The organism is Streptomyces sp. NBC_01429 (genome assembly GCF_036231945.1).
GTDB lineage: Bacteria > Actinomycetota > Actinomycetes > Streptomycetales > Streptomycetaceae > Streptomyces.
This window is the reverse complement of the sequence record NZ_CP109599.1, coordinates 6,651,522-6,765,999: the sequence shown is the minus strand read 5'-3', so window position 1 is coordinate 6,765,999 and position 114,478 is coordinate 6,651,522. Positions and strand designations below refer to the sequence as shown.

103 protein-coding genes and 7 tRNA genes (2 of these 110 only partly in view) are annotated in these 114,478 nt (G+C 71.9%); 26 read left to right on the top strand and 84 right to left on the bottom strand.

The window, feature by feature from the left end:
- Positions 1–604 carry the final stretch of an MFS transporter gene (locus OG627_RS29905; RefSeq protein WP_329070359.1) on the top strand. Its footprint begins 620 nt before the window's first position, so the window shows 604 of its 1,224 coding nt (coding positions 621–1,224); the start codon falls outside the window, past its left edge; it ends in the stop codon at positions 602–604.
- A gap of 117 nt (positions 605–721) precedes the next feature.
- Entirely contained in the window at positions 722–2,098 is a 1,377-nt protein-coding gene (locus OG627_RS29900; protein WP_329073088.1) for a uracil-xanthine permease family protein, read from the top strand.
- A 28-nt stretch (positions 2,099–2,126) separates the two neighbouring features.
- Here the strand turns inward: OG627_RS29900 and OG627_RS29895 are convergent, their stop codons facing one another.
- The 4 genes from OG627_RS29895 to OG627_RS29880 all read right to left on the bottom strand — a co-directional run bounded on the left by OG627_RS29895 (position 2,127) and on the right by OG627_RS29880 (position 7,088).
- Entirely contained in the window at positions 2,127–3,350 is a 1,224-nt protein-coding gene (locus tag OG627_RS29895) for a glycoside hydrolase family 6 protein (RefSeq protein WP_329070358.1), read from the bottom strand.
- Between the two features lie 182 nt (positions 3,351–3,532).
- Complete coding sequence (locus OG627_RS29890; RefSeq protein ID WP_443073561.1) at positions 3,533–5,257, bottom strand: flavin monoamine oxidase family protein; 1,725 nt, start codon at positions 5,255–5,257, stop codon at positions 3,533–3,535.
- A 36-nt stretch (positions 5,258–5,293) separates the two neighbouring features.
- The gene (locus OG627_RS29885; protein WP_329070357.1) at positions 5,294–6,091 is read right to left on the bottom strand and encodes a carbon-nitrogen hydrolase family protein; all 798 of its coding nucleotides are present in this window, start codon (positions 6,089–6,091) and stop codon (positions 5,294–5,296) included.
- A gap of 157 nt (positions 6,092–6,248) precedes the next feature.
- On the bottom strand, positions 6,249–7,088 hold the full coding sequence (locus OG627_RS29880) for a helix-turn-helix transcriptional regulator (RefSeq protein ID WP_329070356.1): 840 nt from the start codon (positions 7,086–7,088) through the stop codon (positions 6,249–6,251).
- A gap of 126 nt (positions 7,089–7,214) precedes the next feature.
- On the opposite strand from OG627_RS29880, the gene OG627_RS29875 reads away from it, so the two are divergent.
- Positions 7,215–7,688 (top strand): nuclear transport factor 2 family protein, encoded by a 474-nt coding sequence (locus OG627_RS29875; protein ID WP_329070354.1) that lies wholly within the window; start codon positions 7,215–7,217, stop codon positions 7,686–7,688.
- A gap of 25 nt (positions 7,689–7,713) precedes the next feature.
- On the opposite strand, the gene OG627_RS29870 is transcribed toward OG627_RS29875, so the two are convergent.
- The 7 genes from OG627_RS29870 to fmt form a co-directional block, all read right to left on the bottom strand.
- The gene (locus OG627_RS29870; protein ID WP_329070352.1) at positions 7,714–8,169 is read right to left on the bottom strand and encodes an Lrp/AsnC family transcriptional regulator; all 456 of its coding nucleotides are present in this window, start codon (positions 8,167–8,169) and stop codon (positions 7,714–7,716) included.
- 109 nt (positions 8,170–8,278) lie between these two features.
- Entirely contained in the window at positions 8,279–9,154 is an 876-nt protein-coding gene (locus OG627_RS29865) for an RNA polymerase sigma factor SigF (RefSeq protein ID WP_443073560.1), read from the bottom strand.
- 205 nt (positions 9,155–9,359) lie between these two features.
- On the bottom strand, positions 9,360–10,802 hold the full coding sequence (locus OG627_RS29860; RefSeq protein ID WP_329070350.1) for a GuaB1 family IMP dehydrogenase-related protein: 1,443 nt from the start codon (positions 10,800–10,802) through the stop codon (positions 9,360–9,362).
- Positions 10,803–10,956: 154 nt separating this feature from the next.
- On the bottom strand, positions 10,957–12,006 hold the full coding sequence (locus OG627_RS29855; RefSeq protein WP_329070348.1) for a sugar-binding transcriptional regulator: 1,050 nt from the start codon (positions 12,004–12,006) through the stop codon (positions 10,957–10,959).
- A 106-nt stretch (positions 12,007–12,112) separates the two neighbouring features.
- Positions 12,113–12,796, bottom strand: coding sequence for a ribulose-phosphate 3-epimerase (rpe, locus tag OG627_RS29850; protein ID WP_329070346.1), 684 nt, complete (start codon positions 12,794–12,796; stop codon positions 12,113–12,115).
- A gap of 111 nt (positions 12,797–12,907) precedes the next feature.
- Positions 12,908–14,341, bottom strand: a complete 1,434-nt coding sequence (locus tag OG627_RS29845) for an RsmB/NOP family class I SAM-dependent RNA methyltransferase (RefSeq protein WP_329070344.1) — start codon at positions 14,339–14,341, stop codon at positions 12,908–12,910.
- Positions 14,342–14,426: 85 nt separating this feature from the next.
- Positions 14,427–15,371 (bottom strand): methionyl-tRNA formyltransferase, encoded by a 945-nt coding sequence (gene fmt, locus OG627_RS29840; protein WP_329070342.1) that lies wholly within the window; start codon positions 15,369–15,371, stop codon positions 14,427–14,429.
- A gap of 240 nt (positions 15,372–15,611) precedes the next feature.
- Between fmt and OG627_RS29835 the strand changes: the two genes are divergently transcribed.
- A complete protein-coding gene (locus OG627_RS29835) occupies positions 15,612–16,154 on the top strand; it encodes a hypothetical protein (protein ID WP_329070341.1) in 543 nt (180 codons plus the stop codon).
- A 422-nt stretch (positions 16,155–16,576) separates the two neighbouring features.
- Here OG627_RS29835 and OG627_RS29830 read toward each other — a convergent pair whose 3' ends face one another.
- The 14 genes from OG627_RS29830 to pyrR form a co-directional block, all read right to left on the bottom strand.
- Entirely contained in the window at positions 16,577–18,826 is a 2,250-nt protein-coding gene (locus OG627_RS29830) for a primosomal protein N' (protein ID WP_329070339.1), read from the bottom strand.
- 348 nt (positions 18,827–19,174) lie between these two features.
- The gene (gene metK / locus OG627_RS29825) at positions 19,175–20,383 is read right to left on the bottom strand and encodes a methionine adenosyltransferase (protein ID WP_329070337.1); all 1,209 of its coding nucleotides are present in this window, start codon (positions 20,381–20,383) and stop codon (positions 19,175–19,177) included.
- A 423-nt stretch (positions 20,384–20,806) separates the two neighbouring features.
- The gene (gene coaBC / locus OG627_RS29820; RefSeq protein ID WP_329070335.1) at positions 20,807–22,030 is read right to left on the bottom strand and encodes a bifunctional phosphopantothenoylcysteine decarboxylase/phosphopantothenate--cysteine ligase CoaBC; all 1,224 of its coding nucleotides are present in this window, start codon (positions 22,028–22,030) and stop codon (positions 20,807–20,809) included.
- A 161-nt stretch (positions 22,031–22,191) separates the two neighbouring features.
- Positions 22,192–22,464: a DNA-directed RNA polymerase subunit omega gene (rpoZ, locus tag OG627_RS29815; RefSeq protein ID WP_003970369.1), complete on the bottom strand. Its 273-nt coding sequence runs from the start codon at positions 22,462–22,464 to the stop codon at positions 22,192–22,194.
- A gap of 125 nt (positions 22,465–22,589) precedes the next feature.
- Positions 22,590–23,153: a guanylate kinase gene (gene gmk / locus OG627_RS29810; protein WP_329070334.1), complete on the bottom strand. Its 564-nt coding sequence runs from the start codon at positions 23,151–23,153 to the stop codon at positions 22,590–22,592.
- A gap of 38 nt (positions 23,154–23,191) precedes the next feature.
- Entirely contained in the window at positions 23,192–23,515 is a 324-nt protein-coding gene (locus tag OG627_RS29805; RefSeq protein WP_114621852.1) for an integration host factor, read from the bottom strand.
- A 311-nt stretch (positions 23,516–23,826) separates the two neighbouring features.
- Complete coding sequence (gene pyrF, locus OG627_RS29800) at positions 23,827–24,669, bottom strand: orotidine-5'-phosphate decarboxylase (RefSeq protein ID WP_329070331.1); 843 nt, start codon at positions 24,667–24,669, stop codon at positions 23,827–23,829.
- Positions 24,666–25,775, bottom strand: a complete 1,110-nt coding sequence (locus tag OG627_RS29795) for a quinone-dependent dihydroorotate dehydrogenase (RefSeq protein WP_329070329.1) — start codon at positions 25,773–25,775, stop codon at positions 24,666–24,668. Before OG627_RS29795 ends, pyrF begins: the two co-directional genes overlap by 4 nt.
- Positions 25,776–25,849: 74 nt before the next feature.
- On the bottom strand, positions 25,850–29,161 hold the full coding sequence (gene carB, locus OG627_RS29790) for a carbamoyl-phosphate synthase large subunit (protein WP_329070327.1): 3,312 nt from the start codon (positions 29,159–29,161) through the stop codon (positions 25,850–25,852).
- Entirely contained in the window at positions 29,154–30,299 is a 1,146-nt protein-coding gene (carA, locus tag OG627_RS29785; protein WP_329070325.1) for a glutamine-hydrolyzing carbamoyl-phosphate synthase small subunit, read from the bottom strand. Before carA ends, carB begins: the two co-directional genes overlap by 8 nt.
- On the bottom strand, positions 30,296–30,928 hold the full coding sequence (locus tag OG627_RS29780) for a PH-like domain-containing protein (RefSeq protein WP_443073559.1): 633 nt from the start codon (positions 30,926–30,928) through the stop codon (positions 30,296–30,298). The genes carA and OG627_RS29780 overlap by 4 nt, the downstream gene beginning before the upstream one ends.
- Positions 30,929–30,942: 14 nt before the next feature.
- Positions 30,943–32,229, bottom strand: a complete 1,287-nt coding sequence (locus OG627_RS29775; protein ID WP_329070322.1) for a dihydroorotase — start codon at positions 32,227–32,229, stop codon at positions 30,943–30,945.
- Between the two features lie 2 nt (positions 32,230–32,231).
- Positions 32,232–33,248: an aspartate carbamoyltransferase catalytic subunit gene (locus OG627_RS29770; RefSeq protein WP_329070320.1), complete on the bottom strand. Its 1,017-nt coding sequence runs from the start codon at positions 33,246–33,248 to the stop codon at positions 32,232–32,234.
- 122 nt (positions 33,249–33,370) lie between these two features.
- On the bottom strand, positions 33,371–33,952 hold the full coding sequence (gene pyrR / locus OG627_RS29765) for a bifunctional pyr operon transcriptional regulator/uracil phosphoribosyltransferase PyrR (RefSeq protein WP_329070318.1): 582 nt from the start codon (positions 33,950–33,952) through the stop codon (positions 33,371–33,373).
- Positions 33,953–34,220: 268 nt separating this feature from the next.
- Here pyrR and bldD point away from each other — a divergent pair, with 268 nt between their 5' ends.
- Positions 34,221–34,721 carry a transcriptional regulator BldD gene (bldD, locus tag OG627_RS29760; protein ID WP_023542978.1) on the top strand — a complete coding sequence of 167 codons (501 nt, stop codon included), beginning with the start codon at positions 34,221–34,223 and terminating at the stop codon, positions 34,719–34,721.
- A 90-nt stretch (positions 34,722–34,811) separates the two neighbouring features.
- Here the strand turns inward: bldD and nusB are convergent, their stop codons facing one another.
- The 14 genes from nusB to OG627_RS29690 form a co-directional block, all read right to left on the bottom strand.
- Positions 34,812–35,240, bottom strand: a complete 429-nt coding sequence (nusB, locus tag OG627_RS29755) for a transcription antitermination factor NusB (RefSeq protein ID WP_329070317.1) — start codon at positions 35,238–35,240, stop codon at positions 34,812–34,814.
- 2 nt (positions 35,241–35,242) lie between these two features.
- Positions 35,243–35,809, bottom strand: a complete 567-nt coding sequence (gene efp, locus OG627_RS29750) for an elongation factor P (protein WP_329070315.1) — start codon at positions 35,807–35,809, stop codon at positions 35,243–35,245.
- 61 nt (positions 35,810–35,870) lie between these two features.
- Positions 35,871–36,974, bottom strand: coding sequence for a M24 family metallopeptidase (locus tag OG627_RS29745; protein ID WP_329070313.1), 1,104 nt, complete (start codon positions 36,972–36,974; stop codon positions 35,871–35,873).
- A gap of 100 nt (positions 36,975–37,074) precedes the next feature.
- Positions 37,075–37,959: an AAA family ATPase gene (locus OG627_RS29740; protein ID WP_329070311.1), complete on the bottom strand. Its 885-nt coding sequence runs from the start codon at positions 37,957–37,959 to the stop codon at positions 37,075–37,077.
- 328 nt (positions 37,960–38,287) lie between these two features.
- Entirely contained in the window at positions 38,288–38,728 is a 441-nt protein-coding gene (gene aroQ / locus OG627_RS29735) for a type II 3-dehydroquinate dehydratase (protein ID WP_329070308.1), read from the bottom strand.
- On the bottom strand, positions 38,725–39,819 hold the full coding sequence (gene aroB, locus OG627_RS29730; protein WP_329070306.1) for a 3-dehydroquinate synthase: 1,095 nt from the start codon (positions 39,817–39,819) through the stop codon (positions 38,725–38,727). The genes aroQ and aroB overlap by 4 nt, the downstream gene beginning before the upstream one ends.
- The gene (locus OG627_RS29725; RefSeq protein WP_329070304.1) at positions 39,816–40,409 is read right to left on the bottom strand and encodes a shikimate kinase; all 594 of its coding nucleotides are present in this window, start codon (positions 40,407–40,409) and stop codon (positions 39,816–39,818) included. Before OG627_RS29725 ends, aroB begins: the two co-directional genes overlap by 4 nt.
- Entirely contained in the window at positions 40,406–41,590 is a 1,185-nt protein-coding gene (gene aroC, locus OG627_RS29720; RefSeq protein WP_329070302.1) for a chorismate synthase, read from the bottom strand. The genes OG627_RS29725 and aroC overlap by 4 nt, the downstream gene beginning before the upstream one ends.
- A gap of 195 nt (positions 41,591–41,785) precedes the next feature.
- A complete protein-coding gene (locus OG627_RS29715) occupies positions 41,786–42,622 on the bottom strand; it encodes a shikimate dehydrogenase (protein ID WP_329070300.1) in 837 nt (278 codons plus the stop codon).
- Positions 42,600–44,459 (bottom strand): endolytic transglycosylase MltG, encoded by a 1,860-nt coding sequence (mltG, locus tag OG627_RS29710; RefSeq protein WP_329070299.1) that lies wholly within the window; start codon positions 44,457–44,459, stop codon positions 42,600–42,602. Before mltG ends, OG627_RS29715 begins: the two co-directional genes overlap by 23 nt.
- Before the next feature lie 124 nt (positions 44,460–44,583).
- Complete coding sequence (ruvX, locus tag OG627_RS29705; protein ID WP_329070297.1) at positions 44,584–45,048, bottom strand: Holliday junction resolvase RuvX; 465 nt, start codon at positions 45,046–45,048, stop codon at positions 44,584–44,586.
- A 6-nt stretch (positions 45,049–45,054) separates the two neighbouring features.
- The gene (gene alaS, locus OG627_RS29700) at positions 45,055–47,724 is read right to left on the bottom strand and encodes an alanine--tRNA ligase (RefSeq protein WP_329070295.1); all 2,670 of its coding nucleotides are present in this window, start codon (positions 47,722–47,724) and stop codon (positions 45,055–45,057) included.
- Complete coding sequence (locus tag OG627_RS29695; RefSeq protein WP_329070293.1) at positions 47,724–48,050, bottom strand: DUF6167 family protein; 327 nt, start codon at positions 48,048–48,050, stop codon at positions 47,724–47,726. The genes alaS and OG627_RS29695 overlap by 1 nt, the downstream gene beginning before the upstream one ends.
- 7 nt (positions 48,051–48,057) lie before the next feature.
- Entirely contained in the window at positions 48,058–48,480 is a 423-nt protein-coding gene (locus tag OG627_RS29690; protein ID WP_329070291.1) for a DUF948 domain-containing protein, read from the bottom strand.
- Positions 48,481–48,659: 179 nt separating this feature from the next.
- On the opposite strand from OG627_RS29690, the gene OG627_RS29685 reads away from it, so the two are divergent.
- Entirely contained in the window at positions 48,660–50,852 is a 2,193-nt protein-coding gene (locus OG627_RS29685; protein ID WP_329070289.1) for an ATP-binding protein, read from the top strand.
- Positions 50,853–50,895: 43 nt separating this feature from the next.
- On the opposite strand, the gene rpsD is transcribed toward OG627_RS29685, so the two are convergent.
- A complete protein-coding gene (rpsD, locus tag OG627_RS29680; RefSeq protein WP_114622954.1) occupies positions 50,896–51,510 on the bottom strand; it encodes a 30S ribosomal protein S4 in 615 nt (204 codons plus the stop codon).
- Positions 51,511–51,698: 188 nt separating this feature from the next.
- Between rpsD and OG627_RS29675 the strand changes: the two genes are divergently transcribed.
- Positions 51,699–52,388, top strand: a complete 690-nt coding sequence (locus tag OG627_RS29675; RefSeq protein ID WP_329070286.1) for a DUF2470 domain-containing protein — start codon at positions 51,699–51,701, stop codon at positions 52,386–52,388.
- Between the two features lie 45 nt (positions 52,389–52,433).
- Here OG627_RS29675 and OG627_RS29670 read toward each other — a convergent pair whose 3' ends face one another.
- The 4 genes from OG627_RS29670 to OG627_RS29655 form a co-directional block, all read right to left on the bottom strand.
- Positions 52,434–53,792, bottom strand: a complete 1,359-nt coding sequence (locus OG627_RS29670) for a replication-associated recombination protein A (protein WP_329070285.1) — start codon at positions 53,790–53,792, stop codon at positions 52,434–52,436.
- A 77-nt stretch (positions 53,793–53,869) separates the two neighbouring features.
- Positions 53,870–54,505 carry a vitamin K epoxide reductase family protein gene (locus tag OG627_RS29665; RefSeq protein ID WP_329070283.1) on the bottom strand — a complete coding sequence of 212 codons (636 nt, stop codon included), beginning with the start codon at positions 54,503–54,505 and terminating at the stop codon, positions 53,870–53,872.
- 148 nt (positions 54,506–54,653) lie between these two features.
- Positions 54,654–55,922, bottom strand: a complete 1,269-nt coding sequence (hisS, locus tag OG627_RS29660; RefSeq protein ID WP_329070281.1) for a histidine--tRNA ligase — start codon at positions 55,920–55,922, stop codon at positions 54,654–54,656.
- Between the two features lie 13 nt (positions 55,923–55,935).
- Positions 55,936–56,661 carry an MBL fold metallo-hydrolase gene (locus OG627_RS29655; protein WP_329070279.1) on the bottom strand — a complete coding sequence of 242 codons (726 nt, stop codon included), beginning with the start codon at positions 56,659–56,661 and terminating at the stop codon, positions 55,936–55,938.
- A gap of 169 nt (positions 56,662–56,830) precedes the next feature.
- Between OG627_RS29655 and OG627_RS29650 the strand changes: the two genes are divergently transcribed.
- Positions 56,831–57,619, top strand: coding sequence for a peptidylprolyl isomerase (locus OG627_RS29650; protein ID WP_329070277.1), 789 nt, complete (start codon positions 56,831–56,833; stop codon positions 57,617–57,619).
- Positions 57,620–57,769: 150 nt separating this feature from the next.
- The gene (locus OG627_RS29645; RefSeq protein WP_329070275.1) at positions 57,770–58,999 is read left to right on the top strand and encodes a DUF349 domain-containing protein; all 1,230 of its coding nucleotides are present in this window, start codon (positions 57,770–57,772) and stop codon (positions 58,997–58,999) included.
- 81 nt (positions 59,000–59,080) lie between these two features.
- Here the strand turns inward: OG627_RS29645 and OG627_RS29640 are convergent, their stop codons facing one another.
- From OG627_RS29640 to pgsA, 15 genes are all read right to left on the bottom strand, one after another.
- On the bottom strand, positions 59,081–61,633 hold the full coding sequence (locus OG627_RS29640) for a RelA/SpoT family protein (RefSeq protein ID WP_329070273.1): 2,553 nt from the start codon (positions 61,631–61,633) through the stop codon (positions 59,081–59,083).
- A gap of 195 nt (positions 61,634–61,828) precedes the next feature.
- Complete coding sequence (locus OG627_RS29635) at positions 61,829–62,374, bottom strand: adenine phosphoribosyltransferase (protein ID WP_329070271.1); 546 nt, start codon at positions 62,372–62,374, stop codon at positions 61,829–61,831.
- Positions 62,371–63,510 carry a protein translocase subunit SecF gene (gene secF, locus OG627_RS29630; RefSeq protein ID WP_329070269.1) on the bottom strand — a complete coding sequence of 380 codons (1,140 nt, stop codon included), beginning with the start codon at positions 63,508–63,510 and terminating at the stop codon, positions 62,371–62,373. Before secF ends, OG627_RS29635 begins: the two co-directional genes overlap by 4 nt.
- Before the next feature lies 1 nt (position 63,511).
- Positions 63,512–65,284 carry a protein translocase subunit SecD gene (gene secD, locus OG627_RS29625; protein ID WP_329070267.1) on the bottom strand — a complete coding sequence of 591 codons (1,773 nt, stop codon included), beginning with the start codon at positions 65,282–65,284 and terminating at the stop codon, positions 63,512–63,514.
- 143 nt (positions 65,285–65,427) lie between these two features.
- Positions 65,428–65,958 (bottom strand): preprotein translocase subunit YajC, encoded by a 531-nt coding sequence (gene yajC, locus OG627_RS29620; protein WP_329070265.1) that lies wholly within the window; start codon positions 65,956–65,958, stop codon positions 65,428–65,430.
- A gap of 165 nt (positions 65,959–66,123) precedes the next feature.
- Complete coding sequence (ruvB, locus tag OG627_RS29615) at positions 66,124–67,206, bottom strand: Holliday junction branch migration DNA helicase RuvB (RefSeq protein WP_329070263.1); 1,083 nt, start codon at positions 67,204–67,206, stop codon at positions 66,124–66,126.
- A 76-nt stretch (positions 67,207–67,282) separates the two neighbouring features.
- Positions 67,283–67,906: a Holliday junction branch migration protein RuvA gene (ruvA, locus tag OG627_RS29610; RefSeq protein WP_329070261.1), complete on the bottom strand. Its 624-nt coding sequence runs from the start codon at positions 67,904–67,906 to the stop codon at positions 67,283–67,285.
- A complete protein-coding gene (gene ruvC, locus OG627_RS29605) occupies positions 67,903–68,460 on the bottom strand; it encodes a crossover junction endodeoxyribonuclease RuvC (protein WP_329070259.1) in 558 nt (185 codons plus the stop codon). The genes ruvA and ruvC overlap by 4 nt, the downstream gene beginning before the upstream one ends.
- A gap of 130 nt (positions 68,461–68,590) precedes the next feature.
- Complete coding sequence (locus OG627_RS29600) at positions 68,591–69,343, bottom strand: YebC/PmpR family DNA-binding transcriptional regulator (RefSeq protein WP_329070257.1); 753 nt, start codon at positions 69,341–69,343, stop codon at positions 68,591–68,593.
- 62 nt (positions 69,344–69,405) lie between these two features.
- Positions 69,406–69,996: a pyridoxal 5'-phosphate synthase glutaminase subunit PdxT gene (gene pdxT / locus OG627_RS29595; protein WP_329070255.1), complete on the bottom strand. Its 591-nt coding sequence runs from the start codon at positions 69,994–69,996 to the stop codon at positions 69,406–69,408.
- A gap of 6 nt (positions 69,997–70,002) precedes the next feature.
- Positions 70,003–70,926 carry a pyridoxal 5'-phosphate synthase lyase subunit PdxS gene (gene pdxS, locus OG627_RS29590; protein WP_329070253.1) on the bottom strand — a complete coding sequence of 308 codons (924 nt, stop codon included), beginning with the start codon at positions 70,924–70,926 and terminating at the stop codon, positions 70,003–70,005.
- A 114-nt stretch (positions 70,927–71,040) separates the two neighbouring features.
- Complete coding sequence (locus OG627_RS29585) at positions 71,041–71,586, bottom strand: hypothetical protein (protein ID WP_329070252.1); 546 nt, start codon at positions 71,584–71,586, stop codon at positions 71,041–71,043.
- A 618-nt stretch (positions 71,587–72,204) separates the two neighbouring features.
- Positions 72,205–73,356, bottom strand: coding sequence for a glycosyltransferase family 4 protein (locus OG627_RS29580; RefSeq protein ID WP_329070251.1), 1,152 nt, complete (start codon positions 73,354–73,356; stop codon positions 72,205–72,207).
- Complete coding sequence (locus OG627_RS29575; protein WP_329070249.1) at positions 73,353–74,279, bottom strand: phosphatidylinositol mannoside acyltransferase; 927 nt, start codon at positions 74,277–74,279, stop codon at positions 73,353–73,355. The genes OG627_RS29580 and OG627_RS29575 overlap by 4 nt, the downstream gene beginning before the upstream one ends.
- Positions 74,276–74,989 carry a phosphatidylinositol phosphate synthase gene (gene pgsA / locus OG627_RS29570; RefSeq protein ID WP_329070247.1) on the bottom strand — a complete coding sequence of 238 codons (714 nt, stop codon included), beginning with the start codon at positions 74,987–74,989 and terminating at the stop codon, positions 74,276–74,278. Before pgsA ends, OG627_RS29575 begins: the two co-directional genes overlap by 4 nt.
- Before the next feature lie 271 nt (positions 74,990–75,260).
- Here pgsA and OG627_RS29565 point away from each other — a divergent pair, with 271 nt between their 5' ends.
- Together OG627_RS29565 and OG627_RS29560 are read left to right on the top strand one after the other, a co-directional pair.
- On the top strand, positions 75,261–77,483 hold the full coding sequence (locus OG627_RS29565; protein WP_329070244.1) for an elongation factor G-like protein EF-G2: 2,223 nt from the start codon (positions 75,261–75,263) through the stop codon (positions 77,481–77,483).
- Between the two features lie 216 nt (positions 77,484–77,699).
- Positions 77,700–79,355, top strand: coding sequence for a hypothetical protein (locus OG627_RS29560; protein WP_329070243.1), 1,656 nt, complete (start codon positions 77,700–77,702; stop codon positions 79,353–79,355).
- Positions 79,356–79,402: 47 nt separating this feature from the next.
- Here OG627_RS29560 and OG627_RS29555 read toward each other — a convergent pair whose 3' ends face one another.
- Positions 79,403–79,966, bottom strand: coding sequence for an HIT family protein (locus OG627_RS29555; RefSeq protein ID WP_329070242.1), 564 nt, complete (start codon positions 79,964–79,966; stop codon positions 79,403–79,405).
- Positions 79,967–80,031: 65 nt separating this feature from the next.
- Here OG627_RS29555 and OG627_RS29550 point away from each other — a divergent pair, with 65 nt between their 5' ends.
- Complete coding sequence (locus OG627_RS29550) at positions 80,032–80,706, top strand: potassium channel family protein (protein WP_329070240.1); 675 nt, start codon at positions 80,032–80,034, stop codon at positions 80,704–80,706.
- 32 nt (positions 80,707–80,738) lie between these two features.
- Here OG627_RS29550 and thrS read toward each other — a convergent pair whose 3' ends face one another.
- On the bottom strand, positions 80,739–82,718 hold the full coding sequence (gene thrS, locus OG627_RS29545) for a threonine--tRNA ligase (protein WP_329070237.1): 1,980 nt from the start codon (positions 82,716–82,718) through the stop codon (positions 80,739–80,741).
- A gap of 223 nt (positions 82,719–82,941) precedes the next feature.
- Here thrS and OG627_RS29540 point away from each other — a divergent pair, with 223 nt between their 5' ends.
- On the top strand, positions 82,942–83,688 hold the full coding sequence (locus OG627_RS29540; RefSeq protein WP_329070235.1) for a 3'-5' exonuclease: 747 nt from the start codon (positions 82,942–82,944) through the stop codon (positions 83,686–83,688).
- A 110-nt stretch (positions 83,689–83,798) separates the two neighbouring features.
- On the opposite strand, the gene OG627_RS29535 is transcribed toward OG627_RS29540, so the two are convergent.
- Together OG627_RS29535 and OG627_RS29530 are read right to left on the bottom strand one after the other, a co-directional pair.
- Positions 83,799–83,870 (bottom strand) — tRNA-Val (locus tag OG627_RS29535).
- 121 nt (positions 83,871–83,991) lie between these two features.
- A tRNA-Val gene (locus OG627_RS29530) sits at positions 83,992–84,063 on the bottom strand.
- A 280-nt stretch (positions 84,064–84,343) separates the two neighbouring features.
- Between OG627_RS29530 and OG627_RS29525 the strand changes: the two genes are divergently transcribed.
- A complete protein-coding gene (locus OG627_RS29525) occupies positions 84,344–84,757 on the top strand; it encodes an SsgA family sporulation/cell division regulator (RefSeq protein ID WP_003959770.1) in 414 nt (137 codons plus the stop codon).
- A gap of 215 nt (positions 84,758–84,972) precedes the next feature.
- Positions 84,973–85,536, top strand: coding sequence for a CGNR zinc finger domain-containing protein (locus OG627_RS29520; RefSeq protein WP_329070233.1), 564 nt, complete (start codon positions 84,973–84,975; stop codon positions 85,534–85,536).
- Positions 85,537–85,575: 39 nt separating this feature from the next.
- On the opposite strand, the gene OG627_RS29515 is transcribed toward OG627_RS29520, so the two are convergent.
- Together OG627_RS29515 and OG627_RS29510 are read right to left on the bottom strand one after the other, a co-directional pair.
- Positions 85,576–85,728: a hypothetical protein gene (locus OG627_RS29515; RefSeq protein ID WP_329070232.1), complete on the bottom strand. Its 153-nt coding sequence runs from the start codon at positions 85,726–85,728 to the stop codon at positions 85,576–85,578.
- Between the two features lie 151 nt (positions 85,729–85,879).
- Complete coding sequence (locus tag OG627_RS29510; protein WP_329073083.1) at positions 85,880–86,338, bottom strand: hypothetical protein; 459 nt, start codon at positions 86,336–86,338, stop codon at positions 85,880–85,882.
- Between the two features lie 202 nt (positions 86,339–86,540).
- Here OG627_RS29510 and OG627_RS29505 point away from each other — a divergent pair, with 202 nt between their 5' ends.
- Positions 86,541–87,047, top strand: coding sequence for a DsbA family protein (locus OG627_RS29505; RefSeq protein WP_329070230.1), 507 nt, complete (start codon positions 86,541–86,543; stop codon positions 87,045–87,047).
- 13 nt (positions 87,048–87,060) lie between these two features.
- Here the strand turns inward: OG627_RS29505 and OG627_RS29500 are convergent, their stop codons facing one another.
- The 3 genes from OG627_RS29500 to OG627_RS29490 form a co-directional block, all read right to left on the bottom strand.
- Positions 87,061–87,900 (bottom strand): GNAT family N-acetyltransferase, encoded by an 840-nt coding sequence (locus OG627_RS29500; protein WP_329070228.1) that lies wholly within the window; start codon positions 87,898–87,900, stop codon positions 87,061–87,063.
- Between the two features lie 85 nt (positions 87,901–87,985).
- Entirely contained in the window at positions 87,986–88,807 is an 822-nt protein-coding gene (locus OG627_RS29495; protein ID WP_329070226.1) for an aminotransferase class IV, read from the bottom strand.
- Positions 88,804–89,901, bottom strand: coding sequence for a chorismate-binding protein (locus OG627_RS29490; protein WP_329070224.1), 1,098 nt, complete (start codon positions 89,899–89,901; stop codon positions 88,804–88,806). The genes OG627_RS29495 and OG627_RS29490 overlap by 4 nt, the downstream gene beginning before the upstream one ends.
- Before the next feature lie 156 nt (positions 89,902–90,057).
- Here OG627_RS29490 and OG627_RS29485 point away from each other — a divergent pair.
- From OG627_RS29485 to OG627_RS29465, 5 genes are all read left to right on the top strand, one after another.
- A tRNA-Gly gene (locus OG627_RS29485) sits at positions 90,058–90,130 on the top strand.
- A gap of 37 nt (positions 90,131–90,167) precedes the next feature.
- Positions 90,168–90,238: transfer RNA gene (locus OG627_RS29480), tRNA-Cys, on the top strand.
- A 4-nt stretch (positions 90,239–90,242) separates the two neighbouring features.
- Positions 90,243–90,314 (top strand) — tRNA-Val (locus OG627_RS29475).
- 19 nt (positions 90,315–90,333) lie between these two features.
- Positions 90,334–90,405, top strand: a tRNA-Val gene (locus OG627_RS29470).
- Positions 90,406–90,435: 30 nt separating this feature from the next.
- Positions 90,436–90,507, top strand: a tRNA-Val gene (locus OG627_RS29465).
- Positions 90,508–90,701: 194 nt separating this feature from the next.
- Here OG627_RS29465 and OG627_RS29460 read toward each other — a convergent pair.
- Positions 90,702–90,908: a hypothetical protein gene (locus OG627_RS29460; protein ID WP_329070223.1), complete on the bottom strand. Its 207-nt coding sequence runs from the start codon at positions 90,906–90,908 to the stop codon at positions 90,702–90,704.
- Positions 90,909–91,496: 588 nt separating this feature from the next.
- Here OG627_RS29460 and OG627_RS29455 point away from each other — a divergent pair.
- Positions 91,497–92,753, top strand: a complete 1,257-nt coding sequence (locus OG627_RS29455; RefSeq protein ID WP_329073081.1) for a serine/threonine-protein kinase — start codon at positions 91,497–91,499, stop codon at positions 92,751–92,753.
- A 36-nt stretch (positions 92,754–92,789) separates the two neighbouring features.
- On the opposite strand, the gene OG627_RS29450 is transcribed toward OG627_RS29455, so the two are convergent.
- The 10 genes from OG627_RS29450 to OG627_RS29405 form a co-directional block, all read right to left on the bottom strand.
- Positions 92,790–93,608 (bottom strand): TrmH family RNA methyltransferase, encoded by an 819-nt coding sequence (locus OG627_RS29450; RefSeq protein WP_329070221.1) that lies wholly within the window; start codon positions 93,606–93,608, stop codon positions 92,790–92,792.
- Between the two features lie 88 nt (positions 93,609–93,696).
- Complete coding sequence (cobA, locus tag OG627_RS29445) at positions 93,697–94,920, bottom strand: uroporphyrinogen-III C-methyltransferase (protein ID WP_329070219.1); 1,224 nt, start codon at positions 94,918–94,920, stop codon at positions 93,697–93,699.
- A 644-nt stretch (positions 94,921–95,564) separates the two neighbouring features.
- Positions 95,565–99,026 (bottom strand): nicotinate-nucleotide--dimethylbenzimidazole phosphoribosyltransferase, encoded by a 3,462-nt coding sequence (cobT, locus tag OG627_RS29440; RefSeq protein ID WP_329070218.1) that lies wholly within the window; start codon positions 99,024–99,026, stop codon positions 95,565–95,567.
- A 281-nt stretch (positions 99,027–99,307) separates the two neighbouring features.
- Positions 99,308–100,528 carry a precorrin-6y C5,15-methyltransferase (decarboxylating) subunit CbiE gene (gene cbiE, locus OG627_RS29435; RefSeq protein ID WP_329070217.1) on the bottom strand — a complete coding sequence of 407 codons (1,221 nt, stop codon included), beginning with the start codon at positions 100,526–100,528 and terminating at the stop codon, positions 99,308–99,310.
- A 116-nt stretch (positions 100,529–100,644) separates the two neighbouring features.
- Positions 100,645–101,283, bottom strand: coding sequence for a GNAT family N-acetyltransferase (locus tag OG627_RS29430; RefSeq protein ID WP_329070215.1), 639 nt, complete (start codon positions 101,281–101,283; stop codon positions 100,645–100,647).
- Between the two features lie 147 nt (positions 101,284–101,430).
- Complete coding sequence (locus OG627_RS29425) at positions 101,431–102,258, bottom strand: MetQ/NlpA family ABC transporter substrate-binding protein (RefSeq protein WP_329070213.1); 828 nt, start codon at positions 102,256–102,258, stop codon at positions 101,431–101,433.
- A gap of 28 nt (positions 102,259–102,286) precedes the next feature.
- A complete protein-coding gene (locus OG627_RS29420) occupies positions 102,287–103,114 on the bottom strand; it encodes a MetQ/NlpA family ABC transporter substrate-binding protein (protein ID WP_329070211.1) in 828 nt (275 codons plus the stop codon).
- Between the two features lie 93 nt (positions 103,115–103,207).
- Positions 103,208–103,945 (bottom strand): methionine ABC transporter permease, encoded by a 738-nt coding sequence (locus OG627_RS29415; RefSeq protein WP_329070209.1) that lies wholly within the window; start codon positions 103,943–103,945, stop codon positions 103,208–103,210.
- The gene (locus OG627_RS29410) at positions 103,942–104,985 is read right to left on the bottom strand and encodes a methionine ABC transporter ATP-binding protein (RefSeq protein WP_329070207.1); all 1,044 of its coding nucleotides are present in this window, start codon (positions 104,983–104,985) and stop codon (positions 103,942–103,944) included. Before OG627_RS29410 ends, OG627_RS29415 begins: the two co-directional genes overlap by 4 nt.
- Before the next feature lie 448 nt (positions 104,986–105,433).
- Positions 105,434–106,081 carry an HAD family hydrolase gene (locus tag OG627_RS29405; RefSeq protein WP_329070205.1) on the bottom strand — a complete coding sequence of 216 codons (648 nt, stop codon included), beginning with the start codon at positions 106,079–106,081 and terminating at the stop codon, positions 105,434–105,436.
- Positions 106,082–106,205: 124 nt separating this feature from the next.
- Between OG627_RS29405 and OG627_RS29400 the strand changes: the two genes are divergently transcribed.
- Positions 106,206–106,565 (top strand): hypothetical protein, encoded by a 360-nt coding sequence (locus tag OG627_RS29400; protein ID WP_329070203.1) that lies wholly within the window; start codon positions 106,206–106,208, stop codon positions 106,563–106,565.
- Complete coding sequence (locus OG627_RS29395; protein ID WP_329070201.1) at positions 106,546–106,986, top strand: hypothetical protein; 441 nt, start codon at positions 106,546–106,548, stop codon at positions 106,984–106,986. Before OG627_RS29400 ends, OG627_RS29395 begins: the two co-directional genes overlap by 20 nt.
- A 152-nt stretch (positions 106,987–107,138) precedes the next feature.
- Here the strand turns inward: OG627_RS29395 and OG627_RS29390 are convergent, their stop codons facing one another.
- From OG627_RS29390 to OG627_RS29380, 3 genes are all read right to left on the bottom strand, one after another.
- Complete coding sequence (locus OG627_RS29390; RefSeq protein WP_329070200.1) at positions 107,139–107,642, bottom strand: GNAT family N-acetyltransferase; 504 nt, start codon at positions 107,640–107,642, stop codon at positions 107,139–107,141.
- Between the two features lie 36 nt (positions 107,643–107,678).
- Positions 107,679–108,302 (bottom strand): sigma-70 family RNA polymerase sigma factor, encoded by a 624-nt coding sequence (locus tag OG627_RS29385; protein ID WP_329070198.1) that lies wholly within the window; start codon positions 108,300–108,302, stop codon positions 107,679–107,681.
- Between the two features lie 73 nt (positions 108,303–108,375).
- Entirely contained in the window at positions 108,376–109,539 is a 1,164-nt protein-coding gene (locus OG627_RS29380; RefSeq protein ID WP_329070196.1) for a glycerophosphodiester phosphodiesterase, read from the bottom strand.
- Between the two features lie 186 nt (positions 109,540–109,725).
- Here OG627_RS29380 and OG627_RS29375 point away from each other — a divergent pair, with 186 nt between their 5' ends.
- A complete protein-coding gene (locus OG627_RS29375; RefSeq protein ID WP_329070194.1) occupies positions 109,726–110,448 on the top strand; it encodes a lysophospholipid acyltransferase family protein in 723 nt (240 codons plus the stop codon).
- 98 nt (positions 110,449–110,546) lie between these two features.
- Here the strand turns inward: OG627_RS29375 and OG627_RS29370 are convergent, their stop codons facing one another.
- Both OG627_RS29370 and OG627_RS29365 read right to left on the bottom strand, forming a co-directional pair.
- Complete coding sequence (locus OG627_RS29370) at positions 110,547–112,097, bottom strand: MFS transporter (protein ID WP_329070192.1); 1,551 nt, start codon at positions 112,095–112,097, stop codon at positions 110,547–110,549.
- Entirely contained in the window at positions 112,094–112,642 is a 549-nt protein-coding gene (locus OG627_RS29365) for a TetR/AcrR family transcriptional regulator (protein ID WP_329070190.1), read from the bottom strand. The genes OG627_RS29370 and OG627_RS29365 overlap by 4 nt, the downstream gene beginning before the upstream one ends.
- A gap of 404 nt (positions 112,643–113,046) precedes the next feature.
- Between OG627_RS29365 and helR the strand changes: the two genes are divergently transcribed.
- Positions 113,047–114,478: the 5' portion of an RNA polymerase recycling motor ATPase HelR gene (gene helR, locus OG627_RS29360; protein ID WP_329070188.1), read on the top strand. Its footprint extends 719 nt past the window's final position; 1,432 of the gene's 2,151 nt are visible here — the first part of the coding sequence; it begins with the start codon at positions 113,047–113,049; its stop codon lies off the right edge, out of view.

Here is a 114,478-nt window from a genome sequence, read left to right as displayed (position 1 = left end):
GCCGAGGTCCGCGCTGATCATCGGCGCCGTCGGGTTCTGCGCGGTCTTCGCCGAGGGCGCGAGCCTGGACTGGTCGGCCGTCTATCTCCGGGACATCCTGGACACCTCGCCGGGCGTCGCCGCCGCCTCGACCACGGCCTTCGCGCTCATGATGGCCGTCGCGCGGCTCGCGGGCGACAAGGTGGTCGACCGGTTCGGCGCCGTTCGGACCGTGCGGACGGGCGGGGTGCTGGCGGCTACCGGCGGGGTGCTCGTCGTCGTGGCCCCGCATCCGGTGGTCGCCATGGGCGGCTTCGGACTGCTCGGGCTCGGGGTCGCCGCGGTCGTACCGCTCGCCTTCGCGGCGGCGGCGCGCTCCGGACCGAATCCGAGCCAGGCCATCGCGGGCGTGGCCACCATCACGTACACCTCCGGGCTGATCGCGCCCTCCGCGATCGGCGCGGTCGCCGACGCGACCTCGCTGGTGGCGTCCTTCGGGCTGGTGACCCTGCTCGCCTGCGGTCTGGTGGCGGGCGCCGGGGTGCTGCGTCCCGGCCGTGCGAAGGCAGCGGGCGCGCAGGCTCCTTCGGGCGGCGGCGTGGAAGTGAGTCCGGCGGGCGACTGACCGCGGCGGACGGCCCGGCCGCCGGAACGGAGGGTGTCCGGCGGCCGGGAGGACCGCGGCCGAACCGCGACTAATATGAGCTGATCTTTTTCGGCCATGACTGACGTGGAGCCCCTCATGAATCTCGGCGTGCGCTGGACCCTGCACGGAGACGGGCGCACGCCCGCCCCGGGCGCCGTCGTGCGCCCCGACGAGCGGCTCTCCTGGCCCCGTACGGCGGGGCTCGGCGCACAGCACGTCGTGGCGATGTTCGGCGCGTCCTTCGTCGCGCCGGTACTGATGGGCCTGGATCCCAACCTCGCGATCATGATGTCCGGCGTCGCGACGGTGATCTTCCTGCTGGCGACCCGGGGCCGGGTGCCCAGCTATCTGGGCTGCTCGCTCTCGTTCGTCGGCGTGGCCGCCGCCATCCGGGCCTCGGGCGGCGACAGCGCCACCGTCACCGGCGCGATCCTGGTCGTCGGCGCCGTGCTCTTCCTGGTGGGGCTCACGGTCCGGCGCTTCGGCGCCCGGATCATCCACGCCGCGATGCCGCCGGTGGTGACCGGCGCGGTCGTCATGCTGATCGGCTTCAACCTGGCGCCGGTGACGGCCGCCACGTACTGGCCGCAGGACCAGTGGACGGCGCTGCTGGTGATGGTCTTCACCGGGCTCGCCGTGGTCTGTCTGCGCGGCTTCTGGTCCCGGATCGCGATCTTCCTCGGACTGGTCTTCGGGTACGGCGTCTCCTGGCTGTTCGACCGCGTCTTCGGCCGGATCCACTCCACCGCCGGGGGCGCGGAGGCGGTGGACCACTGGCGGCTCGATCTGTCGGGCGTCGGCGGGGCCGACTGGATCGGGCTGCCCGATTTCCACGCGCCGAGCTTCGAATGGTCCGCGATCCTCGTCGCGCTGCCGGTCGTCATCGCGCTGATCGCGGAGAACGCCGGGCATGTGAAGGCCGTCGGCGAGATGACCGGCGACCCCCTCGACGACGAGCTGGGCACGGCGATCGCCGCCGACGGCGCCGCCTCGATGCTCTCCACCGCCGTGGGCGGGCCGCCCAACACCACGTACTCCGAGAACATCGGCGTCATGGCCGCCACCCGCGTCTACTCGACCGCCGCCTACTGGGCCGCCGCCGGTTTCGCCCTGCTCTTCGGGCTCTGCCCCAAGTTCGGCGCGGTCGTCGCCGCGATCCCCGGCGGGGTGCTCGGCGGGATCACCGTCATCCTGTACGGCATGATCGGGCTGCTCGGCGCGCAGATCTGGACCAACGCCGGGGTGGATCTGCGCAATCCGCTCAATCTGGTGCCGACGGCCGCCGGGATCATCATCGGGGTCGGCGGGGTGAGCCTGCGGATCACCGACAACTTCGAGATCGGCGGGATCGCCCTCGGCACGATCGTGGTGATCACCGGCTATCACGTGCTGCGCGCCTTCGCGCCCCCGCACCTCAAGGAGCAGGCGCCGCTGCTGGACTCCGGGACCTCGGCCTACGACAAGGACGAGTGACCGCGCGCCCGTTGCCCCGCACCGCTCCTCACCCCTTCGCCAGCCGGTAGGCGTACTCGGGGGTGAACGAGCCCGCCGTGCCCCGGCAGCCGTCCGACTCCCCCGGCAGCTTCACCCAGAGGTAGGCGTCGATCCGCGCCTCGCCCGTCTCCGTCGTCGGGGCCCGCCCGAGCGCCCGGCCCGCCGGATCGCACCACTGTCCGTCCGGCGGGGCCCCGTTGCCGTTGCGGCTGGTGTCGATGACGGCGCCGAGCCGGGCCGGGCCGTCGAGCGCGGCGAGCACCCGGCGGGCGTAGTCCGCCTCGTCGGCGGTGCGGTGGAAGTTGGAGACGTTGGTGAAGATGCCGTCACCGCTGCCGGCGGCTCCCGCCGCGCGCAGCAGGGCCGCCTGCTTCCCGGCCGGATGCCAGCCGGAGTGGCCCGCGTCGAAGTAGACCTTCGCCCCGGGGGCGGCGGCGTGGATCGTCCGCCCGGCGCGGGCCAGGGACGCGTACCGCGCGGCGCGCTCCGGCGCGTCCAGACAGTCGGAGAGCGCCACCGAGTCGGGTTCGAGGATCACGATCGCCGGCCCCTCCTCCAGACCGGCCGCGAAGTCCCGTATCCAGTCGTCGTACGCGTCGAGATCGGGCGCCCCGCCCTGGGAGGCGCCCCCGCAGTCCCGGTCGGGGATCGCGTACGGCACCAGCACGGGCACCCGACCGGCCGCGGCGGCCCCGGCCGTCACGGAGCGGACCTCGCCGGTGACGGCACCCGGGTTGTACGCGGGGAACCAGACGGCGGCGGGCCGCGCCGCGATCCGCGACTCGATCAGCGGCCGCCGGGGGTCGTCGCGGTGCCCGGCCACCCAGTCGAGCACCTGGGAGTCGGGGTGGCGGTAGAGCGGCGCCGCCGCCGGCTCGGTACGCGCGGCGGGCGCCGCCGTACGGGACGGGGACGGAGCCGGGGGCGGCGCGGGCGCGACGGGCGCCGGGGCCGACGCCGAGGAGAGCGCCGGGGAGGGTACGGGCGGGGCCGGATCCGTCGGCGCCGGCCGGGAGGCGACGGGCGACGGGATCGCGGGCAGCGGCCCCGGCGAACGCCTCACCTCGGGCCCGGCCGTGTCCCGCTCCGGCGGACCGCCGGACGCGGACATCATCCCGCTGACCGTACCGGCCGCCACCACCACCGAGACCACGACGGCCATGGCGTGGCGGCGGACCGCACGCCGCCGTTCGAGCCGTTCCGTACGGCGCCGAGCACGCGTTCCCGCCACGCCGGCTTCCCCCCTCGCACACCGCGCCCCGACGGGGCGGCACCCGCGCGAGCCTACGGCCGGCGATCCGCCCGAGGGGCCCGGAACCGTACCGGCGGCCCGTCCGAAGGGCCGGGTTCCACCACGAGCGCCGACCGCCGTAGACATCTGGCGTACCGGCACCCGATCCACCGGGCGGCGTCTCAGTCCTCGGGGAGTTCGACCGGCGCGAGCGCGTCGAACAGATCGCCGGGCCCCGGGTTGGTGGGGTCGGTGGCGCCGCCGAAGTGGCGCATCACGCCCCACACCGCGTTGAGCGCGGTCTGCACGGCGCCCTCGGCCCAGCCCGCCGTCCACGAGATGTCGTCCCCGGCGAGGAAGATCCCGCGCTTGTCGGCGGGCAGCCGGTCCTGCATGAAGTGGGTGAACAGGCGCCGCTGATAGCGGTAGTGGCCGGGCAGGTTCGCCTTGAAGGCGCCCATGAACCAGGGCTCGTTCTCCCAGGAAACGGTCACCGGGCTGCCGATGACATGGCGGCGGATGTCGACCTTCGGATAGATCTCGCCCAGCGAGTTCAGCATGACCTCCATCCGCTCCTCGGCGGAGAGCGGAAGCCATTTGAGGCTGTCGTCGCACCAGGTGTACGAGAGACAGATGACGGCGGGCCGGCCGGGGCCGTTGTCCAGCAGGTAGGTGCCGCGCGTCATCCGGTCGGTGAGCGTCATCGACATGACGTCGCGTCCCGTCGGCTCACCCCGGTCGTCCACGGACTCGTCCAGCCAGAACGGCCGGTCGACGGGGACGAACAGCTTGGACGACTCCATGTAGTGGGTGCGCTCCATCGCCGTCCAGTGGTCGATCGGGAAGAGCGTGTCGTCACAGGCGATCCGGGAGAGCAGCAGCCAGGACTGCGCGGTGAAGACCGCCGCGCGGTAGGTGCGGATGGCGCCCGAGGCGTCGGTGACGGTGATCCGGTCGCCGGCGGTGCGGTGCAGCCGGGTGACGGCGGGCCGGGGAGCGCCGCCGTGCAGTGAGGAGAGCGAGGTACCGGCGGGCCAGTGGGTGATCTTGCCCGGCTCGCGCTCCCACAGCCGCAGCGGAAGCTGTCCGCTGCCGCCGACGATGGAGCGGTGGTGGTCGTCGGCCTCCGTGTAGACCACCCGCAGGATCTCCAGGATGGAGTGCGGGAAGTCGGTGTCCCAGCCGCCGGTGCCGAAGCCGACCTGGCCGAAGATCTCCCGGTGGCGGAAGGACGCGAAGGCGGGCGAGTCGCAGAGGAAGCCGTAGAAGGTCTGGTCGTCGAGCTTCTCGACCAGCCGCGCCCAGATCTCCCGGACGCGCGGGACGTCGCGCTCGCGCAGCGCCCGGTTCATGTCGGAGAAGTCGGCGCCCTCTTCGAGACAGGTGTTCCAGGCGTCCATGACATCGCGGAAGACCTGCGGCAGGTCGTCGGCGGTCCTGGCGTAGTGGGAGGTGCCCTTCAGGTCGATGACGGTCGACGGCGTGTCCGGGGCCAGCGGGTTGGGGAACGGCCGGGTGCGCAGACCCACCAGATCGATGTAGTGCTGGAGGGCGGTGGAGGAGGGCGGGAAGCGCATCGCGCCCATCTCGGCGGTCAGTTCGGGATCGCACCCGTCGAAGCCGACCGTACGGAGCCGGCCGCCGATCCGGTCCGCCTCGTACACCACCGGCTTGAGGCCCATCTTCATCAGCTCGTACGCGGTGATCATCCCGGAGAGCCCGCCGCCGATGACGGCGACCTCGGCGCCGTGCTCGGTCGCGGGGATCTGGCCGAGCCCGGCGGGGTGGGCGAGGAAGTCGTCGTACGGGTAGGGGAAGTCGGGGCCGACCATGGTGATGGGCGGCAGCTCGCCGGGGCCGGCCTCCGGCCGGGGGCGGTGGCCGGAGGCGGGCGATGTGGACGTCATGGGGTGCGGACTCCTTGCGGGAAGAACAGTGCGGGGTCAGACGAGGGAGCCGTACAGCCCGGGGCGGCGGTCCTGGAGGTACGGGTTGGCCGCGCGCGAGGCGCTCAGCAGCGCCGGGTCGACCTCACCGATGACCAGTTCCTCCCCGCGCCCAGCGCGCACCCGGGTCGCGCCGTCGGGCGCGGCCAGACAGCTCAGCCCGACGAACTCGAACTCGCCTTCCGGGCCGGTCCTGTTCACATACGCCACGTACATCTGGTTCTCGAACGCCCGGACCGGCACCACGGATTCGGCGACGAACTGGAAGGGGTGCATCTGCGCGGTGGGCACGAGCAGCAGATCGGTGCCGGCGAGGGCGTGGGCCCGTACGTTCTCCGGGAACTCCACGTCGTAGCAGATCATGATCCCCAGCCGCAGCCCCGCCAGTTCGGCCTGGACGACGGCGTGCTCCCCCGGGGTGAACCACGCGCGCTCGAAACAGCCGAAGAGATGGGTCTTGCGGTAGTTCGCGAGCCGCTCCCCGTCGGGTCCGATCAGCTGCGCGGCGTTGAAGATCAGCTCTCCGGCCCGCTCGGGGTAGCCGTAGAGCACCCCGAGTCCGTGCCGTACCGCGATCGCGGCGACGGCCCCGGCCCCCGGGCCGTCGGCCGGCTCGGCCAGCCGGGGGACCGCGTCGGCGATGGCGTACCCGGTCAGGAACATCTCGGGGCACACCAGCAGCCCGGCCCCGGCCGCCGAGGCGCGCTCGGCCGCCGCCTCCAGAACCTCCAGATTCGCGGCCACCGAACCGGGGCGGCCGGAACTCTGGAGCAGGGCGGTGCGCAGGGGCGGCATGGCTGACCTCGGGCGTGACGAAGGGGGCGGCCGGGGCCACCGGGACGGGCTGGGGGGCAATGCACTGACCGTACGGTCCGGCCCGCTCAGCCGACAAGGCACGCCTGTTGCGCATCGGGCATCGATCCGTTGCGTCTTCACCCCGCCCTGCGGCGATTCATTGCCGGGGGACGCTGCGGCGGGTGGCGTCGAGGGTGCCCAGCAGGGTGAGGGCCTGGGCGGTGGGGCTCGCCGGCCGCGCGTGGTAGATCACCAGTTGCTGGCCGCGCGCTCCCCGTACGTCGAAGGTCTCGTAGGTCAGCGACAGCGGCCCGACCTCGGGGTGGACGAGTTCCTTGGCGTCGTCGTGGCTCTTCCCTTGGACGGTCTGCGCCGCCCAGAGGACGGCGAACTCCTCACTCGCCGCGGCAAGCGTCCTGACGACCTCCCGCAGGCGGGGGTAGTGCGGGACGAGGCCGGTGCTCTGGCGCAGATTGGCCACCGCGGCCTCGGCGGCCCGGTGCCACTGTGCGTAGAAGCGCCGGCCCGCCGGGTCCAGGAAGATCATCCGGGCGAGGTTGTCCGCGCTGTCGAACGGGGAGAACAGCGCGTCGGCCGCCGGATTGGCCGCCAGGAGGTCCAGGGCCGGGTTGAGGACGAACGCCGGGGTGTGCCGGTAGCCGTCCAGCAGCAGGCGCAGCGTCGGGCCGACGGTCTCCCGGGGGTGCGCCCGCAGGCCGGCGGGCACGGCGTCCGCCAGCCGGTACAGGTGGTCGCGGGCCTCGTCGTCCATGCGCAGTGCGGCGCTGATCGCGTCGAGGACCTGCGCAGAGGGGCTGGACTCGCGCCCCTGTTCCAGGCGGGCGTAGTAGTCGGCGTTCATCCCGGCCAGGACGGCCACCTCCTCCCGCCGCAGGCCCGCCACGCGCCGGTGCCCGTAGGACACCAGTCCCACCTCGCCGGGCAGCAGACGCGCGCGGTGGGCGCGCAGGAAGTCCCCGAGGTCGTTACCGGTCATCCGGCCAGGCTAGGCGCTGCCGCCCGGCCGTGCCTGGGTGTGCCATGCCCGGGCACAGCCCGTCGTGGCCGCGCCCTCCCGGCCCGCCCAGACTTCGTCGGACACCGACGGAAGGACCGGGCCGACATGACCGTCACCACCGACGAGTACGAGCGACTGACGCGACGCCTGCGCGACCTGGAGGACAAGGAGGCCCTGCGCGCGCTCATGATCCACGGCTGGAGGGCGCTGGACCGCAAGGACTGGGACACCTGGATCGAGTGCTGGGCGCCGGACGCCGTGCTGGAGTTCGGGCCCTGGGAGGAGATCCGCGGGAGGGCGGCGGTACGGGACCGGGTGGTCGCGGCGGAATCCCCGTACCCGGGCATGCAGCACCACATCCTGAACATGGCGTTCGACGTGGCGGGCGACCGGGCGACCGGCGTCGGCTACATGTGGTTCGTCGCCGTCACCGGACCCGGCGGGACGTCCGCGCCGTACTCGATGGGAGGCCCCTACGACTGGGAGTTCCGCAGGGGCCCCGAGGGGTGGCTGCTGACCCGGCAGAGGCTCGGGGTGCTGTGGACCCGGGGCGAGGACCCTGCGCGGGCGTTCGAGTAGCCGCCCGGGGCCGTGCCCCGCGTGGTCAACGCGGGGCGCCCGGGGAGGAGCGGCGCAGCAGCGGGGAGAGGACGAGCACCGACTTGGTGCGCTCCACATACGGCTCGCCCGCGATGCGTTCGAGCACCTGCTCGAAGTGGCGCATGTCGGCGGCGAAGACCTGCGCGATCGCGTCCGCTTCCCCGGTGACGGTGGAGGCCGCCACCACCTCCGGCATCCGTTCGAGGCTCCGGTGGATGACCTCGGGCGAGGTGTTGCGGCCGCAGTGGATCTCGATGAACCCCTCGGTCCGCCAGCCCAGCGCCGCCGGATCGACCCGTACGGTGAAGCCGGTGATCGCCCCCGCCGCGCGCAGCCGGTCGACGCGCCGCTTCACGGCGGGCGCGGACAGGCCGATACGGGAGCCGATGTCGGCGTAGGTGCGGCGGGCGTCCTCGGCGAGGGCGTGGACGATGCGTTCGTCGAGATCGTTGAGTCGCACGGCTGGTGGTTCTTTTCTGCGCGGTGACCGGTCGGGGACGGCGCGGGCCGGGGGCCCGTGCTGCCGTCATCCGAAGTAGACCACGCGCCCGGCCGCCGCCGCGTCCCGGCTACGCGGCGGCCAGCAGGCCCGCCCGCAGCTGGCCGGTGATGCGGCTCAGCAGGCGCGACACCTGCATCTGGGAGACGCCGAGTTCGGCTCCGATCTCGGCCTGCGTCATCTCGTCGCCGAACCGCATCCGCACGATGCGCCGCTCCCTGTCGCTCAGCGCCGCGAGGAGCGGCTTCAGCGACTGGACGTCCTCGACCGCCTCCAGCGCCGCGTCGGGCGCGCCCAGCCGGTCGGCGAGCGGGGGCGGCGAGTCCGACGTGTCGTCGGCGGGGATGTCGATCGATCCCGCCGTGTAGCCGTTGCTCGCGACGATGCCCTCGATGATCTCCTCCTCGTCCAGCCCGAGGTGGTGCGCGAGCTGGGCGGTGGTGGGCGCGCGGTCGAGGCGCTGGGACAGCTCGTCGGTGGCCTTGGCCAGGTCGAGGCGGAGCTCCTGGAGCCTGCGGGGCACGTGCACGGCCCAGCTGGTGTCCCGGAAGAACCGCTTGATCTCCCCGACGACGTACGGGACGGCGAAGGTCGCGAACTCCACCTCCCGGCTGAGTTCGAAGCGGTCGATCGCCTTGATCAGGCCGATGGTGCCGACCTGGACGATGTCGTCCATCTGGTCGGCGCGGTGCCGGAAGCGGGTGGCGGCGTAGCGCACGAGCGCGAGGTTCAGCTCGATCAGGGTGTTGCGCACGTAGCTGTGCTCGCGCGTGCCCTCCTCCAGCCGGGTCAGCCGGGCGAAGAAGAGTTTCGACAGCTCCCGGGCGTCCCGGGGTGCCACTTCGGCCGGGCAGGGGACGTGGGGAAGCCTCAGGTCGGCCGCCTCGGCCCCCGGGCGGCTTCCGTACCCCGTGCGTCCGGTCGTGACCGTATTCGCCGTGGACACTTCGGCCTCCCCTGCTCCGCTGCTCCGCCTGCCGGTGCGCCGTTGGCGGCGCAGGGCGCGTGTACCCCGTCCCGGCGCGCTCATGCCCGTTCAGCGGGGATCGGTATATGCCGGACCGGGCCGCCGCGTGACGCGAGGGCCCGGTCCGGTACGCGGCGGATCCAGGGGCTTTCTTTTGGATCAGGCCGGATCCAAACGAAAGCCCCTAGCTCCAACTGGCGTGCAGCGGCTTGCCCTCGGCGTATCCGGCGGCGCTCTGGACGCCGACGACGGCCTTCTCGGTGAACTCCTCGACGGAGTTGGCGCCCGCGTAGGTGCAGGAGGAGCGCACGCCCGCGATGATCGAGTCGATCAGGTCCTCGACGCCGGGGCGGGCCGGGTCGAGGAACATCCGCGAGGTGGAGATGCCCTCCTCGAACAGCGCCTTGCGCGCCCGGTCGTAGGCGGACTCCTCGCTCGTACGGTTGCGGACGGCGCGGGCCGAGGCCATGCCGAAGGACTCCTTGTAGAGCCGGCCGTCGGAGGACTGCTGGAGGTCGCCCGGGGACTCGTACGTACCGGCGAACCAGGAGCCGATCATGACGTTCGAGGCGCCCGCGGCGAGCGCCATGGCGACATCGCGCGGGTGACGGACGCCGCCGTCGGCCCAGACGTGCTTGCCGTGCTTGCGGGCCTCGGCGGCGCACTCCAGGACGGCGGAGAACTGCGGCCGGCCCACGCCGGTCATCATGCGGGTGGTGCACATGGCGCCGGGGCCGACCCCGACCTTGACGATGTCCGCGCCGGCCTCGATCAGATCGCGGACGCCCTGGGCGGAGACGATGTTGCCCGCGACGACCGGCACCTTCGGGTCGAGCGCGCGCACCGCCCCGACCGCGGCGATCATCGACTCCTGGTGGCCGTGGGCCGTGTCGACGACGAGCGTGTCGACGCCCGCGTCGAGCAGCTGCGCCGCCTTGCCGGCGACATCGCCGTTGACGCCGACGGCGGCGGCGACGCGCAGCTTGCCCGCGGCGTCGGTGGCGGGCGTGTAGAGGGTGGCGCGCAGGGCGCCCTTACGGGTGAGGATGCCGACCAGCCGGCCGTCGGCGTCGACCGCGGGGGCGAGCTTGCGGTTGGCGTTGTCGAGGGTGTGGAACGCCTCGCCCGGGTCCATGTCCGCCGCGATCAGCACCAGGTCCTTCGACATGACCTCGGAGAGCTGGGTGAAGCGGTCGACCCCGCTCAGGTCGTGCTCGGTGACGATCCCGACCGGCCGGTTCTCGCCGTCGACCACGACGCCCGCGCCGTGCGCCCGCTTGGGCAGCAGGGACAGCGCGTCCCCCACGGTCTGGAGGGGGGCCAGCACGATCGGGGTGTCGAGCACCAGGTGGCGCGTCTTGACCCAGGAGATGACGTCGGTGACGACCTCGATCGGGATGTCCTGCGGGATGACGACGAGACCGCCGCGCCGGGCGACGGTCTCGGCCATCCGGCGGCCGGCGATCGCGGTCATGTTCGCGACGACGAGGGGGATGGTGGTGCCGGTGCCGTCCTGGGCGGAGAGGTCCACCGCCTGGCGGGAGCCCACGGCGGACCGGCTCGGCACCATGAAGACGTCGTCGTACGTCAGGTCGTACGACGGCTGCTGGTCATTGAGGAAACGCACGTGCAGAACATCCCAGTCGATCGGAGTTGCCCCGGTCGGTGGAGCCGGGGAAAACGCACGTACTCGATTGTCCCACGCGGGGCCCCGCACCCGCCCCCGGGCAAACCTCCAGCTCGGAGCGGGTGGACTCGTACGATCCGCCAGGACCGGACCGTCACGCGGCGTCGGGGTCCGCGCGCTCCAGGGCGGGCTTGGGCGCGGGGGTGAACTCCGTCAGCAGGAAGTCGGCCGCCGCGGTGTCCGTGACCAGACTGGTCACCAGCCCCGACCGCAGGACGGCGCCGATCGCCTCGGCCTTGCGCAGCCCGCCCGCGATCGCCACGACCTCGGGGATACGGCGCAGCCGGTCGGCCTCGACCGTGATGCACCGCTCGCCCAGATCGCGGCCGACGAGCCGCCCCTCGGCGTCGAAGAGGTGCGCGGACATCTCGGCGGCGACGCCGAGCGTGGAGTAGTGCGTCCGCTCCTCGTCGGTGAGCATGTCGTGGACCGTGGAGATGCCGGGCTCCCAGGAGCCGATGGAGACGGCCGCGACGGTGACCTTGTCGAAGTACTCGAAGGCGCGCGCGATCCCGGTCTGGCCGCGCAGCGCGGCGGCGGTGGCCGGGTCGGGAAGCAGCATCGGCGCGTAGATGGGGTGCGCCTCGCCGCCGGAGACCTGGGCGGCACGCCGTACCGCCTCGACGGAACCGCGTTCCGCTGTGCCCGCGTCGTAGACGCCGGTGAGCTGGACGACCGTGCAGGGCGGCAGCCGGTCGAGCGCGGCGGCCATGTGGATGGTGGAGCGGCCCCAGGCGAGGCCCAGCACATCGCCCTCGACCACCAGTTCGCCGAGGAGTTCGGCGGCCACCTCGCCGAGGTTCTCCGGGTCGGGCGACTCGTCCTCGCCCTCGGCGGGCGATTCGACGACCACCGCGTGGCGCAGGCCGTAACGGGCGCGCAGCGCGTCGGAGCGCTCGGCGTCGAGTTCGGCGGGGACCCGGATCTCGATCCGTACGAGATCGCGCTCCAGGGCCGTCTCCAGGACCCGCGCCACCTTGAAGCGGCTGACGCCGAACTCCTCGGCGATCTGGATCTTGGACTTGCCCTCCAGATAGAAGCGACGCGCCATGGCCGCCGCCTGCACCAGCTCCGCAGGTCCCATCCGCAGCCCCGGCCGACCTGCCGACATACCAGGCACCGCGATCTCCTCACTTCTGTTCACACTCTGGACTCGCTGTTCATCCTGTCAGATCCAGCGGTCCTCGATCGGCCCGTGAAGGCCCTGTTCATATTCCCGTGGCCCGGGGGCCGGTCACCCGTCCGCCGGGTCAGTGTCCGCAGGCCCAGGAGGCCGCCGCGGTGGCCTCGGTCGCCTGGTTGCGCAGCATCCGCACGGCCGCCGCCGGGTCGTCCGTCCCGTACACCGCGGATCCGGCGACGAACACGTCGGCGCCCGCCTCCGCGCAGCGCTCGATGGTGGTGGCGGAGACGCCGCCGTCGACCTGGAGCCACAGTTCGAGGCCGTGCTTGGAGATCAGCTCCCGGGTCCGGCGGATCTTGGGCAGCATGATGTCCAGGAACGCCTGGCCGCCGAAGCCGGGCTCCACCGTCATGATCAGCAGCATGTCCAGCTCGGGCAGCAGATCCTCGTACGGCTCGATGGGCGTCGCGGGCTTCAGCGCCATCGACGCCTTCGCGCCCTTGGCCCTGATCTCGCGCGCCAGCCGTACGGGGGCGGCCGCCGCCTCCACGTGGAAGGTGACGGACCCGGCGCCCGCCTCGACGTACTGCGGGGCCCAGCGGTCCGGGTCCTCGATCATCAGATGGCAGTCGAGCGGCGTCCCGGTGGCCCGGCCGAGCGCTTCGACCACGGGCACGCCGAGGGTCAGATTGGGCACGAAGTGGTTGTCCATGACATCGACATGGAGCCAGTCGGCTCCTTCGACGGCCTTCGCCTCCTCGGCGAGACGGGCGAAGTCGGCGGACAGGATGCTGGGGTTGATCTGGGCCATGTGCCAAGCCTGCCATGCTCCGGACGTGTTCCCGACCGCGCGGTGAACCTTGGTACGGACCCATACCTCGCACTCCGCTCAATCCGCGCGTCTCACCGCTCCCGCGGCGGCTCAGGCGGTACGGCGCAGCAGCGCCAGATACATGGCGTCCGTGCCGTGCAGATGCGGCCACAGCTGCACGTCCGGCCCCTCGCCCAGCGCCGGTACGCCCGGCATCAGCGGCCTCGCGTCGACCCACTCGGCCTCGACGGGCGGCCCGCCGCGCCCCTTGAGGACGTCCTCGACGACGGCCCGGGTCTCGGCGAGGTGCGGGGAGCAGGTCGCGTAGCCGACGACGCCGCCGACCCGTACCGCGGCCAGCGCCTCGCGCAGCAGTCCGCGCTGGAGCGGCGCGAAGCCCTCCAGGTCCGCGGGGCGGCGCCGCCAGCGCGCCTCGGGCCGCCGCCGCAGCGCGCCGAGGCCGGAGCAGGGGACGTCGACCAGGACCCGGTCGAAGGAGCCGGGCACCCAGGGCGGCCGGGTGCCGTCCGTGGTGATCACCTGGTACGGGCCGGGGTTACCGGCGAGCGCGCGCTCCACGAGCCGGGCCCGGTGGTGCTGCTTCTCGGCGGCGAGCACGAACGCGCCGCGTCCGGCGGCGAGCGCGGCCAGCAGCGCCGCCTTGCCGCCGGGTCCCGCGCAGGCGTCGAGCCAGCGCGCGTCGGCGCCGTCCACCGGCGCGTTGGCGAGCGCGACGGCGACGAGCTGGCTGCCCTCGTCCTGCACCCCGGCCCGGCCGTCCCGTACGGCGTCGAGCGCGCCCGGCTCGCCGCCCTCCGCGAGCCGTACGGCATACGGCGACCAGCGGCCCGGCAGGCCGGAGTCCTCGCCCACCGCCGCGAGCAGCTCGTCGGTGGTGGAGCGGCCCGGCCGGGCGACGAGGGTCACCTCGGGCCGTTCGTTGTCCGCTTCGAGCAGATCCTCGATACCGGCCCGGCCGCCGCCGAGCGCGTCCCAGAGCGCGGAGACCACCCAGCGGGGGTGCGAGTGGACGACCGCGAGATGGTCCTCGGCGTCCTCGTCGTACGGCGGGGCGACCCGTTCCACCCAGGTGTCCAGATCGTCCCGCGCGATCTTGCGCAGCACGGCGTTGACGAACTTGGCCCGCCCGTCGCCGAGCACCACCCGGGCCAGCTCCACGCTGGCCGACACGGCGGCGTGCGTCGGGATCCGGGTCCCGAGCAGCTGGTGGGCGCCGAGGGCGAGCACGTCGAGCACGGGCGGGTCGACCTCGCGCAGCGGCCGGTCGACGCACGCCGAGATGATCGCGTCGTACGTTCCCTGCCGGCGGAGCGTCCCGTACACCAGCTCGGTGGCGAGGGCGGCGTCGCGCGCCTCGAAGTCGGCGTTCTCGCGGGCCTTCTTGAGCAGCGGCGGCAGCACGAGGTTGGCGTACGCGTCCCGCTCGTCGACGGCCCTGAGCACCTCGAAGGCGAGGAGCCGCACGGGGTCCTTCTTGGGACGGCGGTAGGGCTTGGCGGGACGGCGAGGGGCCTGCTGGTTCAAAGGTGCTCCGCGGTGGGATGAGGACCGACCGGCGCAGGAGGGGCGGGAGCCCCCGTGCGCCGGTCGGTCCAAGAGTCGATCCCTCTCAGCCTACGTCCGCCCGGCCGAGCCGTTCGCCCGGGGCGATCCGCACCCCGCGCGCCCAGTCGGCGGCGCGCATCGGCTTCTTGCCCTGCGGCTGGACCCAGAGCAGCTCGGTGGCGTGCGAGCCGGTGCCGACATGGACGTTGTTCTTGCCGACGGCGAGTTCCCCCGCCGCCAGGTCCGTGCGGTCGGGCACCAGCCCCAGCTGGACCAGCTTGAGCCGCTCCCCCCGGAAGACGGTCCAGGCACCGGGCGCCGGGGTACAGGCGCGGACCACCCGGTCGACGCGCAGCGCGGGCGCCGCCCAGTCCACCTCGGCGTCCTCCACGGTGAGCTTGGGGGCGAGCGAGATGCCGTCGGCGGGCTGCGGTACGGGCTTGAGGGTGCCGTCCTCGATGCCGTCCATGGTCGCGGCGAGCAGCCCGGAACCGGCGAAGGCGAGCCGGGTCAGCAGGTCGCCGCTGGTGTCGGTGGGCCGCACCCGCTCGGTGATCACGCCGTACACCGGACCGGAGTCGAGTCCCCGCTCGATCTGGAAGGTGGCGGCGCCGGTCATCTCGTCGCCCGCCATGACGGCGTGCTGCACGGGCGCGGCGCCGCGCCAGGCGGGCAGCAGCGAGAAGTGCAGATTGACCCAGCCGTGCACCGGTACGTCGAGGGCGACCTGGGGCAGCAGAGCGCCGTAGGCCACCACCGGACAGCAGTCGGGGCCGATCTCGCGCAGCCGGGCCAGAAACGCCTCGTCCCGCGGCTTCACCGGCCTGAGCACCTCGATCCCGGCCTCCTCCGCCCGCTGGGCAACAGGACTGGCGACGAGCCGGCGGCCACGCCCGGACGGCGCGTCGGGCCGGGTGACGACGGCGACGACGTCATGCCGCTCGGAGGCGATGAGTGCGTCCAGGGCGGGTACGGCGACCTCGGGGGTGCCGGCGAAGACGAGCTTCATCGGTGGCTGACTGCCTCTCGTACGTACTACGGGCTGACGCGAGCGGTCACGGAACGGGCCCATCAGTCTAGATGGCTCGCACGGCAGGGGGCGTACGACGGCCTGCGCGCCCCGCGCATATGCGCATACGCCCCCGCAGCGTGACCAGATCGCCAGGTGGCGCGTTGTCAAGAGAGATTGACCAAGCGGGCCGCACCGGTGCGGCCCTCCTTATTCATCGCCGGTTCGAGAGGCTTGTTCATGGCCGACCACGCAACCCACGACGCACAAGCCCGGGCAAGTCTCCACCTGTTGGTGCGGGACATCGAGCGGGTCAGGCGGCAGGTGGACGCACTGCGCACGCTCACCGCCCAGTTGGGCAATGTCTACCGCCCGCGACGGTCGGGCCCCTCCACGGGCTTCGTCGTCTACGGCAGGGCCCCCGCTCCGACCGTACGGCTCGCTCAGGAGCTGCGGGACAGCGTCGAGACCCTGGTGACCGCCGCGGTGGACTTCGACCGCTCGCTGGGCTTCTCGTGGGACGCCGTGGGTTCGGCGCTGGGGGTCACCAAACAGGCGGTGCACCGGCGTTACGGAACGCGCCGGGCGACGCAGCAGCCCGCCGCGGCCGACCCGGACCGCGCCCAGGACCCCACGGCGCCCCGCCCGCCGCTCCCGATCGTGCCGGGCGCCACCCCGGTGGTCCCGGCCGCCCGCTCCATGCCGCCGCAGCCGACGGCAACGGCGCACACGCTCAGAGACGACCCCCGCCCCACGGCTTTCCCGGGCCCCCGAGGAGGCTGACGCGAGGGCCACCACCAGGTGCGGGCCCACAACACAGGCCCGCACCACCCCACACCACCAGATACGCGGGGGACGGCCCACAGCCCCGCACACCCCCACCACCAGCGGCCCACCCACCCCCATCACCACCCACCAGCGGTGCGGGGTCGGGCTCACCGGCGGGAGGGGGCCGGGGTCGCAGGAGGTGCGCATCCGGACAATAAAGCGTGATTTGTTCCGCTCGGCAGCCCGCACCCGAAGAACAGGCCCGCACGCGGCGTACGGGGGGGGCCGGGGGTGTCCCCCGGAAAAGCACAGCATGCCGTCCGGACATGCGCCTCCGGAGGCGCCGGCCCCCGCACCACAACGAACCACCCGCACCACCACCGCACCGCACCGCCCCCCAGCCCCCCAGCCCCCGCCGGACGGCGCACCGCACCACCTCAGCCAATATCCGGCGGATCGATCCGAATCCGGACCTGCGCAACACCACCCGCACCACCCGCACCCCGCGCAGCACCCGCACCCGAACGCCCGCCGCCCGCACTCCGCACCGCCCGCGCGGCCTTCAGCGCCGCCGCCAGCGCCGCCCCGCTCCCGGGCGGCACCCGTACCAGCGCCCGCTCCCAGCGCTCCCCCACAGGCGGATCGCCCGGCCGCCGCGCCCGCGCCCCGCCGGACGCCCCGCCTGCCCCTCCAGGCCCACCCGGCCCGCCGCTCCCCCGGCCCAGCTCCTCCACCCGCATCGGCACCGGCCCCAGCACCTCCGCGTCGCCGGGCAGTTCGGCCTCGGCGAGGAAGGGGCCGACGGCGTCGAGCGGCCCCATGACCGCGGCCATCCGGGACACCGGCGGGAATCCGAGTTCGGCCCGCTCCGACAGCTCGCGCCGCGCGTGCCCCACCGGATCCCACCGCACCAGGGCCTGCACGGGCCGCAGCGTCGGTTCCGCGACGACGACCACCGTGCCGCCCTCGCTCTGGCCGCGCACGAGTGACGCGGCGTGGATCCAGCGCCGCAGGGCCTCCTCGCCGGCCCGTAGGTCGGGGCGCCCGAGCATCGCCCAGCCGTCGAGGAGCAGCGCCGCCGCGTATCCGCCCTCGGCGACCGGCTCGGCGCCCGGGGTGCTGACCACGAGCGCGGGGCGGGCCGGTACGGAGTCGAGCACGTGGTCGCGTCCGGAGGTGCGGACGGGGACGGCGGGAAACGCGCGCCCCAGTTCCTCCGCCGTGCGCCGCGCCCCCACGATCCGCGCGCGCAGCCGGAAGCCGCCGCACTCCGCGCAGTGCCACCGGCCGGTCTCCTCCCGGCCGCACCACCCGCACCGCAGTTCCCCTTCGCGCGGGGCCTCCAGCGGGCCCGCGCAGTGCCGGCAGCGGGCGGGGGTGCGGCAGCGCTCGCAGGAGAGCCGGGGGACGTAGCCGCGCCGGGGGACCTGGACGAGCACCGGCCCGGTCTTCAGCCCTTCCCTGACGGCCTGCCAGGCGAGGCTGGGCAGCCGCGCGGCGCGCGCGGCCTCGTCCCGGGCCAGCTCGCCGTCGCCGATGGTGCGGACGAGCGGCGCGGCCGTACGGACCTGGTCGCGGGTGGCCACCAGAGGCAGGGCCCAGCCGGTGGCGACGAGTTGGGCGGCCTCGACGGTGCATCCCGTACCGCCGACGAGGAAGGCGCACTTGTCGTGGGCCGCGCGCAGTTCCAGCACCTCGCGGGCGTGCGGCTGCGGTGCGTGCGGCTCGCTGTGGCTGCTGTCCCCGTCGTCCCAGACGGCGACGAGCCCCAGGTCCCGTACCGGCGCGAACATCGCCGCGCGGGTCCCGACGACGGCCCGCACCGAGCCGCGCCGGACCGCGAGCCATTCCCGGTAGCGCTTCTCGGGCCCGGCGTCGGCGGTGAGGAGCGCGTGCCGTCCTTCGCCGAGGAGTCCGGTGAGCGCCGCGTCGACCCGGGCGGCGCTGCGCCCGTCCGGTACGACGACGAGGGCGCCCCGGCCGGACGCCAGCGTCGCCGCGACGGCGCGCGCCAGCTCGGCCGCCCAGTGCGGGCCGGGCAGCGCGGTCCACACCGCGCGGGGCGCACCGCCTGCGGCGAGGGCGCCGAGGAACGCGGGTCCGTTCACGTACCGCTCCCAGGTGCCCGCCTCGGGGGCGGCGGGCGGCGGGAGCGGCTCAGGGGAGGGCTTCGCCTCGGCTCGCGCGTTGCGCGGCGGGACCGCGAGCTGGAGCACGTCGGCGAGGCTTCCCGCGTACCGGTCGGCGACGGCCCGCGCGAGGCCGAGCAGCCCGGCGCCGAGGACGGGCTCGGGCGACACCACCCCGGCGAGCGCGGCGAGCGGGCCCGCGTAGTCCGACTCGGCCCGGCGCTCGACCACGAACCCGTCGATCAGCCGCCCGCCCTCCCGCCGTCCACCACGCACCCGGTGCGCTCCGGCCCCGAACCGCACCCGCACCCGCACACCCGGCTGCGCCGCCTCGTCCAGCTCCTCGGGCACGGCGTAGTCGAAGAACTGGTCGAGGTGGAGCACCCCCTTGTTCACCACCACCCGCGCCACGGGCAACTCCCCCGCCAGCGCGGCCCCCCGCCACGTCTTCGGCTTCGCCCGCGGCACCTTCGCCTGCCGCACGCTCTCCCGAATCAACGCAAGCTGCTCCGGCCCACCCCCGGCGGGCTCCCCGGACTGCTTGTCGTCGCTGCTCACAGCCCCATACCTACCAGATACCTCGGACACCGGCGGCCGGCGGCAACGCTGGCTCTTCTCGGCACACGGCTCGCCCGACTCGCGGACACCCACGGAAAGACCGAAGCCGCGGAACGGATCAGATCGCGGCTCGATATCCCGGAGCAGGGAACGGATCCGGAAGCGGACTCAAAGCCGGACGACGACCCGGGCGACGGCCCCGACGGCGGTCCGGACGCCCAGGACACATCAGAAGGCCCGTCGCGGGAGGAGTGAAACGGGGCGCCACGGGCCCACCGGGACAGCGGCATGGGGCCCCGGACTCCGCGTCCGCGGTGTCCGGGGCCCCATGAGCCGATCAGCGACGGGTCACACGCCCGCGGCCGCGCGCAGCGCGTCCACGCGGTCGCGGCGCTCCCAGGTGAACTCCGGGAGTTCGCGGCCGAAGTGGCCGTACGCCGCCGTCTGCGCGTAGATCGGGCGGAGCAGTTCGAGGTCGCGGATGATCGCGGCCGGGCGGAGGTCGAAGACCTCCGAGATGGCCTGCTCGATCTTCTCCGTGTCGACCGTGGCCGTGCCGAAGGTCTCGACGAAGAGGCCGACCGGCTCGGCCTTACCGATCGCGTACGCGACCTGGACCTCGCAGCGCGCGGCGAGGCCGGCGGCCACCACGTTCTTCGCGACCCAGCGCATGGCGTAGGCGGCGGAGCGGTCGACCTTGGACGGGTCCTTGCCGGAGAAGGCGCCGCCGCCGTGGCGGGCCATGCCGCCGTACGTGTCGATGATGATCTTGCGGCCGGTGAGCCCGGCGTCGCCCATGGGGCCGCCGATCTCGAAGCGGCCGGTCGGGTTGACCAGCAGGCGGTAGCCCTCGGTGTCCAGCTTGATGCCGTCGTCGACAAGGCCCTTGAGGACGTGCTCGACGACGAACTCGCGCACGTCGGGGGCGAGCAGCGAGTCCAGGTCGATGTCCGACGCGTGCTGCGAGGAGACCACGACCGTGTCGAGGCGTACCGGCTTGTCGCCGTCGTACTCGATGGTGACCTGGGTCTTGCCGTCGGGGCGCAGGTACGGGATGGTCCCGTTCTTGCGGACCTCCGAGAGGCGGCTGGAGAGCCGGTGCGCGAGGTGGATCGGGAGCGGCATCAGCTCGGGCGTCTCGTCGCAGGCGTAGCCGAACATCAGGCCCTGGTCGCCGGCGCCCTGCTTGTCCAGCTCGTCCTCGTCACCCTCGACGCGCTTCTCGTACGCCGTGTCGACGCCCTGGGCGATGTCGGGCGACTGCGCTCCGATGGAGACCGAGACGCCGCAGGAAGCGCCGTCGAAGCCCTTCTTGGAGGAGTCGTAGCCGATCTCCAGGATCTTGTTCCGCACGAGCTGCGCGATGGGCGCGTAGGCCTTGGTGGTCACCTCTCCGGCGACGTGCACCAGACCGGTGGTGATCAAGGTCTCCACGGCGACCCGGGAGGACGGGTCCTCTTCGAGGAGGGCGTCGAGAATGGTGTCGCTGATCTGGTCAGCGATCTTGTCGGGGTGACCTTCGGTCACGGACTCCGAGGTGAACAGACGGCGGGACACATCGCTCCCTGTGGTTGCAGCGGCTGCTGGCTGATCATTGGCGGACCGGCGGGGGGCTGCGGCCTCCGCGACGATCCAGGACCACTTTATCGGTCGAATCGGGTCACCGGGGCAAGTGTCTCGTTCTGTGGGAGTCGCTTCGCCCGTGGCCCTGGAATTATGGGCCATGGCGAACGCCCCGGCCAGAGGCCCTCACGGCGGCTTCGCGCCGGTCTTCCCGGCGGTTTCGCGACACTCGCCGCGGCTGCCGGGCCCCACCCCGGAAGCGGGTCGAAAGTCGCCCATACCGGTCGGCCGCCCTGATCGCGCAACGCACTGTTCATACGCGCCCCCCGCGCGCCCGCGCCGAGCGTCCCTGCCCGCGCCGAGCGCCCGCGCCGCCGCCCCGCCCGCGCCCCGCCACCGCCCGCGGCGTCCGCCCGCTCAGCCGTCGTTCCCCGGAGAGCCCGGCAGCCGGTGCGCCACCAGGTCCCACACCACGTCCGCCAGCGCCTCCTTCGGCCCGTACGGCACCGGCGTCTCGCCACCGTCCGCCGCCAGCACGACCGCCTCGTTCTCCTCTGCGCCGAAGGTCTTCCGTTCCCCGACCTCGTTGACGACGAGCAGGTCACAACCCTTGCGCCGCAGCTTGTGCCGGCCGTTGGCGAGGACGTCGTCCGTCTCGGCGGCGAAGCCGACCACCACCTGGCCCGGACGCGCCCGCTCGGCCGCGACCTCGGCGAGGATGTCCGGGTTGCGGACCAGGGCGACGGGCGCGGGCTCCTCGCCGTCCTTCTTCTTGATCTTGCCCGAGGCGTAGGACAGTGGCCGGAAATCCGCCACGGCCGCCGCCATGACCACCGCGTCGGCCCCGGCGGCGGCCTTCAGCACGGCCTCCCGCAGCTGTACGGCGGTCCCCACATGCACCACGTCGACGCCCGCCGGGTCGGTCATCCCCGTATTGGCCTCGACAAGGGTGACCCGCGCGCCCCGGGCCGCCGCCGTACGGGCCAGGGCGTACCCCTGCTTGCCCGAGGACCGGTTGCCGAGGTAGCGCACGGGGTCCAGCGGTTCGCGCGTACCGCCCGCGCTGATCACCACGTGGCGGCCGGCCAGATCGGGTTCCGCCACGCCCCGCGCCAGCACCCGGCGGCAGAGTTCGAAGATCTCCCCCGGGTCCGGCAGCCGGCCCTTGCCGGTGTCCACGCCGGTGAGCCTGCCGACGGCGGGCTCGATGACGACGGCGCCGCGCCGGCGCAGCGTCGCCACGTTCTCCTGGGTGGCCGGGTGCTCCCACATCTCGGTGTGCATTGCGGGCGCGAAGACGACCGGGCACCGGGCGGTGAGCAGCGTATTGGTCAGCAGGTCGTCGGCGAGCCCGTGCGCGGCCTTCGCGAGCAGGTCGGCGGTGGCCGGGGCGACCACGACCAGATCGGCGGACTGCCCGATCCGCACGTGCGGCACCTCGTGGACGTCGGACCAGACCTCGGTGGAGACCGGGTGGCCGGAGAGCGCGGACCAGGTCGCGGCGCCGACGAAGTGCAGGGACGAGGCGGTCGGTACGACCCGTACGTCATGGCCCGATTCGGTCAGCCGCCGCAGCAGCTCGCACGCCTTGTACGCGGCGATCCCGCCCGCGACCCCCAGAACGACCTTCGGCCTGTCCACCGTGTTCTCTCCCCTCCACGGGCCCCACAAGGCGGGCCCCACAAGAACCTGCCCGCGCCCACGAGGACGTGGCGGCTTCCCTGACACCTCCCATGACACACCACAGGCCCGGCAGTCGCTCTACCGGGCCTGGGGTGAGAAAACCTGTGCTGTTGGGACGCCTACTGGGCCGGGCCCTCGATGGCCTCGGAGGTCAGCAGACCCGCGTTGATCTCGCGCAGGGCGATCGAGAGCGGCTTCTCGTGGACGTGGGTGTCCACCAGCGGACCGACGTACTCAAGCAGGCCCTCACCGAGCTGCGAGTAGTACGCGTTGATCTGACGCGCGCGCTTGGCCGCGTAGATCACGAGGCTGTACTTCGAGTCCGTGGCCTCGAGCAGCTCGTCGATCGGCGGGTTGATGATGCCCTCGGGCGTGGTGATGGAAGAGGACACTCTCTTGCCTTCCGAAGAAAATTCAGGGAAAAACAGGTGGTCGCGCACTTCTGTGTACCGCGGGATTTCACCGCTGTGGTCCGAGGAATCCTCGTCCGCCCGGAATCCGGGCAGCACACAAAAGATCACGCAACTGACATCAAGGCTAGCAGCTCGCGCGCCACATCCTCGACGGAGGTGTTGACCAGCGTCGTATCGAACTCCGACTCGGCGGCCAGTTCCACCTTGGCGGCCTCCAGCCGGCGCTCGATCACCTCGGCCGATTCGGTACCGCGTCCGGTGAGCCGGCGCACCAGCTCGTCCCAGCTCGGGGGGGCCAGGAAGACCAGCCGGGATTCCCCCATCGACTCCTTGACCTGCCGGGCTCCCTGGAGGTCGATCTCCAGGAGTACGGGCTCACCCGCCGCCAGCCGGTCGAGGACCGCCTGACGCGGGGTGCCGTAACGGTTGCCCGCGAACTCCGCCCACTCCAGCAGTTCGCCGTTGGCGACCAGCTTGTCGAACTCCTCGTCGGAGACGAAGAAGTACTGGACGCCGTGGCGCTCGCCGGGGCGCGGCTTTCTCGTGGTGGCCGACACCGAGAGCCATACCTCGGGGTGGACCTTGCGCATATGCGCGACGACCGTGCTCTTACCGACCCCGGAGGGGCCGGAGAGCACGGTCAGCCGCGGTCGTACCTCTGCTGCCATGCAGCGATTATCCAGGTTCCCGGGAGTGCCCGGGAACGTCAGGCGGGCTTACCGCCGAACTCGCGCTCCAGGGAGGCGATCTGGTTGGAGCCGAGACCGCGGACGCGGCGGCTTTCGGAAATGCCGAGCCGTTCCATGATCTGCTTGGCGCGGACCTTGCCCACGCCGGGCAGGGATTCGAGCAGGGCGGAGACCTTCATCTTCCCGATGACGTCGTTCTCCTGGCCCTGCTTGATCACGTCATGAAGCGACGCACCGGAGTGCTTGAGTCGATTCTTGACCTCGGCCCGCTCCCGGCGAGCCGCGGCGGCCTTTTCGAGCGCGGCTGCGCGCTGTTCAGGGGTAAGGGGCGGAAGAGCCACGCCTACGTCACCTCGGATGTCGAACTGTCGGATACGGACCGGTGAGGAACCTAATCGCCCCACACCAGGCGAGCAACGGGCAACGCACTGCACGTTGGCTCTCGACGGAGACTAGCGGCCATGGCCGCCGGAGTCAGCGAGAACAGACGAAAAGTCCTGGTCAGCATCGATCGGAGTTAGCTTTTGGGGCATTTTGCCCAACTTTTTGGACAGGATCCCGGTCATCCTTCCTCCGGCCGGACCGCTCGAACGCTCCCGCCCGACCGCCCGAACGCTCCCGCCGGAGCGCTCGTACGGCCTCGCCGGACCCCTCACGCGCCGCCGACCGCCGCCCTCACCTCGTCCGCGAGACGCTCCGCGGCCCCCCGCAGCGCTCCGGCGTCGGGACCGTGGCGCAGCACGCCCCGGCTGACGCTCGGCACCACCTGGCCGACCGAGGCGCCGAAGACGCCCGGCAGATCGGCGGGGGTCGCGCCCTGCGCGCCGATGCCGGGGGCGAGCAGCGGCCCGTTGACGGCGAGATCCACCCCGGCGTCGCCGAGTGTCGCGCCCACGACCGCGCCGACCGAGCCCAGCGGCTCGGCGCCCGCGTTCTCCGCCGCGATGTGACCGAGCATCAGCCCGGCGAGGGACCGGCCGTCGGCGGCGGTGGCGCGCTGCACCTCGGCGCCCTCCGGATTGGACGTCAGGGCGAGGACGAAGACGCCGCAGCCGGCCGCCCGCGCCGCGTCCAGCGCCGGGCGCAGGGATCCGAAGCCGAGGTACGGCGAGAGCGTCACCGCGTCCGAGAAGAGCGGCGAGGCGGGGTCGAGGTAGGTCGCCGCGTACGCGCCCATGGTCGAGCCGATGTCACCGCGCTTGGCGTCCATCAGGACCAGCGCCCCGGCCGAGCGCGCCTCGGCGACGGCCTTCTCCAGGACGGCGATGCCGCGCGACCCGAAGCGTTCGAAGAAGGCGGACTGCGGCTTGAGCACGGCCACCTGGCCCGCCAGCGCGTCCACCACCGTACGGGTGAAGCGCTCCAGGCCCGCGATGTCGTCGTTCAGGCCCCAGTCCGTGAGCAGCGAGCCGTGCGGGTCGATGCCGACGCAGAGCGGCCCGCGGGTGCCCATCGCGTGGCGCAGCCGGGTGCCGAAGGGAGCCAGGGCGGTCATGCGGTCACCTTCCGGGTGTCGGCGCCGACGGCCTCGGCGAGGGTGGCGTACGGGGAGAGCGCGAGCCGCGCCGCGAGCCCCTTGTGGATCGCGCGGCTCCAGAACGGGCCTCGGTAGATGAAGGCGCTGTAGCCCTGCACCAGCGTGGCACCCGCCAGCACGCGCTGCCAGGCGTCCTCGGCGTCCTCGACGCCGCCGACGCCCACCAGGGTGACGCGGTCGCCCACGCGCGCGTAGAGCCGCCTGAGCACCTCCAGGGAGCGCGCCTTCAGCGGCGCGCCCGAGAGCCCGCCCGTCTCGGCGGTGAGCGCCGGGTCCGAGGCCAGGCCCAGGGTGTCGCGGGCGATGGTGGTGTTGGTGGCGATGATGCCGTCCAGGCCGAGTTCCACGGCGAGGTCGGCGACCGCGTCGATGTCCTCGTCCGCCAGGTCGGGCGCGATCTTGACGAGGAGGGGGACGCGCCGGTCGGTGACGGTGCGGTCGGCCGCCTCCCGTACGGCGGTGAGCAGCGGGCGCAGCTGGTCGACGGCCTGGAGGCTGCGCAGGCCCGGGGTGTTGGGCGAGCTGACGTTGACCACGAGGTAGTCGGCGTGGTGGGCCAGCCGCTCGGTCGACCGCACGTAGTCGGCGGTCGCCTCGCTCTCCGGGACGGCCTTGGTCTTGCCGATGTTGACGCCGACGGTGGTGCGGAAGACGGCTCTGCGGGCCGCCAGCCTGGCCGCCACGGCGGCCGAGCCCTCGTTGTTGAAGCCCATCCGGTTGATCAGCGCACGGTCGGGCACGAGCCGGAAGAGCCGCTTCGGGGGGTTGCCGGGCTGCGGCTCGCCGGTGACCGTGCCGATCTCGATGTGGTCGAAGCCGAGCATCGCCATGCCGTCCACGGCCACGGCGTTCTTGTCGAAGCCGGCGGCGAGCCCGAACGGGCCGTGCATCCGCAGCCCGAACGCCTCGGTGCGCAGCTCCTCGAAGCGGGGGGCGAGGGCGGCGGCGACGAAGGTGCGCAGGACGGGGACGCGGGCGGCCAGCCGGATCCACCGGAAGGCCAGGTGGTGGGCGCGCTCGGGGTCCATCCGGCGGAAGACCAGCTGGAAGAAGATCTTGTACATGTGGGTGGGGTGTCCTCTGAGACCTCATGAGGAGGGGGACACCGGTTCCGGTGTCCCCCTCCTCCGCTGGCTGATCAGTCCTGGCGTGCCGCGATCAGGTGCTGGGCGTGTTCCTGGAGGGAACGGACGCCCACCTCACCGTGTTTGAGGGCGTCGATGCCCTGGACGGCGGCGGCCAGCGCCTGCACCGTCGTGAGGCACGGGACGCCGCGCGCCACGGCCGCCGTGCGGATGTCGTAGCCGTCGAGCCGGCCGCCGGTGCCGTACGGCGTGTTGACGATGAGGTCGACGCCGCCCTCGTGGATCAGCTGGACGATGGTCTTCTCGCCGTTGGGGCCCTCGCCCTCGAACTGCTTGCGCACGACGGTCGCCTTGATGCCGTTGCGCTTGAGGACCTCGGCGGTGCCGGAGGTGGCGAGCAGCTCGAAGCCGTGGGCGACCAGCTCGCGCGCCGGGAAGATCATCGAGCGCTTGTCGCGGTTGGCGACGGAGATAAAGGCGCGGCCCTTGACGGGCAGCGGCCCGTACGCCCCGGCCTGCGACTTGGCGTACGCGGTGCCGAAGGCGGAGTCGATGCCCATGACCTCGCCGGTGGAGCGCATCTCCGGGCCGAGGACGGTGTCCACGCCGCGGCCGTGGATGTCACGGAAGCGCGACCACGGCATCACGGCCTCCTTGACGGAGATCGGCGCGTCGAGCGGCAGCGTGCCGCCGTCGCCCTGGGCCGGGAGCAGGCCCTCGGCGCGCAGCTCGGCGACGGTCGCGCCGAGCGAGATGCGGGCGGCGGCCTTGGCGAGCGGTACGGCGGTCGCCTTCGAGGTGAAGGGGACCGTACGGGAGGCGCGCGGGTTGGCCTCCAGCACGTACAGGATGTCGCCGGCCATCGCGAACTGGATGTTGATCAGTCCGCGTACGCCGACGCCGCGCGCGATGGCCTCGGTGGAGGCGCGCAGCCGCTTGATGTCGTGTCCGCCGAGCGTGATGGGCGGCAGGGCGCAGGCCGAGTCGCCGGAGTGGATGCCGGCCTCCTCGATGTGCTCCATGACGCCGCCGAGGTACAGCTCGGTGCCGTCGTAGAGGGCGTCCACGTCGATCTCGATGGCGTCGTCGAGGAAACGGTCCACCAGGACGGGCCGGGAGGGGCTGATCTCGGTGGACTCCGCGATGTACGAGGAGAGCCGCGTCTCGTCGTACACGATCTCCATGCCGCGTCCGCCGAGGACGTAGGAGGGCCGTACGAGGACGGGGTAGCCGATCTCGTCGGCGATGGCCTTGGCCTCGCCGAAGGTGGTGGCGGTGCCGTGCTTGGGCGCGGGCAGTCCGGCCTCGGCGAGGACCCGGCCGAAGGCGCCCCGGTCCTCGGCGGCGTGGATCGCCTCGGGGGGCGTGCCGACGACGGGTACGCCGTTGTCCTTGAGCGCCTGCGCGAGGCCCAGCGGGGTCTGGCCGCCGAGCTGGACGATGACGCCGGCGACCGGCCCGGCCAGCGTCTCGGCGTGCACGATCTCCAGGACGTCCTCCAGGGTGAGCGGCTCGAAGTAGAGCCGGTCGGAGGTGTCGTAGTCGGTGGAGACGGTCTCCGGGTTGCAGTTGACCATCACGGTCTCGTAGCCCGCGTCGCTCAGCGCGAAGGAGGCGTGGACGCAGGAGTAGTCGAACTCGATGCCCTGGCCGATCCGGTTGGGTCCGGAGCCGAGGATGATCACGGCGGGCTTCTCGCGCGGCGCGACCTCGCTCTCCTCGTCGTACGAGGAGTAGAAGTACGGGGTCCTGGCGGCGAACTCGGCGGCGCAGGTGTCCACCGTCTTGTAGACGGGACGGATGCCCAGCGCGTGCCTGACCTCCCGTACGACGTCCTCGCGCAGCCCGCGGATCCCGGCGATCTGGGCGTCGGAGAAGCCGTGTCGCTTGGCCTCGGCGAGCAGCTCGGGGTCGAGCTTCGGGGCGGCGGCCAGCTCGTCCGCGTACTCCTTGATCAGGAACAGCTGGTCGACGAACCACGGGTCGATCTTCGTGGCGTCGAAGACCTCCTCGGGGGTGGCTCCGGCGTGGATCGCCCGCATGACCGTGTTGATCCGGCCGTCCGTGGGGACCTTGGCGGTCTCCAGCAGCGTGGCCCGGTCGCCCGGGGCTCCGGTGAAGTCGAACTGGCTGCCGGCCTTCTCCAGGGAGCGCAGCGCCTTCTGGAGCGCCTCGGTGAAGTTGCGGCCGATGGCCATGGCCTCGCCGACCGACTTCATGGTGGTGGTGAGGCTGGCGTCGGCGGCCGGGAACTTCTCGAAGGCGAAGCGCGGCACCTTGACGACGACGTAGTCGAGGGTGGGCTCGAAGGACGCCGGGGTCTTCTCGGTGATGTCGTTGGGGATCTCGTCCAGCGTGTAGCCGATGGCGAGCCGGGCGGCGATCTTGGCGATCGGGAAGCCGGTGGCCTTGGAGGCGAGCGCGGAGGAGCGCGAGACGCGCGGGTTCATCTCGATGACGATGACCCGGCCGTCGTCGGGGTCGATCGCGAACTGGATGTTGCAGCCGCCGGTGTCCACGCCGACCTCGCGGATGACGGCGATGCCGACGTCCCGCAGGATCTGGTACTCGCGGTCGGTGAGCGTCATCGCGGGGGCGACGGTGATGGAGTCGCCGGTGTGCACGCCCATCGGGTCGAAGTTCTCGATGGAGCAGACGACCACGACGTTGTCGTGCTTGTCGCGCATCAGCTCCAGCTCGTACTCCTTCCAGCCGAGGATGGACTCCTCCAGGAGCACCTCGGTGGTCGGGGAGAGCATCAGGCCCTGTCCGGCGATCCGGCGCAGGTCCTCCTCGTTGTGCGCGAAGCCGGAGCCCGCGCCGCCCATGGTGAAGGAGGGGCGGACGACGACGGGGTAGCCGCCGAGCGTCTCGACGCCGCCGATGACGTCGTCCATGGTGTGGCAGATGACCGAGCGCGCGGACTCGCCGTGGCCGATCTTCTCCTTGACGGCGGTGACGACATCCTTGAAGAGGTCGCGGTCCTCGCCCTTGTTGATCGCCTCGACGTTGGCGCCGATCAGCTCGACGCCGTACTTGTCGAGCGTGCCCGCGTCGTGCAGCGAGATCGCGGTGTTGAGCGCGGTCTGGCCGCCGAGGGTGGGCAGCAGCGCGTCGGGGCGCTCCTTGGCGATGATCTTCTCGACGAACTCGGGGGTGATCGGCTCGACGTAGGTGGCGTCGGCGATCTCCGGGTCCGTCATGATCGTGGCGGGGTTGGAGTTGACCAGGATGACGCGCAGACCCTCGGACTTGAGGACGCGGCACGCCTGGGTACCGGAGTAGTCGAATTCAGCGGCCTGGCCGATGACGATCGGTCCTGAACCGATGACCAGGACGGACTGGATATCGGTGCGCTTAGGCACGCTGGCCCTCCATGAGCTGTACGAAGCGGTCGAACAGGTACGCGGCGTCGTGCGGACCCGCGGCTGCCTCGGGGTGGTACTGGACGCTGAAGACGGGCCGGTCGAGCAGCCTGAGCCCCTCCACGACGTTGTCGTTGAGGCAGACGTGGGAGACCTCGGCGCGGCCGTAGGGGGTGTCGGAGACCCGGTCGAGCGGCGCGTCGACGGCGAAGCCGTGGTTGTGCGCGGTGACCTCGACCTTGCCGGTCGTCCGGTCCTGGACGGGCTGGTTGATGCCGCGGTGGCCGTACTTCAGCTTGTACGTGCCGAAGCCGAGCGCGCGGCCGAGCAGCTGGTTGCCGAAGCAGATCCCGAAGAGCGGCGTACCGCGCTCCAGCACGCCCTTGACGACGGTGAGGTCGGCGGTGGCGGGGTCGCCGGGGCCGTTGGAGAGGAAGACGCCGTCGGGCGCGGTGGCGTACACCTCGTCCAGCGTGGCGGTGGCGGGCAGGACGTGCACCTCGATGCCGCGCTCGGCCATCCGGTGCGGGGTCATGCCCTTGATGCCGAGGTCGAGCGCGGCGACGGTGAAGCGCTTCTCGCCGATCGCGGGGACGACGTACGTCTCGGCGGCGGAGACCTCGGCGGAGAGGTCGGCGCCGGTCATCTCGGGGGCCCGCCGGACGCGGGCGAGCAGCGTCGCCCCGTCCGCCAGGGACGGACCGGAGAAGATCCCGACGCGCATCGCGCCGCGCTCGCGCAGATGGCGGGTGAGGGCGCGGGTGTCGATGCCGCTGATGCCGACGACGCCCTGGGCGACCAGCTCGTCGTCGAGGGAGCGGCGCGAGCGCCAGTTGGACGGGGTGCGCGCGGGGTCGCGTACGACGTAGCCGGAGACCCAGATGCGCCGGGACTCGGCGTCCTCGTCGTTGACGCCGGTGTTGCCGATGTGCGGGGCGGTCATCACGACGACCTGCCGGTGGTACGACGGGTCGGTCAGGGTCTCCTGGTAGCCGGTCATGCCGGTGGAGAACACCGCCTCTCCGAAGGTCTCCCCCACGGCCCCGTAGGCACGGCCGCTGAAGCTGCGGCCGTCCTCCAGGACGAGTACGGCGGGAGACACCTTGTCGCGGGCGGTTCCCGGGGTGGAGGTGGTCATCGTGCGGGGCCTTCCGTCGTGATCAGGTGGGTCAGGGAGTTGATGGCTTCGACCCAGGCGGCGTGTTCGGCCGACCGGTCGGAGCGGAAGCCGGAGTCGATCAGCGTGTCGCCGAGCTGCCAGGTGACGATCAGCAGACCGCCCTCGGCGAGCACCTTGCCGGCGATGCCCTTGTCGAGCCTGGCCTCGCGCAGCCGCTCCACGGGGATGAAGAAGTCGTTCGCCCCGGGCCGTACGACGTCCAGGCCGGCGTCCGTGAGCGTCAGCTCGACGCGGCTGCGGGAGCCGAGGCCGTGGGCGACGATCCGGTCGAGCCACTGTCCGGCGGTCGTGGAGCCGTGGTAGCGGCCCTCCGTACGGAGGCGGGCCTCGCCCGGCTGTTCCGGCATTTCAGTCAGCGGCGGCTTGCCGTCTCCGTTGAGGGTGGTGGTGGGCGACGGGCGGGTGGGCAGCTCGGGCAGATCGGACTGGAGACTGCCGCGCCACTTCCAGCCCTGGCGCATCAGCCAGTAGACGAGCGCGATGAAGAGCAGCAGACCGACCACCCAGCCGATGCGGGCGGCCCAGTCGGTCACGTCCGCCGATTTCCGCTCGGCGGCCAGGGGGAGGAGGAGCTTCGCACTGCTCACGCTTGTCATGCCTGTCACGCCAGCTTCCCGTCGACGACCGTGGCGCGGCCCCGGAGGAAGGTGTGGGTCACGCGTCCCGGCAGCTCTCGGCCCTCGTAGGGGGTGTTACGGCTGCGGGAGGCGAAGCCCGCGGGGTCCACCGCTCCACGGTATGCCGGATCGACCAGGGTCAGGTTGGCGGGCTCGCCTGCCGAGACGGGACGGCCGTGTCCTTCGAGACGGCCGATGCGCGCTGGGCGCAGCGACATCCGGTCGGCCACCCCGGCCCAGTCGAGCAGTCCGGTCTCGACCATCGTCTCCTGGACCACCGACAGGGCGGTCTCCAGCCCCACCATGCCCATGGCGGCGGCGGCCCACTCGCAGTCCTTGTCCTCGTGCGGGTGCGGGGCGTGGTCGGTGGCGACGCAGTCGATCGTGCCGTCAGCGAGGGCGGCGCGCAGGGCGAGGACGTCGGCCTCGGTGCGCAGGGGCGGGTTCACCTTGTAGACGGGGTTGTACGACCGTACGAGTTCATCGGTGAGCAGCAGGTGGTGCGGGGTGACCTCGGCGGTGACGTTCCACCCCTTGGACTTGGCCCAGCGCACCAGCTCGACCGAGCCGGCGGTGGAGAGGTGGCAGATGTGCACCCGGGACCCGACGTGCGCGGCGAGCAGGACGTCGCGGGCGATGATCGATTCCTCGGCCACCGCGGGCCAGCCGCCGAGGCCCAGCTCGGCGGAGACGACGCCCTCGTTCATCTGGGCGCCCTCGGTGAGCCGGGGCTCCTGGGCGTGCTGGGCGATGACGCCGTCGAACGCCTTGACGTACTCCAGCGCCCTGCGCATGATCACCGCGTCGTCCACGCACTTGCCGTCGTCGGAGAAGACCCGGACGTTGGCGGCGGAGTCGTGCATGGCGCCCAGCTCGGCGAGGTGCTTGCCCTCCAGGCCGACGGTGACGGCGCCGACCGGCTGCACGTCGCAGTAGCCGGACTCCCGGCCCAGCCGCCAGACCTGCTCGACGACCCCGGCGGTGTCCGCGACGGGGAAGGTGTTGGCCATGGCGTGGACGGCGGTGAAGCCGCCCACGGCGGCGGCCTTCGTGCCGGTGAGCACGGTCTCGGAGTCCTCGCGGCCGGGCTCGCGCAGATGGGTGTGCAGATCGACCAGACCGGGCAGCAGGATCTGCCCCGCGGCCTCCACGACGGTGGCGCCGGCGGCGTCCAGCCCCGTGCCCACGGCCTCGATGGTCTCGCCGTCGATCAGGACGTCGCGCGCCTCGCCGCCGAGGATCTTCGCGCCCCGGATCAGGATCTTGCTCATGGTTACTTGGTCTCCTCGGACGACGGGCGGGAAGTGGTGACGGCGGGCTCGTTGCCGCCCAGCAGCAGATAGAGCACGGCCATCCGGATCGAGACTCCGTTGGCGACCTGCTCGACGGCGGTGCAGCGGTCGGAGTCCGCGACCTCGGCGGTGATCTCCATACCGCGGTTCATCGGCCCCGGGTGCATGACGATCGACGTGCCGGGCATCCGCCGCATGCGGTCGCCGTCCAGGCCGTAGCGGCGCGCGTACTCGCGCTCGGTCGGGAAGAACGCGGCGTTCATCCGTTCGCGCTGCACGCGCAGCATCATCACGGCGTCGGACGTGGGCAGCACCCGGTCCAGATCGTACGAGACCTCGCACGGCCAGTGCTCGACGCCGATGGGGACGAGGGTGGGCGGGGCGACCAGCGTGACCCGGGCGCCGAGCGTGTGCAGCAGCAGGACGTTGGAGCGGGCGACCCGGCTGTGCAGGATGTCGCCGACGATCGTGACGCGCCGTCCTTCGAGGTCGCGCCCGAGGCCCGCGTCCGCGCCGACCAGGCGGCGGCGCAGGGTGAAGGCGTCCAGCAGCGCCTGCGTGGGGTGTTCGTGGGTGCCGTCACCGGCGTTGACGACCGCGCCGTCGATCCAGCCGGAGGTGGCGAGCCGGTACGGGGCGCCCGAGGCGGGGTGGCGGATGACGACGGCGTCGGCGCCCATCGCCTCCAGGGTCAGCGCGGTGTCCTTGAGCGACTCGCCCTTGGAGACGGACGAGCCCTTCGCGGAGAAGTTGATCACGTCGGCCGACAGCCGCTTGGCCGCGGCCTCGAAGGAGATCCGGGTGCGGGTCGAGTCCTCGAAGAAGAGGTTCACGACGGTGCGGCCGCGCAGGGTCGGCAGCTTCTTGATGGGCCGGTCGGCGACCCGGGCCATCTCCTCGGCGGTGTCGAGGATCAGTACGGCCTCCTCGCGGCTGAGGTCGCCTGCGGAGATGAGATGGCCGGGCGTGCGGGGGCTTGCCCCTGGAAGACGCAGCATCTGGAGAGCGCTCCGGTTGTCTGGGGTGTGCGGGCGTGCGGGCGCGCGGACCCGTCCGTGGCAGGACGGCGCGCGGACGCGTCCGTACGGGACGGAGGCGTACGGGGACGGTGGGGCGCGCGCTACTGCTCGCCGGAGCCGGCGGGCGGCTTGAGGCCGAGCAGCACGGTGTCCCGGCCGTCCTCCTCGGCGAGCTGGACGCGCACCGTCTCCCGCAGTGACGTGGGGAGGTTCTTGCCGACGTAGTCCGCGCGGATCGGCAGCTCGCGGTGGCCCCGGTCGACCAGGACGGCCAGCTGGACGGCCCGGGGGCGCCCGATGTCGCCGAGGGCGTCGAGCGCGGCGCGGATCGTGCGGCCGGAGAAGAGGACGTCGTCCACGAGGACGACGAGTTGGCCGTCGACACCGTCGCCCGGGATGTCGGTGCGGGCCAGCGTGCGGGCGGGCCGCAGCCGCAGGTCGTCGCGGTACATGGTGATGTCGAGGGAGCCGACCGGGATGGAGCGGCCGGTGATCTCAGCGAGCTTTTCGGCCAGTCGCCGGGCCAGGAAGACGCCTCGGGTCGGAATGCCGAGGAGCATCACGTCGTCGGCGCCCTTGGCGCGTTCGACGATCTCGTGGGCGATACGGGTCAGCACCCGGGCGATGTCGGGGGCTTCCAGGACGGCGCGGGCGCCGCTCTCACTGGTGGGGCTGGTGTCCATACGAAACGGACCTCCTTCTCCGCCTCACGGGACGGATCTTAAAGGACGTCGAAATTACGCCACCCAGGCTAGCAGGGCGTCCGTCCGCCACCCGGGCCCACCCCCGCTCCGACCCGGTCGGGGCGCGGTACGGAGCGCGGTACGGAGCCGGTGCCGACCTTGTCACTCCACTTTCGGCTTGACGCATCCAAGTAACGCTGCGTAACCTCACAGTGAGTTACCAACCACGCGGCGGAGCCGCACGATGTTCCAGCGTCCGGGGAGCTATATGTCCAGCGAATACGCAAAGCAGCTCGGGGCCAAACTCCGCGCCATCCGCACCCAGCAGGGCCTCTCGCTCCATGGCGTGGAGGAGAAGTCCCAGGGCCGCTGGAAGGCAGTGGTGGTCGGCTCGTACGAGCGCGGGGACCGTGCGGTCACGGTGCAGCGCCTCGCCGAGCTGGCGGATTTCTACGGGGTCCCGGTGCAGGAGCTCCTTCCCGGCACGACGCCCGGCGGAGCCGCTGAGCCGCCGCCGAAGCTCGTTCTCGACCTGGAGCGGCTGGCCCATGTCCCGCAGGAGAAGGCGGGCCCCCTCCAGCGCTACGCGGCGACGATCCAGAGCCAGCGCGGCGATTACAACGGCAAGGTCCTGTCGATCCGCCAGGACGATCTGCGCACCCTCGCCGTGATCTACGACCAGTCGCCCTCGGTCCTGACCGAGCAGCTCATCAGCTGGGGCGTCCTGGACGCGGACGCGCGTCGCGCGGTCGCCCACGACGAGGGCTGACCGGCAGAAACGTCACCTCCGGAGGGCGGCCCCGTACATCCATGTGTACGGGGCCGCCCTCCGGTGCGTCGTGGCGCTTCGGACGGCGGCCTAGGCGCGGCGCAGATTCTGCTTGAGGCCCTTGAAGCGGCCCAGCAGGCCGTTGACGAAGGCCGGGGACTCGTCGGTGGAGAACTCCTTGGCGAGCTGTACCGCCTCGTCGATCGCCACCGCGTCCGGCGTCCCGTCCTCCCACACCAGCTCGTAGGCGCCCAGCCGGACGATGTTCCGGTCGGCGACCGGCATCCGGTCGAGCGTCCAGTCCACGGCGTAGGTGGAGATCAGCTCGTCGATCCGGGCCGCGAACTCCGCGTACCCCTCGACCAGCTCCATCGTGTACTCGTTGACAGCGGGCTGTCGGTCGTCGCTCCGGGAGTGGCGCACCCAGTCCGCGAGGACCGTCTGCACGGATTCCCCGCGCTGGTCGGCCTCGAAGAGGATCTGGAAGGCCCGCTTGCGGGCGTTGCTCCGGGCAGCCACGGTTAGCTGTTCACCCGGCCGAGGTAATCGCCCGAGCGGGTGTCGACCTTGATCTTCTCGCCGGTGGTGATGAAGAGCGGAACACCGATCTCGTAACCGGTCTCCAGCGTCGCCGGCTTGGTGCCACCGGTGGAGCGGTCGCCCTGGACCCCCGGGTCGGTGTGCTGGATGACCAGCTCGACGGCGGCGGGCAGCTCGACGTAGAGCACCTCGCCCTCGTGGGTGGCGACCGTGGCGGTGAAGCCCTCGATCAGGAAGTTCGCCGCGTCGCCGACCGACTTGCGGTCGATCATCAGCTGGTCGTACGTGTCCAGGTCCATGAAGACGAAGTACTCGCCGTCCATGTACGAGAACTGCATGTCGCGGCGGTCAACGGTGGCCACCTCGACCTTCACACCGGCGTTGAAGGTCTTGTCGACGACCTTGCCGGAGAGCACGTTCTTCAGCTTGGTGCGCACAAAGGCCGGGCCCTTACCGGGCTTGACGTGCTGGAACTCGACGACGGACCAGAGCTGGCCCCCGTCGAGCTTGAGCACCAGGCCGTTCTTGAGGTCGTTCGTGGAAGCCACGGTTGCGGAATCTCCTGGACTGAAGCTGGTGGACGACCGAGGCGACGCGCCAGGACATGTCCTAGAGCGCGAGCAGTTCCTTGGTCGTGATGGTGAGTAGCTCGGGTCCGCCGTCCGCCTCGGGGCGGACGACGAGCGTGTCATCGATCCGGACACCGCCCCGGCCCGGGAGGTGGACCCCCGGTCCGACGGTGACCGGCACACAAGCGTCCAGTTTACCCATGGCGGCGGGGGCGAGCTGCGGGTCCTCCTCGATTTCCAGCCCGACCCCGTGTCCGGTACGGGGCGCGAGCCCCTCGCCGTACCCCGCCGCCTCCAGCGGCTGCCGGGTCGCGCGGTCCACGTCGCGGTAGCCCGTACCCGGCAAGAGCCCCTCCCGACCTGCGCGTTGTGCCGCGAAGACGAGTTCGTACAGCTCGATCTGCCAGTCGGCGGGAGAGGTCCCGATGACGAATGTACGGCCGATCAGACACCGGTATCCGCGGTAGTCGGCGCCCAGACCCACGAAGAGGAAATCACCTTCCTCGACCCGTCGGTCCGAAGGACGGTGCCCGGGACGGCCGGAGTGGGGTCCGGTGGCGACGCTGGTCGGGAACGCGGGGCCGTCGGCGCCGTGGTCGATGAGGCGCCGCTCCAGCTCCAGCGCCAGATGGCGCTCGGTGCGGCCCACCAGGATCGACTCCAGGAGTTCGCCCAGCGCCTGATCGGCGATCTCCGCCGCGATCCGCAGACAGGCGATCTCCCCCTCGTCCTTGACGATCCGCTGCTGTTCCACGGCGCCGGCCAGATCCGTGAGGGCGAGCCGGGGCGCGACCGAACCGATCGCCCGGTGCCGGGAGACGGTCAGATGATGCTCCTCGACGGCCAGCGACTCGGCGGCCGAGGCGACGAGCAGCCCGGCGGCGGCCACCGCGGGGTCCCCGGCGGCGGTGGGCAGCACGGAGATCCGCAGTCGTTCGTCGAGCCGCCCGTCTCCGTCGTCGTCGGCGGTCAGGGGGCAGAGCAGCGTGTCCTCGTCGGGCCCGAGCAGCAGCACGGCACCCGGCGGCGCCCCGCCCGCGAGATAGCGGACGTTGGCGGGGCGCGAGACCAGAGCCGCGGTACTGCCCGCCGCGGCATACCGGTCCCGCAGCCGCGCGCGGCGGGCCGCGTACACGTCTGACATGACCCGATCGTACGAGCGTTCCCGTCACCCGGCCGGTTCAGCGCGTCCGGACGGGCGAGAGCCCGTCGGCGGCCGGGGCACTACGCGCGGCGGGCCCCTGTCACCAACTGGGCGGGCTGGCCAGGGAGCGGGCCAGGACATCGTCCAGGACCCGGGCGGTGGTCTCCACGTCATAGCCGGAGTTGTCGATGATCGGCAGCCCCGAGCCGTACCAGCCCGCCATCCGGCCGTGGATCCCGGCCACCTCCTCGTCGGCGAGCCGCCGGTTGCCGCTGCGCTCGGCGTTGCGTTCCAGCACGATCTCCAGACCGGGGAGCAGGACGACGGGCAGCAGTCCTGGCCCTACATGGCGCTTCCAGCCGCCGAGGCCGACCACCGGGCGGTCCGGGAAGACGGCGTCGTCCAGGATGCAGGAGATGCCGTTGGCGAGGAAGTTGCGCGCGGCGAAGCCGCAGGTGCGGCGGGCCAGCCGGTACTGCGCCTCGGAGTGCTCGTTCCACCCGGTCTGCGGATCCGCGAATCCGGCGCAGACCCACTCGCGGACGTCGTCGAGGCTGATGTGCGCGGTGGGCACGCGACGGCTCTGCGCCCAGTGGCGCGCCACGGTCGTCTTGCCCGCGCCGGCCGGGCCGATCAGCAGGACGGCGAGGGTCGCCGTACCCGTGCCGGCCTCGGCCTGGGGCGGGGCGGGCAGCGGGACGGGCCCGCCGGGAGGCAGCCGGACATGGCCGGTGGCGTCCGGGGGCGGCCCGGACGGCGCCCCGGCAGGGGGGCCCGGCGGCGGCATGGGCGGCGCCTGCCTCGGCGGCGGCATGGGTGCCCCGGGCGCGGGAGCCGGGTGGTGCGGTCCGGACGCCGGATGGGCTCCGGTGGTCCACCCCGGGGCGGGCTGCGGGCCCGCGCCCGGCGGCGGGGCCTGAGGCCCCCACACGCCGGGTCCGGGTCCCTGGGGAGAAGGCAGCGGATCCCCGAGTGAATGCTGCATCCGGTGCCACTCCGTCTCGTGCGACTGACGCTGGTCGGCCGGCCACCGGCCCTCCGGTACGAGGGCCCGGGTCGGCGCGCTACCGAACGGTACCGCCCCCGGCCGCCACAGAGCCTGTCGGGTGACCTCTGACCGGGCGGCCACGCCCTGGCACGCGCGCTTCCGGCGTTGTCGTCGGTCGTCGACGCTCCGCGTCGATTCCCTCCTCCGCCTTGGAATCGCACGTACCAGACCGCATCCGCTACCCGGTCGAAGGTCACCCGACAGGCTCTCGGTGGGAACGGCGGGGGGCCGTTCGACGTGCCCCGCCGTCGCCCACCGCGCCCCGTCAGCCCGCCAGTTCCTCCGCGAGGGCACGCAGCGCGAGCCGGTACGAGCCGATGCCGAAGCCCGCGACCGTACCGCTGGCGACGGCCGCGACCACCGAGGTGTGCCGGAACTCCTCGCGCGCGTACGGGTTGGAGAGGTGCACCTCGATCAGCGGCGCGGTGCGCTGCGCCGCCGCGTCCCGCATCGCGTACGAATAGTGCGTGAAAGCGCCCGGGTTGAGCACGACCGGGAGCGCCGCGTCCGCCGCCTCGTGGAGCCAGCGGATCAGCTCGCCCTCGTCGTTCGTCTCGCGCACCTCCACATCGAGGCCCAGCTCCCCGCCGAGCGTCCGGCAGACGTCCACCAGGCCCTGGTACGAGGTCGATCCGTAGACGTCGGGCTCCCGGGAGCCCAGCCGCCCCAGATTGGGCCCGTTGAGGACGAGGACCCGACGGCTCACGCCGACACCTCCCCGTACGCGGCGAGCAGCACCGCCGGGTCGGGGCCCTCCAGCACGGTCGGCTTCGCCAGCCCGTCCAGCACGATGAAGCGCAGCAGGTCGCCGCGCGACTTCTTGTCGACCTTCATGGTCTCCAGCAGCTTGGGCCACTGGTCGCCCCGGTAGGTCAGCGGCAGCCCGACGGACTCCAGTACGGAGCGGTGCCGGTCGGCGGTCGCGTCGTCCAGCCGGCCCGCGAGACGGCCCAGTTCGGCGGCGAAGACCATGCCGACCGAGACGGCCGCGCCGTGCCGCCACTTGTAGCGCTCGTTCTTCTCGATGGCGTGCGCGAGGGTGTGGCCGTAGTTGAGGATCTCGCGGAGCCCGGACTCCTTCAGGTCGTTGGAGACGACCTCGGCCTTGACCCGGATCGAACGCTCGATCAGTTCGGCGGTGTGCGGCCCGGCGGGGGTACGGGCGGCCTCCGGGTCGGACTCGACCAGGGCGAGGATGGCCGGGTCGGCGATGAAGCCCGCCTTGATGATCTCGGCGAGCCCGCTGACGTAGTCGTGGACGCCCAGCGAGTCCAGCGCGGCGAGGTCGCACAGGACCCCGGCGGGCGGGTGGAAGGCGCCGACGAGGTTCTTGCCCTCGGCGGTGTTGATCCCGGTCTTGCCGCCGACCGCCGCGTCGACCATGGCGAGCACGGTCGTCGGTACGGCGATCCAGCGCACCCCGCGCAGCCAGGTGGCCGCGACGAAGCCGGCCAGGTCGGTGGTGGCGCCGCCGCCCACGCCGACGATCACATCGGTACGGGTGAAGCCGGTCTGCCCGAGCGCCTTCCAGCAGTAGGCGGCGACCTCGACGGTCTTGGCCTCCTCGGCGTTGGGCACCTGGATGGCGACGGCCTCGTACCCCTGGTCGGCGAGGTCCTGCCGCAGCGCCTCGCCGGTCCCGGCGAGCGCCTCGGGGTGCAGGACCGCGACGCGCTTGGCCCGGGGGCCGATCAGCGTGGGCAGCTCACCGAGCAGCTGCCGGCCGACCAGCACCTCGTACGGGTCGTGCCCCGCGGTGCCGCCGACCTGGATACGGGTGACTGTCTGGTCCGTCATACCTTGTTCTCCTTGCCCGGGGCGCCGGGGTCGCCGGGGGTGCCCGGGTCGTCGGACTGATCCGCTTCCTGCGTCGGCACCCGCTTCAGCTTCAGCGCGTCCAGCACCGCCTCCGCGACCTCTTCCGGGGTGCGGTCGTCCGTCGGGACGACCACCCGGGCCACGTCCGTGTAGTAGTGGCGGCGCGCCTCCATCAGCAGCTTCCACTGCTGGCGGGGGTTGACGGCCAGCAGCGGACGCGCGGTGTTCAGCCCGGAGCGCCTGACCGCCTCACCGACCTCCATCGTCAGATAGACGACGGGCAGCCCGGCGAGCAGCTCGCGCGTGCTCGTGTCGAGGACCGCGCCGCCGCCGAGCGCCAGCACACCGCTGTGCTCGGCCAGCGCGACCCGTACCGCTTCCCGCTCCAGCTCCCGGAAGTGGGTCTCGCCCTCGTCCACGAAGATGTCGGCGATCGGCCGCCCCTGGGCGGCGACGATGTCGGCGTCGCTGTCGCGGAAGGCCGTGCCGAGACGCGCGGAGAGCAGCTCGCCGACGGTGGACTTGCCGACCCCCATCGGGCCGACGAGCACGACGACCGGTGCGCTCATCGGATCTGGAGGTGGTCGAGGTACGAGCGGACGTTGCGGCTCGTCTCGGCGACGCTGTCGCCGCCGAACTTCTCCGCGACCGCGTCGGCCAGGGTCAGCGCGACCATGGCCTCGGCGACGATGCCGGCGGCCGGCACGGCGCACACGTCGGAGCGCTGGTGGTGCGCCTTGGTGGCCTCGCCGGTGGCGACGTCGACGGTGGCGAGCGCGCGCGGCACGGTCGCGATGGGCTTCATCGCGGCCCTGACGCGCAGCAGTTCACCGGTGGTCAGCCCGCCCTCGGTACCGCCGGAGCGGCCCGAGGAGCGCCTGATGCCCTCGTCGGTCGCGACGATCTCGTCGTGCGCCTGCGAGCCGGGCACCCGGGCGAGCCCGAAACCGTCACCGACCTCGACGCCCTTGATCGCCTGAATCCCCATGAGCGCGGCGGCCAGCCGCGCGTCCAGCCTGCGGTCCCAGTGGACGTGCGAGCCGAGCCCGACGGGCACGCCGTAGGCCAGGACCTCGACGACGCCGCCGAGCGTGTCGCCGTCCTTGTGGGCCTGGTCGATCTCGGCGACCATCGCCTCGCTCGCCTCGGTGTCCAGGCAGCGCACCGGGTCCGCGTCCAGCTTCGCCACATCGGCCGGGGTGGGGTACACCCCGTACGGGGCCTTGGCCGCGGCCAGCTCGACGACATGGGACACGATCTCGATCCCGGCCGTCTCCTTCAGGTACGAGCGCGCCACGGCGCCGAGCGCGACCCGCGCCGCGGTCTCCCGCGCGCTGGCCCGCTCCAGGACCGGCCTGGCCTCGTCGAAGCCGTACTTCTGCATCCCCGCGAGGTCGGCGTGGCCGGGCCTGGGGCGGGTCAGCGGCGCGTTGCGGGCCGAGTCGGCCAGCACGGCGGGGTCGACCGGATCGGCCGACATGACCTGCTCCCACTTGGGCCACTCGGTGTTGCCCACCATGATCGCGACGGGCGAGCCCATGGTCAGGCCGTGCCGTACGCCGCCGAGGAACGTGATCTCGTCCTGCTCGAATTTCATCCGCGCACCGCGGCCGTAACCGAGGCGCCGCCGGGCCAGGTGGTCCGCCACCATCTCCGTGGTGATGGGCACACCGGCGGGAAGACCCTCCAGCGTCGCCACGAGTGCGGGGCCGTGCGACTCCCCCGCGGTCAGCCAGCGCAACCTGCTCAACGGTGCTCCTCATACTCGCGCCTGGACTGCCAGTGCCTCCTGACAGGCTTTGCGCCGGGCAGTCGCCCGGCGCGGCTCTGGCGGCACGACCGGGTGCGCGGCCACGGCCCGCCGGGGCCGATTCTCCCACGTCGCCGCCTTCGAACGGGCATCCGTCCGGTGCGCGGACGACCGTCGGCCACCGGAGGGCGCCGGTCAGCGCAGCGCGTCCTCGCCGGCCGCGCGCATCACGTCCAGCGGCGCCGGCGCCAGTCCCGTCATCCGCTCCACCTGGAGTACGGCCTGGTGCACGAGCAGATCGAGGCCGGAGACGATCTCTCCGCCGGCCCGCGACCAGGCCGAGGCCAGCGGCGTCGGCCAGGGTTCGTAGAGCACGTCGAAGAGCGTGCCGGGCCGGTCGGGAACGCTCGCGGCGAGGGCGTCGGTGGTGCCCGCCGGGGTGGTGGCGATCACCAGCGGGGCGTCGAAGGCCGCGGTGGCCGCCGACCAGCCGGCGGTACGGACGTCCACGCCGAGCCGTTCGCCCCAGCCCCGCATCTCGGCGGCGCGGGCGTCGCTGCGTACATACGCGGTGACCGGGCCCGTACAGATACGGGAGAGCGCCGCGAGCGCGGACGAGGCGGTCGCGCCCGCGCCCAGGACGGCGGCGGACTCGACCTTCTCGACGCCCCGCTCGCGCAGCGCCGCGACCATGCCGGGGATATCGGTGTTGTCCCCGGTGCGCCGGCCGTCAGCGCCGAGGACGACCGTGTTGACGGCCTCCACCGACGCGGCGGTGTCGGAGACCTCGTCGAGCAGCGGGAAGACGGCACGCTTGAGCGGCATGGTCAGCGAGAGACCGGCCCAGGAGGCGTCGAGCCCGGCGAAGAAACCGGGGAGCCCGGCCTCGTCCACGTAGAAACGGTCGTACGACCAGTGGGCGAGGCCGAGTTCGCGGTAGGCGGCTCGGTGCAGCACGGGTGAGAGTGAGTGTGCGATGGGCGACCCCAGGACGGCCGCGCGGCGCCCCTCAGCCGTTGCTCTTCCGGTCATTGAACTTGTCCCTGAGTGGTTCGAACTCGGCATAGGTCTTGGCGAACTCGGTCTTGTGCTGACCGTCGGTCGCCACGAAGTAGAGCCAGCCGTCGTCCGTCGGGTTCAGGGCCGCGGCCAGCGCCTCGTTGCCCGGGTTGCCGATGGGCCCGGGGGTGAGGCCCTTCTGGGTGTAGGTGTTGTACGGGTCCTGATTCTTGTTGATCTCGGACTCGCTGATGTCGATCTTGCTCTGGCCCTTGAGGTAGTTGAACGCGGAGTCGAACTGAAGCAGCTGGTTCGTCTCCGTGTTGCTGGGCTTGAGCCGGTTGTAGACGACTTCGGCCATCTTACGGAAATCGTCGTGGGTCTTGCCCTCGGCCTGGACGAGGCTGGCGACGGTGAGGAGCTGCCAGGGACCTTCGAGGTCGTGCTTCTTGGCGTTCTCCTCAAGATCCAGCTTGTTGTATTCCGCGTTCGCCCGGGAGACCATCTTCTTCAGGACGGCTTCGGGTTTCGTGCCCTTGGCGACCGGGTAGCTCGCGGGATAGAGGAAGCCCTCCAGCGGATCCTTTATCGGGGAGCCGCTCTTGGCCCACTTCGGCAGGCCGAGGTTGGCCGCTTCCTTCTTCGCGATGCCCTGCGTGGTGCCCGCGGTGAGGCCGAGCTGTTTGTCGATCTTGGCGTAGACCGCGACGTTGCGGGTGCCCTCGGGGATGATCAGGGCGTTGCGGCTGTTGGGGCTCAGCATGGTCTTCACGGCGTTCGCCGCGGACATCTCCTTGCTGAGGGTGTAGACGCCCGCCTGGATCGTGTTGCCCTTCGGGTTTCCCTTCTGGGCGGAGACGAAGGCGCGCTGGCTCTTGACGATCCCGTTCTTCACCAGGATGGCGCCGATCTCGTAGCCGCCCGCGCCCTGCGGGATCTCGACCTGGACGGAGCCGGAGCCGGACCCCGCGAAGTCCGGCGGCGGGCCGAACTTGCTCTGCCAGAACTGGAAACCGACGTAGGAGACGCCGCCCACGCCGCCGACCAGCACCACGGCCACCACGAGGCAGGCGATGCCGTTGCGGCCCTTTTTCTTCTTCGACTTGCTCCGGCCACCGCCTCGCCCCTCGGCCTCGGCGTCCGGCTCGTCGCCGTCGGAGCCGCCGCCGGTGAAGAAGGGATGGTTCTCCTTCTCCTCCTCGTCCTGCTTCGGCTCCGCCGCCTCGTTCTCCGGCTGCGGTTCGGGCTCGGCCCGGCGCTGGCCCGGGGGCTGGGGCGGGGGGTAGGCGTCCGGAGTGGCGTAGTGGTCGTGGCTCTCGCCGTAGCCGCCCTGCTGGCCCTCGTAGGGGCCGGAGGAGTTGCCTCCGTACGGCATCTCGGCCTGCTGGCCCGAGTCCCAACCACCGTTGTACTGGGGGTCGTTGTACTGCGGGTCCGGGTACTGGGGGTCCTGGTACGGCGGGTTCTGGTACCCGCCCTGCTGCTGCTGGTGCTGCTGCGGCTGGGAGTGCTGCTGCGGCTGCTGGGCCTGCCCCTGGTCGCCGTACTGGCCGTTGCCGTACTGGGGGTCGCCGTACTGCTGTGCCCCGTACTGCTGCTGGCCGTACTGCTGCTGATCGTACTGCTGGGGCTCGTACTGCTGCTGCCCACCCTGCTGCTGATGCTGCTGGTGGTACTGCTGCTGGTACGGATCGGGCTCGCCCGTGTACGTCTGCTGCTGAGCCTGCTGCGGGTACTGCTGATGCTGCTGCGGCCCGCCGTAGGGAGCGTGGGCGTCAGTGGCCTGCTGTGCCGCCCACCCCTGGTCCCCGTACAAAGGGTCCTCGGGGTGCCACGGTTCGGAGCCGGGGCCCCGGCCATAGTCAGTCATCGATCCCCTTGAGCCGCGAGGCGAACGGCCACTCAGCCCCGTGGCACGGCGTCCGTTTCGTCTCTTTTCTGTGCGGCAGCTGTTCGAACACTGCCGCATCGCGCGGAACGTTACCGTACCGCGATCAGATGACCACTTCGACGCTCTCGCCGGGAGGATTACCTGATACCCGTTCGGCCTCCAACGCGCTCTGGAGGATGACAATCGCCGCCACTTGGTCGATAACGGACCGGCCTTTCTTGGACTTAACGCCCGAAGCGCGCAGTCCCTGACTGGCCGTCACCGTACTCATCCGCTCATCGACCAGTCGTACCGGCAGCGGGGCGATGCCCCGCGCGACCTCCTGGGCGAACCCGCGTACCTTCGCCGCCGCCGGTCCCTCGCCCCCGTTGAGGGAGCGCGGCAGACCGATCAGCACTTCGACCGGTTCGTACTCCGCCACGATCTGGCGCAGCCGCCGGTGGGCGGCCGGGACGTCACGTCCCGGCACGGTCTCCACCGGCGTGGCGAGGATCCCGTCGGGGTCGCACGAGGCGACCCCGATCCGGGCGTCCCCGACATCGATCGCGAGCCGGCGTCCGCGTCTCATCCGGCGTCAGGCCGTCTCGGCGACGAGGCGCTCGACGGCGGCCACGGCGTCTCCGATCGCCTCGGGGTTCTGACCGCCGCCCTGGGCGACGTCGGGCTTGCCGCCACCGCCGCCGCCGAGCGTCTTGGCGGCGGTACGGACCAGGTCACCGGCCTTGAGGCCGCGGCCACGGGCGGCCTCGTTGGTGGCGATGACCGTCAGCGGGCGTCCGTTGGCCGTGGTGAACAGGGCCACGACCGCCGGCCGGTCGCCGCTGATGCGGCCGCGCACGTCGAGGACCAGCTTGCGCAGGTCGTCGGCCGAGGTGCCGTCCGGCACCTGCCCGGTGACCAGGGCGGTGCCCCGGACGTCCTTGGCGCTCTCGACCAGTCCGGCGGCGGCGGCGAGCACCTTCTCCGCGCGGAACTTCTCGATCTCCTTCTCGGCGTCCTTCAGCTTGCCGAGCATGCCGGCGATCTTCTCGGGCAGCTCCTCGGAGCGGCCCTTGACCAGCTCCTGGAGCTGGGCGACGACGGTGTGCTCCTTGGCCAGGAAGTTGTACGCGTCCACGCCGACGAGGGCCTCGATGCGCCGCACGCCCGAGCCGATGGACGACTCGCCGAGCAGCTTCACCAGGCCGAGCTGGGCGGTGTTGTGGACGTGCGTACCGCCGCACAGCTCCTTGGAGAAGTCCCCGATGGTCACGACGCGGACGCGCTCGCCGTACTTCTCGCCGAACTCGGCGATGGCGCCCTGCTTCTTGGCCTCGTCGATCGACATGACCTCGGCCTGGACGTCCAGCTCCCTGGCGAGCACCTCGTTGATCTTCTGCTCGACGTCGAGCAGGACCGTGCCGGGTACGGCGGCGGGCGAGCCGAAGTCGAAGCGGAAGCGGCCCGGCGAGTTCTCCGACCCGGCCTGGGCGGCCGTCGGGCCGAGGGCGTCGCGCAGCGCCTGGTGGGTGAGGTGGGTGGCGCTGTGGGCGCGGGCGATGGCCCGGCGGCGGGTCAGATCGATGGCGGCGTACGCGGAAGCGCCCACGGTCACCTCGCCGACCTGCACGAATCCCTTGTGCACGGAGACGCCGGGGACCGGCTGCTGGACGTCGCGGACCTGGATGACGGCGCCGCTGTCGAGCCTGATCCGGCCCTGGTCGGCGAGCTGGCCGCCGCCCTCGGCGTAGAACGGGGTGCGGTCGAGCACGACCTCGACCTCGTCGCCCTCGGTGGCGGCGGGCGAGGACACGCCGTCGACGAGCAGGCCGACGACGGTCGACTCGCCCTCGGTGGCGGTGTACCCGGTGAACTCGGTGGAGCCGCTGGTGTCGGCGACGGCGCGGTAGGCGGAGAGGTCGGCGTGGCCGGACTTCTTGGCCTTGGCGTCGGCCTTGGCGCGCTCGCGCTGCTCCTTCATCAGGCGGCGGAACCCGTCCTCGTCCACGGACAGGCCCTGTTCGGCGGCCATCTCCAGGGTGAGGTCGATCGGGAAGCCCCAGGTGTCGTGGAGCAGGAACGCCCTGTCGCCGGAGAGGACCCGGCCGCCGGCGGCCTTGGTCTCGGTGACGGCGGTGTCGAGGATGTTGGTGCCGCCCTTGAGGGCCTTGAGGAAGGCGGCCTCCTCGGCGAGGGCCACCGTCTCGATGCGCTTGCGGTCGCTCCTCAGCTCCGGGTACTGCTCGCCCATGGTTCCGATGACCACGTCGATCAGCTCGGCGACGACCGGCTCGGTGGCGCCCAGCAGCCGCATGTTGCGGATGGCGCGGCGCATGATGCGGCGCAGTACGTAGCCGCGCCCCTCGTTGCCGGGGGTGACGCCGTCGCCGATGAGCATCACCGACGTACGCATGTGGTCGGTGACCACGCGCAGGGAGACGTCCGAGGCCGGGGCGGCGCCGTAGCGTACGCCGGTCAGTTCGGTGGCCTTGTCGATGACGGCCATCGAGGTGTCGATCTCGTACAGGTTCCGCACGCCCTGGAGGATCATGGCGAGGCGTTCGAGTCCGAGACCGGTGTCGATGTTCTTCGACGGCAGGTCGCCGAGGATCGGGAAGTTCTCCTTGTCCTCGCCGGCGCCGCGCTCGTACTGCATGAAGACCAGGTTCCAGATCTCCACGTAGCGCTCGTCGTTGACGGCGGGGCCGCCCTCGACGCCGAACTCGGGACCCCGGTCGTAGTTGATCTCGGAGCAGGGACCGCAGGGTCCGGGGACACCCATGGACCAGAAGTTGTCCTTCTTGCCGAGGCGCTGGATGCGCTCGGCGGGCACGCCGATCTTCTCGCGCCAGATCCGCTCGGCCTCGTCGTCGTCCAGATAGACGGTGATCCAGAGCTTCTCCGGCTCCAGGCCGTAACCGCCGTCCGCCACGGAGCTGGTGAGCAGCTCCCAGGCGTAGGCGATGGCGCCTTCCTTGAAGTAGTCGCCGAAGGAGAAGTTGCCGCACATCTGGAAGAACGTGCCGTGCCGGGTGGTCTTGCCGACCTCTTCGATGTCGGGCGTGCGGACGCACTTCTGCACGCTGGTGGCGCGCGGGGCGGGCGGCTTGACCTCGCCGAGGAAGTACGGCTTGAAGGGCACCATGCCCGCCGGGACCAGCAGCAGAGTCGGGTCGTCCGCGATGAGCGACGCCGAAGGGACAACGGTGTGACCGCGCTCCTCGAAGAAGCTCAGCCAGCGGCGACGAATTTCAGCCGACTCCATCAGTGGTCCTCATTCCGGTTGTGCGGGTTGTAGGGGTGCGTGGTTCGGGGGTGCTCGATGGCGACGAGGCGCCGGGGCGCGGGCAGCGCCGGGTCTGCCGCCGCTTCCAGGCCGAGCGCCTCGCCCAGTTCGGCTTCCCGCCGGACCATGCCCGACCTGACGTCGACGGCGAACTCCCGGACCTTGTGACCGGCGTCGATCGCCTTGTTGGCGGCCTGCGCGGCAAGGCTCTCCGGGGTCAGCTGCTTGAGCTTGCGGTTGACCTTGGCGGTGGCCCAGACTCCGGCGGCCGCGCCCGCGGTGAACCAGAACGTACGGCGGAACATCGCTGCGTCAGCCCTTCTTCTTCCTGCGCCGGACGGCCGGCAGGGTGCGCCCGACGACCACCGGTCCCGCACCGGCGGCCGGTGCGCCTCTGCGGCCCATGGCCTGCCGTACGCCGTATCCGAAGGCCGCGACCTTCACCAGCGGTCCGCCGAAGGTCGAGGCGACCGTGGTGGAGAGCGCCGAGGCGTTGGAGGTGACTTCCTGGACGTCCGTCGCGATGGCGTCGACCCGGTCGAGCTGGGTCTGCGCCGCGCGGACGGTCGCCGAGGCGTCGGCCAGCAGCGGCACCGCCTGTTCGGTGACGTCCGCCACCAGTCTGGTGGTCGCCCTGAGCGTCTGGGCCAGTCTCACCAGCACCACGGCCAGGAAGGAGACCAGGATGGCCCAGAACACGGCCACCAGGATCCCGGCAACCTCTCCACCGGTCACGCCGCACCGCTCCCTGATCATCGACGGTCATCTGGAAGACGACTGGAAAGTCGTCCTCCGACCCTATCGCGCCGGTGGTCACGTCCCGTACCGGATTACCGGCGGGCGGCCGGGGTTCCGGCGGAAAGCGGCCGGAGTGATTGTACGGAGTGCGGCCGGTTGAGTACTCTGCGTGTCCCATGCGACGCCCCTTTCGCTCCCGCAGGTCTCCCGACGCGCCTCCCCCGGTTCCCGGCGGCCTTCCCGCCGAGCCGAACCGCTTCGTGGGGCGCGACGACGAGCTGTCCGAACTGACGCGGCTGCTCGGGGAATCCCGGCTGGTCACGGTGGTGGGGGTCGGCGGAGTGGGCAAGACCCGGCTGGCGCTGCACGCCGCCGACCAGGTGCAGAAACGCTACTTCGACGGGGCCTGGCTCGCCGAGCTGGCCGCCCTGCGCGACCCCGAGCTGCTGGACCACGCGCTGGCCGAGGCGCTGGGGCTGACGGACCACAGCAGCAGGCCGCCGCGCCGGGTGCTCACCGAGCATCTCGCCACCCGGCGGGCGCTGTTGGTGCTCGACGGGTTCGAGCAGCTCATCGACGCGTGCGGCGACCTGGTCGCCGAGCTGCTGCGCAGAGCCCCCGGGCTGCGGATCCTCGCGGTGGGCCGGCGCCCGCTGCGGGTGGCGGGCGAGGTGACCTTCACGCTCGCCCCGATGGCGCGGCGGGACGCGGTCACCCTCTTCACCGACCGGGCCGCGGCGGGCGACCCCGGCTTCCGCGCGGAGGGCGAGCGGCTGACCGCCGTGCGGGAGCTGTGCGACCGGCTCGACCGGATCCCGCTGGCGCTGGAGCTGGCGGCGGGGCGGCTGCACGCCCTCTCGGTCGAGCAGGCGCTCGACCGGCTCGGCGACCGCTTCCGGGTGCTCACCGAGGGCCGGCGGGACGCCCCCGTACGCCACCGGACGCTGCGGACCGCGATCGGCTGGAGCCATGAGCTGTGCACACCGGAGGAACGGCTGCTGTGGGCACGGCTGTCGGTCTTCGCCGGTCCGTTCGACCTGGAGGCGGCGGAGTACGTGTGCGGCGGGCCCGAGCTGCCGGCCGACCGTGTGCTCGACGTGCTGGCCGAGCTGATCTCCCAGTGCCTGGTGATCCGCGAGGAGACACCGGCCGGCACGCGCTACCGGATGCTGGAGACGGTACGGGCGTACGGCGCCGAGTGGCTGGACGCGCTGGCGGAGACCGACCGGCTGCGCAGGCTGCACCGGGACTGGTACCTGGGCCTGGCGGCCTGGTACGAGCTGGACTGGTTCGGCCCGCGCCAGGCCGAGGTGGCGGCCGGCGCGGACAGCGCGCTGCCCAATCTGCGGGCCGCGCTGGAGCTGTGTCTGGAGACCCCCGAGGACGCGCATCTGGGCCACCATCTGGCCGGGACGCTGTGGTTCTACTGGGTGGGCTGCGGCCGGCTGACCGAGGGTCGGCTGTGGCTGGGCCGGGCCCTGGCGCTGGACTCCCCGTGCGACGAGTCGCGGCTCAAGGCCCTGTGGGTGCTCGGTTATGTGGCGGTCCTCCAGGGCGACAACGCGGCGGCGGCGGGCGCCCTGCACGAGTGCCGGGAGGAGGCCGCCCGTACCGGGAACGGCCCGGCGCGCGCCTACGCCGTGCACCGGCTGGGGTGTCTGGCGCTGCTCTCGGACGAGATGCCCAGGGCGCAGCGGCTGCTGCGCTCGGCGCTCGACGCGTACCGGGAGCTGGGCGAGCTGAACAGCAATGTGCTGATGGGCCAGGTCGAACTGGCCCTGTCGCTGGTCTTCCAGGGCGATCTGGACGCGGCCGTCGTCCTGTGCGCCGAGGTCCGCGAGATCTGCGAGGACAGCGGCGAGCGCTGGACCAGGGCGTACGCGCTGTACGTGCTGGCGTACGCGGCGTGGACGCGGGAGGAGCACGCGCGGGCGCGGACGCTGATCACGGAGTCCGTCGCCATTCACCATGGATTCAAGGATCTGGTCGGCCTGGTGCTCTCCGTCGAGCTGCTGGCGCTGGTGACGGCGAGCGAGGGCGATCCCGCCGAGGCGGCGGTGCTCCAGGGGGCCGCGACCCGGCTGTGGGCGTCGGTCGGCCCACCACTGTTCGGTTCCGAGTACTTCAGCGCGCCGCGCGTGCGCTGCGAGCGGTACGCGACGGAGCTGCTGGGCGCGGAGGAGTACCGGGCGTACGAGGAGGAGGGGCGCGGGCTGTCGGCGGACGCGACCGCGCACCGGGCACTCGCGCACCGGCGGCCGGTCCCGGCGGCGCCCCGGAAGCCGGCGGCCGGCGGGTGGGGCCAGTCCCGGGGAACGCGAAAACCCGCCGACTCCCCCACCACGCGGGGCGGGGAATCGGCGGGCTGACTCGCTGGGGAGCCCGCGCGCCCGGGTTGGCGGGCGCGGAGGGTCAGCGGGCGTAGTACTCGACGACGAGCTGCTCGTCGCAGATGACCGGGATTTCCTTGCGGTTCGGGTCACGGTCGAGACGGAACGCGAGGGCCTTCAGGTTGACCTGGAGGTAGCGCGGGGTCTCGCCGTCCGTGTCGTAGCCACCCTCGCGGGCGACCTGGAACGGAACCTTGTCGCGGCTGCGCTCGCGGACCATCACGACGTCGTCGGGACGGACACGGAACGACGGCTTGTCGACCTTGCCACCGTTGACCTCGATGTGGCCGTGGACGACCATCTGGCGGGCCTGGTAGATGGTGCGGGCGATGCCCGACCGCAGGACCAGGGCGTCCAGGCGGCGCTCCAGCTCGACGACGAGCGCCTCGCCGGTCTTGCCGCCGGCCTTCTTGGCGCGGTCGTAGGCGCGGGCCATCTGGCGCTCGCTGATGTCGTACTGCGCGCGCAGGCGCTGCTTCTCCAGCAGACGGACCTTGTAGTCACTGTTCTGCTTGCGTCCGCGGCCGTGCTCGCCCGGCGGGTACGGGCGGGCCTCGAAGTACTTGACAGCCTTCGGCGTCAGCGCGATACCGAGCGCGCGTGACTTCTTGACCTTGGGACGCGACTGGTTAGGCACGTTCTCCAGACCTCCGTTGTAGGTTAGGTTAGGCTCACCTTACTTAAGGAGATCGCATGTCTCGCCCTGGGAACACCACGCGCATCACAGACAGCAGCCTCGACGCCCCCGCGGAGGAGGGCGACGATTCGACGGAGGTCCGATCAGCTCATGGTCAGCCGCGTCCCAGCGGGCTTGAAATCGATCGGATGCCGTCAGCAGCCGAGCGCACACGAACTCTCGTACAGAGTACATGCTCGGCCGTACTGATCATTCCGGGCCTGGACGGGGCCCTCCCCTACCAGCTGATGCCGGACCACCGGTCGGTCGGGCCCGACGGCGAGGTGTTCCTCGTCTTCCCGGCCGACTCCCCGGCGGTACGGGCCGCGACCCACGCGCAGGACGACGAGCTGAACGCGGTGCTGGAGATCACGGACGTCGCGCCCGTCTCCGTACCCCACCGTATCCGGGGCCGGGCCTGGCTCTCCGGCTGGCTCACCCGCGAACCCGACCAGGCCGAACCCGGCCGGATGGTGCTGCGGCTGGAGGTCGGCGAGGCCTGCGTGGACGACCTCTGGGGCGCGGAGCAGGTCGAGCCCGAGGACTTCGCGACGGCCGCGGCCGACCCGCTGGTGGAGCACGAGGCGGAGCTGCTCCAGCATCTGCACTCCGCCCACGGCGCGGAGGTGCGGTCGCTGCGCGAACTGCTGGGCGAACGCGGCGAGCTGACGACGGCCGGGAGCGCCGCCGTGCCGGTCGCGATCGACCGCTTCGGCCTGCGGGTCCGCTTCACCGGCGTCCAGTGCTTCGACGCCCGCTTCGACTTCCCCGAGCCGGTGCGCGACGTGAACGAGCTGCGCTACGCCATGCACACGCTCTTCGACGCGGCGGCGCGATAGCCGGCCGCGGCGCCGGAGAAGCTCCTTTCCCTATGGCCGTCCCGGTCAGCCGGCGCCCGATCCGCGCAGCCGCTCGCGCACCTTGTCGACCACATCCGCGTAGCGCGCTTCCGCGCCGTACCGCGTGGGCTCGTAATAACGCCTGCCGCGCACCGAGTCCGGCGCGTACTGCTGGGCGGCGATCCCGCCCGGTACATCGTGCGGATAGACATAGCCCTGCGCGTGCCCCAGCTTGGCCGCGCCCTTGTAGTGGCCGTCGCGCAGGTGGGCCGGGATCTGCCCGGTCAGCCCCTTGCGCACGTCCTCCAGCGCCGCGCCGATCGCGGTCGTCGCCGCGTTCGACTTGGGGGCGAGGGCCAGCGCGATGGTGGCGTGGCTCAGCGTGAGGGCGGCCTCGGGAAAGCCGATCATGGCCACGGCCTGGGCGGCGGCGACGGCGAGCGGCAGGGCCGCGGGGTCGGCCAGACCGATGTCCTCGCTCGCCGAGATCATCAGCCGTCTCGCGATGAACCGGGGGTCCTCCCCCGCGTCGATCATCCGGGCCAGGTAGTGCAGCGCCGCGTCCACGTCGGATCCGCGGATCGACTTGATGAGGGCGCTCGCCACGTCGTAGTGCTGATCGCCGTCGCGGTCGTATCGCACCGCGGCGCGGTCGACGGTCTCCTCGACGGTGTCGAGGGAGATCTCCTGCTCGCCCTTGTCGATCGCGGCGCCGGCCGCGGCCTCCAGCGCGGTCAGCGCGCGCCGGGCGTCACCGCCCGCGATCCGCAGCAGATGCGCCTCGGGGTCGTCGGGCAGCGAGAGCGCGCCGCCGAGCCCGCGCTCCTCGGTGAGCGCCCGCCGCAGCAAGGAGCGCACGTCGTCGTCGGTGAGCGGCTCCAGCGTCAGCAGCAGGGAGCGGGACAGCAGCGGTGAGATGATCGAGAAGTACGGATTCTCGGTGGTGGCGGCGATGAGCGTCACCCAGCGGTTCTCCACGGCGGGCAGCAGGGAGTCCTGCTGCGCCTTGCTGAAGCGGTGGATCTCGTCCAGGAAGAGGACGGTCTCCTTGCCGTAGCCGCCGGAGGCGCGGCGCGCTCCGTCGATGACGGTCCGTACTTCCTTGACGCCCGCGGTGATCGCGGACAGCTCGACGAAGCGCTTGTCCGTCGCCTTGGAGACGACATGGGCCAGGGTGGTCTTGCCGGTGCCCGGCGGACCCCAGAGGATCACGGACGAGGGTCCGGCCGGACCGCCGCCGCCCTCGCCCACCAGCCGGCGCAGCGGGGACCCCGGCTTCAGCAGATGCCGCTGGCCGACGACCTCGTCCAGGACGCGGGGGCGCATCCGTACGGCCAGCGGGCTGCTGGACGGGTCCTTCTCCTGGCGGTCTTCCGCCGCTGCGGTAAAGAGGTCGGGCTCCACGCGTGAAGCCTATGCCAGTCCACTGACAGTGCCCGTACGGGCGACCGGTCGGGGCCCCTTCGCCGGTCCGGTGCGGCTCAGCCCGTCCAGAAGTCCCACCAGCGGGTGAGGATCAGCATCCCGATGATCCCGATGTGCAGCGCCGGCAGGAGCCAGGTGAACTCGTCGAGGAACCGGCGCAGCCAGGACGGCGCGGGCAGGACCCCGTTGCGGACGTTGTGGGACGTGACGTACCAGAACATGACGATCGTGCCGACCCAGGCCAGGCAGCACCACAGGCACAGCGAGTTGATGGTGTAGAGCGACTGGTACTGGAGCCAGGTGCAGAACCCGACGCCGAAGAGCGTCCCCGCGTTCAGCCCGAGCCAGAACCAGCCCCGGTAGCGCGCCCCGGCCAGCAGCCCGATCCCGATGAAGACCACCACGGAATAGGTGACGAGCCCCAGCATCGGATTCGGGAAACCGAAGACCGACGCCTGCTCGCTCTTCATGACGTTCCCGCAGGAGACCACCGGGTTCAGACTGCACCCCGGCGTGAAGCTCGGGTCCTCCAGCAGCTTGAACTTGTCGATGGTGATCACCCAGGCGGCCAGCAGTCCGGCCGCGCCCGTGATGATCAGCAGGAGGGCGAACGCCCTGCCGCCGCCGACCGTACCCGCGACGTCTTCGTTCCTCCGGCCGGAGGAGACGTCGTCAACCGCTGCACTCGTCATATCGCCGTTCCGTCACTGAGGTCCTGTGGGGCCCTGCGGGGCACTGTGAAGCAGGCTCATTGTGCCGTACGGGCCCCCGGCCGCACCGTTCGCTCGGCATAAGGAGAGCGGGGCCGGGACGGTGTACGTCCCGGCCCCGCCCCGCCGCTTACGGTCGGCCGAGCCGCTGGGTCAGCTCCGTGACCAGGGCGTCCAGCGCGACCGGGACCTGTTCGCCGGTCTCCATGTCCTTGAGCTGGGCCACGCCCTCGGCGAGGTCGCGCTCGCCCGCGACGACGGTGTACCGGGCGCCCGACCTGTTGGCGTTCTTCATCGAGCCCTTCAGCCCCTTCCCGCCGTAGCAGAAGTCGGCGGCGACACCGGCCCTGCGCAACTCGGTGACCAGGCCGAACAGCGTCCTCCTGGCCTCCTCGCCCAGCGCCACCGCGTAGACACTGGTGGCGTTCGGCACGTCGAGCGCGATGCCCTCGGCCTCCAGCGCCAGCACCGTACGGTCCACCCCGAGCGCCCAGCCGACCGACGGCAGCGCCGGGCCGCCGATCATCTCGGAGAGCCCGTCGTAACGGCCGCCGCCGCCCACCGCCGACTGCGCGCCCAGCCCGTCGTGGACGAACTCGAAGGTCGTGCGCGTGTAGTAGTCGAGGCCGCGCACGAGCTTCTCGTCGTCCTCGTACGCCACCCCGGCGGCGGCCAGCAGCTCCCTGACCTCCTCGTGGTACGCCTTGCAGGCGTCGCACAGATAGTCGCGGAGCATCGGCGCCCCGACGAGCTGAGCCTGTACGTCGGCGCGCTTGTCGTCGAGGACCCGCAGCGGGTTGATCTCGATGCGGCGACGGGTCTCCTCGTCCAGGTCGAGTCCGCGCAGAAAGCCCTGGAGCGCCTCCCGGTAGACCGGCCTGCACTCCTTGTCGCCCAGCGAGTTGAGCAGGATGCGGAACTGCCGCAGCCCCAGCGAGCGGTACGCCTGGTCGGCCAGGATGATCAGTTCGGCGTCGAGCGCCGGGTCCTCGGTGCCGATGGCTTCGGCGCCGACCTGCGAGAAGTGGCGGTAGCGGCCCTTCTGCGGGCGCTCGTAGCGGTAGTACGAGCCGGAGTACCAGAGCTTGACCGGCAGGTTCCCGGCCTTGTGCAGGTTGGCCTCCAGCGCGGCGCGCAGCACGGAGGCGGTGCCCTCGGGGCGCAGCGCGAGCTTGTCGCCGCCCTTGGTCTCGAAGGCGTACATCTCCTTGGAGACGATGTCGGTGGACTCACCGACGCCGCGTGCGAACAGCTCGACGTTCTCGAAGCCGGGCGTCTCGATGTACCCGTAGCCGGAGTCGCGCAGCGGCGCGGAGATCGCCTCCCGTACCGCGAGGAAGGTCGCGGAGACGGGCGGGATCAGGTCGTAGGTGCCCTTGGGGGCCTGGAAGGTGCTCATGGAGATCGGTGTGTCACATTCCTCGTCGCGGAGCGGCGGTCGGGCCGCTTCCGTAGCCTGCGGCCACCTCGCGCAGATACGGGTTGGTGGCGCGCTCCCGGCCGATGGTGGTCTGGGGGCCGTGGCCGGACAGCACCACGGTCGAGTCGTCGAGCGGCAGGCACACCCGGCCCAGCGAGTCGAGGATCTCGGCGTGGTCGCCGCCGGGCAGGTCGGTGCGTCCGATGGAGCCGGCGAACAGCAGGTCCCCCGAGAACAGCACCGGCGGTACGTCGACGCCGCCTCCGGTGGTCTCGGGCATCCCGAAGGTCACCGACCCCTTCGTATGGCCGGGCGCGTGCGCGACGGTGAACCGGAGGCCCGCCAGGGCCAGTGCGGCGCCGTCGGTCAGCTCGTGGACGTCGTCCGGCTCCCCCACGGTCAGCTCGCCCATGAGCGGCATCCCGATCGAGCGGCCGAGGGCCTTCTCCGGGTCGCTCATCATGTAGCGGTCGGCGGGGTGGATCCAGGCCGGTACGTCATGGGCGCCGCAGACCGGTACGACCGAGGCGACATGGTCGATGTGGCCATGGGTGAGGATGACGGCGACGGGCTTGAGGCGGTGCTTCCTGACCGCGTCCTCGACTCCCTGCGCGGCCTGGTGGCCGGGGTCGATGATCACGCACTCCTCGCCCGCGGCGGGGGCGACCAGATAGCAATTGGTCCCCCAGGCCCCGGCGGGGAACCCGGCAATGAGCACGATCGTCCTTATATGTCGTAGAGCGGGGTGGGTCGCGGTGGCGGGGAAAGCGGCCGATCGAAGGGTACCGGCGCTGCTCATTCCACAGCCAATCCATATACCGTACGGGGCCAGGTGCCTGGCCTGGTCGGGCGGCACGTGATCACACGACATTCGAGGAGAAGACCCGGTGGTCAACAGCGATCAGCGGCGGCGGCAGCTCGCCCGGGAGAAGTTCGAGCGGCAGCAGCGGCGCCGGACCGAGGCACGGAAGCAGGCGAAGGTCCGCAACACCGTCATCGCGGCCGCACTGGCCGTGGTGGTGGTCGGCGGCGCGGGGGCGTACGCGGCGGTGAAGAGCTCCGACGGCGACAGCAAGAGCAACGCTGCGGCGGAGAAGACGGCCTCGCCGTCCCCCTCGGAGACCGAGAGCGCCGAGCCCGAGCCGAAGATGACGATCGACAAGTCGGCGAAGTACACGTTCGACTTCAAGACGGACCAGGGGACCATCAAGATCGCGATGGACGCCAAGAAGACACCGCACACGGTGAACTCCTTCAAGGCGCTGGCCGACAAGGGCTACTTCGACAAGACGAAGTGCCACCGGCTGACCACCGAGGGCATCTTCGTGCTCCAGTGCGGTGACCCGAAGGGCGACGGGACCGGTGGGCCCGGCTACACGATCGAGGACGAGAATCTGACGGCCCTGGGCAAGGCGGGCGCCGACGGCACCGTCACGTACCCCGCGGGCACGGTGGCGATGGCCAATACCGGCCAGCCGCACACCGGCGGCAGCCAGTTCTTCCTGGTCTACAAGGACACCAAACTCGCCCCCGGCTACACCCCGTTCGGGACGCTGGACGATGCCGGTCTCAAGGCCGTGAAGGCCGTGGCGAAGGCCGGAGTGGAGGGCGGCGGCGGCGACGGAGCGCCCAAGAAGGCCGTCACCGTGGAGAAGGGCACGGTCGACAAGGCGTGACCCTGTGAATTTCGGCCGCGCTGAGTGCGGACAGCCGGGCGGCCGGTCGCCTAGATTGGCGTTGTGCAGGGCGGGCGCGGCCCGCCCCGGGAAACTGTGGACGATGTCCGGGGGCCATTCCCCTCGTGGGCATCAGGTGGAGGAGGCGCTGTGAGCAGCGAGCCGTGGGGCCGTGTCGATGAGACGGGCACCGTGTACGTGCGGACGGCCGAGGGCGAGCAGGTCGTCGGGTCGTGGCAGGCGGGCTCTCCGGAGGAGGCTCTGGCCTATTTCGAGCGCAAGTACGAGGGCCTGGTTGTCGAGATCGGCCTCCTGGAGCGGCGGGTGAAGACCACCGACCTGTCCGCGAAGGACGCGACGGTGGCCATCGAGCACCTGCGCGGCCAGGTCGACGAGCACCACGCCGTGGGCGATCTGGCGGCGCTGGGGGTACGGCTCGACGCGCTCGTCGCGACGGTCGACTCGCGCCGCGAGGAGCGCAAGGCGCAGCGGGCGAAGCAGACCGACGAGGCGCGGGTCGCCAAGGAGGCGCTGGTCGTCGAGGCCGAGGAGCTGGCGGCGAGCGACCAGTGGCGGTCGGCCGGCGAGCGGCTGCGGGCGCTGGTGGACATCTGGAAGGGCCTGCCGCGGCTGGACCGGAAGTCCGACGACGAGCTGTGGCACCGCTTCTCGCACGCCCGCTCGGCGTTCTCCAAGCGTCGCAAGGCCCACTTCGCCGCACTCGACGCGCAGCGCGAGGAGGCCCGCAAGGCCAAGGAGAAGCTGGTCGCGGAGGCCGAGTCGCTGTCGGGCTCCACCGACTGGGGCGGTACGGCCGCCCGCTACCGCGAGCTGATGACGGACTGGAAGGCGGCGGGCCGCGCCCAGCGCGAGGCCGAGGACGAGCTGTGGAACCGCTTCCGGGGTGCCCAGGACGTCTTCTTCGCGGCGCGCGGCGAGGTCTTCGCCGAGCGTGACGCCGAGCAGTCGGAGAATCTGAAGCTCAAGGAGGAGCTGGCGGTCGAGGCCGAGCGGCTGGTGCCGGTCACGGACCTCAAGGCGGCCAGGGCGGCCTTCCGGGCCCTCAACGAGCGCTGGGAGGCCATCGGTCATGTGCCGCGGGACGCCCGGCCGAAGATCGAGGGCAGGATGCACGCGGTCGAGCGGGCTCTCCAGGAGTCCGAGGAGACCGAGTGGCGCCGTACCAACCCCGAGGCCCGGGCGCGGGCTGCGGGTCTCACCGGCCAGCTCCAGGCGGCCGTCGACAAGCTGCGCACCCAGATCGACGCGGCGCGCGCGGCGGGCAACAACTCCAGGGCCGACAAGCTGGGCCGTGAGCTGGAGGGCCGCCAGGCGCTGCTGGACCAGGCGCTGAAGGGCCTTCAGGAGTTCGGCGGTTAGCCACTGACGGGCACGCGCACGAAAAGGGGCTCCCCGTACCTTCGCGGTACGGGGAGCCCCTTTCGCTGTTCCGCGTCCGTCCTAGGGCCGGCGCGCCGAGGTGACCCGGTAGACGTCGTAGACGCCCTCCACGCCCCGTACCGCCTTCAGTACGTGCCCGAGGTGTTTCGGGTCTCCCATCTCGAAGGTGAAGCGCGAGGTGGCGACCCGGTCGCGGGAGGTCTGTACGGCGGCCGACAGGATGTTGACGTGCTGGTCGGACAGGACGCGGGTGACGTCCGAGAGCAGCCGGGAGCGGTCGAGGGCCTCGACCTGGATGGCGACCAGGAAGACCGAGGACTGGGTGGGCGCCCACTCGACTTCCTTGATCCGCTCGGGCTGCTGGGAGAGCGAGTCCACGTTGACGCAGTCGGCGCGGTGCACCGAGATGCCGCTGCCTCGGGTGACGAAGCCGATGATCGGGTCGCCCGGGACCGGTGTGCAGCAGCGGGCGAGCTTCACCCAGACGTCGTCGACGCCCTTGACGACCACACCGGGGTCGGCGCTGGAGCGGCGTTTGGAACGGCCGTGCGAGGGCGGGGAGTTCTCGGCGATGTCCTCGTTGGCCGCGTCCTCGCCGCCGAGCGCCTGGACCAGTTTCTGTACGACGCCCTGGGCGGCGACATGGCCCTCGCCGATGGCCGCGTACAGCGACGAGATGTCGGGGTAGCGCATCTCGTGGGCGAGGGTGACCAGCGAGTCCCCGGTGAGGATGCGCTGGATCGGCAGGTTCTGCTTGCGCATGGCCCGCGCGATGGCGTCCTTGCCCTGCTCGATCGCCTCGTCCCGGCGTTCCTTGGAGAACCACGCACGGATCTTGTTCCTGGCCCGGGGCGACTTGACGAAGCCCAGCCAGTCGCGGGAGGGGCCGGCGCTGGACGCCTTGGAGGTGAAGACCTCCACCAGGTCGCCGTTGTCGAGCGTCGATTCGAGCGGTACGAGCCGCCCGTTGACCCGGGCTCCTATGGTCCGGTGGCCGACCTCCGTGTGCACGGCGTAGGCGAAGTCGACGGGGGTGGCGCCGGCCGGGAGCGCTATGACGTCGCCCTTGGGCGTGAAGACGAAGACCTCGTTGCGCGAGAGGTCGAAGCGCAGGGACTCCAGGAACTCGCTGGGGTCCTCGGTCTCCTTCTGCCAGTCCAGCAGCTGGCGCAGCCACGCCATGTCGTTGACGGTGTCCTGGTTGGCTCCCCGGCCGGCGCTCCTGGGGACGTCCGTGCGGACCTTGGAGGCGCCCGCGACGGCCTCCTGCTTGTACTTCCAGTGCGCGGCGATGCCGTACTCGGCGCGGCGGTGCATGTCGAAGGTGCGGATCTGGAGTTCGACCGGCTTGCCGTTGGGTCCGATGACCGTCGTGTGCAGCGACTGGTACATGTTGAACTTGGGCATGGCGATGTAGTCCTTGAACCGCCCGGGCACCGGATTCCACCGCGCGTGGACGGTGCCGAGCGCCGCGTAGCAGTCGCGGACCGTGTCGACCAGGACCCTGATGCCCACCAGGTCGTAGATCTCCGCGAAGTCCCGGCCGCGGACGATCATCTTCTGGTAGACGCTGTAGTAGTGCTTCGGCCGGCCGGTGACGGTGGCCTTGATCCGGGCCGCGCGCAGGTCCGACTGGACCTCGTCGGTCACTATGGCCAGGTACTCGTCGCGCTTGGGGGCCCGCTCGGCGACCAGCCGGACGATCTCGTCGTACATCTTGGGGTAGAGAATCGCGAAGGCGAGGTCCTCCAGCTCCCACTTGATGGTGTTCATGCCCAGCCGGTGGGCCAGGGGCGCGTAGATCTCCAGCGTCTCGCGGGCCTTCTTCTCCTGCTTCTCCCGCTTGAGATAGCGCATGGTTCGCATGTTGTGCAGCCGGTCGGCGAGCTTGATGACCAGGACGCGCGGGTCCTTGGCCATGGCGACGACCATCTTGCGTACGGTCTCGGCCTGCGCGGCCTCGCCGAACTTGACCTTGTCGAGCTTGGTGACGCCGTCCACCAGCAGCGCGACCTGGTCGCCGAAGTCGCGGCGCAGGGTGTCGAGGCCGTACTCGGTGTCCTCGACGGTGTCGTGCAGCAGCCCGGCCATCAGGGTGGCCGGGTCCATGCCCAGCTCGGCGAGGATCGTCGTCACCGCGAGGGGGTGGGTGATGTACGGGTCGCCGCTCTTGCGTTTCTGGCCCCGGTGCCAGCGCTCCGCGACCTGGTAGGCGTTCTCGATCTGGCGGAGCGTGGAGGTCTCGATCTTGGGATCGTTGATCCGTACGGTCCGCAGCAGCGGCTCCAGGACCGGGTTGTACGGCGACGAGCGCTGTACGCCCAGTCGGGCGAGCCTGGCCCTGACCCGGTTGGAGGAGCCGCCGGAGCGCGAGGGCGCGGCGGAGCCCGGCTTGGGGGCGGTGACGGGGGCGGCGCGGTGCTCGGGGGCGGCCGGGGCCGGGGCGGGGCTCGCGGAGGATGCCTGCTCGGAGCGCGCGGGGTCCGCGGCCGGCTGCGCCGCCTCGTCAGGGGCGGCGGCGTCCTGGTCACGGGGCGCGGCTGATGCCGTCGCGGCCTGGTCGGCGGGGCGATCGGGCGATGCGGCGGCCAGTGGCTGGACCTCTTCTGGCAAGGGCGCTCCTCGTGCGGATCCAGGTCCCCCGGTCAGGCCCGGAGGTTCCATGGTATCGACCTCAGCGGTCCCTCTCGTCCCGGGGACTCGGGCCGCCTGCGATCGGGTGCGCGGTGGAGAGTGGATCAGGTGGTTAGAACGCGGGACGGGCACCCGGTTGTTCCCGGGTGCCCGTCCGCAGGGTCGAGAGACCGCTCAGAGCGTGATCAGGGCCTCCAGTGGAGCCCCGTCGAGCGCGGCCTCCAGACGGGCACGGCCGCCCAGGAAACCCAGCTCCATGAGGACCGCGACGCCCACGACCTCGGCGCCGGCGCGCCGGACCAGTTCGAGGGACGCCTCGGCCGTACCGCCGGTGGCGAGGACGTCGTCGATGACGAAGACGCGGTCACCGCTGTCCAGGTCCTCGGCGTGGACCTCGATCTCGGCGGAGCCGTACTCCAGGTCGTACGACTGCGCGAGCGTCGCGCCGGGCAGCTTGCCCGCCTTGCGTACGGGGATGAAGCCGACGCCCGTCCGGACGGCCACGGGGGCGGCGAGGATGAATCCGCGCGCCTCCAGGCCGACGATCTTCGTCGCGCCCGACCGTACGCACAGTTCCGCCAGGGCGTCCGTCAGGGCCGTGAACGCCTTGGGGTCGGCGAGCAGCGGGGTGATGTCCTTGAACACCACACCGGGCTCGGGATAGTCCGCGACGTCCCGGATCCGGCTGAGCAGCAGCTCCCGGGTGCTGGTGTCGGTCATCGACGCCTCCCCGAGCCGGAGGGACGGCCGCCAGCGCGGCCACCGCGGCCCCGCTGGCCGGCCCCGGCGCCCGCGGGCGCGGTGGCGCCGTCGCCCTGCGCGTCCTCGAAGCCGTCGTCCCCGTCGCCGTCCTCGTCGCCCGAGCCGTCCGCGGGCTCACCCTTGGCGGCAGCGGCGGCCCGCTTGGCGAGCACCCGCTTCTTCAGCGCCTTGATCTGCGGGTCGCGCTCCTTCAGGTCGGCGACGAGCGGAGTGGCGATGAAGATCGACGAGTACGCGCCGGCGGCGAGGCCGACGAAGAGCGAGAGCGAGATGTCGTTGAGCATGCCGGCCCCGAGGAAGCCGCCGCCGATGAAGAGCAGCCCGCCGACCGGGAGCAGCGCGACCACGGTGGTGTTGATGGAACGCACCAGCGTGCTGTTGATCGAGCGGTTGGCGATCTCGCTGTAGGTCCAGCGGGACTGCTTGGTGATCTTGTCGGACCCCTCCTTGAGACTGTCGAAGACGACGACGGTGTCGTAGAGGGAGTAACCGAGGATGGTCAGCAGACCGATCACCGTGCCGGGTGTGACCTCGAAGCCCACCAGCGCGTACACACCCACGGTGATGGTGAGGTCGTGGATCAGGGCGATCAGCGCCGCGATCGCCATGCGCCACTCGAAGGCGATCGCCAGATAGATCACCACGAGGATCATGAAGATCCCCAGCCCGGTCCACGCCTTGTTGGCGATGGTCGCGCCCCAGCTGGGGCCGACCAGGTCGGCGTTGATGTCCGCCTCGTCGACCTTGAGGTCCTTGGCGAGCTGCGTCTTCACCTTGTCGGACTGCTGCGTGTCCAGCTCGGTGACCTGGATGCGCATGCCGCCGTTGCCGAGTGCCTGGACGATGGCCTCGTGTCCCGAGGCCTTCTCCGTGTCCTCCTGGGCCTGGGCGACGGAGACGCTCGTGCTCGGGATGGTGAAGACGGCACCGCCCTTGAACTCGATGCCCATGTTGAGCCCGCGCACGCCCAGGCCCGCGATGGCCGCGATGGTGATCAGGATGGAGAGCGCGTACCAGAACTTGCGCTTCCCGATGAAGTCGTAACCGACTTCACCGCGGTAGAGCCGGGCGCCGAGATCGCCGAGTCGCGACATCTCACGCCTCCTTCGGGTCGGTGGGGGCGCTGACGCGGTTGGCGGTCCTGGAGCGGCGCAGGGGCGGCTTGGCGCCGAGCCGCTTCGGGTCGAGCCCGGACCAGGGATGACCGCTGGAGAAGAACTTCGTGCGGGCCAGGAGCGTCATCACCGGCTTGGTGAAGAAGAACACCACGACCACGTCGAGGAGGGTGGTCAGACCGAGGGTGAACGCGAAGCCCTGGACCTTGCCCACCGTGACCACGAAGAGCACGGCGGCGGCCAGGAACGACACGAAGTCGGAGACCAGGATGGTGCGCCGGGCACGCGGCCAGGAGCGCTCGACGGCCGGGCGGAGCGTACGGCCCTCGCGGATCTCGTCACGGATACGTTCGAAGTACACGATGAACGAGTCCGCGGTGATCCCGATGGCGACGATGGCGCCACAGACGGCGGGCAGGTTCAGCGCGAAGCCGATGGCGGGCCCGAGCAGCGACATGATCGAGTACGTCAGTATGCCCGAGGCGCCGAGGCTGACGATGGCGATGGCCGCGAGGCCGCGGTAGTACGCGATCAGGTAGATGATCACCAGGGCGAGGCCGACGCCACCGGCGATCAGACCGGCTTCGAGCTGCTCACCGCCGAGCGCGGCGGTGACCGTGGTGACGCTCTGCTCCTGGAAGCTGAGCGGCAGCGCGCCGTAGGACAGGATGTTGGCCAGGTCCTGGGCGGACTGCTGGTTGAAGCTGCCGGAGATCTCGGCGCTGCCGCCGAGCCGCTGGCTCACCGAGGGGGCGGAGACCACGTTGCCGTCGAGGACGATGGCGAACTGGTTCATCGGCGACTGCTGCTGCGAGAGCTTGCTGGTGATCGACGAGAACTTCTTCGTACCCGCGCCGGTGAAGTCCATCGTGACGATCCACATGTTGCGCTGCGGGTCGAGCACGCCCTTGGCATCGTCTACGTCGGTGCCCTCCAGCTCGGCCGGGCCGAGCACGTACTTCTGCCAGGCTCCGTCCGACTCGCCACAGGCCACGATCGTGTCCTTGGGCGCGGCCCCCTGGTTGATCTCGGTGCGCTGCGCCTGCTTGCTGCAGTCGAGATCGGCGAACTTCTTCTCCAGGGCGGCCGTGGCCGGGTCGCTGGAGGCGGAAGGCGTGGGGGACGCGTCGGAGCCGGCCTTGTCCGAGTCGGAGGCGCTCGGGCTCGGCGTCGCGTCCTTCTTCAGGGCGTCCGTGACGGCCCGGCCCTGGGTGGTGGCGCTCGCGGTGGGGTCGGCCGACGCGTCGGGGTTCTCGGCCTTGTCCCCGCTCACGGAGGAGCTGGCGGAGGGAGAGGGGGAACCGCTCGGGGAACCGCTGGCCGACGGCTCGGCGGCCGGCCCGCTCGGCGCGTAGGTCACCACGGGCCGGAAGTACAGCTGGGCGGTGGTACCGACCTGCGCCCGGGCCTGCTTCTCGTTCGTACCCTTGGGGATGTTGACGATGATGTTCTTGTCGCCCTGGGTCTGAACCTCGGCCTCGGAGACACCAAGACCGTTGACGCGCCGCTCGATGATGCTGACGGCGGTGTCCATGTTGGTCTTGTTGATCGCGTTCGGCTTGCCCGGCGTGTTCTTCGCCTCGAGCGTGATGCTCGTGCCGCCCGCGAGGTCGATCCCCAGTCGTGGGGTGACATGACCGGACCAGAACATCCCGCCCGTGAGGACGACCACGGCAATCAGGAACAGTGCCAGGGTGCGGCCCGGCCTGCCTGGGGACCCCGCTTGCCTTCGGCCCTTATTAGGTGCTGCCACCTTCTCGTTTCTCCCTGTCCAACCGCCCCACGCCGGGTGTGCGCCGGAGCGGCCACGAAGTGTTGTGGGGACCCGCCCCCGCATGAATCAGCGCGATCCCGTGCCGTGGAGCGCCGCTGGACGGCGCGCAGGCCAGGACGAGACTACTTCGCGTCGGCCTCGCCGTCGGCCTTGGCGTCCTTCGCCCCGGCGTCCTTGACCTCGGCGACCTCGGCGTCGGCCTTGACGGCGTCCTTGGCCTCGGTCTTCTCCGCTTCGGCGTCCTTCGCCGCGGCGCTCTCGCCCTCGGACTTCTTGCCGAGGTCGATCCGGGCGTCGTCGGCCGCGGCGAGATCGTCGGGCCCCGTCAGCGAGGAGGCGTCGTCCGGGACGACCGGAGTGTCGGAGTCGTCCTCGCCGTGCACGATGCGGTTGTACTCGTCGTCGTCGAGCACCGAGCCGATGGCGTTCTTCGCGTACACGGCGTGCACGCCGGGCGCGACCTCCAGGAGGACCATGTCTTCGTGCACCTCCTTGACGGTCGCGTACATGCCACCGATGGTGCGGACGCCCGAACCGGGCTCCATTTCGTTACGCATCTGCGCAGCGGCCTGCTGCTTCTTCTTGGCGGACCGGGTCATCAGGAACATGGCCCCGATGAGCAGGAGGAAGGGGAAGAGGGCGGCGAGACTCACGGGAGGGAACTTCCTTCGCACGACCGCGCTGTCGAGCGGCCTGATATACGGGGGTGGGCATGCCGACCTGTAGGTGCGGCATCGGCGGAGTCTAAGCGAGTCCGCATCATTGGAACAACGCCCAGCGTCGCACCGGGGTTCCTGACCGTATCCGCTCCCGTGTGCTCAGGCCCCGAACAGACCCGTCTGTCCCCCCGCGCCCGGGGGGTACGGGGGTGTGAGCCCCAGGTGTGCCCAGGCCGCGGGCGTGGCCACCCGGCCACGCGGAGTGCGCGCGAGCAGTCCCTCGCGTACGAGGAAGGGCTCCGCGACCTCCTCCACCGTCTCGCGCTCCTCCCCCACGGCCACCGCGAGGGTGGAGAGGCCCACGGGCCCGCCGCCGAAGAGCTTGAGCAGGGCCCGGAGCACCGCGCGGTCGAGCCGGTCGAGCCCCCGGGCGTCGACCTCGTACACCCCCAGGGCCACGGCTGCCACCTCGCGGGTGATGTATCCGTCGGCCTTGACCTGGGCGTAGTCCCGCACCCGGCGCAGCAGCCGGTTGGCGATGCGGGGCGTACCCCGGGAGCGGCCGGCGATCTCCGCCGCGGCGTCGGCGTCGATCTCCAGGTCGAGCAATTGGGCCGAACGGTGGATGACGCGCTCCAGTTCGGCGCTCTCGTAGAACTCCATGTGGCCGGTGAAGCCGAAGCGGTCGCGCAGCGGGGGCGGCAGGAGGCCGGCCCGGGTGGTGGCGCCGACCAGAGTGAAGGGCGGCAGCTCCAGCGGGATGGCGGTGGCGCCGGGGCCCTTGCCGACGATGACGTCGACCCGGAAGTCCTCCATCGCCATGTAGAGCATCTCTTCCGCGGGGCGGGACATCCGGTGGATCTCGTCGAGGAAGAGGACCTCCCCCTCCTGGAGGGAGGAGAGGATCGCGGCGAGATCGCCCGCGTGCTGGATGGCGGGTCCCGAGGTGATCCTGATCGGCGCGTTCATCTCCGCCGCGATGATCATGGAGAGGGTGGTCTTGCCCAGTCCCGGGGCCCCGGAGAGCAGTACGTGATCGGCGGTGGCGCCGCGCGCCAGGGCCGCCTTGAGCACCAGGTCCAGCTGCTCCCGCACCCGCTCCTGCCCCACGAACTCGCCCAGCGACTTGGGGCGCAGCGCCGCCTCGACGGCCTGGTCCTCACCGTCCGCGGACGCGCCGACGAGCCGCTCGGCCGCGGCGTCGGGCGCCTCGGTCTCGCTGCTGGTGTCGTCCCAGTTCACTCTGATTCACCTCGGGGCGTAGGACACGGGAAGGGCTGCCGCCGGACGGCCGGTGCCGGGGGCCGGCGGGCGTGGCTCAGCGGGTGCGGTTCAGGCTCTGGAGGGCGGCGCGCAGCAGCCGGGGCACGGGCGGCTCGGTGCCCTCCGCGAGCGCGGCCTCGGCCTGGGGCGTGACCAGGGCGACGGCGTCGTCGGCCTCCCGGGCCGCGTATCCGAGGCCGATCAGCGCGGCGTGCAGCTGGTCGCTCCAGGAGGCGACGGGGCTGCCGGTGGACTGCCGGCCCACCGTGGCGCCGACCGGGGCGCCGAGCCGGTCCTTCAGTTCGAGCAGCAGCTTCTGGGCGCCCTTCTTGCCGATGCCGGAGACGGCCGTCAGCGCCTTCTCGTCGCCGGTGGAGACCGCCAGGCGCAGCGCGTCCGGGCTGTGCGCGGCGAGCATCGCCTGCGCGAGCCGGGGGCCGACGCCGCTGGCGCTCTGGAGCAGCTCGAAGACCTGGCGTTCGTCGTCGTCGGCGAAGCCGTACAGGGTGAGCGAGTCCTCCCGGACGACGAGGGAGGTGGCGAGCTTCGCCTCCTGGCCCACGCGCAGCGCGGCGAGCGTCCCCGGGGTGCACTGGACGGCCATGCCGATGCCGCCGACCTCGACCACGGCCGTGGTGGGGGCGAGGGCGGCGACCGGGCCGCTGACGAAGGCGATCATCGCGTGACCTTCCGTACGGGTGCGGTGGTGGGGATGCGGGACGGGCGGGCGGCAGCGTGGGCCTGCTGGAGGCGGTTGATCGCCGGGGCGCGCCAGATGTGGCAGATGGCGAGCGCCAGGGCGTCCGCCGCGTCGGCCGGCTTGGGCGGCGCTGACAGCCGCAGCAGCCTGGTCACCATCGCGCCGACCTGGGCCTTGTCGGCACGCCCGCTGCCGGTGATGGCGGCCTTGACCTCGCTGGGGGTGTGCAGGGTGACGGGGATGCCGCGTCGGGAGGCGCAGAGCATGGCGACCGCGCTGGCCTGGGCGGTGCCCATCACCGTACGCACGTTGTGCTGGGCGAACACCCGCTCCACCGCGACGAGTTCCGGCCGGTGCTCGTCGAGCCAGGCGTCGATGCCGCGCTCGATGGCGACCAGCCGGGGGCCGATCTCCTCGTCGGCGGGGGTCCGGACGACCCCGACGCCGAGCATCGTCAGCGGACGGCCCGCCACCCCCTCCACGACCCCGATCCCGCACCGGGTCAGGCCGGGGTCCACACCCAGTACCCGCATCGCACCCCTCCCTCGGTCATATGTTCCCGCTGATCAGCACAGTATCGGTCACGACTGACAACGCGCCGGGCAGACAGGCCGACGGGCCGATGGGAGGGAGTCTCCCGTCGGCCCGTCAGATGAGGCGGTGTCAGGCGTCGACCTTCTCCATGACGTCGTCCGAGACGTCGAAGTTGGCGAAGACGTTCTGTACGTCGTCGCTGTCCTCAAGGGCGTCGATCAGCTTGAAGATCTTGCGCGCGCCGTCCTCGTCCAGCTCGACCTGCATGGTCGGTACGAAGTTGGCGTCGGCCGAGTCGTAGTCGATGCCGGCCTCCTGGAGCGAGGTACGGACGGCGACCAGGTCGGTGGCCTCGCTGAGCACCTCGAAGGACTCGCCGAGGTCGTTGACCTCCTCGGCGCCGGCGTCCAGGACGGCACCCAGGACGTCGTCCTCGTTCAGCTCGCCCTTGGGGACGATGACGACGCCCTTGCGGTTGAAGAGGTAGGAGACGGAACCCGGGTCGGCCATCGAGCCACCGTTACGGGTCATGGCGACGCGGACGTCGGAGGCGGCGCGGTTGCGGTTGTCGGTGAGGCACTCGATGAGCACCGCGACGCCGTTGGGGCCGTATCCCTCGTACATGATCGTCTCGTAGTCGGCGCCGCCGGCTTCGAGACCGGCACCGCGCTTGACGGCCGAGTCGATGTTCTTGTTCGGAACCGAGCTCTTCTTCGCCTTCTGGATGGCGTCGAAGAGGGTCGGGTTGCCGTCGACATCGGCGCCACCGGTGCGGGCCGCGACCTCGATGTTCTTGATCAGCTTCGCGAAGAGCTTGCCGCGCTTGGCGTCGATCACGGCCTTCTTGTGCTTCGTCGTAGCCCATTTAGAGTGGCCGGACATCTGCCTGTCTCCTTCGCGTAACCAATTCTGCTCCGTTCGGCAGCGATCCTACCGGGACGCGGTCACCGTGCGGAGCGCACCATGTCGGTGAAGAAGCGGTGCAGACGATGGTCGCCCGTGAGTTCGGGATGGAACGACGTGGCGAGCGCGCCGCCCTGCCGCACCGCGACGACATGGCCGCCGTACTCAGCGAGCACCTCCACCCCGGCGCCCACCGATTCGACCCAGGGCGCCCTGATGAAGACGCCCTCCACGGGCCCCCCGGCGACTCCGGCGACCTCCACGGCCGCCTCGAAGGACTCGTTCTGCCGGCCGAAGGCGTTGCGGCGCACGATCATGTCGATCCCGCCGACCGTCTCCTGACCCGAGCGCGGATCGAGGATCTTCTCGGCGAGCATGATCAGCCCGGCGCAGGTGCCGTACACCGGCATCCCGCCGCCCACGCGCGTGCGCAGCGGTTCCAGCATCCCGAAGAGCACGGCCAGCTTGGACATGGTGGTGGACTCGCCGCCCGGGATCACCAGCCCCTCGACGGCGTCGAGTTCCCCGGGCCGCCGTACGGTCCTGGCCTCGGCGCCCGCCGACGTCAGCGCGGCCAGGTGTTCCCGGACGTCGCCCTGGAGCGCCAGGACCCCGATCACCGGTGCGGTCATGGGCGCTTACCAGCCACGGTTCGCGTAGCGCTCGCCCTCGGGCAGGGTGTCGCAGTTGATGCCGACCATCGCCTCACCGAGGTTGCGGGACGCCTCGGCGACGACCTTGGGGTCGTCGTAGAACGTGGTCGCCTTCACGATCGCGGCCGCGCGCTTGGCCGGGTCGCCCGACTTGAAGATGCCCGAGCCGACGAAGACGCCTTCGGCGCCGAGCTGACGCATGAGTGCGGCGTCGGCCGGGGTGGCGACACCGCCCGCCGAGAAGAGCACCACCGGCAGCTTGCCCAGCGCGGCGACCTCCTTGACGATCTCGTACGGGGCCCTCAGCTCCTTGGCCGCCGCGTACAGCTCGTTGTGGTCGAACCCGCGCAGCCTGGCGATCTCGTTCTTGATCTGGCGCAGATGCCGTACGGCCTCCACCACGTTGCCGGTACCGGCCTCGCCCTTGGAACGGATCATCGCCGCGCCCTCGCCGATGCGGCGCAGCGCCTCACCGAGGTTGGTGGCGCCGCAGACGAACGGCGTGGTGAACGCCCACTTGTCCGCGTGGTTCACCTCGTCGGCCGGGGTCAGCACCTCCGACTCGTCGATGTAGTCGACACCGAGCGACTGGAGGACCTGCGCCTCCACGAAGTGGCCGATCCGCGACTTGGCCATCACCGGGATCGAGACCGCGTCGATGATGCCCTCGATCATGTCCGGATCCGACATCCGGGCGACGCCGCCGTCCTTGCGGATGTCGGCCGGGACCCGCTCCAGCGCCATCACGGCCACCGCGCCCGCGTCCTCGGCGATCTTCGCCTGCTCGGGCGTGACGACGTCCATGATCACGCCGCCCTTCAGCTGCTCGGCCATGCCGCGCTTGACGCGCGCGGTGCCGGTCGCGGTGGGTTCTGTGGTCGTGGCGGGGGCGGGAAGCGTGGTGGACACAGAGCGACCTCACTGGCTGAAAACGGTGGAATTCTGCAGGACCAGAGAACTCCCCGGGACCAGTCCACAGCAAGGGCCAATGCACAGCCGGTGGATCGTTCTGCTCGGGCCGCGTCAGGTCCCGGGCCGGTCGGCCAGCGCGACGGGCGGCTCGTCGTCCATCTCGAACGCGAGCGGGAACGGAGCGTGGCCGGCGAGCCGGAACCAGCGCACCTTGCGGTGCCGCCGCAGGGCGCGGGCCGCGCGTACGGCGTCGTTGTGGAACCGCCGGGCCATCGGCACGCGCCGTACCGCCGCGGCGAGTTCCCCGGCGGCCTCCTCGCCGCCCGGAGCCTCCTGCACGGCCTCCACCTGCGCCTGCTCCCCGAACACGGCCCGCAGCGCCTGGCTCAGCTCGCTCTCCGCCACCTCCCGCTGCTCCTCCTCGGCCTGCCGGGCGGCGTGGGCGGCCTGGTACAGCACGATCGAGGCGGCCGGATCGAGCACGCCCGAGGTCGCCAACTCCTGCGCGACGGAGGCACGGCGCAGCAACTGGGCGTCTAGGGCGGCGCGGGCGGCGTCGATACGGGTGTGCAGCCGGTCGAGCCGTCCGGCGGTCCAGCTGAGGTACAGCCCGATCGCGATGACGGCGACGACGATCCAGACGAGGGTAGAGGTCACGACGGGCAGGCTACGTGGTCGCCGTCCGGCGGTGCGCGGTGCGCCGTCCGGCGGGGGGGGTGCGGTGCGGGGTGGGGGGCTGGGTGCGGTGGTGGTGCGGGTGGTTCGTTGTGGTGCGGGGGCCGGGGCACTCCGGAGGCGCATGTCCGGACGACATGCTGTGCTTTTCCGGGGGACACCCCCGGCCCCCCGTACGCCGCGTGCGGGCCTGTGCCTCAAGTGCGGGCTGCCGAGCGGAACAAATCACGCTTTATTGTCCGGACACACACCTCCTGCGACCCCGGCCCCCTCCCGCCGGTGAGCCCGACCCCGCACCGCTGATGGGAATGGGGCGGGCGGGTGCGGGCCGGTGGGCGGCCCCCACGTCTGTGGCGGGCGGGGAAGGGGGGCCCGCAGGGGGTGCGTCCGGGACAATAAAGCGTGATTTGTGGCGCACACGACCCGCAGGAAAGCACCTGGCCTGCACGCGCCGTACGGGGGCCTGGGGGTGTCCCCCAGACAAGCACAGCATGCCGTCCCGGATGTACCCCCGGAGGGACACCCGGCCACCACCCGCACACAACCACCGGCCCCCGCCAACACCGCACCCCGCCGCCGCAAGACGGCCCCGCGGGAAGCTCAGAGCCCGAACCTCGCCCGCAGCCCGGTCCGTTCGTCCGTCGCCACCGACGCCGCGCCGTCCGTCACCGTCTCGTACACCGCCAGAATGTCCGCGCCCACCGTCGACCAGTCGAAGCGCCGTACGTGCGCGCTGCCCCGCGCGCGCAGCTCCGCGCGTCTGCCCGGGTCGCCGAGCAGCCGTACCGCAGCGCCGGCGAGCGCGTCCGCGTCCTCGTTGGTGAAGAGTTCGCCGGCGGCGCCGTGGTCGAGGACCTGGGCGAACGCGTCGAGGTCGCTGGCGAGCACCGCCGCGCCCGCGGAGAGCGCCTCGACCAGGATGATGCCGAAGCTCTCGCCGCCGGTGTTGGGCGCGATGTAGAGGTCGACGCTGCGCAGCAGCCGCGCCTTGTCCGCGTCGCTGATCATGCCGAGGAACTCGACGCGTTCGCGCATCTCCTCGGGCAGGCGCTCCACCGCTTCCTTCTCGTCGCCGCGGCCCGCGACCAGCAGCCTGGCCCCGGGGTGGAAGGCGAGGATCTTCGGGAGGGCTCTCATCAGGACGGGCAGGCCCTTGCGCGGCTCGTCGATGCGGCCGATGAAGCCGATGGTGCCGCCCTGCCAGGCGGGGTTGGCGTCCGCCTCGGCGAAGAAGTCGACATCGACGCCGTTGGGGATGACCACCGCGTCGCCGCCGAGGTGTTCGACCAGGGTCCGGCGGGCGTACTCGCTCACGGCGATCCGGGCGCTGATCTTCTCCAGCGCGGGCTGGAGGATGGGATACGCCGCGATCATGGCCCGGGAGCGCGGGTTGGAGGTGTGGAAGGTCGCGACGATGGGGCCCTGCGCGGCCCAGCAGCTGAGCAGTCCCAGGGAGGGCGAGGCGGGCTCGTGGATGTGGATGACGTCGAAGGTGCCGTCGTGCAGCCAGCGCCGTACCCGCGCCGCCGACAGGAAGCCGAAGTTCAGCCGGGCGACGGAGCCGTTGTACGGCACGGGGACCGCGCGGCCCGCCGAGACGACGTACGGCGGCAGCGGCGTCTCGTCGTCCGCCGGGGCGAGGACGGAGACCTCATGGCCGAGCCGGATGAGGTGCTCGGCGAGATCTCTGATGTGGAACTGGACTCCGCCCGGTACGTCCCAGGAGTACGGGCAGACGATGCCGATCTTCACCGGGGTCCCCCGCCCGGGCCGGTCGCGCCGGGTTCGAGATCCGTGAGCCACAGACGTTGCAGCATGTGCCAGTCCTCCGGGTGCTCGGCGATTCCGGCGGCGAAAGCGTTGGCCACCGCCTGTGTCATCACAGACGTCTTCTCCGCGCGGGTACCTGTCCCGGGGACCTCGATGGCTGGATACACCTGTCCGCGCATCACCGGCGAGCCGTCGAACCAGAGCGCGGCCGGCAGCAGCAACGCCCCCGTCTGCTGGGCGAGCAGCGCGGGGCCTGCGGGCATGGTGGCGCGGTCGCCGAAGAAGTCGACCTCGACGCCGGACGAGGACAGATCGCGGTCGGCGACCAGACAGACCAGGCCGCCGGCGCGCAGCCGCCGGGCGAGCAGGCCGAAGGCCGAGCCGCCGGTGTGCGGCAGGACCTCCATGCCGAGGCTCTCGCGGTAGGCGACGAAGCGGTCGTAGAGCGTCTCGGGCTTGAGCCGTTCGGCGACCGTGGTGAACGGCACGTCCCGCGCGCGGGTGAGCCAGGCTCCGGCGAGGTCCCAGTTGGCCATGTGGGGCAGTGCCAGGACGACGCCGCGCCCGGTGGCGAGACCGTCGAACAGCAGGTCGATGTCCTTGATCTCGACGCCGTCGGCGACCCGCTGCCTGCTCCAGGACGGCAGCCGGAACGACTCCATCCAGTAGCGGGTGTACGAGCGCATGCCGGCCTTGGACAGCGCGGCCAGCCGTTCGGGCCCGGCGTCGGGCACCACGCGCGCGAGGTTGGACTCCAGGCGCAGCACGCTCTTGCCGCGCCGCTTCCACAGGGTGTCGGCGACGGTGCGTCCGAGCGCCGCGGCCACGGGTTCGGGGAGCTTCTTGACGGTGCTCCAGCCGATCCCGTAGAGCGCGTCGGTCACCCGGTCGCTCAGGGCGCTCATGGCGTGGCCCCACTCCCCCGCGTGGTGCTCCCGGAGCCCTTCCGCGGGCCTTCCTGGCGCTCGGCCTCCGCGGCGGCGGCCGCGTCGGCCTCGGCGGACTCCCGCCGTACCGTGACGACGCGCTGGCCGAGGGTGACGACGCTGCCCGCCGCGACGATCCACAGGGCGATCGGCAGCAGGATGTCGATGCCCGGGACGCCGAAGGCGTGCAGCCCGGCGAGGCCGGCCGCGACGAGCGAGATGACGAGACGCTCCGCGCGTTCGATCAGACCGTTGACGGCGACGGGCAGCCCGATGGACTCGCCCCGCGCCTTGGTGTACGAGACGACCTGGCCGCTGGCGAGACAGAAGATCGCCACGGCGCACAGGGTGATGCTGTCCCCGTTGCCCGCGTACCAGAGCGCGAAGCCGGCGAAGATCGCGCCGTCCGCGACCCGGTCGAGGGTCGAGTCGAGGAAGGCGCCCCAGCGGCTGGTGATCCCCGCCTGGCGCGCCATATTGCCGTCGACGAGGTCGGAGAAGACGAAAATCGTGATGACGATGGTGCCCCAGAAGAACTCCCCGCGAGGGAAGAAGGCCAGCGCACCCGCCATCACTCCGGCCGTACCGATGAGCGTGACCGCGTCCGGACTGACTCCGCGACGGAGCAGAAACGCGGCGAACGGTGTGAGGACACGCGTGAAGAATGCACGCGCGTACTTGTTCAGCATGGCCTTCCCGAGGTTCGGCGGTGCCGCGCGGCCCCGACGGCCACCGGCTGGCCCATCGTAGCCACGACCGTCGTACGCCACCGCCGGGTACCCGTGCCACGGCGCCGCGTCCGACGTATGGACGCGCCATGACCGGAGTGCGAAGCTCGAAGGACCGAAGCTCGAAGGATCACCGCGGGCATCGCCGGAGCCCCGCCGTGAGCGGCTCCCCCGTCGGCCCGTCTCTCTCTCCGGCTCCTCACCGTGGAAATGATTCGGGAGGCAGGAAATCATGGGCGACAAGGCACGTACACACCCCGGGGCCGCCGGCAGGGCGGTGACGGCCGACGGGCCCGCCTCCGTGCGGAACGTGGTGCTGGTGGGCCACAGCGGCGCGGGAAAGACCACGCTGGTGGAGGCGCTCGCGCTGACCGCCGGGGCGGTCGGCCGGGCGGGCCGGGTCGAGGACGGCGCGACGGTCTCGGACTACGACGAGATCGAGCACCGCCAGGGGCGTTCCGTACAGCTCTCCCTGGTCCCGCTGGAATGGGGCGGCTGCAAGATCAATCTGCTGGACACCCCCGGTTACGCCGATTTCGTCGGCGAACTGCGGGCCGGGCTGAGGGCCGCCGACGCGGCCCTCTTCGTCGTGTCGGCGGCCCAGGAGGCGGACGCCGTGGCGAGTTCGGCCCGTGCGGTCTGGGAGGAGTGCGCGGCGGTCGGCATGCCCCGGGCCATCGTGGTCACCCATCTCGACACGGCGCGCACGGGCTTCGACGAGATGGTCGGTGTCTGCGGGCGGATCTTCGGCGGCGACGACCCCGACGCCGTACTGCCGCTGTATCTGCCGGTGCTGGGCCCGGAGGGGCCGGACGGGCACGCTCCGGCCACCGGTCTGGTGGGACTGCTCACCGAGCGGATCTTCGACTACTCCGGCGGGGAGCGCCGGGAGGATCCGCCGGACCCGGGCCGGCTGCCGCTGATCGAGGAGGCGCGCGGCCGGCTGATCGAGGGGATCATCGCCGAGAGCGAGGACGAGACCCTCATGGACCGGTATCTGGGCGGCGAGGACGTCGATCTCAAGACGCTGGTCCAGGATCTGGAGAAGGCCGTGACGCGCGGCGCCTTCCATCCGGTGCTGGCGGCGGCGCCCGCGGCGCCGGGGGGCCGGCAGGGACTGGGCACGGTCGAGCTGCTCGACCTGATCACCGGCGGTTTCCCGAATCCGCTGGAGCGCCCCGCGCCCGCCGTCACCGCGCCGGACGGCACCCCGCGCCCCGCGATCAGCTGCGATCCCCGGGGCCCGCTGGTCGCTGAGGTGGTGAAGACGGCCTCCGACCCGTATGTGGGCAGGATCTCGCTCGTCCGGGTCTTCTCGGGCACCCTGCGGCCGGACGGGACGGTGCACGTGTCGGGGCACGGGGCGGCCGCCCGTGGCCACGCGGACCATGACGCCGATGTGCGGATCGGCTCGCTCTCCTCGCCCTTCGGCAAGCAGCAGCGGGTGCTGGCGCACTGCGTCGCGGGCGACCTCGCCTGCGTCGGGAAGCTGGCGGACGCGGAGACCGGGGACACGCTGTCGGCGGCGGACGATCCGCTCCTGGTGGAGCCCTGGACCATGCCGGACCCGCTGCTGCCGCTCGCGGTGGAGGCGCACGGCAAGGCGGACGAGGACCGGCTCTCCCAGGGGCTCGCCCGGCTGGTCGCCGAGGATCCGGCCATGCGGCTCGAACAGAACCCGGACACCGGCCAGCTGGTGCTCTGGTGCCTGGGCGAGGCACACCGCGAGGTCGCGCTGGACCGGCTGCGCGGCCGGTACGGGGTCCAGGTCGACGCCGTGCCGTACCGGGTCGCGCTGCGCGAGACGTTCGGGGAGCCGTCGCGGGGGCGCGGCCGGCATGTGAAGCAGTCCGGCGGGCACGGACAGTTCGCCATCTGCGAGATCGACGTGGAGCCGCTGCCCGCCGGGTCGGGCATCGAGTTCGTGGACCGGGTGGTGGGCGGCTCCGTGCCGCGTCAGTTCGTCCCGTCCGTCGAGAAGGGGATACGGGCCCAGGCGGCGCGCGGGGTCGCGGCGGGTCATCCGCTGGTCGACATCCGTGTCACGCTGCGCGAGGGGAAGGCGCACTCGGTGGACTCCTCGGACGCCGCGTTCCAGACGGCGGGCGCCCTGGCCCTGCGCGAGGCGGCCGACGGGGCGCGGATCGATCTGCTGGAGCCGGTCGCGGAGGTGCGCGTCATGGTTCCGGACGAATTCGTGGGGCCGGTGATGAGCGATCTGTCGGGGCGGCGCGGCCGGGTGGTCGGCACCGAACAGGCGGGGCCGGGAAGGACCTTGGTCAGGGCCGAGGTGCCGGAGCTGGAGATCGGCCGGTACGCGGTGGATCTGCGGTCGCTCTCGCACGGCACCGGACGGTTCGGCCGGTCGTACGCGCGCCACGAGCCGATGCCCCCGGGCGTGGCGGACCGGCTGCCCGCGGAACAGCGCCAGGGAGATCAACATATCAACGCCTGAGGGAATAACGCCTGGTTGACCGGGCCGCCCGCTGTATTTCCAGATTCCGGGCGGCTCTTGGGCACAGGTCGTGGACATGTGGCGTAGACCCGCCAACTCCCCTGACGCGGACGGCATGGCACGGTTACTCTGAGATGCCCAGCTCCGGTAAGTGTGCGGGGCACGCGGGCCGGGAAGTGACCGCGGCAGCGGAACCGTGCGGTGAGGGGGCGGCAAGTGGCCAACGATGTATTCGACTTCAGCCCAGGGGCGCAGATTCCGCTCCAGGGTTCGGCGGGGCAGACGGCGGCCACCCAGGCCCTCGCCTCGGCGGCGTATCGGGACAGCCCGATGGAGGAGATCCTCAAGGCCGACAACGACTGGCACAAATCGAAGGTCTCCAAGGGCAAGTTCACGCTCTTCGAGCCCAATCTCGGCGAGGCGTTCTCCCGCGCCGTGCAGCTGCGGACGCTGGGCGGCGGCCGGGGCGCCCTCATCCAGTCCTTCGGGATGGCGCCGCAGACCGTCGTCGAGCACTGTCTGGCCGCGACCCACATCCGCAAGGAGCGGGACAAGCAGCTCACGGCGGTGACCGTGGTGGCCGGGGTGATCTTCCTGCCGGGGCTGCTGGTCTGGCTGGGCGTGTTCCAGCTGCGCCGTACCCTGGCGGGCGCCAAGGACCGGCGGGCCGGGGCGATCGGCACCGCGCTGCTGGCGGCGGTCGCCGTGCTGGCGGTGCTCCTCCTGGTCAAGCTGCCGCTCGACGGCGTGCTGAACTGGTATCTGCGCGGGATGATCGTCGTCCCGGTCATCGGCTGGTGGCTGGCCAAGCGCATCTGCGAGGCGGCGGCGCGGGATCTGCGCGACCGCTGGAGCGGGCTGCTCTCCGGCGGCGGTACCGGTGCCAAGATCCCCGAGGCGGTCCCCGGCAATCCCGGCGACTCCACCCGCGAGGAGCTGCGCCTCGGCCTGGAGAAGCTGGGCGCCGAGCAGCAGTCCAATGTGGTCTTCTACGCGGGCCCCAAGGGAATACTGGGCATGGGCACGCGCTGGGGCAGCTGGCAACTCGCCGAGGAGCTGGTTCCCAAGGACCCCGAGAAGGAGATCCACCAGTTCCGCAGCTACGACGTGATACGCGCGATCCACGACCAGATGAAGCTGCTGGAGCGCGGCCCGCTCAACTCCGGCGGTTTCCCGACCCCTTCGGTCAAGCACTGGGTCGTGGCACCGGTCGGTGAGGGCGCCGCCTCTGTCTCCAGGCCGGACGGCGCGGAGGTCGAGGCGTACCAGGTCAAGAGCCACGAGATTCAGCGGATCTGCAATCACCAGCAGTTCGGGAGCGGCAATCGCCACTATCTCGGGGTGCAGTTCACGCTCTGGGACAGCCAGCTGGTGATCACCATGATGATCTCGGTCACCGTCCTCCACGAGACGCTGCGCATCGAGGTCTCCGGCTATGCCCTGGGGCCGGTGCACTCGCTGTTCTTCTCGAAGCCCTCGCCGAAGAGCGTCACGCGCGCCAAGACGGTCCGCTTCTGGGAGACGACCTCCCGGAATCTGCCCCTGGTGGAGCCCCGCGAGGCGGTCCGGCTCGCGGTGCGCGCGCCCCTGACCTGGTATCCGCCGGTCCTCGACTTCCTCGGCGGCAAGCTGTCGCTGCCCGAGCCGTTCGGCATGCGGCACGCCTGGGCCGAGCAGCCCTGGCGCCACCGCTTCATGGCCGACGACGCGATGCGGGCGGCCACCCCGGTGCTGCGGGTCGCGCACAACGCGGCCATGCGGGTGCTGGACGAGCACGGCGTGAGCACGGCGGGCTTCAGCAGCCGCTCGTCCTCGCTGATAGGGGCGGTACAGGACCCGTCACCGAAGAAGATCGACGCCTACGACGCGTAGTGCGCGGCGCGGCGGCCGCACCGGTCGGCCGCCGCGCAGGACGGCCGTTACGACTGCTGCGGCCAGGCGTCCGCGAGCATCGCGCGGGTGTCGGCGAGCAGTTGCGGCAGCACCTTCGTATGGCCCACCACCGGCATGAAGTTGGTGTCGCCTCCCCAGCGCGGCACCACATGCTGGTGCAGATGCGCGGCGATCCCGGCGCCGGCGACCGCGCCCTGGTTCATCCCGATGTTGAAGCCGTGCGCCCCGGACGCCTTGCGGAGCGCGGTCATGGCGTGCTTGGTGAACAGCCCCAGCTCGGCGGTCTCCGCGTCGTCCAGCTCGGTGTAGTCGGCGACGTGCCGGAAGGGCACCACCATCAGGTGCCCGCCGTTGTACGGGTAGAGGTTCAGCACCGCGTACACCCGCTCACCGCGGGCGATGACCAGTCCGTCCACATCGGACTTGGCCGGGATGGAACAGAAGGGACAGCCGTCGCCCGCGCCCGGCCCGGTGGGCTTGTTCTCGCCCTGGATGTAGGCCATCCGGTGAGGCGTCCACAGGCGCTGGAACGCGTCCTGGGTGCCCACTCCGATCTGCTGCTCCGGCTCACTCGTCATGCCGTGCAGCATATGACTTGCCTCCCCCGGAGCGTGTCGGCGGCCCGGTCCCGGTGACCCACCACGATGCTGGGACCATGCATGTCCGCAACGGCCCCGCCCGGCAGCGTGCGTGGGAGCGGCGCCTGGAACTGCCGCTGCTCATCGCCTCGCCCCTCTTCCTCGCCTGCTACGCGGTCCTCGTGCTGGTCCACGGCGCCGCCCCCGTGTGGCACGACGTCGCGCTGGCCTGGCTGCTGCTGATCTGGGCACTCTTCGCGGTGGACTACGGCGTGCGGCTGCTGCTGAGCGGGCAGGGCCCCCGATTCGTGCGGACGCACTGGCTGGACACGATCGTCCTGGTGCTGCCGCTGCTGCGCCCGCTGCGGATCGTCAACACGTACGTGGCCCTGCAACGGCGGCGCGGCCGGCCCCGGCTCAGTCTCTACGGGCGGGTGATGGCGTACGCCGGGGTGACGGCGGCGCTGGTCACCTTCGCCGCCGCGCTCGCCGTCCTCCAGCAGGAGCGGGACGCGCCGGGCGCCACCATCCGTACCTTCGGCGACTCCGTCTGGTGGGCGTGCTCGGCGATCACCACCGTCGGCTACGGCGACGTGACGCCGGTGACACCGCTGGGGAGGCTGTTCGCGGTGGCGCTGATGATCTGCGGGCTGGCGCTGCTGGGGGCGGTGACGGGGTCGTTCTCGTCCTGGCTGATCCAGGTCTTCGGCCGGGAGGACCACGTGGACGAGGAACGGCCCCCGGACGGCTGACGCCGTCCGGGGGCCGTCCTTCTTCCCGCCCGTCAGACCTGGACGCGGTCCTCGACGGCCTTCGCGATCTTCGCGATGGCCTCCTCGACCGGAATGCCGTTCTCCTGCGAACCGTCGCGGTAGCGGAAGGAGACGGCGCCGTTGGCCATGTCCTCGTCACCCGCGATGATCATGAAGGGGACCTTCTGCTTCTGCTGGTTCCTGATCTTCTTCTGCATCCGGTCCGACGACGCGTCGACGTCGACCCGCAGCCCCTGCTTCCTGGCCTTCGCCGCGAACTCCTGGAGGTAGGGGATGTGCGTGTCACCGATCGGGATGCCCACGGCCTGCACCGGCGCCAGCCACACCGGGAACGCGCCCGCGTAGTGCTCCAGCAGCACCGCGAAGAACCGCTCGATGGAGCCGAACAGCGCGCGGTGGATCATGACGGGCTGCTGCTTCGAACCGTCGGCCGCCGTGTACTCCAGACCGAACCGCTTGGGCTGCTGGAAGTCGACCTGGATGGTCGACATCTGCCAGGAGCGGCCGATGGCGTCGCGGGCCTGTACGGAGATCTTCGGGCCGTAGTAGGCGGCGCCGCCCGGGTCGGGGACCAGCGGAAGACCCTGCTTCTGGGCGGCCTCGCGCAGCGTCTCGGTGGCCTCCTCCCACTCCGCGTCCTCGCCGATGAACTTGTCGGACTCGGGGTCGCGGGTGGACAGCTCCAGCTCGAAGTCAGTGAGACCGTAGTCGCGCAGCAGATCCAGCACGAAGGTGAGCAGCGAGTCCAGTTCGTCCGCCATCTGCTCCTTGGTGCAGTAGATGTGCGAGTCGTCCTGGGTGAAGCCGCGGGCACGGGTCAGACCGTGGACGACACCGGACTTCTCGTACCGGTAGACCGTGCCGAACTCGAAGAGCCGCAGGGGCAGCTCACGGTAGGACCGGCCGCGCGCCTTGAAGATCAGGTTGTGCATGGGGCAGTTCATCGCCTTGAGGCGGTAGTTCTGCCCGTCGAACTCCAGGGGCGGGAACATCGCCTCGGCGTAGTTGGGCAGGTGCCCCGAGGTCTCGAACAGCCCCTCCTTGGAGATGTGCGGGGTGTTCACGAACTCGTAGTCGGCGTCCTCGTGGCGGCGGCGCGAGTAGGTCTCCATCTCCCGGCGGATGATGCCGCCCTTGGGGTGGAAGACCGCGAGGCCCGAGCCGACTTCCTCGGGGAAGGAGAAGAGGTCCAGCTCGCTGCCGAGCTTGCGGTGGTCGCGCTTCTCGGCCTCGGCGAGGAACTCCAGGTGTGCCTTCAGCTCGTCCTTGGTCGGCCAGGCGGTGCCGTAGATGCGCTGGAGCATCGGGTTCTTCTCGCTGCCCCGCCAGTACGCGGCGGCGTTGCGCATCAGCTTGAACGCCGGGATGTTGCGGGTGGTGGGCAGGTGCGGGCCCCGGCAGAGGTCCTTCCAGCACAGGTCGCCGGTCTTCGCGTCGAGGTTGTCGTAGATGGTCAGCTCGCCGCCGCCCACCTCGACATCCGCGCCGTCGTCCGTCGAGGCCGAGCCCTTGATGCCGATCAGCTCCAGCTTGTACGGCTCGTCGGCCAGCTCCTCGCGGGCCGCCTCGTCCGTGACGACCCGGCGCGAGAAGCGCTGTCCGCGCTTCTGGATCTCCTGCATCTTCTTCTCGATGGCCTTGAGGTCATCGGGGGTGAAGGGGGTCGCCACGTCGAAGTCGTAGTAGAAGCCGTCCTTGACCGGCGGGCCGATGCCCAGCTTGGCCTCGGGGTGCAGCTCCTGCACGGCCTGCGCCATGACGTGCGCGGTGGAGTGGCGCAGGATGTTCAGGCCGTCCTCGGAGGAGATCTCCACGGGCTCGACCACCTCGCCCTCACCGACGCCGTACGCGAGGTCCTTCAGTTCGCCGTCCACGCGCGCGGCGACGACGGTGCGCTCGCCGGGGAAGAGGTCGGCCGCCGTAGTGCCCGTCGTCACCACGCGCTCTTCCCGCTCGGAATCGCGTTGGATGATCACACGGACGTCTGACACCGGTCTCTCCTGACCTACGGGGTACGACAGCGGACACTGCGCGTGCTGAATCGTACCGAGCCCGCGGGGCCGCTCGCGAAACGGTTTCCCGGCGTCCGGCCGCCGGGACGTCCCGCGCGGGCCGTCCTCCACCGTAAACGACGCATACCGTACGACCTGTCCGGGTAGCACCGATTCGGGCAGGGGGAGCTCCATCTGCCGCCGACGCACGAGGAGTTCGGGGATGACGTGTTGGTTCGAAGGGCCACTGGCCGCATTCGGGACCGGGACGACGGGGACGGACGTCGAGGAGGACCGGATCCTTTCGGGGGCCCTGGTCGTGCAGGAGATGGCGGGGGTACGGCCCCGGGTGACGCGCTGGCTGGTGGACCCGGGGGTGCCGGTCCCCGAGGAGGCCATCACGGCGCACGGCCTCACCGAGGACCTGCTGCACCGCAACGGGCGCTGGCCGGCGCCGGTGATGGCGGAGATGGCGGGGGCGCTCGGCAGGCAGTGCGCGGCGGGCCGTCCGCTCGTGGTGATGGACGCGCCGTTCGGTCTGACGGTCCTGGACCGCGAGCTGCGCCGCCACCGGGCGTCCTCCCTCCCCGGCCACCTGGAGGGGGCGGAGCTGTGCGTGCTGGATCCGCGCGTCCTCGACGGGCAGCTGGACCGCTACCGCAAGGGCCCGCGCACCCTCTCGGACCTGCGCGACCACTACAAGGCCGAGACGGCGGACCCCGACGACGTGGGCGGCGGGGAGCCGACGGCGCTGTCGGCGCTGGCGGCCCTGGAGGTGGTGCGGGCGGTCGGCCGCAGGTTCGCCGCGCGGCTGGAGCGGCTCAGCGCGCGGGAGCTGCACGGACTCCAGACCGGATGGCACGCGGAGCTGGCACGCGGACAGCAGACCTGGTTCTCGCGGGCCGCGGAGAGCGGGCCCGCGGGGGCCGGCTGGCCGCTGCGGCCACCGCGATCCGCGGCGGCCGCCTGACGAGCGCCCGCCAGATCCCGGCCGCCCGGTCCCGGTCGGCCGCCACTGTCACGCACGGCCCCCGGAACGCGCGAAAGCCGGTCCGTCGATGACGGACCGGCTTCTCCCGGTGGGCGATACTGGGTTCGAACCAGTGACCTCTTCGGTGTGAACGAAGCGCTCTCCCACTGAGCTAATCGCCCGGGAACGCCTGAACCATACAGGCCCCGGCGGGTTTCCTTCAAACCCGTTCCGGCGCCTTCCGGAGCGGAACGGGCGAGGCCCCGAAGACCTGTCGGTAGGTCTTCGGGGCCCCGGTCCGGGTGGGCGATACTGGGTTCGAACCAGTGACCTCTTCGGTGTGAACGAAGCGCTCTCCCACTGAGCTAATCGCCCGGACGCACCGCATACGTTACCCCATGTCAGCGGGTGCCCGATCACCCGCCGGTCACCGGTCGGTCACCGGCGGGTACGCGGAGTCGACGACGGACTCGGAAAGCGACTCTCCGCCGCACCACCTCAATGGCGGTACAACCCGAAGTAACACACCGCCATACGAGTTACCCGAAGGGCCACAAAACAGACAGAGGGGTTTACAACGACACCGTAGGTGGCATCTCGATTTCGCCGACGTGCGAATCCCCGAGCGCACACTGAGCGAAAGGCCCTGGCGCTTATGAACACCACGGTCAGCTGCGAGCTGCACCTGCGCCTCGTTGTATCGAGCGAGTCCTCACTGCCTGTACCCGCGGGCCTGCGGTATGACACGGCCGATCCCTACGCCGTGCACGCCACCTTCCACACCGGAGCCGAAGAGACGGTCGAGTGGGTCTTCGCCCGCGACCTGCTCGCCGAGGGGCTGCACCGGCCCACCGGCACCGGCGACGTCCGGGTCTGGCCGTCCCGCAGCCACGGCCAGGGCGTCGTCTGCATCGCCCTCAGTTCACCGGAGGGCGAAGCCCTGCTGGAGGCCCCGGCGCGGGCCCTGGAGTCGTTCCTCAAGCGGACCGACGCCGCGGTGCCACCAGGCACCGAGCATCGTCACTTCGATCTCGACACGGAGCTGTCGCACATCCTGGCCGAGAGCTGAGCCAGGCCGAGGACTGCACGGCGCCGTCCGACTCGGGGAGACGGCGCCGCGCGGACAATCGCATACGGAGGACACCGGCGCCGCCGCCGCGGAACCCACCGCGACGACGGCGCCGGTGCGTTCCGTCCCGGCGCGACGGGCCCGGGTGCGGGGCAGCGGCTAAAGTCGGCGGGGTTCTGCGGGCACCGGCCCGTGGGCAGTCCAGGGAGCGGACCGTGCTGATTCCACACGACACCCGGATCGCCCTCGACACCGTCGTCGATCTGGTGAACACCGCGCCGGAGGCAGGCGGCGGCGCGGCCGACCGGCTCGCGGGCGTCGAGGCGCTGTACGACTTCGTACGGGACCACAACGTCAGCGGGGTGCGGGAGCTGGGCGCCCGGGATCTGCGGGCCGTGCTGGACGTACGGGACCGCTTCACGGAGGTCTTCGCGGCGACGGACCCGCGGACCGCCGCCGATCTGATCAATCAGCTGGTGGCCGGCGCGGGGACGACTCCGCAGCTGACCGACCACGACGGCTACGACTGGCACGTGCACTACTTCGCGCCGGGCGCCTCGGTCTCCGACCATCTCGCGGCCGACTGCGGGATGGCGCTGGCGTTCATGGTCGTGGCCGGCGAGCAGGAGCGGCTGCGGCGCTGCGAGGCCCCGGACTGCGGGCACGCGTTCGTCGACCTGTCGCGCAACCGCTCCCGCCGCTACTGCTCCAGCCGCACCTGCGGCAACCGGCTGCATGTGGCCGCGTACCGGGCGCGCCGCAAGGAAGCGGCCGGTTAGGTCCGAGCTGGCGGGAAGCGCCTCGGCAGGACCTGACCGTCACAGCAGGAACAGATCGTGCAGCGCCGCCATCAGCAGCAGGGCGCCGATCACCGTCAGGAAGATCATCAACGGTGGCTGGGAGAGCGCGTACAGGCAGCCGCGCGGCTCCTCGGTGGGTGCGGGGGTCTCCCCCCGGGAGGTATCGAACATCTCGGGGCCGATCATGGCGCACCCCGAAGGCCGCTCCCGACCAACCTGGGCGATCGGCCCCGGAGTTCATCATTTCCCGTGGTTTGGATCCCGGAAAGCCAGCCGAATCACGGCTGACCTGGGATGCTGCCGCCCCTCCGGGGGCTCGTGATCAGATGCCGTGCTTCTTCAGGATGGCCTCGATGTCGCTGAAGTCGTCCCCGGGGCGCTGCTCCTCGCGCGGCCTGGCCTTCGGCTGCGCCACCGGCCTGCTTCCGGCACCGAGCGCGGGCCCGGAGGCCGCGGGCTCGACCGGGCCACCGCCCTGCTGGGCCGCCGCCCTGGCGGCGGCCTTGCGCTCCTTGCGCGAGCCGCCGGTGCGCCGCTCCACCGCGCGGGTGGTCATGAAGAGCAGCCAGGCGACGCCGAGGACCGCGAAGCCCGCCCAGGCGGTCGGGCTGAAGGCGGTATTGGCGAGCCACTTCACCGCGCCGACCATCACCAGCCCGACCGGGACCAGCGCGTACGCGGCGATCCTGGTGGCGGTGAGGAAACGCTTCCGGTACGCGGTGATGGCGGCGATACCCAGGCCGGCCGCTGACACCGCCGCGCACATGGTCTCGGCAATCATCAGGTCCTCCAGGCAGAGCGCGTCATCGGCCGAACACTTCTTCTCCTCCATCCTGCACCTCACGACGGGGTCGGGGCCACGGTGCGGGGCCGTGACGGGCGGATCTGGGGGAGATCTCGGGGATGCGGTCCTCCCCAGGTCCCGGTCGGCCCGGCTGAGCAGGGGTGACCTCGGGGTGCCGCCCTCCTGGGAGACTGGTCCCATGAGCGACTCCACCACCACCGGCCCCGTCGTCCTCGACGTCTGGTGCGAACTCCAGTGCCCCGACTGCCGCACCGCCCTGGACGATGTGCGCGCGCTGCGCGCCCGCTACGGGGACCGGCTGGAGCTTCGGCTGCGGCACTTCCCCCTTGAGAAGCACCGGCACGCCTACGCCGCCGCGCAGGCCGCCGAGGAGGCGGTCGAGCAGGGCGCGGGGTGGCCGTACGTGGAGGCCGTACTGGCCGGGACCGAGGAACTCGCCGCCAAGGGCGAGCCGTTCCTCGTCGAGACGGCGCGCGGGCTGGGCCTGGACGCCGAGGAGTTCGACACCGCCCTGATCGACGGCCGGCACTTCCTGACCGTGGACGCCGACCAGGCCGAGGGCAAGGCCATCGGCGTGACCGGCACCCCGACCTATGTGATCGACGGCGAGCGGCTCGACGGCGGCAAGAGCCAGGAGGGGCTGCGCGAGCGCGTCGAGGCGATCGTGGACCGGCTGCTCGGATAGCTCCCGGGGCGGGTCAGAGCAGCCGTTTGAAGAAGTTGCGGCGGACCGTCGCGTACTGGAGCGACTCGTAGAGACGGACCGCCGGGGTGTTGTCCGTGAAGACGTGCAGCCCGAGCAGGGTCGAGCCGGACGCGTGGGCGACGCGCTCGGCGAGCAGCATGAGGGCGCGGCCGAAACCTCGGCCGCGCATCTCCTCGGTCACCGCCACGTCGTACACGTACGACGCCCACCGGCCGGGGCGGACCTCGTGGCGGGACACCCAGACATGGCCCACGACGCTTCCCTCGTGGGCCAGGACGCTGAACGTGACCCCGGGGGTGGCCAGGCCGTCGGGCAGGTTCTCCCGGTGGCTCCGCTCCGACTTGGCGCGGGCGGCCTCCGGCGGGGTGCCGCGGTCGATCCACACGTGCGCGAAGGTGTCGACGGCGTCCGCCAGCCAATGCTCGTACTCGGCGCCGCTCATGGGGCGGCCCTCGACGCCCGCGGGGAGCACGGGCGGTTCGGGCCCCAGCTCCTTCTCCATGTTGCGGCTGCGCTCGGTGTGGCCGAGGGAGTCCAGCAGGCGCAGCGCGGCGGTCGCGGCGGGCTCCACCGACGCCAGCACCTGGTCGCAGCCCCAGTCGCGCAGCACCTCCTCCGCGGCGAGTACGGCGACGGTGGCGCGGCCCCTGCGCCGGTCGGGCTCCTCGACGCGCAGCCCCTGGAGGATCCCGGCCCGGTGGCCGAAGGCGGCGTCCGTGGTGATGTCCAGCGCGCCGACGGGGCGGCCGTTCACGCAGACCTCGTAGGAGCGTGACTTACCGCCGTCGGCGGTCTGCTGAAGCGGTCCGGTGGGCCGCAGGGTGGTGGTCATCAGGGGAGTTGTACCCACAGCGCGGCCCGCAGTCATCCGGTTTTACGGCCCGGGGCCGGTCGTCCGCACGGCCCGGGGGCGGTCCTCACGGGTCCAGGGCGGCGCCGGACCGCTCGTCGAAGACGCGCATCGCCTTGGCCGTGACGGGTCCGGGGGCGGCCGCCAGCTCGCGGTCGTCGACCCGGTGGACGGCCTGGACGTCGCGCAGCGTCGAGGTCAGGAAGATCTCGTCCGCACGTTCCAGGACGTCCAGCGGCAGATCGGTCTCGCGGGCGTCGCTCCACTCGGTGACCAGGGCGCGGGTGATGCCGTCGAGGCAGCCGGAGGCGAGGGGCGGGGTGTGGAGCCGGCCGTCGAGGACGACGAAGACATTGGAGCCGGTGCCCTCGCAGAGCGCGCCGACGGTGTTGGCGAACAGCGCCTCGGTGGCGCCCCGTTCGGTCGCGCGGGCGAGCGCGACGACGTTCTCCGCGTACGACGTGGTCTTGATCCCGGTCATCGCGCCGCGCTCGTTCCGTGTCCAGGGGACGGTGACGGCGGCGGTGGTGTCGGGGCGGCGCGAGGTGGCGCCGAGGGCGACGACGAGGGTGGGGGCGGCGTCGCCCCGGTCGGAGCCGAGCGGGGAGAGGCCACCGGTGAGGGTGATCCGCAGCCGCCCCAGTTCCACCGGGTTGGCGTCGAGGACGGCCGCGCAGGCCCGCCGTATCTCGTCGGGATCGGGCTCGGCCAGTCCGAGGCCGCGGGCGGAGCGGGCCAGCCGGTCCAGATGGCGGGTGAGGGCGAAGGGCCGTCCCCGTACGGCCTTGACCGTCTCGAAGACGCCGTCGCCCACGGTCAGTCCGTGGTCGAGCACGGACACCAGGGCGGTCTCGGCCGTGCGCAGCCCGCCGTCGACCCAGATCCTCATCGCGCGATCCCTCCGTTCACCGGCCGGGCACCCGTCGGCTCCCGGTCCCGATCCCCCGGTTCGTACGCTCCCGACGCTATCGCGAGCAGCCTGGACGCCTTCAGTTCGGTCTCGCGCCACTCCCCCTCCGGGTCGGAGCCCCAGGTGATCCCGGCGCCGGTGCCGAAGCGCAGCAGGGGGCGGGCGGGCGTGGCGCGGTCGATCCAGAACGTACGGATCCCGACGGCCAGTTCGGCCGTTCCCCGGTCGGCGTCGACCCAGCCGACGCCGCCGCAGTAGGGGCCGCGCGGCGCTGTCTCCAGCTCCTCGATGATCGTCAGGGCGCTGGACTTGGGGGCGCCGGTGACCGAGCCGGGCGGGAAGGTGGCGCGCAGCAGCTCCGGCCAGCCGGCGGTGGCGGCGAGTTCGCCCCGTACCGTCGAGACGAGATGGACCAGGCCGGGGTGCGGCTCCAGGGCGCAGAGCGCGGGGACGGTGACGGTCCCGGTGGCGCAGACCCGGCCGAGGTCGTTGCGGACCAGGTCCACGATCATCACGTTCTCCGCGTGGTCCTTGGCCAGCAGTTCGCCTGCGGTGCGGGCGGTGCCCTTGATCGGGCCCGACTCGACGGTGCGGCCCGTGCGGCGCAGATACAGCTCGGGGGAGGCGGTGGCGATCTCCACACCGTGCGCGGGCAGCCGGATCGTCCCCGCGTACGGCGCCGGGTTGCCCCGTGCGAGCAGGGCGGTCAGCGCGTCGACGTCGGTGGCGGCGGGTTCGGGCAGCGGCGCGGAGAGCACCCGGCAGAGGTTGACCTGATACACGTCGCCGGCCGCGATGTACTCACGGATCCGGCGCACGCCCTTCGTGTACGCGGCGTGGTCGAGCGAGGACGTCCACTCCCCCGCACCGGGCCCCGCCCATCGGCCGGGCACGGGCGGCGGGACCGGCTCCGTCCGTACGTCCTCGAACCGGGCGCAGGTGAGACGGCCCTCGAAGTCCGCGGCGACGGCCCAGAAACCGGTGGAGTCGAGCGCCTCCGGATCATGGGTGACGTCCCGCAGACCGGAGGCGACGAGGCCGCCGAAGCGGGCCAGAGCAGGCAGATCGTGCACATTTGCGAGTCTAGAACAGGCTCCTGGCCGCTGCTCCGGGCCGAACGCACGCCAACCGCACCGCAGCACGCTGCGGAAACGCGTTTTTGTGCTGGCCCGGGAATCCGCTAGAGTTCAACACGTCGCCAGGCCGTCACAGACGGCCGGAAACGATACGCGGACGTAGCTCAGTTGGTAGAGCGCAACCTTGCCAAGGTTGAGGTCGCCAGTTCGAACCTGGTCGTCCGCTCGATTGTGGGGGAGATTTTCCCGACCCCCGCACTCCTGGTGGAGTGGCCGAGAGGCGAGGCAACGGCCTGCAAAGCCGTCTACACGGGTTCAAATCCCGTCTCCACCTCTGCGGACGATTAGCTCAGCGGGAGAGCGCTTCCCTGACACGGAAGAGGTCACTGGTTCAATCCCAGTATCGTCCACTGGACCCATGAGGTTCCCGCGCGATTAGCTCAGCGGGAGAGCGCTTCCCTGACACGGAAGAGGTCACTGGTTCAATCCCAGTATCGCGCACGCAGTACGCAGCACCCGCAGGTCCCACCCGCGCGATTAGCTCAGCGGGAGAGCGCTTCCCTGACACGGAAGAGGTCACTGGTTCAATCCCAGTATCGCGCACTGCCTCAAGCCCCCGGTCACTTCGGTGACCGGGGGCTTCGCCGTGCCGCGGGCAGTCGTACCCGGACAGCGCGATGGCCGGTCAGCTCCCCAGCTGACCGGCCAAACGCTGCCGTCCGCCGCACCCCCGTCCCCACGGGGTTGTTGGCCGGATGTCCCCGACCCGGGCCGCTCTCCCGGGTCCGGAGCGCTGTTCAGCGCCCCAGCATCACGCCCACGGACGACGCCTGTGTGACCACCGCTTCCCAGCCGCCGAAGACGACCACCAGCAGTGCCGCGAGAGGAAGGACCATGGCCGTCGCCACCAGCGGATGGCGCGTACCGGGCCGGTGGCCGCCGAAAGCCGCGACCGCCTTGCGTCCCTGGGTGCGGATCGCCGCCCGCGATGCCGTCTCCGCCATGGTCCCTCTCCTGTCATGTCTGACAGCGGCGAGTGTCTGACCTCGGGGGACGAGTGCTGCACCCGCCGCTTGACCTCAACACTAGGGACAGGACGGCACCCGGTCGTCATGCCCGCGTACCCATTGCCGGGCCTCCCGGAGGATGAGCGCGCGGCGACGGCGTACTCCCCTGGGTGGAGAGCCGGGACCCGGGGGTCTGAGGGTCTTCCCGGAGAGCGTGCGGGAGCGGACCGGTCACGGGTCGGTCACGGGTGACTTCCCTCACTTCCGCCCCGCCGGCCGGCAGCCGCCGCGCCCCCGGTGACCTGCCGGGACAGCGGCGCGAGCACCGCCGCGCGCCGGGTCCGCGCCGGATCCGACGGCCGTCTCGGGGTGATCCCCCACGATCCAATCCCCCTGCCGCGAGGGACCTTTGGGATCATGGCGGAGTCCGGGCGCGGGCTGCCCCGCCCGCCCTGACCACTCCTCAAGTTTCCTGCCCGGCGCGGACAATCGGTCGGTCCGCGAGGGCGCGGCCTATGAGCGCGCCGGGGCCCGGGTACGTAAGCTGTGCCACGTCACACGGACGACCGGGCAGCGGGGATGGACATGGCGATGATGCGGCTCCGGCGGGAGGACCCGCGTGTCGTCGGTTCGTTCAGGCTCCACCGGCGGCTGGGCGCGGGCGGGATGGGCGTCGTCTATCTGGGCTCCGACCGGCGCGGCCAGCGGGTCGCCTTGAAGGTGATCAGACCCGACCTCGCCGAGGACCAGGAGTTCCGGTCCCGGTTCGCCCGCGAGGTCTCGGCGGCGCGCCGCATCCGCGGTGGCTGTACGGCGCGGCTGGTGGCCGCCGATCTCGACGCGGACCGGCCGTGGTTCGCCACCCAGTACGTGCCGGGCCCCTCGCTGCACGACAAGGTCAACGAAGAAGGACCGCTGTCCGCCGCCGAGGTCGCCTCGGTCGGCGCGGCGCTCTCCGAGGGGCTGGTGGCCGTCCACGAGGCCGGGGTGGTGCACCGTGACCTCAAACCGTCCAACATCCTGCTCTCCCCCAAGGGCCCGCGCATCATCGACTTCGGCATCGCCTGGGCGACCGGCGCGAGCACCCTGACCCATGTCGGCACGGCGGTCGGCTCCCCCGGCTTCCTCGCCCCCGAGCAGGTACGGGGAGTCGCGGTCACCCCCGCCACCGACGTGTTCTCGCTCGGCGCCACCCTGGCGTACGCGGCCACCGCCGACTCGCCCTTCGGACACGGCAGTTCCGAGGTCATGCTCTACCGGGTGGTCCACGAGGAGGCGCACCTGTACGGGATGCCCGACGCGCTGGCGCCGCTCGTGCGGGCCTGCCTCGCCAAGGACCCCGAGGACCGTCCCAGCACGCTCCAGCTGTCCATGCGGCTCAAGGAGATCGCCGCCAGGGAGGCCCAGGGCCTGATCGACAGCCGGCCTCCCGCGCAGCGGACCCGCGGCGGGCAGGAGATCCCCACGGGCCGGCTCACCGAGCGGTACACGGAACGCGACCCCGCGCGCGCGGCCGGCGGCCCCGGATCCCCGAGCCGTACGTCGGGCACGGCGGGCGGGCCCGCGCCCAGGCCGGGCCGGATGCGGCCGGGCGGCACGTCGTCCCGTACCGGAGGCGGCTCCCCGCGCACCGGGGGATCCCGCCCGTCGCGGCCCCGGGAGACCGCACGCGACTCCGCGCGCGACGCCTCGCGAGCGGGCAGCCGGCCGAAGTCAGGCCCGCGCACGACCCCGGGGAAGCTGCGCCCCGCCAACCCCCGGCTGCTGCGGCAGCGTCTGATCGTCTTCGTCGTCGTGACGCTCATCGTGGCGCTGGGGATCGCCGCCGCGCAGAAGCTCTGAGCGCTGCCGGCGGTCTCTCCCCGCCGCGCCGCCCGGTCAGCTCTCGGGACGGCCCGCCGTGACCGCGTAGAAGGCGACCGCCGCCGCCGCGCCCACGTTCAGCGAGTCCACCCCGTGCGCCATCGGGATACGGACCCAGGTGTCGGCGGCGTCCAGCGCCCGCCGGGACAGTCCGTCACCCTCCGCGCCGAGCATCAGCGCGACCCGCTCCAACCGGTGCGGCGCGGCCTCGTCCATCGGGACCGCCTGCTCGTCCGGCGTGAGCGCCAGCAGCCGGAAACCCGTCTCCTTCACGGCGTCGAGCGCCCCGGGCCACCCCGCGAGGCGGGCGTAGGGAACGGAGAACACCGCGCCCATGGAGACCTTCACCGAACGGCGGTAGAGCGGATCGGCGCAGTCCGGGGAGAGCAGCACCGCGTCCATCCCGAGCGCCGCCGCGCTGCGGAAGATCGCGCCGATGTTGGTGTGGTCGTTGACCGCCTCCATCACCGCGACGCGCCGCGCCGTGCGCAGCACCTCGTCCACCGGGGGCAGCGGCTTGCGCGCCATGGACGCGAGGGCGCCCCGGTGCACGTGGTAGCCGGTGACCCGCTCCGCCAGCTCGGGGCTGACCGCGTACACCGGGGCCCGCGCCTCGTCGATCACGTCGCGCATCGTGTCGACCCACTTGGCCGAGAGCAGCATCGACCGCATCGCGTAACCCGCCTGTCCCGCGCGGCGGATGACCTTCTCCCCCTCGGCGATGAACAGCCCCTCGGCGGGCTCCCTCCTGCGCCGCAGCTCGACATCGGTCAGTCCGGTGTAGTCGCTCAGGCGGGGGTCGTCGGGGTCGTCGACGGTGATGAGTTCAGCCACGGGGTTCTGCCCTGTTCGGTGGAGGGGGTGGTGCGGTGCCGGTGTGATGCGGTGTCGTGCCGGTGCGGGGCGGGCGTGGGTGTGGGCCTCAGCCGCCGTCGCCCAGCGCCACGACATCGCCGATCACGATGACCGCCGGCGGCCGCACCTCTTCCGCCCGTACGACCTCCGCGACCGTAGCGAGCGTCGCGTCCACCCTGCGCTGAGCCGCCGTGGTGCCCTCCTGGATCAGGGCGAGAGGCGTGTCGGGCGCCTTTCCGTGCTCCATCAGCGCGCGGGCGATCGAGCCGATCTTGTCCACCCCCATCAGCACGACGAGCGTGCCCCGCAGCCTCGCGACCGCCGCCCAGTCGACCAGCGAACGCTCGTCCTCCGGCGCCACATGGCCGCTGACCACGGTGAACTCGTGCGCCACCCCCCGGTGCGTCACGGGGATCCCGGCCGCGCCCGGCACACTGATCGAGCTGGAGATGCCCGGTACGACCGTGCACGCGATGCCCGCCGCCGCGAGCGCGTGGGCCTCCTCCATCCCCCGCCCGAACACGAACGGGTCGCCGCCCTTGAGGCGCACCACGGCCTTGCCCGCCTTCGCGTGCTCGATCAGCGCGTCGTTGATGGCCTCCTGCGCCATCGCGCGGCCGTACGGGATCTTCGCCGCGTCGATCAGCTCGACGTGCGGCGGCAGCTCGTTCAGCAGGTCGCGCGGGCCCAGGCGGTCGGCGATCACCACGTCCGCCTCGGCGAGCAGCCTGCGGCCGCGCACCGTGATCAGGTCCGGGTCGCCGGGCCCGCCGCCGACGAGGGCGACCCCGGGGGTACGGGTGCGGTGGTGCGGCGCGGCGAGCGTGCCGTCGCGCAGGCCCTCGACGATGGCGTCCCGCACGGCGGCGGAGCGGCGCGGGTCGCGGCCGGTGAGCACGGCGACGGTGACGCCCTCGCTGCGACCGGTCGCGGGCGTCCACGCGGTGGCGGCCTCGGCGTCGTCGCTGCGCACGCACCAGATCCTGGAGCGCTCGGCCTCGGCGGACGCGGTCCGGTTGGCGTCGGGGTCGCTGGACGCGATCAGCGCGTACCACGCGTCCTGGAGGTCGCCCTCCTGGTACCGGCGGCGCTCCCAGCGGATCTCCCCGGCCGCCGCCATGGCCTCGACGGACGCCTTCGCCGACGGCGAGACCAGCAGGACATCGGCGCCGGCCGCGACGAGCGCCGGCAGCCTGCGCTGGGCGACCTGACCACCGCCGACGACGACTACGCGCCGCCCGGACAGGCGGAGTCCTACGGGGTAGGCGTGCTGCTCGGCGTGCTGGGCCATGTCGGTGGGGACTCCTCGGGGCGGCTTGAAGCGGCTGGTGGGACGGGGTGTGGTCCCGTGCCCACTTTACGGGGGGCGGGGTGGGGGGCTGGGTGCGGTGCGGGTGCGCGGTGCGGTGGTGGTGCGGGTGGTTCGTTGTGGTACGGGGGCCGGGGCACTCCGGAGGCGCATGTCCGGACGGCATGCTGTGCTTTTCCGGGGGACACCCCCGGCCCCCCGTACGCCGCGTGCGGGCCTGTGCCTCAAGTGCGGGCTGCCGAGCGGAACAAATCACGCTTTATTGTCCGGACACACACCTCCTGCGACCCCGGCCCCCTCCCGCCGGTGGGCCCAGCACCCCGCACGGCTGATGGGAATGGGGCGGGCGGGTGCGGGCCGGTGGGCGGCCCCCACGTCTGTGGCGGGCGGGGAAGGGGGGCCCGCAGGGGGTGCGTCCGGGACAATAAAGCGTGATTTGTGGCGCACACGACCCGCAGGAAAGCACCTGGCCTGCACGCGCCGTACGGGGGCCTGGGGGTGTCCCCCAGACAAGCACAGCATGCCGTCCCGGATGTACCCCCGGAGGGACACCCGGCCACCACCCGCACACAACCACCGGGCCCAGCCAACAACGCACCACACCCCGCCGCCGCAAGACGGCCCCGCTACTTTTCCGTTACCCCCGCCGAGTCGAACGTCGCGACCTCGTGCATCGCGCGTGCCGCGCTCTGGATCACCGGGAGTGCCAGGAGCGCCCCCGTGCCCTCGCCCAGGCGCAGGTCGAGGTCGACCAGCGGGCGCAGGCCGAGCTTGTTGAGCGCCGCGACATGGCCGGGTTCGGCGCTGCGGTGGCCCGCGATGCAGGCCGCGAGGGCCTCGGGGGCGACCGCTCGGGCGACCAGCGCGGCCGCGCCCGCGCTCACGCCGTCCAGGAGGACCGGCGTGCGCATGGACGCGCCGCCCAGCAGGAAGCCCACCAGCGCGGCGTGTTCCAGGCCGCCGATCGCCGCGAGCACGCCGATGGGGTCGGCGGGGTCCGGCCGGTGGAAGTCGAGGGCGCGGCGTACGACGTCGACCTTGCGGGCGTGCATCTCGTCGTTGATGCCCGTGCCCCGCCCGGTGATCTCCGCCGGGTCCTGGCCCGTGTAGACGGAGATCAGCGCGGCCGACACGGTGGTGTTGGCGATGCCCATCTCGCCGGTGAGCAGGGCCTTGTTGCCCGCGGCCACCAGGTCGCGGGCCGTCTCGATGCCGACCTCGATCGCCGCGAGGACCTCCTCGCGGGTCATGGCGGGGCCCGTCGTGAAGTCGGCGGTACCGGCGCGGACCTTGCGGGGCAGCAGGCCGGGGGTGGCCGGGAGGTCGCTCGCGACGCCCACGTCCACGACGCAGACCTCGGCGCCCACCTGGTTCGCGAACGCGTTGCACACCGCGCCGCCGCCCAGGATGTTCGCGACCATCTGGCCGGTGACCTCGCGCGGCCACGGGGTGACGCCCTGGGCGTGCACGCCGTGGTCACCCGCGAAGATCGCGACGGCGGCGGGCTCGGGGATGGGCGGCGGGCACATCCGCGACAAGCCGCTGAGCTGGGCGGAGATGATCTCCAGCATGCCGAGCGCACCGGCGGGTTTCGTCATGCGCTTCTGACGTTCCCACGCCTCGCCCAGCGCCTTGGCGTCCAGCGGGCGGATTCCGGCGACGGTCTCCTGGAGCAGGTCGTGCGGCTCCTCGCCCGGCAGGGCCCGGCGGCCGTACGTCTCCTCGTGGACGACCCAGGACAGCGGGCGGCGCTTGGACCAGCCCGCCTGCATCAGCTCGGGCTCCTCGGGGAACTCGTCGACGTATCCGACGCACAGGTACGCCACGACTTCGAGGTGATCGGGCAGCCCCAGCGAGCGGACCATCTCGCGCTCGTCGAAGAAGCTGACCCAGCCGACGCCGAGCCCCTCGGCGCGGGCGGCGAGCCAGAGGTTCTCGACGGCGAGCGCGGAGGAGTACGGCGCCATCTGCGGCTGGGTGTGCCGGCCGAGGGTGTGCCGGCCGCCGCGCGTCGGGTCGGCCGTGACGACGATGTTGACCGGGGTGTCGAGGATGGCCTCGATCTTCAGTTCCTTGAACTGCTTGGCCCGGCCCTTGGGCAGCGAGGTGGCGTACGCGTCGCGCTGCCGCTGGGCCAGTTCGTGCATGGCCCGCCGGGTCTCGGCGGAGCGGATGACGACGAAGTCCCAGGGCTGCGAGTGACCCACGCTGGGTGCGGTGTGCGCGGCCTCCAGGACACGCAGCAGCACCTCGTGCGGGATCGGGTCGGAGCGGAAGCCGTTACGGATGTCCCGGCGCTCGCGCATCACGCGGAGTACGGCGTCGCGCTCGGCGTCGTCGTACCCGGACGCGGCGGCCGTGCCCTCCGAAGGGGCCTCGGGCTCGGGAGCGGACTGCTCGGGCGCCACCGCCTCCTCGGGCTGCTCGGGCTCGGGGGCGACCTCCACCGCCGCCGCCACGGGCGCGGGCTCGGCTTCCGGTTCGGGTTCCGGTTCCGGTGCGTCCTGTACGGCGACGGGCTCCGGCTGCGGCTCCACCGGGGCCTGCGCCACGGCGACCGGCTCGTCGGCGGCGGGGGCCTCGGCGGCCACCGGCGTCGGCTCGGGTGCGGCCTCGGGCTCGGGCTCCGGCACCGCCTCGGGCTCGGGCTCCGGCACCGCCTCGGGCTCGGGCTCCGGCACCGCCTCGGGCTCGGGTGCGGGTGCGGGTGCGGGTGCGGGTGCGGGTGCGGGGACAGCCTCGGGTGCGGCCTCCGCCTCGGGGTGCGGGAGTTCTTCGGCTACGGCGGGTTCGGGGGCGGCCGGCTCGGCCTGAACCTCGGCCTCGGGCTCCGGCGCGGGCTCAGGGGCGGTCGCCTCCACCGGCGGGGCCTCCTCGGGAGCTACGGGCGCCTCGGCCACCGGTTCCGCCGCTGCCTCCGGTTCGGCCGCCCGCTGTGGCTCCGGGGCCTCCTCCGGCGTCGGGGCGACCGCGTCTGCTGGGGTCTCCGGGGGCGCCACCGCCTCGGGCACGGCCTCCGGCTCAGCCACGACCACCTCGGGCGCGACCGCCTCCGGCACGACCGCCTCGGGTACCGGTTCCGGTTCCGGCGCGGCCTCCTCGGGTGCGACGGGGACCTCGGCCGCCGGCTCCGGCTGCGCCGGGATGTCGGGGATCTCGCCGAGCTGCGGGCCCGGCAGTGCGGCGGGGTCCTCGCTCGGAACGTCCGCCGACTCCGGTTCCGCGACGGGCTGAGCCTGCGGCTGGACCTGGACCTGCGGCTGCGCCTGGGGCTGCGTACGGACCGCCTGGGTGGGCGCGCCCGCCGGGCCCCGGTCGGCCAGCGAGCGGACCACGCCGCCCGTCGGGTCGGGTACCTGGGGGCCCATGTGCAGCGGCCTGCGTGCCGGAGCGGGCGCTGCGGCCGGTGCCGTGGCCTGGGGGCGCGCGGCAGCGGGAGCGGGCGCCGGGATGCGTACGCCGTTGAGGTCCACCGAGCCGGTGTCGCGGCCCCCGGCCTCGTGGGCGCCCGGCTGGTGCGGGGCCTGCTCCGGGTCGGCGGGTGCCTGCGGCTGCTGTCCGGCGGCGGCCTCGACCGGCTCGGCCACTGCCTCCGACGGGACCTCGGGCGGCGCCTCGTACCCGTCCGGCGCCTGTGGCTGGATCTCCACCTGGGCCGGTGGGACCGGCTCCGCCATCGGCGCCGGCTGTTCTATGGGCGGTGCCTGCGGCACCTGGGGCTCGACGCCGGGCTGTTCGGGAGCCGCGTACGCCTCCGCCACGGGCTGGGCGTAACCGTCCGGGACGGCGTAGCCCTCCGGGACCGGCGCGTATCCCTCCGGGACGGCGTAGCCCTCGGGCACCGGCGCGTAGCCCTCCGGCACCGCGTATCCGGCGGGCACGGCGTAGGCCGGCGCCTCGGCGGGGATCACCTGCGGGTTGTTCCACCCGCCCTGCGCGCTCGGCATCAGGAGGATGCCCTCGTCCTCGGGTACGGGCTCGACGGAGTCCAGGTAGGTGTACGCGCCGGGAGCCGGGGTGCCCGGCTGCTCCACCATGCCTGCGTTCTCCGGCAGTCCCTCGCCCGGGACCTGGCCGGTGTCAGTCATGCGTACCCCTCGCCCATGTGAATCTGCTCCTTCGGCCCATCAACCGGGGCGCCCGATCCGCGACGCTTCCGGCGTCCGTCATTAACAACGAGCGTGGGCGCCGTGCGGCACGCACGACGGCCTGCTGTGGGCTGCGCCACGTCGCGCGTCCCCCCGGTTACCGCCGTACCACATCAGCACCCAAAACGGGCCCCTTTTCCGGACATTGACGAACGAAGCGACGAACGCCCGGCTGCGGTACAACGATCGGCCAGCCTACCTCGCGCGGCCCGGCGACGGGGTCAGGGGGCGTTCTCGGGTCGCCGTCCCGAGACCAGGAAGACGACGGAGCGCTCACGTTCCGACCAGGCTCCGGTGTCCAGGTCGACGGACTGGAGCAGGGCGCACTCCACCGCGTAGCCGCCCTCCGCGAGGGCCCTGCCGACGGCCTCCGCCTCGTCCCTCGTCGCCGCGTGGGTGACGATGCGCTCGGGCCTGCGGTCGGCGCAGGCGATGACCACGTCGATGCCACCGCCGCCGATCCGTACGACATCGGGCTCGGGCAGCCGTTCCAGCACGTGCGGCGCCCGGCCCTGGACCACCTGGAGCTGGACGCCGGCACGACGGGCGGCGGCGGCCGTGCTGGCGCAGGCGCCCGGCTCGTCGTCCACGGCGATCACGGCGGCGCCGAAGCGGGCGGCCTCGGTGGCGAGCGCGCCGCTGCCGGAGCCGATGTCCCAGATGAGATCGCCGGTCCTGGCGCCGATCCTGGCCAGCTGGGCCGCGCGCAGCCAGGTCGACTCGCCCTCGTCGAGGTCGATGCCGTACTCCTCGGTGGGCAGCGCCCAGCCGCGCACGGCCGGCGGGTAGCCGGGGTCGCGGCCGGCGATCCAGCCACCGGGCGGGGAGACGGCGGTGCCGATCCCGCCGATGACGATCACGACGTTGGGGTCTCGCCAGACGTGGTCGGCGGCCTTGTCGGAGGTGAGGACGGTGACCTGTTCGCGGTCGGTGCCGAGTTCCTCGCAGATGACGAAGGTGCGGTGGACTCCTTCGAGGAGCAGCGCGAGTTCGGCGGGCCCGGCGCCCGGGGAGGTGAGCACGGCGACCTTGGTGTGCGCCCGGCAGACGTTGACGGCGCGGCGCAGCGTACGGCGGTGGGCGACGACGATCTGGGCGTCGTCCCAGGCCATCCCGGCGCGGGCGAAGGCGCTCGCCACGGCGGAGACGGCGGGCACGACTTCGACCTCCAGGCCGTGCTCGGGCGCGCGCAGGGTGCGTACGACGCCGAAGAAGCCCGGATCGCCGTCGGCGAGGACCACGGCGCTGCCGCGGTGTCCGGCGATCCTGCGGGCGGCCAGGTCGATGGAGCCGAGCCGGATGCGTTCGGCGTCGGCGGGCACCTCGGGGAGAGCCAGATGGTGCGCGGTTCCGGCCACCAGGGTCGCCGCCGCGAGGGCGGACCTGGCGGCGGCGGTCAGGGGCGAGCCGTCCCAGCCGATCACCGTGACGCGGTCGGCCATCGTCGTCAGTCTCCTGGAGTTGTCGTGGTGGTGCGGGGCGTGACCGGCGGGTGAGGGGGCGGGGCGCGTGGGCGGGGCAGGGTGAGAGTACCGGTACCGGCTGTGGGCGGCTGCCGTCAGTTCCAGTCGGTGAAGGACGCGTAGCCACCGGCGTCCGCCATCTGTTCGGCGACGCCTTCGAGGTCCTCGGGCAGCAGGCTCCAGACGATGAGGTCGGTGCGGATGTCGGTCCAGCCGCCGTCCTCGGTCTGGATGCGCGCTATCCAGGCGTTGCGCAGAACGCCCTCGCTGATGCAGCCGATCTTCTGGGCGACCTGCTGGGAGGCGGTGTTGCCGGCGGGGGTGCGTACTTCGATGCGCTCGAACTTCTGGTCGCGGAAGAGCCATTGGGCGACCGCGAGGGCCGATTCGGTGGCGTATCCCTCGCCGCGGGCCCAGGGGGCGGTGACGTAGGCCGCCTCGGTGGCGAGCGCGTGCCAGTTGGTGCGGCGCAGCCGGACGACGCCGACCAGCCGCTGGGTGAGGAACTCGGTGACGGCGAAGGCGATTCCGTGTCCCCTGAGCCGTTCGGCGGAGGCGATGGTGCCGACCCAGTTCTCGGCGTCCTGGCGGGTGTAGGGGTGCGGCACCGAGGTCCAGGCGGTGACCATCTCGTCGTTCATCATCTCGATGTGCGCCGGGATGTCCGCCGGTTCGAAGGGGCGCAGCACCAACCGCTCCGTGCTGATGGAGATGTTGGGGAAGGTGCTGGCCATGCGCCGCTCCGTAGCCTCGGGAACCTTCGGGCCCGCGGGAAAGCTTCGGGCCTGCTGAACTGCCCAGCATGGCAGCATGGGGCGCTCAGTCGCACCACGGGGTCCGCACCGGGTGCTGGTGCGGACCCCGTACGGCGGCAGGGACGGTCAGCCTGAAGTGACCGGCAGGACCGAGCCCTTGTACTTGTCCTTGATGAACGCGCCGACCTCGGGCGAGGTGAGGAGCTTCGCGAGCTTCTTGACGCGCGGGTCGTCCTCGCCGCCCTTCTTGACGGCCAGGATGTTCGCGTAGGGGTTGTTCTCCACGGACTCCAGGAGGATGGCGTCCTTGGCGGGGCTGAGTCCCGCGTCCTGGGCGTAGTTGTTGTTGATGACCGCGGCGTCCACGTCGTCCAGGGAGCGGGGCAGTTGGGCGGGCTCCAGCTCCTTGAACTTCAGGTGCTTCGGGTTGGCCGTGATGTCCGAGGGGGACGCGGTCGTTCCCGTGCCCTCCTTGAGGGTGATGAGCCCCTTGGCGGCGAGGAGTTTGAGGGCCCGCCCCTCATTGGTGGTCTCGTTGGGCACGGCGACGGTGGCCCCGTCTGCGAGCTCGGCGATGTCCTTGATCTTCTTCGAGTAGACGCCCATGGGCGGCAGGTACGCCTGGACCACCGGGACCAGGTCGGTGCTCTTGGACGCGTTGAACTCGTCGAGGAAGGGCTTGTTCTGGTAGAGGTTCGCGTCGAGCGAGCCCTCCTGGAGCGCGGTGTTCGGGAGGACGTAGTCCGTGAACTCCTTGATCTCCAGCTTGAGGCCCGCCTTCTCGGCGAGGTCCTGCTTGATGTACGACAGGACCTCGCCCGCCGGCACGGCGGTGGCGCCGACGACCAGGGTGTCGGTGTCACCGCCGCCGCTGTCCGAGCCCGAACCGCACGCGGTCAGGCCGAGGCCGAGGGCCAACGCGGCGGCTGCCGCCGGGATGACGTGCTTGCGCATCGTGGGCCTTCCTGCGGAGTCGGCGGGATCAGAAGGACGCGATGACGGAGCCGTCGTACTTGTCCTCGATGAACTTCTTGACCTCGGGCGAGGTGAGGAGCTTCGCGAGCTTCTTGACGCGCGGGTCGTCCTCGCCGCCCTTCTTGACGGCGAGGAAGTTGCCGTACGGGTTGTCCTTGGCGGACTCCAGGACGAGGGCGTCCTTGGCGGGCTTGAGGTCGGAGGAGATGGCGTAGTTGCCGTTGATCACCGCGGCGTCCACGTCGCCCAGGGAGCGCGGGGTCTGGGCCGCCTCCAGCTCCTTGAACTTCAGGCTCTTCGGGTTCTTCGCGATGTCCTTGATGGTCGCGTCGTTGCCCGCGCCGTCCTTGAGGGTGATGAGCCCGTCGGCGGCGAGGAGCTTGAGCGCCCGTGCCTCGTTGACCGTGTCGTTCGGGACGGCGATCGTGGCGCCGCTCTTGAGGTCGTCGACCTTCTTGATCTTGTGGGAGTAGAGGCCGAGCGGCTCCAGGTGCACCGTGACGACGGGCACGATGTGGGTGCCGTTCTTCTTGTTGAAGTCGTCGAGGTACGGCTGGTTCTGGAAGTAGTTGGCGCCCACGGACCCGTCCTCGGTCGCCGTGTTCGGCGTGACGTAGTCGGTGAACTCCTTGACCTCCAGGTCGAGCCCCGCCTTCTTCGCCAGGTTCTTCTTGACGAAGTTGAGGATCTCGGCGTGCGGGGTGGGGCTCGCGGCGACGATGAGCGGGCCGCTGGTGTCGGAGGCGGAGTCCTTGTCCGAGCCGCAGGCGGAGAGGCCGAGGGTGAGGGCTCCGGCGGCGAGGACGGCTGTGGTGACCTTGGCGACGTTACGCACGAAAAGTGCCTTTCCTGAAGGTGGGTCGACCCCGCGACCGGCAGGGTCCGGCGCGATGCGCCGTCGTTGAGGGGGTGGTGGGCCGGGTGTTGGTCAGGCGGTCTTGCCGGCGTCCGCCGTCGCGGGCTCCTTGGCCTTGGGCAGCCGGATCCTCGGCGCCGCCCCGGAGTGGCCGCCGCGCCGGCGCAGCCGGCTCGCGGCGAAGTCTCCGGCGAACTGGATGACGGAGATGACCACGGCGAGGATCGCCACGGTGATCCACATCATTCCGGTCTCGAAGCGCTGGTAGCCGTAGCGGATGGCGATATCGCCGAGCCCGCCCGCGCCGACCGTGCCCGCCATCGCCGAGTAGCCGATGAGGGCGACGATTGTGGTGGTCGCCGAGGAGATCAGCGAGGGCAGCGATTCCGGCACGAGGACCTTGCGGACGATGGTCCAGGTACTGCCGCCCATCGACTGCACGGCTTCGACGAGCCCGCCGTCCACTTCGTGCACAGCCGTCTCGACGAGGCGCGCGAAGAAGGGGATGGCTCCGACGGCGAGGGGGACGATGGCGGCCTCGCGGCCGATCGTCGTCCCGGTGATCACCCGGGTGAAGCCCATCAGCGCGACCATCAGGATGATGAACGGCATCGAGCGGGCGACGTTCACGATCTGCCCGATGACCCTGCTCGCCACGGTGTTCTGGAGCAGTCCGCCGCGGTCGGTGAGGACGAGCAGGATACCGAGCGGCAGACCGCCGACGATCGCGATGAGCGTGGACCAGCCGACCATGTAGAGCGTGTCCCAACACGCCTGCGTGAGCAGGGGCTGCATCTCGGACCAGGTCACTTGGCACCGTCCTTCACCGGTTCGGGCCCCTGGCCCGGGACATCGATCTGCAGACCCCGCTCGCGCAGGAATCCGATCGGCACGACGTTGTCCTCGTAACGGCCGGGCAGCTCGATGCGCATCCGGCCGACCTGCTTGCCGCCGACGGTGTCCATCGCGGCGCCGAGAATCGAGATGTCGATGTGGTGGACGCGGGCGAGCTGCGAGACGACGGGCTGGGTCGCGGCGTCGCCGTGGAACGTCACGTCGATGACGGTGCGGTCGTCGCCGGAGGCGTCGCCGCTGACCGGGAAGAGCGCCGCGGCCAGCGCGGAGCCGGGGGTGGCGAGGATTTCGGCGACCGTGCCCGACTCGACGATGCGGCCCTGCTCCATGAGCGCCGCCGAGTCGCAGATCGTCTTGACGACCTCCATCTCGTGCGTGATGAGCAGCACCGTCAGTCCGAGCTGCTGGTTGAGGTCGCGCAGCAGCTGGAGGATGGAGCGGGTGGTCTCGGGGTCGAGCGCGCTGGTCGCCTCGTCGGAGAGCAGCACCTTCGGGTTGCCGGCCAGCGCGCGGGCGATGCCGACGCGCTGCTTCTGGCCGCCGGAGAGCTGGGCGGGGTACGCCTTGGCCTTGTCGGCGAGGCCGACCAGCTCCAGCAGTTCGAGGGCGCGGCGGGAGCGGTCCTGGCCGCTGAGGCCGAGGATCTCCAGCGGGAGTTCGACGTTGTCCTGGACCGTGCGGGAGGACAGCAGGTTGAAGTGCTGGAAGACCATGCCGATCGAGCTGCGCGCCCGGCGCAGCTCCCTGCCCGCCCGGCGGCCCCGGCCCGCGAGGGCGGTGAGGTCCTGACCGGCCACGGTCACGGTGCCGGAGGTGGGGCGTTCGAGGAGGTTGACGCAGCGGATGAGGGAGGATTTCCCGGCGCCGCTCTGTCCCACGACGCCGAAGACCTCGCCCTCGCGGACATGGAGGTCGACACCGTCGAGGGCGGTGACCTCGCGGCCGCGCGACTGGGCGGACCGGTAAACCTTCGTCAGGCCCGTAGTAGTGATCACAAGGGGGGTATCCGTCACTGTCGAGTGCGCGGCGAAGGGGTACGCCGGGCACGGGCATTCGTCGTGGCCACGCGGCACGCTGCTGTCGCGGTGGGTGGACCGGTGAACCAGCGTGTGCGCGGGGGCGGGCCGGTCCGGGCGCCGTCGGGCTCCCTGGCCGATGACCAGGTCCTCATGGCGTACGGAACCGGCGTGGCCGCGCGGTCTGTCGGGTCTCGCTTCGGGGCGCGAGGCTCAGGCAGGGGCCCTCAGATGGCGCACATTCGACACAGACAACGAGCACCGGGCGTGGTGATCGCCTCGGTCGCGGGGGCGCGGTAGCTCGTCGTGGTCATGCGGTAAGTAAAACAGACAGGAGGGCCGCTCAACCGAGACTGTCCGCATGGCGGGACGATCCGTCGCAGCATATGGACAGCCCGGTCCGGGCACCCGGTCGGTACGGCCGTGCTCAGCCGATGGTACGGATCTCCACGCCCCCCGCGGTGACCTGCACCGACAGGGCCGAGAGGTCGGGTACGACGAGGTCCGCCTCCAGCTCGGCACGGTCATGCGTTGTGGCCAAGGCCACGGTCCTCATCCCGGCGGCGCGGGCGGACGCGAGACCCGCCGGGGCGTCCTCGAAGACCACGCAGCGCGCCGGGTCCACGCCGAGCCGCGCGGCCCCGAGCAGATAGGGCTCCGGATCGGGCTTGCCCCGGCTGATGTCGTCCGCGGCGATCATCGTCTTGGGCCGCAGGCCCACCGCGGCGAGCCGCGCCTCGGCCAGCCGCCGGGTCGCTGAGGTGACCACGGCCCAGCGCTCGGCGGGCAGGGCGGCGAGCAGCTCGGCGGTGCCGGGGAGCAGCACGACTCCCCCGTCGACGTCGTCGACCTCCAGCTGCTCGATACGGGCCACCGCTTCGGCGACCCGGTCGGCGGGCAGCAGATCGGCGGCTATCTCGGCGGCGGGGCGGCCGTGCAGCCCGACCCGTGCGAACTCCTCGGCCGTGACGCCGTACTCCCGCGCCCATCGGGTCCAGCAGCGGGTCACCGAGGCCAGGGAGGAGACGAGGGTTCCGTCGTTGTCGAACAGCAGGGCTTCGGCGTGGATCGTCATTGGACCGACCCTACGTGGCGGCTCCCGGCGCGCGGCTCCGGGCTCCCGGCGCCGGAGTGCGGGTGCGCGGGAAGGCGCGGGGGTGCGCGCTTCGCGCCCCTTACCCCGTAATACGCTCAGGGCCATGCTTGTCGCCCTGACGGTCACCCTCTCCGTGGCCGCGCTCGCTCTCGCCGCCTGGTGCGCTCACGCCGCCTACCGCGACCAGCCCACCAAGGACTGGCACTTCATCGGCATGGCCGTGGTGTCGGTACTGGCACTGGCCCAGCTGGTGGTCGGGATCGTGCGGCTGGCCCGCGGCGAGCAGGCGCACGACGGCTCGGTGATCTTCGTCTCGTATCTGATCGGCGCGCTCTTCGCGGTGCCGGCCGCCGGGTTCCTCTCGCTCTCCGAGCGGACCCGCTGGGGCTCGGTGACGGTGGCGGCGGGAGCGGTCGTGCTGGCGGTGCTGGAAGTGCGGCTCCATGACATCTGGAAAGGCTGACGACATGACGACCGAGGTGTCCGGGTCCGGGACCCGGCTGGTCAAGGGGCCCGGCCTGCTGCTGCTCTGGCTGTACGGGGTGATGTCGGTCGGCGCGGTCTCCCGGTCCGCGTACCAGATCGCCACCGAGTTCGACCGCGCGCCGCTGGCCTACACGCTCTCCGGGGTGGCGGCCCTCGTCTACGCGTTCATCACGTACACGCTCGTACGGGGCGGGGAGACGGCGCGCAAGGTCGCGCTGGCGTGCTGCGCCGCCGAACTCGCGGGGGTGCTGATCGTCGGCACCTGGACGCTGGTGGCGCCCTCGGCGTTCCCCGACGCGACGGTCTGGTCGGACTACGGCATGGGCTATCTCTTCATCCCGGTGCTGCTGCCCGTCACCGGCATCCTGTGGCTGCGCGGGCGCGCGACGCGGCGGTGAGAGCCCGGCAGGTCCGGGGGCCCGGGTGATGGTCCAGGTCGTCCGGGTGATGGTCCGGGTGGTCCAGGTCGTCCGGGTGGTGGTCCGGGTGGCTCGAGCGGCGGAATCCCCTTCCCCGTCCTTCGCGCACCGCCGGGGATTCCGCCCTCACGTCAGGCGCTGGCCACGTACGCCCCGGCGCCGGCCGGCTTTTCCAGGGTGACGAGCCGCACTCTCGGCCCGGCCTCCTGGGTCGCGACGGGCGCGTAGCCCCGGCTGCGGTAGAGCCGCAGACTGCCCTCGCCGCGATGGCCGGTGAACAGCTGGAAGCGCCGGGCGGCCGGCTCGGCCGCGAAGTGCGTCTCGATGGCGTCCAGGAGCCGTCCGCCGAGACCGTGCCGGCGCAGCCTCGGATGGACGATCAGTTTGGCGATGCGGGCGGTGCCCGTCGCGTCGACACTGCCGCGCACCGAGGCCACCACCTCGTCGCCCAGACGTGCCACCAGGCCGTGGCCTCGGTCGAGTTCGGCCCGCAGGTCGTCGAGGGTCTGGGTGAGCGGCTCGATGGTGTAGTCGCCGTACAGCTCCGCCTCGTTCTGATAGCACAGGTACTGAAGTTTCAGGATCTGTTCCGCGTCCTGCGCACTCGCCGCTGAGATGGTCACGCTCATGCCCATGTGTGCATGCCTCCCGCTCACTTGTCCGCCCACTGTCTATCGCTCCTTTCCCCCGAGTTCAGCGGCCGCAATCTCGGCCGCGAGCATTCGGCGGAGGCATCCCAGACATCTGGACCGCAAGGGGCCCAAACTGCCCTGTGACATACCCAACTCCCCGGCGATCTCGCGGTAGGTGGGGTCTCTCGGGGAGAGCATCGCGGTCAGGATCAGCGGGCAGCGGCCCGGTGTGCGGCCGACCGCCGCGCGCAGGGTCCGCTGCCGGTCGGTGCGCAGCGCGGCCCGTTCCGGGTCGGACTCGGGCCCGGTGGCGGGCTCGTCGCGGCGCCGGTAGGCGTGCTCGCGGGCGGCGGTCCGCCGGGCGCGGCGCGCCTGCGCGCGGACGGCGTCGCGCACCCACCGGGCCGGATCCCCCGGCGTCCCCGCGTCGGCCGGCCGCTCCAGCAGCCTTACCCAGACGCCTTGTTCCAGGTCGCCGGGGTCCATCCCGGCCGACGGCGCCTCGGCCGCCGCCTCGGCCCGGACGAGCGGAAGCAGCACGCGTACGAGGTCGGCCACGGTGAGGGGCACGGGCACGGGCGCGGACGACAGGTGCGCGGACTCGGGGGCGGGCAGGGGCTCCGGCGTCGCGGCACGGGGCGGGGTGACTCGTACTGGCGTCATGTCCGGCGGGACGACGGGGGCCGGCGGACGGTTGCGCCCCGGCCGGACAGTCACCCGACCGGGGCACGCGCGTTCAGCGGCTGACGAAGTCCGCCCGCGCCAGCAGTCCGGTGTCCGGGTTGTCGGTGAAGATGCCGTCGATGCCCTGCTCGAAGTAGGCCCGGAAGGCGCCGAAGGCGTCACCGTAGGCGTTGGGGTCGCTGCCGCGCCGGAAGTCCGCCGGCAGGAAGGTGTTCTCGTCGCGCAGTGTGTACGGGTGCAGGATCAGCCCCTTCGCGTGGGCGTCGCGCACCAGCGTGGTGGGCTCGGTGAGCCTGCCCTGCGCGTCCTTCGGGATGATCAGGTCCAGCGTCGGGCCGATGCCCTGCGCGAAGGACGCGATCCATTTCAGTCCCTCGGGCGTGATGAGATCGGCGACCGTGCGCGGGTCCCCGGCCGTGCGCAGGTCCCACGGGCGGCCGGCCGCCGCGTCGAGCAGGACGACCCGCGGCGAGGAGACCAGCTTCGCCATCCGCCGCATGCTGGTCGGTTCGAAGGACTGGAGGAAGATCGCGGAGTCCGCGCGGTCGCGGCCGTAGGCGCGCAGCAGCTTCGCGAAGCGCTCCTCCAGGCCGAGGCCGATGCTCCGGAAGTAGGTGGGGTGCTTGGTCTCGGTGTAGAGCCAGACCCGGCGGCCCCGGCGGCGGCCCTGCTCGTCGGCCCAGCGCAGCACCTCTTCGAAGGTGGGGACGGACCAGCGGCCGTCGTACAGGGTGTTGTGCTGCCGGACGCCCGGGATGCGCTCCTTGGCGCGCAGCGTCTTCAGCTCGGCGAGGGTGAAGTCCTCGGTGAACCAGCCGGTGAGGCCGGTGCCGTCGATGCTCTTGGTGGTCCTGCGGCTCGCGAACTCCGGGTGGTCGGCGACGTCCGTCGTGGCGCTGATGTCGTTCTCGTGACGGCACACGAGGTGTCCGTCCTTGGTGGGCACCAGGTCCTGCTCGATGACGTGCGCGCCGAGGTCGAGGGCGAGTTGGTACGAGCCGAGGGTGTGCTCGGGACGGTAGCCGCTGGCACCCCGGTGTCCGACGATCGTGGGCACCGGCAGGTCCCGGCCCGGCGCGCCGCCCGCGCCGTGGCCGAGCGCCGCCGGGCCGTCCGCGGCCTGCGCCGCGGCGGGCAGGGCCAGGGCCGCCGAGCCGAGCACCGCCGCTCCCAGTACGGTCCGCCGGCCGGGCGTGTTCCGCGCACCCTGTGTCATGAACGCTCCTTCGTCGGGGTCCCGCGCCCGGTCCGTCGTCGCCGGACGCGGGCCGAGCGTAGGGCGCCGTGCCTTCCGTACGGGAGACCGCGGCCGAACGTGGCGCGAACACATGTCAACAGCGCGTATCCAGTCAGTGAACCGGATGTGCGCCCACCGCGACCCGGGAGTATCGTCCTCACCTGCATGGATTTAGTAGGCCATCCAACAACCGCCCCACCGACACCGGAGGACCCGTTGTCCCGCTTCGTGCTCATCAAGGCAGTGCTCCGACCGATCATGCGCCTGATGTTCCGCACCCGGGTGGAGGGCGCGGAGAACGTTCCGGGGAGCGGCCCTGTGATCCTCGCGGGGAACCATCTGACGTTCATCGACTCGATGATCCTGCCCCTGGTCTGCGACCGTCAGGTCTTCTTCATCGGCAAGGACGAGTACGTCACGGGGAAGGGGCTGAAGGGCCGGCTGATGGCCTGGTTCTTCACCGGCGTCGGCATGATCCCGGTGGACCGGGACGGCGGCAGGGGCGGGGTCGCGGCGCTGATGACGGGCCGCCGGGTGCTGGAACAGGGCAATGTCTTCGGCATCTACCCGGAGGGCACCCGCTCCCCCGACGGCCGCCTCTACCGGGGGCGTACGGGGATCGCGCGGCTGACGCTGATGACGGGCGCGCCGGTGGTGCCGTTCGCGATGATCGGTACGGACAAGCTCCAGCCGAACGGTTCGGGCATGCCGCGCAGCGGCAAGGTGACGGTGCGGTTCGGCAAGCCGATGGAGTTCTCCCGCTACGAGGGCATGGACCGCGACCGGTATGTGCTGCGGGCGGTGACGGACTCGGTGATGACCGAGGTCATGGAGCTGTCGGGACAGGAGTACGTGGACATGTACGCGACCAAGGCCAAGGCGGCGTGACCGGCGCGCGGGGGTAACCGCGCGCGGGAGCGAAGTTTCAGCGGGACTCCTGGCCCCGGACCGGTCCGCCGGTCCGGGGCCGGTCCCGTACGCGCCGCTCAGTGCTCCCCGTGCTCCACGCCGTCCTCCAGCTTCTGGCCGCGCAGCAGGAACCAGGCCGCCACCGCCGTGGCGAGCAGCACGACCGCGCCCACGCCCGACGCGAGCCGCAGGCCGTCGACGAACGAGTCCCGCGCCGCCGCCAGCAGCTCGGCGCCCAGCGGCCCGGGGAGTCCGGACGCCTCGTCGAAGGCGCCGCCCAGCGATTCGTGCGCGGCGGAGGCGGTGCCCGCCGGGACGCCGGGCGGGGTGGGGAAGTCCCGGTAGACGCCGGTGACGATGGAGCCGAGCAGCGCGATCCCGAGCGCCGCGCCCAGTTCGTACGCCGTCTCGGAGACGGCCGAGGCCGAGCCGGCCTGTTCGGTGGGGACGCTGGAGAGGATCACGTCGGCGGTGACGGTGAAGGAGAAGCCCGCGCCGACGCCGACGATCAGCAGGACCGCGCCGAACATCGGATAGCCGGTGGTCTGGCTGATGCCGGTGAGCGCCGCGAGGCAGACCCCGATGGCGCCGAGCCCGCCCGCGACCACGGACCGTACGGAGAAGCGGCGCGCGGCCCGCCCGGCGAGCAGCCCCGCCGTCACCGCGCCGACCGCGGCGGGCAGTTCGGCGAGGCCGGACTCCAGCGGCCCCCGGCCCTGGACGAGTTGCAGGTACTGGGAGAGGAAGAAGACCAGGCCGGAGAGGCCGAGGATCGTCAGCAGATCGGCCAGGACCGCGCCGGAGAAGCCCCGGTGGTGGAAGAGCCGCATGTCCAGCAGGGGCGAGGGAAGGGTGAGCTGGCGCCGTACGAACCAGAACAGCGCGCCCGCGCCGACCACGCCCACCACGGGCACGTCCCAGGCGAACCCGTGCGAAGCGGCCTCCTTGATGGCGTAGACGACACCGACGATGCCGACGAGCGAGAGCACCACGCTGAGCAGGTCCCAGGGGCCGGGAGCGGGGTTCTTCGACTCGGGCAAGGTCTTGGCGCCGACGATGACCAGGACGGCCATCACGGGCAGGTTGATCAGGAAGACCGAGCCCCACCAGAAGTGCTCCAGCAGGAAGCCGCCGACCACCGGGCCCACGGCCGCGCCCGCCGAGGCCATGGCGCCCCAGACGCCGATGGCGAGACTGCGCTCCCTGGGGTCGTCGAAGATGTTGCGGATGAGCGCGAGGGTGGCGGGCATCAGGGTCGCGCCGGCGACGCCGAGCAGCGCCCGGGCCACGATCATCATGTCCGGGGTGGTGGCGTAGGCGTTGAGCACGGAGATCCCGCCGAACGCGACCGCGCCCGTCAGCAGCAGCTTCTTGCGCCCGACGCGGTCGCCGAGGCTGCCCATGGAGACCAGCAGACCGGCGATGACGAAGGAGTAGATGTCGCCGATCCACAGCAGCTCGGTCCCGGTCGGCTTGAGGTCCTCGCTGAGGAACGGGGTGGCGAGCCCGAGCACGGTCGCGTCGACCGCCACCAGCAGGACGGCGAGGACGAGCACGGAGAGCGCGAGCCAGCGCCCGGGGCGGGGGCTGTACGCGCTCTCCGCCGTGGTCCCGTGCGGGCTGGTCATGGGTTCAGACTCCGGCGTGCTCCGCCGAGCAGCAACTCGACGATCATGTACTGGAAGTCCTTGGGCGCGACGCGGCCCTCGTGGATGGACCAGGCGCCGGCGCTGATGAGCCCGTACAGGGCCTCGGTCAGCCAGACGTGGCTGAGGTCGATCCGGAAGATGCCCTCCTCCTGACCTCGCCGGAACAGCGCGGAGAAGCGGGCGTCCGTCCGGTCCCAGCCGTCGTGGATGTCCCCCGTGAAGAGCTGGTTCTCGGTGAGGAGGAAGGAGAGGAGCCCCGCGGCGGGCTCGATCCCGGCGACCAGTCTGCGCAGCGCCTCGTCCGCGGGGCCCTCGGTGAGCCGGGCGCCGTCGAGCGCCGCCTCCATCTCCTGGATCCCCAGCTCCTCCAGGGCTTCGACCAGCGCGTCCCGCCCGGCGAAGTGCCGGTGCAACGTCGCACGCCCCATCCCGGCGGCCCGCGCCACCTCGTCCATGGTGGCGGTCGGCCTGCGGGTGAGCAGGGCGGCGGCGGTGCGCAGCACTTGGTCGCGATCGACGGTCATGAGGCGACCCTATCCCGAATGAGACATCGATGTCTCATTCGGGATAGCGGCGAACAGCGGCGATCCATGACGCGCGTGCATGGCGCCAAGGGGGCGCCGCCGACGCCGCTGTGGGTGATCGATGCCGCAGGCTGTCCGTCCGGAGCGGAGGAGCGACGCGGGGGAAAGGGCGCGGGGGAAAGGGGGGCTACCCACTCCTTTCCACTCTCAACGTATAGCGCACGGGGGGCCTTGCGGCAAGACCCCCGTCATGCCGCACAATCGTCGGCCCAGGGCCAGGACCTGCGGAAACGGGACTCCTGCTCGACCTGGCCGGCCGGGCGGAGCCGCCCCTGCCCGCGTGAACCACCCGGGACGGCCGGGCCGGAGCCCGGAACCCAGAGCACAAGACCGGAGCCGATGCCGTGAACTCCCCGACCACCAGCGCGTTCGACCTTCCCGACCGCCTCTCCCCCAAGGCCGACCCGACGCTGACCGCCCGCGACGAGCGGCACTTCGCGGCTGTCGCGCGGTGCCTCGATCAGTCGATCACCGACCTGTCCGACCGTCTCGACGCCGCGCTCAGGACGCCCGGCGGCATAGGTCGGCAGGCGATGGACCGGGACCTGGAGATCCACCGGCTGACGGCCCGCCTGCGCACACTGCGCCGCTTCGGACTGGACCTGTGTCTCGGACACATGGCGGGCGCTGACGGCGCCGAGCCCGTGTACGTCGGACGGCTCGGCCTCAAGGACAGCGCGGGCCGCCGGCTGCTGCTCGACTGGCGCTCCCCTGCGGCCGAGCCGTTCTTCGGAGCCACCCACGCCAACCCGATGGGGCTGGCGAGCCGCCGCAGGTATCGCTGGACCGGAGGCAGGATCAGCGACTACTGGGACGAGGTGTTCACCTCGGACGGGTTCGCCGGGCACGCCGCGCTCGACGACCAGTCCGCCTTCATCGCCGGCCTGGGCGGCCACCGGTCGGCACGGATGCGGGACGTGCTCGGCACCATCCAGGCCGACCAGGACGCCATCATCCGCGCGGGATCGCGCGGCGCGCTCGTCGTCGACGGCGGTCCCGGTACGGGGAAGACCGTCGTCGCCCTGCACCGCGCCGCCTATCTCCTCTACTCCGACCCGCGCCTCGGGCACCGCCGGGGCGGCGTGCTGTTCGTCGGTCCGCACCAGCCCTACCTGGGGTACGTCGCCGATGTCCTCCCCAGCCTCGGCGAGGAGGGCGTACAGACCTGCACCCTGCGCGACCTCGTCGCCGAGGGGGCCGGGGCAGTGGCCGAGGCCGACCCGCGGGTGGCCCGCCTGAAGTCGTCCGCGCGGCTGGTGGAGGCGATCGAGACGGCCGTCAGGTTCTACGAGGAGCCGCCCGCCAAGGGGATGACGGTCACGACCCACTGGTCCGACATCCGGCTGAGCGCCGACGACTGGGCGCTGGCGTTCGAAGCGGCGGAACCCGGCACTCCGCACAACGAGGCGCGCGACCTGATCCGGGAGGAGCTGCTCACGATCCTGGTCGACAGGCACGACGGCGACGTCCCTGCCGACCTGCTCCGCGCGTCGCTGCGGCGGGACGGGGAGCTGGCCGCGGCCTTCGACCGCGCGTGGCCGCTGCTCGAAGCGGCCGACCTGGTCGGGGACCTGTGGTCGGTCCCCGCCTATCTGCGTATGTGCGCGCCCTGGCTCGGCCCCGACGACGTATCCCGGTCGCGGCGGGAGAACGCCCAGGCATGGACGGTGTCCGACCTGCCCTTCCTGGACGCGGCACGGCAGCGGCTCGGCGATCCGGCGGCGTCGCGGCGCAGGCGCAGGAACGCGGCCGCTGTCGCCGCCGAACGCGCGCGCA

Bases quoted from the DNA above. Each gene is read 5' to 3' on its own strand.
- hisS (WP_329070281.1), bottom strand. From the start codon at position 55,922: ATGAGCACCTTCCAGGCCCCCAAGGGCACCTACGACCTGATCCCGCCC.
- OG627_RS29365 (WP_329070190.1), bottom strand. From the start codon at position 112,642: ATGACCGTCGATCGCGACCAAGTGCTGCGCACCGCCGCCGCCCTGCTC.
- OG627_RS29715 (WP_329070300.1), bottom strand. From the start codon at position 42,622: ATGACCGGAAGAGCAACGGCTGAGGGGCGCCGCGCGGCCGTCCTGGGG.
- ruvC (WP_329070259.1), bottom strand. From the start codon at position 68,460: ATGCGGGTACTGGGTGTGGACCCCGGCCTGACCCGGTGCGGGATCGGG.
- mltG (WP_329070299.1), bottom strand. From the start codon at position 44,459: ATGACTGACTATGGCCGGGGCCCCGGCTCCGAACCGTGGCACCCCGAG.
- OG627_RS29540 (WP_329070235.1), top strand. From the start codon at position 82,942: ATGACGTGTTGGTTCGAAGGGCCACTGGCCGCATTCGGGACCGGGACG.
- OG627_RS29405 (WP_329070205.1), bottom strand. From the start codon at position 106,081: ATGACGATCCACGCCGAAGCCCTGCTGTTCGACAACGACGGAACCCTC.
- gmk (WP_329070334.1), bottom strand. From the start codon at position 23,153: ATGGCAGCAGAGGTACGACCGCGGCTGACCGTGCTCTCCGGCCCCTCC.
- OG627_RS29795 (WP_329070329.1), bottom strand. From the start codon at position 25,775: ATGTACAAGATCTTCTTCCAGCTGGTCTTCCGCCGGATGGACCCCGAG.
- OG627_RS29770 (WP_329070320.1), bottom strand. From the start codon at position 33,248: ATGCTGCGTCTTCCAGGGGCAAGCCCCCGCACGCCCGGCCATCTCATC.
- OG627_RS29740 (WP_329070311.1), bottom strand. From the start codon at position 37,959: ATGCAGCATTCACTCGGGGATCCGCTGCCTTCTCCCCAGGGACCCGGA.
- fmt (WP_329070342.1), bottom strand. From the start codon at position 15,371: ATGAAGCTCGTCTTCGCCGGCACCCCCGAGGTCGCCGTACCCGCCCTG.
- pyrR (WP_329070318.1), bottom strand. From the start codon at position 33,952: ATGGACACCAGCCCCACCAGTGAGAGCGGCGCCCGCGCCGTCCTGGAA.
- OG627_RS29725 (WP_329070304.1), bottom strand. From the start codon at position 40,409: ATGAGCGCACCGGTCGTCGTGCTCGTCGGCCCGATGGGGGTCGGCAAG.
- OG627_RS29390 (WP_329070200.1), bottom strand. From the start codon at position 107,642: ATGGGCATGAGCGTGACCATCTCAGCGGCGAGTGCGCAGGACGCGGAA.
- OG627_RS29455 (WP_329073081.1), top strand. From the start codon at position 91,497: ATGGCGATGATGCGGCTCCGGCGGGAGGACCCGCGTGTCGTCGGTTCG.
- pgsA (WP_329070247.1), bottom strand. From the start codon at position 74,989: ATGCTGAACAAGTACGCGCGTGCATTCTTCACGCGTGTCCTCACACCG.
- OG627_RS29745 (WP_329070313.1), bottom strand. From the start codon at position 36,974: ATGTCAGACGTGTACGCGGCCCGCCGCGCGCGGCTGCGGGACCGGTAT.
- bldD (WP_023542978.1), top strand. From the start codon at position 34,221: ATGTCCAGCGAATACGCAAAGCAGCTCGGGGCCAAACTCCGCGCCATC.
- OG627_RS29885 (WP_329070357.1), bottom strand. From the start codon at position 6,091: ATGCCGCCCCTGCGCACCGCCCTGCTCCAGAGTTCCGGCCGCCCCGGT.
- alaS (WP_329070295.1), bottom strand. From the start codon at position 47,724: ATGGAGTCGGCTGAAATTCGTCGCCGCTGGCTGAGCTTCTTCGAGGAG.
- OG627_RS29550 (WP_329070240.1), top strand. From the start codon at position 80,032: ATGCATGTCCGCAACGGCCCCGCCCGGCAGCGTGCGTGGGAGCGGCGC.
- cbiE (WP_329070217.1), bottom strand. From the start codon at position 100,528: ATGGCCGACCGCGTCACGGTGATCGGCTGGGACGGCTCGCCCCTGACC.
- OG627_RS29775 (WP_329070322.1), bottom strand. From the start codon at position 32,229: ATGAGCAAGATCCTGATCCGGGGCGCGAAGATCCTCGGCGGCGAGGCG.
- OG627_RS29370 (WP_329070192.1), bottom strand. From the start codon at position 112,097: ATGACCAGCCCGCACGGGACCACGGCGGAGAGCGCGTACAGCCCCCGC.
- OG627_RS29430 (WP_329070215.1), bottom strand. From the start codon at position 101,283: ATGGCCAGCACCTTCCCCAACATCTCCATCAGCACGGAGCGGTTGGTG.
- OG627_RS29635 (WP_329070271.1), bottom strand. From the start codon at position 62,374: ATGACCGACACCAGCACCCGGGAGCTGCTGCTCAGCCGGATCCGGGAC.
- OG627_RS29575 (WP_329070249.1), bottom strand. From the start codon at position 74,279: ATGAGCGCCCTGAGCGACCGGGTGACCGACGCGCTCTACGGGATCGGC.
- OG627_RS29880 (WP_329070356.1), bottom strand. From the start codon at position 7,088: ATGACCGGTAACGACCTCGGGGACTTCCTGCGCGCCCACCGCGCGCGT.
- OG627_RS29380 (WP_329070196.1), bottom strand. From the start codon at position 109,539: ATGACACAGGGTGCGCGGAACACGCCCGGCCGGCGGACCGTACTGGGA.
- OG627_RS29565 (WP_329070244.1), top strand. From the start codon at position 75,261: ATGGGCGACAAGGCACGTACACACCCCGGGGCCGCCGGCAGGGCGGTG.
- OG627_RS29460 (WP_329070223.1), bottom strand. From the start codon at position 90,908: ATGGCGGAGACGGCATCGCGGGCGGCGATCCGCACCCAGGGACGCAAG.
- OG627_RS29525 (WP_003959770.1), top strand. From the start codon at position 84,344: ATGAACACCACGGTCAGCTGCGAGCTGCACCTGCGCCTCGTTGTATCG.
- OG627_RS29500 (WP_329070228.1), bottom strand. From the start codon at position 87,900: ATGACCACCACCCTGCGGCCCACCGGACCGCTTCAGCAGACCGCCGAC.
- OG627_RS29665 (WP_329070283.1), bottom strand. From the start codon at position 54,505: ATGACGAGTGCAGCGGTTGACGACGTCTCCTCCGGCCGGAGGAACGAA.
- OG627_RS29600 (WP_329070257.1), bottom strand. From the start codon at position 69,343: ATGTCCGGCCACTCTAAATGGGCTACGACGAAGCACAAGAAGGCCGTG.
- carA (WP_329070325.1), bottom strand. From the start codon at position 30,299: ATGACCACCTCCACCCCGGGAACCGCCCGCGACAAGGTGTCTCCCGCC.
- OG627_RS29685 (WP_329070289.1), top strand. From the start codon at position 48,660: ATGCGACGCCCCTTTCGCTCCCGCAGGTCTCCCGACGCGCCTCCCCCG.
- OG627_RS29890 (WP_443073561.1), bottom strand. From the start codon at position 5,257: ATGACGTCCACATCGCCCGCCTCCGGCCACCGCCCCCGGCCGGAGGCC.
- OG627_RS29875 (WP_329070354.1), top strand. From the start codon at position 7,215: ATGACCGTCACCACCGACGAGTACGAGCGACTGACGCGACGCCTGCGC.
- OG627_RS29510 (WP_329073083.1), bottom strand. From the start codon at position 86,338: ATGATTGCCGAGACCATGTGCGCGGCGGTGTCAGCGGCCGGCCTGGGT.
- rpe (WP_329070346.1), bottom strand. From the start codon at position 12,796: ATGGCCCAGATCAACCCCAGCATCCTGTCCGCCGACTTCGCCCGTCTC.
- cobT (WP_329070218.1), bottom strand. From the start codon at position 99,026: ATGACTGACACCGGCCAGGTCCCGGGCGAGGGACTGCCGGAGAACGCA.
- OG627_RS29675 (WP_329070286.1), top strand. From the start codon at position 51,699: ATGCCGTCAGCAGCCGAGCGCACACGAACTCTCGTACAGAGTACATGC.
- OG627_RS29495 (WP_329070226.1), bottom strand. From the start codon at position 88,807: ATGAGGATCTGGGTCGACGGCGGGCTGCGCACGGCCGAGACCGCCCTG.
- pdxT (WP_329070255.1), bottom strand. From the start codon at position 69,996: ATGACCGCACCGGTGATCGGGGTCCTGGCGCTCCAGGGCGACGTCCGG.
- OG627_RS29835 (WP_329070341.1), top strand. From the start codon at position 15,612: ATGGCCGACCACGCAACCCACGACGCACAAGCCCGGGCAAGTCTCCAC.
- pyrF (WP_329070331.1), bottom strand. From the start codon at position 24,669: ATGACCGCCCTGGCTCCCTTCGGCACCCGGCTGCGCCACGCGATGGGC.
- aroB (WP_329070306.1), bottom strand. From the start codon at position 39,819: ATGACGGACCAGACAGTCACCCGTATCCAGGTCGGCGGCACCGCGGGG.
- OG627_RS29400 (WP_329070203.1), top strand. From the start codon at position 106,206: ATGCTTGTCGCCCTGACGGTCACCCTCTCCGTGGCCGCGCTCGCTCTC.
- OG627_RS29515 (WP_329070232.1), bottom strand. From the start codon at position 85,728: ATGTTCGATACCTCCCGGGGGGAGACCCCCGCACCCACCGAGGAGCCG.
- secF (WP_329070269.1), bottom strand. From the start codon at position 63,510: ATGTCGCGACTCGGCGATCTCGGCGCCCGGCTCTACCGCGGTGAAGTC.
- OG627_RS29375 (WP_329070194.1), top strand. From the start codon at position 109,726: ATGGATTTAGTAGGCCATCCAACAACCGCCCCACCGACACCGGAGGAC.
- cobA (WP_329070219.1), bottom strand. From the start codon at position 94,920: ATGGCCCAGCACGCCGAGCAGCACGCCTACCCCGTAGGACTCCGCCTG.
- OG627_RS29395 (WP_329070201.1), top strand. From the start codon at position 106,546: ATGACATCTGGAAAGGCTGACGACATGACGACCGAGGTGTCCGGGTCC.
- ruvX (WP_329070297.1), bottom strand. From the start codon at position 45,048: ATGAGACGCGGACGCCGGCTCGCGATCGATGTCGGGGACGCCCGGATC.
- OG627_RS29695 (WP_329070293.1), bottom strand. From the start codon at position 48,050: ATGTTCCGCCGTACGTTCTGGTTCACCGCGGGCGCGGCCGCCGGAGTC.
- OG627_RS29900 (WP_329073088.1), top strand. From the start codon at position 722: ATGAATCTCGGCGTGCGCTGGACCCTGCACGGAGACGGGCGCACGCCC.
- OG627_RS29555 (WP_329070242.1), bottom strand. From the start codon at position 79,966: ATGCTGCACGGCATGACGAGTGAGCCGGAGCAGCAGATCGGAGTGGGC.
- OG627_RS29385 (WP_329070198.1), bottom strand. From the start codon at position 108,302: ATGACGCCAGTACGAGTCACCCCGCCCCGTGCCGCGACGCCGGAGCCC.
- OG627_RS29505 (WP_329070230.1), top strand. From the start codon at position 86,541: ATGAGCGACTCCACCACCACCGGCCCCGTCGTCCTCGACGTCTGGTGC.
- ruvA (WP_329070261.1), bottom strand. From the start codon at position 67,906: ATGATCGCCTTCGTCAGCGGCCCGGTCGCCGCCCTCGCCCCCACCACG.
- OG627_RS29425 (WP_329070213.1), bottom strand. From the start codon at position 102,258: ATGCGCAAGCACGTCATCCCGGCGGCAGCCGCCGCGTTGGCCCTCGGC.